The sequence below is a fragment of the Leptotrichia rugosa genome (assembly GCF_041200005.1).
In the GTDB taxonomy this organism is placed as follows: domain Bacteria; phylum Fusobacteriota; class Fusobacteriia; order Fusobacteriales; family Leptotrichiaceae; genus Leptotrichia; species Leptotrichia rugosa.
Genome location: NZ_CP165644.1, coordinates 690,428 through 805,770, shown reverse-complemented (window position 1 = coordinate 805,770; position 115,343 = coordinate 690,428). Strand labels below are relative to the sequence as shown.

General features: G+C 30.0%; 93 protein-coding genes, 2 tRNA genes, 3 pseudogenes and 1 riboswitch (2 of these 99 running past the window's edge). Of the genes and pseudogenes, 21 read left to right on the top strand and 77 right to left on the bottom strand.

Translation table 11 applies throughout. The annotated features are described in order from the left end of the window. The 5 genes from AB8B22_RS04000 to AB8B22_RS03980 form a co-directional block, all read right to left on the bottom strand. Nucleotides 1–3,418 carry the beginning of an autotransporter-associated N-terminal domain-containing protein gene (locus AB8B22_RS04000; protein ID WP_369711741.1) on the bottom strand. It extends 3,434 nt beyond the left edge of the window, so the window shows 3,418 of its 6,852 coding nt (coding positions 1–3,418); it begins with the start codon at nucleotides 3,416–3,418; its stop codon lies beyond the left edge, outside the window. A gap of 447 nt (nucleotides 3,419–3,865) precedes the next feature. After that, nucleotides 3,866–4,321, bottom strand: a complete 456-nt coding sequence (locus tag AB8B22_RS03995) for a hypothetical protein (RefSeq protein WP_369711922.1) — start codon at nucleotides 4,319–4,321, stop codon at nucleotides 3,866–3,868. Nucleotides 4,322–4,333: 12 nt separating this feature from the next. After that, entirely contained in the window at nucleotides 4,334–4,573 is a 240-nt protein-coding gene (locus tag AB8B22_RS03990) for an EndoU domain-containing protein (protein ID WP_369711921.1), read from the bottom strand. Continuing rightward, the gene (locus AB8B22_RS03985) at nucleotides 4,570–4,860 is read right to left on the bottom strand and encodes a hypothetical protein (RefSeq protein WP_369711740.1); all 291 of its coding nucleotides are present in this window, start codon (nucleotides 4,858–4,860) and stop codon (nucleotides 4,570–4,572) included. The genes AB8B22_RS03990 and AB8B22_RS03985 overlap by 4 nt, the downstream gene beginning before the upstream one ends. Nucleotides 4,861–4,960: 100 nt before the next feature. After that, on the bottom strand, nucleotides 4,961–5,704 hold the full coding sequence (locus AB8B22_RS03980) for an ABC transporter ATP-binding protein (protein WP_369711739.1): 744 nt from the start codon (nucleotides 5,702–5,704) through the stop codon (nucleotides 4,961–4,963). A 254-nt stretch (nucleotides 5,705–5,958) separates the two neighbouring features. On the opposite strand from AB8B22_RS03980, the gene AB8B22_RS03975 reads away from it, so the two are divergent. The 3 genes from AB8B22_RS03975 to AB8B22_RS03965 are packed head-to-tail and all read left to right on the top strand — an operon-like array spanning nucleotide 5,959 to nucleotide 10,290. After that, nucleotides 5,959–6,753 (top strand): class I SAM-dependent methyltransferase, encoded by a 795-nt coding sequence (locus tag AB8B22_RS03975; RefSeq protein WP_369711738.1) that lies wholly within the window; start codon nucleotides 5,959–5,961, stop codon nucleotides 6,751–6,753. 48 nt (nucleotides 6,754–6,801) lie between these two features. Next, a complete protein-coding gene (locus AB8B22_RS03970; RefSeq protein ID WP_369711737.1) occupies nucleotides 6,802–8,538 on the top strand; it encodes an ABC transporter ATP-binding protein in 1,737 nt (578 codons plus the stop codon). 12 nt (nucleotides 8,539–8,550) lie between these two features. Then, nucleotides 8,551–10,290, top strand: coding sequence for an ABC transporter ATP-binding protein (locus tag AB8B22_RS03965; protein ID WP_369711736.1), 1,740 nt, complete (start codon nucleotides 8,551–8,553; stop codon nucleotides 10,288–10,290). Between the two features lie 175 nt (nucleotides 10,291–10,465). On the opposite strand, the gene AB8B22_RS03960 is transcribed toward AB8B22_RS03965, so the two are convergent. From AB8B22_RS03960 to gpmI, 8 genes are all read right to left on the bottom strand, one after another. Next, complete coding sequence (locus AB8B22_RS03960) at nucleotides 10,466–11,437, bottom strand: ABC transporter substrate-binding protein (RefSeq protein ID WP_369711735.1); 972 nt, start codon at nucleotides 11,435–11,437, stop codon at nucleotides 10,466–10,468. A gap of 21 nt (nucleotides 11,438–11,458) precedes the next feature. After that, complete coding sequence (locus AB8B22_RS03955; RefSeq protein WP_094080666.1) at nucleotides 11,459–12,235, bottom strand: ABC transporter permease; 777 nt, start codon at nucleotides 12,233–12,235, stop codon at nucleotides 11,459–11,461. Beyond that, a complete protein-coding gene (locus tag AB8B22_RS03950; protein WP_094080667.1) occupies nucleotides 12,204–12,512 on the bottom strand; it encodes a thiamine-binding protein in 309 nt (102 codons plus the stop codon). The genes AB8B22_RS03955 and AB8B22_RS03950 overlap by 32 nt, the downstream gene beginning before the upstream one ends. Before the next feature lie 67 nt (nucleotides 12,513–12,579). Next, a riboswitch (TPP riboswitch) is annotated at nucleotides 12,580–12,682 on the bottom strand. A 108-nt stretch (nucleotides 12,683–12,790) separates the two neighbouring features. Further along, nucleotides 12,791–14,320, bottom strand: coding sequence for a methyltransferase regulatory domain-containing protein (locus AB8B22_RS03945; protein ID WP_094080668.1), 1,530 nt, complete (start codon nucleotides 14,318–14,320; stop codon nucleotides 12,791–12,793). Between the two features lie 138 nt (nucleotides 14,321–14,458). After that, nucleotides 14,459–16,141: a DEAD/DEAH box helicase gene (locus AB8B22_RS03940; RefSeq protein ID WP_369711734.1), complete on the bottom strand. Its 1,683-nt coding sequence runs from the start codon at nucleotides 16,139–16,141 to the stop codon at nucleotides 14,459–14,461. A gap of 178 nt (nucleotides 16,142–16,319) precedes the next feature. Beyond that, the gene (locus AB8B22_RS03935) at nucleotides 16,320–17,063 is read right to left on the bottom strand and encodes a tetratricopeptide repeat protein (RefSeq protein ID WP_094080670.1); all 744 of its coding nucleotides are present in this window, start codon (nucleotides 17,061–17,063) and stop codon (nucleotides 16,320–16,322) included. 134 nt (nucleotides 17,064–17,197) lie between these two features. Next, nucleotides 17,198–17,713 carry a PTS sugar transporter subunit IIA gene (locus AB8B22_RS03930; protein WP_369711733.1) on the bottom strand — a complete coding sequence of 172 codons (516 nt, stop codon included), beginning with the start codon at nucleotides 17,711–17,713 and terminating at the stop codon, nucleotides 17,198–17,200. Between the two features lie 93 nt (nucleotides 17,714–17,806). Next, on the bottom strand, nucleotides 17,807–19,297 hold the full coding sequence (gene gpmI, locus AB8B22_RS03925; protein ID WP_369711920.1) for a 2,3-bisphosphoglycerate-independent phosphoglycerate mutase: 1,491 nt from the start codon (nucleotides 19,295–19,297) through the stop codon (nucleotides 17,807–17,809). A 337-nt stretch (nucleotides 19,298–19,634) separates the two neighbouring features. On the opposite strand from gpmI, the gene AB8B22_RS03920 reads away from it, so the two are divergent. From AB8B22_RS03920 to AB8B22_RS03885, 8 genes are all read left to right on the top strand, one after another. After that, nucleotides 19,635–20,930 carry an alpha/beta hydrolase gene (locus AB8B22_RS03920; protein ID WP_094080837.1) on the top strand — a complete coding sequence of 432 codons (1,296 nt, stop codon included), beginning with the start codon at nucleotides 19,635–19,637 and terminating at the stop codon, nucleotides 20,928–20,930. A gap of 1 nt (nucleotide 20,931) precedes the next feature. Beyond that, on the top strand, nucleotides 20,932–21,942 hold the full coding sequence (locus tag AB8B22_RS03915) for a VacJ family lipoprotein (protein ID WP_369711732.1): 1,011 nt from the start codon (nucleotides 20,932–20,934) through the stop codon (nucleotides 21,940–21,942). Between the two features lie 53 nt (nucleotides 21,943–21,995). After that, nucleotides 21,996–23,240, top strand: a complete 1,245-nt coding sequence (gene glyA, locus AB8B22_RS03910) for a serine hydroxymethyltransferase (RefSeq protein WP_369711731.1) — start codon at nucleotides 21,996–21,998, stop codon at nucleotides 23,238–23,240. A 27-nt stretch (nucleotides 23,241–23,267) separates the two neighbouring features. Further along, nucleotides 23,268–23,981: a ribonuclease PH gene (gene rph, locus AB8B22_RS03905; RefSeq protein WP_094080674.1), complete on the top strand. Its 714-nt coding sequence runs from the start codon at nucleotides 23,268–23,270 to the stop codon at nucleotides 23,979–23,981. 256 nt (nucleotides 23,982–24,237) lie between these two features. Next, complete coding sequence (locus AB8B22_RS03900; RefSeq protein WP_369711730.1) at nucleotides 24,238–24,843, top strand: tetratricopeptide repeat protein; 606 nt, start codon at nucleotides 24,238–24,240, stop codon at nucleotides 24,841–24,843. 168 nt (nucleotides 24,844–25,011) lie between these two features. Beyond that, nucleotides 25,012–25,734, top strand: a complete 723-nt coding sequence (locus AB8B22_RS03895) for a queuosine precursor transporter (protein WP_369711729.1) — start codon at nucleotides 25,012–25,014, stop codon at nucleotides 25,732–25,734. Nucleotides 25,735–25,827: 93 nt separating this feature from the next. Beyond that, nucleotides 25,828–26,532, top strand: a complete 705-nt coding sequence (locus AB8B22_RS03890; protein WP_369711728.1) for a radical SAM protein — start codon at nucleotides 25,828–25,830, stop codon at nucleotides 26,530–26,532. A 258-nt stretch (nucleotides 26,533–26,790) separates the two neighbouring features. Further along, nucleotides 26,791–28,077: an OmpP1/FadL family transporter gene (locus tag AB8B22_RS03885; protein WP_369711727.1), complete on the top strand. Its 1,287-nt coding sequence runs from the start codon at nucleotides 26,791–26,793 to the stop codon at nucleotides 28,075–28,077. A 168-nt stretch (nucleotides 28,078–28,245) separates the two neighbouring features. On the opposite strand, the gene AB8B22_RS03880 is transcribed toward AB8B22_RS03885, so the two are convergent. From AB8B22_RS03880 to AB8B22_RS03870, 3 genes are read right to left on the bottom strand one after another with little or no spacing between them, the layout of a single operon-like run. Further along, complete coding sequence (locus AB8B22_RS03880) at nucleotides 28,246–28,986, bottom strand: metallophosphoesterase (RefSeq protein ID WP_369711726.1); 741 nt, start codon at nucleotides 28,984–28,986, stop codon at nucleotides 28,246–28,248. Further along, nucleotides 28,977–29,531 (bottom strand): hypothetical protein, encoded by a 555-nt coding sequence (locus AB8B22_RS03875; protein ID WP_369711725.1) that lies wholly within the window; start codon nucleotides 29,529–29,531, stop codon nucleotides 28,977–28,979. Before AB8B22_RS03875 ends, AB8B22_RS03880 begins: the two co-directional genes overlap by 10 nt. Nucleotides 29,532–29,570: 39 nt before the next feature. Continuing rightward, nucleotides 29,571–30,839: a YcjF family protein gene (locus AB8B22_RS03870; protein ID WP_369711724.1), complete on the bottom strand. Its 1,269-nt coding sequence runs from the start codon at nucleotides 30,837–30,839 to the stop codon at nucleotides 29,571–29,573. 233 nt (nucleotides 30,840–31,072) lie between these two features. Between AB8B22_RS03870 and AB8B22_RS03865 the strand changes: the two genes are divergently transcribed. Beyond that, nucleotides 31,073–33,055: an elongation factor G gene (locus AB8B22_RS03865; RefSeq protein WP_369711723.1), complete on the top strand. Its 1,983-nt coding sequence runs from the start codon at nucleotides 31,073–31,075 to the stop codon at nucleotides 33,053–33,055. 239 nt (nucleotides 33,056–33,294) lie between these two features. On the opposite strand, the gene AB8B22_RS03860 is transcribed toward AB8B22_RS03865, so the two are convergent. The 25 genes and pseudogenes from AB8B22_RS03860 to AB8B22_RS03740 all read right to left on the bottom strand — a co-directional run bounded on the left by AB8B22_RS03860 (nucleotide 33,295) and on the right by AB8B22_RS03740 (nucleotide 55,835). Then, complete coding sequence (locus AB8B22_RS03860) at nucleotides 33,295–33,690, bottom strand: hypothetical protein (protein WP_237048639.1); 396 nt, start codon at nucleotides 33,688–33,690, stop codon at nucleotides 33,295–33,297. Between the two features lie 77 nt (nucleotides 33,691–33,767). Then, complete coding sequence (locus AB8B22_RS03855; RefSeq protein WP_094080685.1) at nucleotides 33,768–35,120, bottom strand: M18 family aminopeptidase; 1,353 nt, start codon at nucleotides 35,118–35,120, stop codon at nucleotides 33,768–33,770. Between the two features lie 122 nt (nucleotides 35,121–35,242). Beyond that, entirely contained in the window at nucleotides 35,243–36,169 is a 927-nt protein-coding gene (locus tag AB8B22_RS03850) for a DUF1385 domain-containing protein (protein WP_369711722.1), read from the bottom strand. A gap of 25 nt (nucleotides 36,170–36,194) precedes the next feature. Then, entirely contained in the window at nucleotides 36,195–37,265 is a 1,071-nt protein-coding gene (gene disA / locus AB8B22_RS03845) for a DNA integrity scanning diadenylate cyclase DisA (RefSeq protein WP_237048640.1), read from the bottom strand. Between the two features lie 4 nt (nucleotides 37,266–37,269). Further along, a pseudogene (gene radA / locus AB8B22_RS03840) lies at nucleotides 37,270–38,613 on the bottom strand (DNA repair protein RadA). A 75-nt stretch (nucleotides 38,614–38,688) separates the two neighbouring features. Next, a complete protein-coding gene (gene coaD, locus AB8B22_RS03835; protein ID WP_094080689.1) occupies nucleotides 38,689–39,189 on the bottom strand; it encodes a pantetheine-phosphate adenylyltransferase in 501 nt (166 codons plus the stop codon). A gap of 10 nt (nucleotides 39,190–39,199) precedes the next feature. Beyond that, complete coding sequence (gene rnc / locus AB8B22_RS03830) at nucleotides 39,200–39,904, bottom strand: ribonuclease III (protein ID WP_314079259.1); 705 nt, start codon at nucleotides 39,902–39,904, stop codon at nucleotides 39,200–39,202. Nucleotides 39,905–39,967: 63 nt separating this feature from the next. After that, on the bottom strand, nucleotides 39,968–41,203 hold the full coding sequence (gene fabF, locus AB8B22_RS03825; RefSeq protein WP_094080691.1) for a beta-ketoacyl-ACP synthase II: 1,236 nt from the start codon (nucleotides 41,201–41,203) through the stop codon (nucleotides 39,968–39,970). Nucleotides 41,204–41,345: 142 nt separating this feature from the next. Further along, nucleotides 41,346–41,567: an acyl carrier protein gene (gene acpP / locus AB8B22_RS03820; RefSeq protein WP_094080692.1), complete on the bottom strand. Its 222-nt coding sequence runs from the start codon at nucleotides 41,565–41,567 to the stop codon at nucleotides 41,346–41,348. A gap of 107 nt (nucleotides 41,568–41,674) precedes the next feature. After that, on the bottom strand, nucleotides 41,675–42,580 hold the full coding sequence (gene fabD, locus AB8B22_RS03815) for an ACP S-malonyltransferase (RefSeq protein WP_369711721.1): 906 nt from the start codon (nucleotides 42,578–42,580) through the stop codon (nucleotides 41,675–41,677). Nucleotides 42,581–42,593: 13 nt separating this feature from the next. After that, nucleotides 42,594–42,956, bottom strand: a complete 363-nt coding sequence (locus tag AB8B22_RS03810) for a hypothetical protein (protein WP_094080840.1) — start codon at nucleotides 42,954–42,956, stop codon at nucleotides 42,594–42,596. A 28-nt stretch (nucleotides 42,957–42,984) separates the two neighbouring features. Further along, nucleotides 42,985–43,962 (bottom strand): beta-ketoacyl-ACP synthase III, encoded by a 978-nt coding sequence (locus tag AB8B22_RS03805; RefSeq protein WP_094080694.1) that lies wholly within the window; start codon nucleotides 43,960–43,962, stop codon nucleotides 42,985–42,987. Nucleotides 43,963–44,188: 226 nt separating this feature from the next. Next, entirely contained in the window at nucleotides 44,189–45,493 is a 1,305-nt protein-coding gene (locus AB8B22_RS03800) for a thymidine phosphorylase (RefSeq protein WP_369711720.1), read from the bottom strand. Between the two features lie 117 nt (nucleotides 45,494–45,610). Beyond that, on the bottom strand, nucleotides 45,611–46,651 hold the full coding sequence (locus AB8B22_RS03795; RefSeq protein WP_094080696.1) for a BMP family lipoprotein: 1,041 nt from the start codon (nucleotides 46,649–46,651) through the stop codon (nucleotides 45,611–45,613). 189 nt (nucleotides 46,652–46,840) lie between these two features. Further along, on the bottom strand, nucleotides 46,841–47,548 hold the full coding sequence (rplA, locus tag AB8B22_RS03790) for a 50S ribosomal protein L1 (protein ID WP_369711719.1): 708 nt from the start codon (nucleotides 47,546–47,548) through the stop codon (nucleotides 46,841–46,843). Nucleotides 47,549–47,628: 80 nt separating this feature from the next. After that, nucleotides 47,629–48,054 (bottom strand): 50S ribosomal protein L11, encoded by a 426-nt coding sequence (rplK, locus tag AB8B22_RS03785; RefSeq protein ID WP_094080698.1) that lies wholly within the window; start codon nucleotides 48,052–48,054, stop codon nucleotides 47,629–47,631. 127 nt (nucleotides 48,055–48,181) lie between these two features. Further along, nucleotides 48,182–48,805 (bottom strand): transcription termination/antitermination protein NusG, encoded by a 624-nt coding sequence (gene nusG / locus AB8B22_RS03780; RefSeq protein ID WP_094080699.1) that lies wholly within the window; start codon nucleotides 48,803–48,805, stop codon nucleotides 48,182–48,184. 1 nt (nucleotide 48,806) lies between these two features. Continuing rightward, on the bottom strand, nucleotides 48,807–48,959 hold the full coding sequence (locus AB8B22_RS03775) for a preprotein translocase subunit SecE (protein ID WP_369711718.1): 153 nt from the start codon (nucleotides 48,957–48,959) through the stop codon (nucleotides 48,807–48,809). A 140-nt stretch (nucleotides 48,960–49,099) separates the two neighbouring features. After that, a tRNA-Trp gene (locus AB8B22_RS03770) sits at nucleotides 49,100–49,175 on the bottom strand. 16 nt (nucleotides 49,176–49,191) lie between these two features. Then, nucleotides 49,192–49,341, bottom strand: coding sequence for a 50S ribosomal protein L33 (rpmG, locus tag AB8B22_RS03765; protein ID WP_006807173.1), 150 nt, complete (start codon nucleotides 49,339–49,341; stop codon nucleotides 49,192–49,194). A gap of 178 nt (nucleotides 49,342–49,519) precedes the next feature. After that, complete coding sequence (locus AB8B22_RS03760; RefSeq protein WP_369711717.1) at nucleotides 49,520–49,849, bottom strand: hypothetical protein; 330 nt, start codon at nucleotides 49,847–49,849, stop codon at nucleotides 49,520–49,522. A gap of 32 nt (nucleotides 49,850–49,881) precedes the next feature. Further along, entirely contained in the window at nucleotides 49,882–50,742 is an 861-nt protein-coding gene (locus AB8B22_RS03755) for a 3'-5' exonuclease (protein WP_369711716.1), read from the bottom strand. A 91-nt stretch (nucleotides 50,743–50,833) separates the two neighbouring features. Next, nucleotides 50,834–52,858, bottom strand: coding sequence for a UvrD-helicase domain-containing protein (locus AB8B22_RS03750; RefSeq protein WP_369711715.1), 2,025 nt, complete (start codon nucleotides 52,856–52,858; stop codon nucleotides 50,834–50,836). Beyond that, nucleotides 52,839–54,362, bottom strand: coding sequence for a PD-(D/E)XK nuclease family protein (locus tag AB8B22_RS03745; protein ID WP_369711714.1), 1,524 nt, complete (start codon nucleotides 54,360–54,362; stop codon nucleotides 52,839–52,841). Before AB8B22_RS03745 ends, AB8B22_RS03750 begins: the two co-directional genes overlap by 20 nt. 177 nt (nucleotides 54,363–54,539) lie before the next feature. Beyond that, on the bottom strand, nucleotides 54,540–55,835 hold the full coding sequence (locus AB8B22_RS03740; RefSeq protein WP_369711713.1) for a hypothetical protein: 1,296 nt from the start codon (nucleotides 55,833–55,835) through the stop codon (nucleotides 54,540–54,542). Between the two features lie 181 nt (nucleotides 55,836–56,016). Between AB8B22_RS03740 and AB8B22_RS03735 the strand changes: the two genes are divergently transcribed. Continuing rightward, nucleotides 56,017–58,164 (top strand): heavy metal translocating P-type ATPase, encoded by a 2,148-nt coding sequence (locus AB8B22_RS03735; RefSeq protein ID WP_369711712.1) that lies wholly within the window; start codon nucleotides 56,017–56,019, stop codon nucleotides 58,162–58,164. A 116-nt stretch (nucleotides 58,165–58,280) separates the two neighbouring features. Here AB8B22_RS03735 and AB8B22_RS03730 read toward each other — a convergent pair whose 3' ends face one another. The 8 genes from AB8B22_RS03730 to AB8B22_RS03695 all read right to left on the bottom strand — a co-directional run bounded on the left by AB8B22_RS03730 (nucleotide 58,281) and on the right by AB8B22_RS03695 (nucleotide 70,169). Continuing rightward, nucleotides 58,281–60,929: a valine--tRNA ligase gene (locus AB8B22_RS03730; RefSeq protein ID WP_369711711.1), complete on the bottom strand. Its 2,649-nt coding sequence runs from the start codon at nucleotides 60,927–60,929 to the stop codon at nucleotides 58,281–58,283. Nucleotides 60,930–60,977: 48 nt separating this feature from the next. After that, complete coding sequence (locus AB8B22_RS03725) at nucleotides 60,978–64,439, bottom strand: SNF2-related protein (protein ID WP_369711710.1); 3,462 nt, start codon at nucleotides 64,437–64,439, stop codon at nucleotides 60,978–60,980. A 38-nt stretch (nucleotides 64,440–64,477) separates the two neighbouring features. After that, nucleotides 64,478–64,999, bottom strand: a complete 522-nt coding sequence (locus AB8B22_RS03720; RefSeq protein WP_369711709.1) for a GNAT family N-acetyltransferase — start codon at nucleotides 64,997–64,999, stop codon at nucleotides 64,478–64,480. A 1-nt stretch (nucleotide 65,000) separates the two neighbouring features. Further along, nucleotides 65,001–66,578 carry a signal peptidase I gene (gene lepB / locus AB8B22_RS03715; RefSeq protein WP_369711708.1) on the bottom strand — a complete coding sequence of 526 codons (1,578 nt, stop codon included), beginning with the start codon at nucleotides 66,576–66,578 and terminating at the stop codon, nucleotides 65,001–65,003. A gap of 177 nt (nucleotides 66,579–66,755) precedes the next feature. Continuing rightward, nucleotides 66,756–67,106 carry a 50S ribosomal protein L19 gene (rplS, locus tag AB8B22_RS03710; RefSeq protein WP_094080706.1) on the bottom strand — a complete coding sequence of 117 codons (351 nt, stop codon included), beginning with the start codon at nucleotides 67,104–67,106 and terminating at the stop codon, nucleotides 66,756–66,758. Between the two features lie 183 nt (nucleotides 67,107–67,289). After that, entirely contained in the window at nucleotides 67,290–68,114 is an 825-nt protein-coding gene (locus tag AB8B22_RS03705) for a tRNA lysidine(34) synthetase (protein ID WP_369711707.1), read from the bottom strand. A gap of 16 nt (nucleotides 68,115–68,130) precedes the next feature. After that, the gene (locus tag AB8B22_RS03700; protein WP_094080708.1) at nucleotides 68,131–68,712 is read right to left on the bottom strand and encodes a tetratricopeptide repeat protein; all 582 of its coding nucleotides are present in this window, start codon (nucleotides 68,710–68,712) and stop codon (nucleotides 68,131–68,133) included. Nucleotides 68,713–68,969: 257 nt separating this feature from the next. After that, on the bottom strand, nucleotides 68,970–70,169 hold the full coding sequence (locus AB8B22_RS03695; protein ID WP_369711706.1) for a homoserine dehydrogenase: 1,200 nt from the start codon (nucleotides 70,167–70,169) through the stop codon (nucleotides 68,970–68,972). Nucleotides 70,170–70,414: 245 nt separating this feature from the next. Here AB8B22_RS03695 and AB8B22_RS03690 point away from each other — a divergent pair, with 245 nt between their 5' ends. Both AB8B22_RS03690 and AB8B22_RS03685 read left to right on the top strand, forming a co-directional pair. Beyond that, nucleotides 70,415–71,140: a hypothetical protein gene (locus AB8B22_RS03690; RefSeq protein WP_369711705.1), complete on the top strand. Its 726-nt coding sequence runs from the start codon at nucleotides 70,415–70,417 to the stop codon at nucleotides 71,138–71,140. A gap of 34 nt (nucleotides 71,141–71,174) precedes the next feature. Then, nucleotides 71,175–71,363, top strand: a complete 189-nt coding sequence (locus AB8B22_RS03685) for a hypothetical protein (RefSeq protein WP_369711704.1) — start codon at nucleotides 71,175–71,177, stop codon at nucleotides 71,361–71,363. 218 nt (nucleotides 71,364–71,581) lie between these two features. Here the strand turns inward: AB8B22_RS03685 and cbiB are convergent, their stop codons facing one another. Further along, complete coding sequence (cbiB, locus tag AB8B22_RS03680) at nucleotides 71,582–72,604, bottom strand: adenosylcobinamide-phosphate synthase CbiB (RefSeq protein WP_369711703.1); 1,023 nt, start codon at nucleotides 72,602–72,604, stop codon at nucleotides 71,582–71,584. 261 nt (nucleotides 72,605–72,865) lie between these two features. Between cbiB and clpB the strand changes: the two genes are divergently transcribed. The 4 genes from clpB to AB8B22_RS03660 all read left to right on the top strand — a co-directional run bounded on the left by clpB (nucleotide 72,866) and on the right by AB8B22_RS03660 (nucleotide 77,641). Continuing rightward, a complete protein-coding gene (gene clpB, locus AB8B22_RS03675) occupies nucleotides 72,866–75,436 on the top strand; it encodes an ATP-dependent chaperone ClpB (protein ID WP_369711702.1) in 2,571 nt (856 codons plus the stop codon). A gap of 248 nt (nucleotides 75,437–75,684) precedes the next feature. Next, on the top strand, nucleotides 75,685–76,665 hold the full coding sequence (locus AB8B22_RS03670) for a Gfo/Idh/MocA family protein (RefSeq protein WP_369711701.1): 981 nt from the start codon (nucleotides 75,685–75,687) through the stop codon (nucleotides 76,663–76,665). Nucleotides 76,666–76,908: 243 nt separating this feature from the next. Continuing rightward, a complete protein-coding gene (locus AB8B22_RS03665; RefSeq protein WP_369711700.1) occupies nucleotides 76,909–77,430 on the top strand; it encodes a DNA/RNA nuclease SfsA in 522 nt (173 codons plus the stop codon). Continuing rightward, the gene (locus tag AB8B22_RS03660; RefSeq protein WP_369711699.1) at nucleotides 77,420–77,641 is read left to right on the top strand and encodes a DNA/RNA nuclease SfsA; all 222 of its coding nucleotides are present in this window, start codon (nucleotides 77,420–77,422) and stop codon (nucleotides 77,639–77,641) included. The genes AB8B22_RS03665 and AB8B22_RS03660 overlap by 11 nt, the downstream gene beginning before the upstream one ends. Nucleotides 77,642–77,756: 115 nt before the next feature. On the opposite strand, the gene AB8B22_RS03655 is transcribed toward AB8B22_RS03660, so the two are convergent. The 11 genes and pseudogenes from AB8B22_RS03655 to AB8B22_RS03605 form a co-directional block, all read right to left on the bottom strand. After that, the gene (locus tag AB8B22_RS03655; RefSeq protein WP_369711698.1) at nucleotides 77,757–78,887 is read right to left on the bottom strand and encodes a tetratricopeptide repeat protein; all 1,131 of its coding nucleotides are present in this window, start codon (nucleotides 78,885–78,887) and stop codon (nucleotides 77,757–77,759) included. Between the two features lie 203 nt (nucleotides 78,888–79,090). Next, nucleotides 79,091–80,491 carry a DNA cytosine methyltransferase gene (locus AB8B22_RS03650; protein ID WP_369711697.1) on the bottom strand — a complete coding sequence of 467 codons (1,401 nt, stop codon included), beginning with the start codon at nucleotides 80,489–80,491 and terminating at the stop codon, nucleotides 79,091–79,093. Nucleotides 80,492–80,559: 68 nt separating this feature from the next. After that, nucleotides 80,560–81,504, bottom strand: a complete 945-nt coding sequence (locus tag AB8B22_RS03645; protein WP_369711696.1) for a hypothetical protein — start codon at nucleotides 81,502–81,504, stop codon at nucleotides 80,560–80,562. Between the two features lie 251 nt (nucleotides 81,505–81,755). Then, entirely contained in the window at nucleotides 81,756–82,934 is a 1,179-nt protein-coding gene (locus tag AB8B22_RS03640; RefSeq protein WP_369711695.1) for a YARHG domain-containing protein, read from the bottom strand. A gap of 92 nt (nucleotides 82,935–83,026) precedes the next feature. Next, entirely contained in the window at nucleotides 83,027–84,673 is a 1,647-nt protein-coding gene (locus AB8B22_RS03635) for a DKNYY domain-containing protein (RefSeq protein WP_369711694.1), read from the bottom strand. Nucleotides 84,674–84,773: 100 nt separating this feature from the next. After that, nucleotides 84,774–85,055, bottom strand: coding sequence for a hypothetical protein (locus AB8B22_RS03630; RefSeq protein WP_369711693.1), 282 nt, complete (start codon nucleotides 85,053–85,055; stop codon nucleotides 84,774–84,776). 82 nt (nucleotides 85,056–85,137) lie between these two features. Beyond that, nucleotides 85,138–85,611, bottom strand: a complete 474-nt coding sequence (locus AB8B22_RS03625) for a hypothetical protein (RefSeq protein ID WP_369711692.1) — start codon at nucleotides 85,609–85,611, stop codon at nucleotides 85,138–85,140. Nucleotides 85,612–85,806: 195 nt separating this feature from the next. Then, nucleotides 85,807–85,883: transfer RNA gene (locus tag AB8B22_RS03620), tRNA-Lys, on the bottom strand. A 180-nt stretch (nucleotides 85,884–86,063) separates the two neighbouring features. After that, nucleotides 86,064–87,657: pseudogene (locus AB8B22_RS03615) on the bottom strand (subtype B tannase). Nucleotides 87,658–87,839: 182 nt separating this feature from the next. Next, nucleotides 87,840–88,802, bottom strand: coding sequence for an AEC family transporter (locus tag AB8B22_RS03610; protein WP_094078971.1), 963 nt, complete (start codon nucleotides 88,800–88,802; stop codon nucleotides 87,840–87,842). Between the two features lie 115 nt (nucleotides 88,803–88,917). Beyond that, nucleotides 88,918–91,023 carry a glutamine synthetase III gene (locus tag AB8B22_RS03605; protein WP_369711691.1) on the bottom strand — a complete coding sequence of 702 codons (2,106 nt, stop codon included), beginning with the start codon at nucleotides 91,021–91,023 and terminating at the stop codon, nucleotides 88,918–88,920. A gap of 369 nt (nucleotides 91,024–91,392) precedes the next feature. On the opposite strand from AB8B22_RS03605, the gene gltB reads away from it, so the two are divergent. Continuing rightward, the gene (gltB, locus tag AB8B22_RS03600) at nucleotides 91,393–95,904 is read left to right on the top strand and encodes a glutamate synthase large subunit (RefSeq protein ID WP_369711690.1); all 4,512 of its coding nucleotides are present in this window, start codon (nucleotides 91,393–91,395) and stop codon (nucleotides 95,902–95,904) included. A gap of 2 nt (nucleotides 95,905–95,906) precedes the next feature. Further along, the gene (locus AB8B22_RS03595; RefSeq protein ID WP_369711689.1) at nucleotides 95,907–97,355 is read left to right on the top strand and encodes a glutamate synthase subunit beta; all 1,449 of its coding nucleotides are present in this window, start codon (nucleotides 95,907–95,909) and stop codon (nucleotides 97,353–97,355) included. A 108-nt stretch (nucleotides 97,356–97,463) separates the two neighbouring features. Here AB8B22_RS03595 and AB8B22_RS03590 read toward each other — a convergent pair whose 3' ends face one another. The 16 genes and pseudogenes from AB8B22_RS03590 to AB8B22_RS03515 form a co-directional block, all read right to left on the bottom strand. Continuing rightward, the gene (locus AB8B22_RS03590; RefSeq protein ID WP_369711688.1) at nucleotides 97,464–98,408 is read right to left on the bottom strand and encodes an acetyl-CoA carboxylase carboxyltransferase subunit alpha; all 945 of its coding nucleotides are present in this window, start codon (nucleotides 98,406–98,408) and stop codon (nucleotides 97,464–97,466) included. 37 nt (nucleotides 98,409–98,445) lie between these two features. Continuing rightward, nucleotides 98,446–99,297: an acetyl-CoA carboxylase, carboxyltransferase subunit beta gene (gene accD, locus AB8B22_RS03585; RefSeq protein WP_094078976.1), complete on the bottom strand. Its 852-nt coding sequence runs from the start codon at nucleotides 99,295–99,297 to the stop codon at nucleotides 98,446–98,448. A gap of 133 nt (nucleotides 99,298–99,430) precedes the next feature. Continuing rightward, nucleotides 99,431–100,393, bottom strand: coding sequence for a pseudouridine synthase (locus tag AB8B22_RS03580; RefSeq protein ID WP_369711687.1), 963 nt, complete (start codon nucleotides 100,391–100,393; stop codon nucleotides 99,431–99,433). A 9-nt stretch (nucleotides 100,394–100,402) separates the two neighbouring features. Continuing rightward, entirely contained in the window at nucleotides 100,403–101,506 is a 1,104-nt protein-coding gene (gene rodA, locus AB8B22_RS03575) for a rod shape-determining protein RodA (protein ID WP_314079169.1), read from the bottom strand. Nucleotides 101,507–101,521: 15 nt separating this feature from the next. Further along, nucleotides 101,522–102,739, bottom strand: a complete 1,218-nt coding sequence (locus AB8B22_RS03570) for a M16 family metallopeptidase (protein WP_369711686.1) — start codon at nucleotides 102,737–102,739, stop codon at nucleotides 101,522–101,524. 20 nt (nucleotides 102,740–102,759) lie between these two features. Beyond that, nucleotides 102,760–103,845 carry an LptF/LptG family permease gene (locus AB8B22_RS03565; protein ID WP_237048643.1) on the bottom strand — a complete coding sequence of 362 codons (1,086 nt, stop codon included), beginning with the start codon at nucleotides 103,843–103,845 and terminating at the stop codon, nucleotides 102,760–102,762. 22 nt (nucleotides 103,846–103,867) lie between these two features. Next, the gene (locus tag AB8B22_RS03560; RefSeq protein WP_369711685.1) at nucleotides 103,868–104,971 is read right to left on the bottom strand and encodes an LptF/LptG family permease; all 1,104 of its coding nucleotides are present in this window, start codon (nucleotides 104,969–104,971) and stop codon (nucleotides 103,868–103,870) included. Between the two features lie 18 nt (nucleotides 104,972–104,989). Next, nucleotides 104,990–105,562, bottom strand: coding sequence for a CvpA family protein (locus tag AB8B22_RS03555; RefSeq protein WP_094078980.1), 573 nt, complete (start codon nucleotides 105,560–105,562; stop codon nucleotides 104,990–104,992). A 10-nt stretch (nucleotides 105,563–105,572) separates the two neighbouring features. After that, on the bottom strand, nucleotides 105,573–106,655 hold the full coding sequence (gene alr, locus AB8B22_RS03550; RefSeq protein WP_369711684.1) for an alanine racemase: 1,083 nt from the start codon (nucleotides 106,653–106,655) through the stop codon (nucleotides 105,573–105,575). Nucleotides 106,656–106,707: 52 nt separating this feature from the next. Then, nucleotides 106,708–107,679: a protein translocase subunit SecF gene (gene secF / locus AB8B22_RS03545; RefSeq protein ID WP_094078982.1), complete on the bottom strand. Its 972-nt coding sequence runs from the start codon at nucleotides 107,677–107,679 to the stop codon at nucleotides 106,708–106,710. Continuing rightward, a pseudogene (gene secD, locus AB8B22_RS03540) lies at nucleotides 107,672–108,881 on the bottom strand (protein translocase subunit SecD). Before secD ends, secF begins: the two are co-directional and overlap by 8 nt. A gap of 18 nt (nucleotides 108,882–108,899) precedes the next feature. Next, the gene (gene ruvX, locus AB8B22_RS03535) at nucleotides 108,900–109,316 is read right to left on the bottom strand and encodes a Holliday junction resolvase RuvX (protein WP_369711683.1); all 417 of its coding nucleotides are present in this window, start codon (nucleotides 109,314–109,316) and stop codon (nucleotides 108,900–108,902) included. Between the two features lie 98 nt (nucleotides 109,317–109,414). Continuing rightward, the gene (alaS, locus tag AB8B22_RS03530) at nucleotides 109,415–112,030 is read right to left on the bottom strand and encodes an alanine--tRNA ligase (RefSeq protein ID WP_369711682.1); all 2,616 of its coding nucleotides are present in this window, start codon (nucleotides 112,028–112,030) and stop codon (nucleotides 109,415–109,417) included. A gap of 71 nt (nucleotides 112,031–112,101) precedes the next feature. Continuing rightward, nucleotides 112,102–112,836, bottom strand: coding sequence for an LPS export ABC transporter ATP-binding protein (lptB, locus tag AB8B22_RS03525; RefSeq protein WP_094078986.1), 735 nt, complete (start codon nucleotides 112,834–112,836; stop codon nucleotides 112,102–112,104). A 129-nt stretch (nucleotides 112,837–112,965) separates the two neighbouring features. Then, complete coding sequence (locus AB8B22_RS03520; protein ID WP_369711681.1) at nucleotides 112,966–114,675, bottom strand: hypothetical protein; 1,710 nt, start codon at nucleotides 114,673–114,675, stop codon at nucleotides 112,966–112,968. Nucleotides 114,676–115,209: 534 nt separating this feature from the next. Continuing rightward, nucleotides 115,210–115,343: the 3' end of a cellulase family glycosylhydrolase gene (locus tag AB8B22_RS03515; RefSeq protein WP_369711679.1), read on the bottom strand. 2,980 nt of this gene lie beyond the right edge of the window; 134 of the gene's 3,114 nt are visible here — the last part of the coding sequence; the start codon falls outside the window, past its right edge; it ends in the stop codon at nucleotides 115,210–115,212.

Genomic DNA, 115,343 nt, shown 5'->3' with positions numbered 1-115,343 from the left:
GAGAAGCCATTGACAAACCTTTTCCAGTTGCAGAACTTACAGTAACTCCACTTGCTATTGTGAATTTTTCATTTGAAAGCCCTATTTTTGTATTAAATTCATCTGCAGGATTGTCTAAATTTTGATCGTTGTTAAGATTAAATACACCATCTATGTAATATATTTTATATCCATGCCCATTATCATTTAAAGCAGCAAGTTTCATATCAGTTTTTACTCCGTTAATTCCTGCTGTTGAACCTGTCCAGTTTGTAACTCTACCTCTATAAGTACGTAATACTGAATTATCTCCAGTAAGATTTACAGTTACATTACTCATTCCGTTATATTTAGTAGCTGTTCCTCCTGTAGCTGCAGTATAATCTGTATCTTCACCAGTCATTAAAATACCATCAGACATATTTATTGTAGTAGTTCCTGTAAAATCTATTACAGAAGAATTATTATCCGCATAAAATGGTGTAGATTTTAAATGATCCACAGTATCAGTTCCGATTGCTACCACATCACTTGACGAAGCTTTATTTTCATGATAAATAGTTCCACCACTAAAATTAACTTTTCCTCCACCTGTTGCAACCAATCCACCGTTTGTACCAGTTTGGATTTTATTACCTGTACCATTGTCAATATTTACAACAGAACCAGCTCCAGAAGCAAATCCCGCAATACCACTTACTTTAATGCTTCCATTTTTTATATTAACTATTCCACCTTTTGTAGCCAATCCCGCGATATTTTCAAATTTATTTTTACTACTTGCAGCTGTAACATTTGCGTCTACCGCTGTAACGTTTCCAAAAATATTAACTGTTCCTTGATTTTGTGCAAATCCCACTATTGATTTATAGTTTACTGCTGTTGTATTTATAGGCGTTGTCTGTGTTCCAACACGTATAATACCTTTGTTATCACTCATGTAAGCAATTCCTTCTTTTGAAGCAAGTATAACTGGTGCAAATATATTAATTTCAGATGACTTACCTTCTAATGTTGGAACACTTGTTAATGCTCCCTTTGATCCAAGTTGATGATCAGCTTGCTTCCAAGTTCCTTCAGAATATGCGATAACAGTTCCTGTTGAAGCATCATCTCCGTTCGTTGTAATAGTTGCCGCATCTTTTGTAAGATTACCAACTGTTCCAATACCATCTGTAATATACTCAGAACGTTTACCATAAGTACGTGGAATATCTTCAGCTATATTCATAACTGTTCCTCTTTTAGATATAAACATAAATCCATTTTTAGAATATTTACCAAATTGTATATTAACTTTCCCTACATCAAGTGCGTGGATTGCATCCGTATCGAGAGTAGCTAAACCACTATAATTAGTAGCTCCATATGAAGCACTTACAGGAACTCCTAAATGGATAGTAGGTATTATATCTGGTCTTTGTCCTGATTGAGAAAATATACCTACTCCTCCTTCTACCCATTGATCACTATAACCTGTAGTAGAACCATTAGCACGGGTAGTTAAATTTCCGGCAGAGGTTTGCGTTGCTCCACCTCCTAATGCATCTCCAATTTTTGCACTAAAATCAATCTCTCCTTGATATATCCCTATATATGATGCTCTTCTTGAATATCCTGCTCCTGTAGTTCCTTCAGCATCTCTATGAGCTATTTCCCAAGATTTCGGTTCTGCTCCACCCATTTTATCTCCAAAGAACAATCCTACATTTTCATCTCCGTATAAATTTACTTCTCCTTGAGTACCAAGATGAATATACGATTGCATCACATTACTGTTAGCACCATTTTTATCTATAAATTCCGGTCTTGCTGCACGTCCTCCTTGAAATATTGTTTTAGACCAGTTTGGTACATAGCTTATACCTGAGTAAACTATATTAGAAGCTCCATATGAAGTTATTTTACCTGTATTCTGTATATGTCTTGCACCTGAAATTCCTGTTGTCAAATAAGCATTATTCCCTGTTCCGTGTAGATTAATTTCAGTATCTCCTCCAAGCATACCCATATAATGATATCTTGATAAATGTGATATAATTGTTCCAAAAGCTGAAGGCATAATATAATAAACTGAATTTTGATCATTGTAAACATTTACTTTGGTGTTTGTCATTTGTACAACTCCGTTACGCCATGTTTCCGAAGTAAGGAATCCTGCTCTTCCATATAAATATGCATTTGTATCTTTTACATTTACATCTAATAATGTATGAATACCAATTGTACCATTAACAGGTGTACCAGGATCGGCTCCTCCAGCTTTAGCTCTACCAACATCAGTTCCATCATCTGTCCCGCCTGTAGTTTGTTGATCACTTAATGTTCCATCATAATGACCTCTTACATAAACTTTCAATCCTGTTAATGTAAGAGCTTTAGACCCATCTGCAGAATAATCAGCATCTGCATCAGAACTATTATTTCCTGCCCTGTATAAGATATTTGTTGTACGTCCAACTGCTTGTCCAACGTCATTATTTCCAGAATCACGAGGAGTTCCACCATTATCAATATATCCTGTAACATTTGCATATGCTGGATTATTATTATTAACCCAACTACCGGCATTTAATCCTGCATATATTGTTTTATTGTTAGTATCATTTTCATTAAATTTACCTCCTAAATTCGGCACAGATTGATTAGTAGCATCAAAGAAAAATCCTGTAAATGGGCTAGCATTGGGTTCAACAATTGTTACTTGTTTTACGGGTGCATCCGGTTTTAACACTGTTATTGCTGGTGGTTCTGTCCCATTTACTGCAAGTGCTTGTAATTGTGGCGCTCTTATCCCCAAATCTGGAATTTCTATATTTACTGTTTTTGGTCTAATTGACGCTTCCACGTTCATTTCCACAATTGGTTCTTGTGCTGGGTCGTTACTTGCTATTCCGTATGATGAAGGCATTCCACTTCTTAAATTTGATGAAGCTGAACGTCTGTTTGCTCCCAAAGATAAATCTCCGTAATGGCTACTTAAAGGTGAAGTATATCTTTCAAATGAGTTTTTACTTCTCTCAAATCTTCCTTCGTAAGGATATTTTTCTTTCTTATCTCCTCTTCCCTTATATGTTCCATTCCAATTGTTGTTAAAATAATTCATACCGTATTGCCAGCTGCTCCAAGGTGATTTTACAACGTGATCCCCTTGTTCCATTAATTGAATTAACTCTAAGTTTGTGTCTCTAAGTAACTTATCATTTTTATTCCTTGCCTTTTTAAACTGTAATCTCATGTCTTTTATTGAGCTGTTTATCTGTCTAGTTTGAGTAGCTATCGCATCTTCGGCAGAAAATGTCACGTTTGAAACTCCTAGCGTTACAAGTCCTGTCAAAAGAAACGTAATTAAAGCTGAATCTGTGTATTTAAAGTCTTTTACTCTTTTGGCAAAAGCTTTTAAATCTTTTTTTAGTTGTCTTAAATTATTGCTTCCCATGATCTTTTTCCTTTCAAAACTGTTTTTATATGTTTTACATTTCAAAGAATTTTTTTTGAAAATAAAAAAATTTCAAGAATAATTTTTTTAAGTGAGTGATGAGTGAAATTTTTTATTTTCTCAAAAAAACTTTTTATTGTACACTATAATTATACTAAAAAAAGAAAAAAAAACAAGTACTTTTTCTAAGAAATTTTAAAAAATATAAATTTTTTATTTATTTTTTAAAGAAAAACTCCAAAATTTAACTAAAATACTGGATTTTAACAAACAATTTTTTTATTTTTTTATAAAAAAGTTTTTTTGTGTTTTTAGTAATTCTTTTCATTTTTTTTTAAGGAACAATATTATACTACTACACCACAGTTAATTCTATTTTTTATTATTTTTCAAAAAAAAATCACAGTACAACACTATGATTTTTTTATATATTCTTTATTTTCAAAATTAAACCTCAACCGCAACTTCATTTCTCAAACTTGGCTTCATCTCCAAAAATTCTCCCCAAAGTTCCAGAACAGCTTTATACTCGTCAAAATGACAGCTCCATTCTGGATATTCTTCACAAATTCCAAAAATTGTATGCTCAAAACTTACCTTGTCCCTCGTTATTTTATGCTGAAATGACTGACCGTCCCAACAAGTTTCATTCAATTTTCCTTGTGCAACTTTATTCACTTCATCCAAAAAATCTTGCACCATTTTTTCTTCTGGAAAATCTTCCATAATCGCCGTTATCAAAAACTTTGTATATTCATTCTGCTTTTTTTCCAAATCTTTAAATTTTACTATTTTTTTTCCACCAAATTCTTCTGCATCAAAAAATTTTACTTCAGAAGTTGGCATAATTCCAAAATCTCCATCTTTACAATAACTAAATTTTACTCTCAATGTTGTATTCACCTTTCTCAAACTTTATCTATTTTCATAAACAGGGTATGCTGTAATTTTTGGACTTTTATATCCTCTTATCAAAACTTTGCTCTTACTCAAACCCTGCCACATATTTTTATCTCTTCCAGGAACATCTCTTCTATTTTCCCAAGCTGAGTTTATTTCATCAATTATTCTAGCTTCATCCCAATTGCTCGGAAACATCGTATTAACTCCACCATTTGAAGTCTTTTGCTGCCATTTTCCGCTAGAAGTTTTTATTTCAACAGTTGCCTTGTAAACCCCGTTTTTTGCAGGTTGTCCAATTTTTTTACAATTCTAACATCACCCTTTAAAAGAGAGTGTCCGCCAGTAACTTTTCCTAAATGGTTTTCATCACCGCCTATTACATGCTCATAATCTATATTATACTTCCGATTTCCGCTGAAATCATCACTCCTGTGATTCTTATTTTTTTTAGAACTGAAAGACTTTTCATTTTTATTATTATCGCTATTTTTAGCAACCAAGCCTTTTATATAAGTTTTATCTGTGTTATTTTTAGTCATGTTGTCAAAATAAGTTTTTCCAAAAGCAAATAATGCAACTACAAATACTACTAAAATACTTAAAATCTTATTTTTTCATCTTTCCTCCTCACACATTTTTTTACAAAAGTTTTAATATTTCTCTTTTGTATTCTATAAATTTTTTTGTTAAAGTCACATCTTCACCATTCTCGCCTTCTGACAACTCAATTTTCAGTTCCTTTATGATTTTTCCCGGACTTCCAGAAATAATGTAAATTCTTTTGGAAATTAAAATTGCTTCGTCAATGTCGTGAGTTATAAATAACGTTGACAACTTTATTTTTTTCATTATATTTAAATACCAGTTTTGCATTTTTCGCTTCGTTATGGCATCCAGCGCACTAAATGGCTCATCTAGCAAAGCTACTTCGCAAGAAAACATATAAGTTCGTAAAAGTGCTGCACGTTGCCTCATTCCACCTGAAAGTTGACTAGGATATTTTTTTTCTGTTCCTTCTAATCCAAATTCTTTAAAATATTTTTGAGCTTTTTCTCGTGCAATAGACTTTTTCTCACCTTTTATGACCAAAGGCAAAGATACATTGTCAATAATTGTCTTAAACGGCAAAAGTAAATCTTTTTGAAGCATATAACTTATTTTTCCAGATTTCTTTACAATATTTTCCCCATTTAGAAAAACTGTTCCGCAAGTTGGAGCAATTAACCCAGAAATCACATTAAACAGAGTAGTTTTCCCAACTCCGCTCGATCCTAGAATACAGACAAGTTCTCCCTCTCTCAAATCAATCGAAATATTTTCAATAATTTTTTTTTCATCAAATTCAACAGATACATTTCTAACTTGTAATTTAACATCATTCATTTTTTCACCTTAAAAATTTTATTCACGAAATTAGATTAGCATATGGAAAAAAAAATGTCAACAAAAAAATCTTTTTTATAAATGAACACAAATGAAACAAAGAATATTCATAATTTCAATTGTAAAAAATTCATAGTAATTTAAAATTAAGAAATCTATTTTATTTCTACCTTAAAAATTTGCATTTTTAATAAATATTGGTATAATTATATCGAATAGTTTGCTAACCAAAATATTTGAAGGAGGAAAGAAATATGAAAATAAAACTAAACAATATTTCAGAAACTATGCTTATTACTTTGCATGCACGTGCGAAGGATGCTGAAAGTAAAAATCCAATTTTAAATGATAAAAAATCTTCCGAGATTCTTTCACAGCTGGATTATGATTTTTCAAAATTTGAGAAGGCGTGGGCTTCGTACTATGGGATTCTTTCACGTGCGAAAGTGATGGATAATGAAGTAAAAAAATTTATGGAAAAATATCCAGATTGTGCGATTGTGTCAATTGGCTGTGGACTAGATACAAGATTTTTACGAATAGATAACGGAAAAATAAGATGGTTCAATCTTGACTTGCCAGAAGTTATTGAAAAACGAAAATTATTTTTTGAACCTAATGAACGAGTTACAGATATTGCAAAATCCGCATTTGATTCAGCGTGGGTAAAAGATATTAAGCTGGAAGGAAAAAAATTACTTATTATTTCAGAAGGTGTATTAATGTATTTTGAAGAACAGCAAATTAAACAGTTCTTGGAAATATTGACTGATAATTTTGATTCTTTTGAAGCACAGTTTGACTTGCTCTATAAAGGAACAGTTAAAATGAGTAAAAAACATGATACCTTAAAAAATATGGAAGCAAAATTTAGTTGGGGAGTAAAAGATGGAAGCGAAGTCGTAAAATTGAATCCAAAATTAAAACAGACTGGACTTATTAATTTTACCGATGAAATGAAACATCATCTTCCTGGCTGGAAAAAATTGTTTATTCCATTCTTTTACATTTTTAATAACAGACTTGGAATTTATACTTTTGGAAAATAGAATTATTTTTTGATTTATTTCCTTTGATACATGAATGGAGGGATTATTATGAAAGAATTGAAATACTTACTAAGTTTATCTGGTAAACATAAGATGAAGCTGATTTTTTCAGCAATATTCAGTATAATTGGTACAACATTGTCTGCTGTGCCTTATCTTCTTGTGTATCAGATTGTTTTGGAGCTTTTTAAGGCGAATATTGATTATTCAAAAATAAAGTTCTGTGTTTCTATTGCGATACTTTTTATAATTGTAAAAATAATTATGCAGATTTTATCAGGAGTATTTTCACATATTGCGGCTTTTTCAATTTTGTACAAGATTAGGATTGATTTGATTGAGCATTTGTCAAAGCTAAATATGGGATTTTTTAAGAAAAATATGTCTGGAAAGCTAAAAAAGATTATTAATGAGGATATTGAAAAATTGGAACTTTTTATTGCACATCAGATTCCAGATTTATCTTCAGCTCTTGTAACTCCGATAATATTTTTGGGGATTATGATTTACTTTAACTGGAAATTGACACTTGTTTTATTTATTCCAATTATTCTAAGCATAATGGCGCAGGGAAAAATGTTTCAAAGTTATGGGAGTCGTGTAGAACATTATTATACTCTTCTTGCAAACTTAAACGCTACTATTATGGAATACATAAATGCAATGAATGTCATGAAAGCATTCAACCTTACTGCTAAATCATTCAAGGATTATCGGGATATTACCCAGGAATATGCGGATTACTGGATTGAGCTTACAGAACTAAGTGTACCATTTTATTCAATTTTTCTCTGTTTGACTGATTCGGGGCTGCTTTTCATTATTCCTGTTGGCGGACTTATGCTGTTTTATAATCAAATTTCAGTATCTGTGTATATTTTATTTATTTTAATGAGTACAATTTTTTTAAGCTCACTAAAGGCATTATTTGACTTAGCACACCATCTTTCCGCATTAACTAAAGGGCTAGGGAAAATTATGGAAATCAATGGGGAACAGGAGCAAAAATCTGGAAACATAAATTTTCCTTCTAATTTTTCAGGTTTTATAAAATATGAAAACGTAAATTTTGCATATAAAAATAAAAATGTTATAAATGATTTTTCCTTGGAAATAAAGGCTGGAACCTCAACTGCACTTGTAGGGCCTTCTGGCTCAGGAAAAACAACGATAGGACTTCTGCTTGGAAGATTTTGGGATATAAATAGCGGAAAAATAACTATTGATGGAACTGATATTAAGGACTTCGCTTACACAGGATTGGCTGATAATGTTTCATTCGTATTTCAGGATACATTTATGCTTCATGATACTATTTTTGAGAATATAAGAATGGGAAAGGATTATTCGCTGGAAGAAGTGGAAAATGCTGCAAAAAAGGCACAAATTCACGATTTTATAATGTCCTTGCCTCAAAAATATGAAACTGTAATTGGTGAAGGCGGAATTAAGTTAAGCGGTGGAGAAAAGCAGAGAATTTCAATAGCTCGTGCTATTTTAAAAAATGCTCCAATTATCGTGCTGGACGAAGTTACTTCCTACTCTGACATTGAAAACGAAGCCAAGATTCAGGAGGCTCTGCGTACTTTACTAAAAGGAAAAACTGCCATTATCATTGCTCACAGGCTTTACACAATAAAAAATGCCGATAATATCGTTGTAATGAATAAAGGACGTATTACCGAGCAAGGTACTCATAAGGAGCTTCTGCAAAACAAGTCTGAATACTGGCATTTATGGAATTTATATAGCGATAATGATTTGATGGAAAATAAGGAAATTTAGGGGGTGCAGATAATGATTAACGATATTAGAAATATAAAAACTCTTGCTGGAAATAAATATAAAAATCTTAAAAAGCCAATATTTTTTCTAACAATAGATGCCTTATTTTATATGATGAACTACGCAATGTTTTATTTTACAATTATTGATTTGATGAATAATAATTTTACGATGAAAAAGTTGATAATCTATACTTTTATTATGATTTTTGCAATTATTTGCAGATTTGTATTAAATCGTATCGGATATACTGGGATTCAAAGTGAAGGGGCTAAAATTATTCAGGATTTGAGAATCAGGATGGGGGATCATTTGAGAAACTTGAATTTGGGATACTTTAACAGTCATAACATTGGGAATATTATTAATATTATGACAAATGATTTACAAGATTTTGAGCAGGTTATAACTCACAGCACATCAGAAATTATAAAGTTATCCATACTGACAATTTATCTTCTGTTAATTATATTTGCAATTTCTCCCCTACTTGCTATACTACAACTGATAATCTCGTTGACTGGATTAGTATTTGTCATTCTGGGAACAAAAAAAGGTGCAAAAATAGCATTGAAAAAGAAGCATACTATGGATAATGTTGTTTCACGGATGGTGGAATATATCGCTGGAATGGAGCTTTTTAAGGCATACAATCTGACTGGGGAAAAATTTAAAAGACTAAAGGACAGCTTTAATGATTTGAAAAGGGAAAGTATAAATACTGAAATTGCTCTTGCCCCTTATGTCATGATTTTTCAGCTTATCACGGATATTTCCTTTGCCTTGCTTCTGCTTGTGTCTACACAGCTTTTTATGGCTTCTTCCATTAATAAAGTTGAATTTTTTTCATACATAATTATTGGACTTTCACTTTCAAACGTGCTAAAAGCCTTTTCTACACAATATACTTTTATTCAATACCTGAAACTTGCCACAGATAAACTGATAAATGTACATAATGAAAAGGAAATTTCCTATGAACTTGAAAAAGTTACTTTACCAAATTACAATATAAAATTCCAGAATGTAAGTTTTTCTTATGAAAAAGACACTCCTGTTCTAAAAAACATCACTTTTGAAGCAAAACAGGGGACAAAAACTGCCCTAGTCGGCTCGTCAGGCTCTGGAAAAACAACTGTTACCAGCCTTATTGCAAGATTCTGGGACTGCCAGTCTGGCGAAATTACCATTGGCGGAATAAATATCCAAAAAATATATCCTGAAGAACTGCTTACAAATATAAGTATGATTTTTCAAGATGTCTACTTGGTAAATGACACTTTTGAAAATAATATAAGGCTGGGAAAACCTAAGGCTGCAAGGGAAGAAGTGATAAATGCAGCTAAAAATGCCAATTGCCACGATTTTATAATGGAAAGCGAAAATGGATACGACACTGTAATCGGAGAAGGCGGCTCTACTTTGTCTAGTGGAGAAAAACAGAGAATTTCAATTGCAAGAGCCTTATTAAAGGATACCCCAATTATTTTAGTTGATGAAGCCACAGCCTCACTTGATGCTGATAATGAATACGAAATAAGAAAATCTCTCAATATTCTTACAAAAAATAAAACTGTAATTACAATCGCCCACAAACTCAATACAATAAAAGATTATGACAAAATCATAGTTATGTCCGACGGGATAATCGAAGAAATTGGAAATCATGAGCAGCTTATGGAAAATAAAGGACGATATTACAAAATGTATACTGAAATGGAAAAGGCACAGTCAGAATTTGAACTAGTCTAAATTAAAACTTTAATTCATTATACAAATTTAATAAAAAAGGAGCTGTTTTATAAAATTAAACTTATTAGACAACTCCTAAACATTTACTTTACTAATTTAATGAACTTCTTATGCTTGAATAAAAATTTTCTCCAATGCTTATTAAAATTCTCACATTTTTTTCTCTTTCAACTATTTATTCCAAATACTCATTACTAAATCCAAATCCACTTGGAATTTGCTTTTTAATCAATTTATTTTTATATAGCCAACTGTAAAATAAATCCCATCTATTTTTATCTATCTCTCCCCATTTTTTAGCGTTTCCTTTATACTGTGAAACTAGCCACTTTTGACTGGCAAGCGCTAATTTTGGATTTATTTCAGGCGAATTTTTTACCAAAATTTTTGCTGCTTTTTCAGGATTTTGGATTGAATATTCATAGCCTTTTTTTATTGCTTTTAAAACTTTTTTTGCTTCATTTGGATTTTTTTTCAAATAATCGTTGTTTGCAATAATTACAGGACTGTAAAAGTCAAGCTCAGGTCCATAATCCACAAATTTTAAAAAGTTTGTCTTAAGACCCGCAAGCTTCGTTGCAACACCATCCCACGCATAGTAAACCCAGACCGCGTCAATATTTGTTCTTAGTGCTGTCACAACATCAGTAACTGTGTTTGGAATCATTTTTACGTTATTAAAATTTCCGTTGTCATCGGTAACCATCTTTTTTAAAATGGCTTTTTCAATTTCATCATCCCAAGTTGCGTATCTTTTACCCTCCAATTTTTTTGGCGTATTTATGCCTTTTTCTTTTAGCGAAATAATTCCAGATGTGTTGTGATTGATTATTGCTGCGACCGCTGTTACTGGAACAGGTGCATCAGACGAAAATGACTTTGCCAGTGTGTCTTGAAAGCTTATTCCAAATTCAGCTCCACCAGCTCCGATTAGTGCTGTTGTACTTCCTTCAGGCGGCTGCACAATCTCTACATCGATTCCCTCATCTTTAAAATATCCCAAATCTTTTGCGACAAATAGTCCTGTGTGATTAGTATTAGGTGTCCAATCCAAAACTATTCTTATTTTTTTAGATTTTTTTACACAAGATACTGACAATATCAGTATTACCATTAAAATTAAGATTTTAATAAAATTTTTTTTCATAAAGCTCTCCTTTTTTCAAAATCAAATAGCTTCTTCCCAAGGCATACTCAATTTTTGAATTTTTTTTACAACAAACATCAAAAATAAACTAATTATTGAAATTAAAAATATCACTGCAAACATTTTATCAAATGAATATGACTTTCTGACTCTCGTCATATACACTCCAAGTCCATCAAATCCGCCCAGCCATTCAGCAACAACTGCGCCTATAATTGAATAGCTGACAGATATTCTAAGTCCCGCAAAAAAATATCCAATCGAACTTGGAAGCTTTATGTGGACAAAATTCTGAAATGGTGTTGCTCCCATCGTTTTCATAAGTTTTAGCGCATCTTTATCCGCCGACTTAAATCCATCCAAAAGTCCTATTGTTATCGGAAAAAATGAAGTTAAAACAATAAGTACAATTTTGGGTAAAATTCCATACCCCAGCCAAAGTACCAAAAGTGGTGCAATCGCAACAGTTGGAATAGTTTGAGTAATTATTAAAATTGGATAGATGGACTTGTAAAAAAATTCAAACATATCCATAATAATTGCGACTAAAAAACCTAAAATCACTCCCATTCCCAGTCCTAAAGAAGCTTCTACAAGTGTAACCTTCATGTGGTGCACAAGAAGTGGAAAATCATTTACAAAAGCCTTTATTACATCAAAAGGCGAAGGCAGCATAAATTTTGGTACAACTCCTGTAATTGACAATATTTGCCACTTTATTAAGATACATAAAATAATAATTAGTGGTGCGATTTTATTTAATAGTTTACTGTATATATTTTTTGATTTTTTCTTCAATTGTGAGTATCTCTCCTCTCGGCTTATAATTTATCTTGACATACGACATCACACTTTCCGCTCCAGCTTCAACTGCAATAATTTGACACATTTTAACAATGTTCATAAGTTCATCATAATCTCCTTCAATCGTCGTTTCAAAAGGTCCAACTACCATTTCTAAATTTTTACTTTTAATGTACTCAATAACTTTGTCCACTATTCTTACCACTTCTTTGTTTTCGCAAGTATTCGGCAAAACTTGAATTGCAACACTTGCATTGATTTTATTAGACATAAAAATATCTCCTTTCAAATTATATTAAAAACAAAAGGAGATTTATTTATTTATTAATATTAAATTGTAATATTAAAAAAATACTCCCTTCGCCGGCATTATCCGTATCAGGTTAAACGGGTTAAGTCAAAAGACTACTCTCAGCCATTATAGCACCCCTGTATTTATATTTAACTTTGATATCTTTACTTTAAGTATATCCCTATTTTTTCATAAGTCAATATCATTCTAAAAAAAATTTAAAATTATAATATATTTTATTTTTTTATATTATAAATTTATTTTCTTTTGAAAAAATTCAAATTTTCATATTTTTCCAAAAACATTTCTAAATATTCAGCTGGATCTACATCTTCCTCTTTTCCATCAACCATTCTCTTAAGTCCCAATTTTTCTAATTCACTTATTAATTTATCTTTAGTTGTGGGTTCTTTTAACTGCTGTAAAAGTAAGAGTTCAATGGTATCCACAGGGAAAATTTCATTTTTAAAGTTTCCAATTCCGATATATTGTCCGTCTTCACTTAAAATAACTTCCACATATTTGATAAATTTTTCTGGAACATAAGTTTCATTTTCCACAAAACTTACTCTTTCAATTCTTGTCAAATAAAAGTTTAGGTTTCCTGTTATTACATTATTTAAAATAAATCCTCTTATTTCTTGAACTATTTTATCTTTTTGCTCTTGATTTAAATCTTTATCTTCTAAAAACTTCTTCGCATCTTCTATTTGAAATTCACCATGTTTTTTGCTAAGCAAATGTTTTAATGCCTCTTCCAAAACTTTGTCTTCAAGTTCGGCTATCTCTATTTTATTTTTTATCACATAATAAAGAGTGTCAATTATTGTATTAGGTATACTTTCAGAAAAATTTAATTTCTCCGTTTGACTTTTCTTACACATAAGTGATTTTCTGAATTTTGTATCCAAGATAAAGTCAATACATTGTTCTTTGATTACATTATCTCCGCCAGACAACTGCTGTAACTTTTCTACAGTTTCCTTTTTATAAGAAGTTGCCATTGATAATTTTAGATTTGTATCAGTAAAATATTTTAATCCATTTTTATCAGCTAGCTCAGCAAATTGGTGAATGTACAGTGGATCATTAAACATTTCTAAATATTCGTGTCCAAGGTAATAATTTTTATGTTTTAATACACTATCCATCCATTCTAAATAACCCTTGCTTCTTTCTTTCAAATCTGGATAAAGTTCTATCTGTTCTTTAAAAATTTCTACAACTAATCTTCCTCTTTCTGTTTTTTCAAGCAATGAAAGGTTTGGATAAAATTTATTTACGTACATCATCATATCTCTTACTTTTGAGGCTTCTTTCCAACCTGGATAAGTATTGTATGACAAATATGCAATTCCGTTTTCATTCAGATTTTGGTTACAAATTTCTATCATTTTATGTTTTACATCATTCGGAACCCATGAAAAAACACCATGAGAAATTATATAATCAAATTTACCAAAGCTTTCATCAATTGTCAAAATATCCTTTTGATGTAACTCAATATTCTTTAATCCCAATTTTTTTATAATTTCATTTCCTTTTTTTATCTGTTCATGTGACAAATCCACACCAACATAATAGTTATCTTCAAAATTAATCGCTTGAGCAATTAAATTTCCTCCAAAAGATGTCCCTAACTCTAGCACTCGAGCTTTTGTAGCTTTTTGAGGATTAAGTCCATAAAAATATGCATATGCTTCCAATTTCATCATCGCAGTATCTGCAAACGGATTTGCTTTATAGACTAATTCATCGTAACTTTCTTTTTTTTCTTCGTTATTCATTTTATAATTTCCTTTCTTTGTTTTAACTTAACTTCCAAAATTATATCATATTTTTAACCTTTTTTCATTATTTTTTTGTCATTTTAGAAAAAAATTCCCATCAATTTAAAATTAACAGGAATTTCACTTTTCATAAATTTATTTTTTAGACTTTTTCTTAGATTTTTTATCTTTTTTGTCTTTTTTGAAGAACTTTTTTACTTGATGATTTTTTCTTCCAGATTTTTTAGAAGATTTTTTCTCATTCCCTCCGCTTTTTCTTCCGCCTGTAGCTTCTTCAACCAAAGGTTTAGAATCTTTTTTAGAATTTAGTGCTCTCATAATATATTCCGCTTCTTGCAACGGCACTGTTATAAATGAATATTTATCCATAATTTTTACATCTTTTACTTTTCTTCCTGGAGTTTTTGCCTTTTTATGAAGTAAATCTAATAGCCTTCCCACATTATAACCATCTTTTGAGCCAAGTGCGATAAATAATCTTGTTTTATCCGCAATTTTAACTTTCACATCTTGAATTTCACTGTAATTTTCAGGTAGAAACTCATCTTCATAGACATGTCTTAACACAGATGCCAACACTTGTTTTGGGTCTCTTCCTTGGAGTAAATTATTTGCCAATTCATCGTAAGCGCTGTGGTCGTCTTCTTTTATAATTTCTTCAACATAAGCGATTAATGCTTCTTTTTTAGCATTTAAAATTTCTTCCACATTTGGTATGTCTTCTCTTTTGATGTCAGTTTTTGTAATTCTTTTTATCTGAGCTAATTTACTAGCTTCCCTAGGTGTAACAAATGTAATTGCAATCCCTCTTTGTCCAGCTCTTCCAGTTCTTCCAATTCTGTGAACGTAAGATTCAGCTTCTTGTGGAATTGAATAATTAATTACATGTGTTAAATTGCTTACATCTATTCCCCTTGCCGCAACATCTGTCGCCACAAGAATCGTCAACACTTTTTTCTTGAATAAATCTAGCGCTTTTTGTCTTAACGCTTGAGTGATGTCCCCGTGAATGCATTCAGCATCATAATTTCTAGCTTTCAGTTTATTTGTAACATCGTCAACTTCCGATTTTGTTCTACAAAACACAATTCCATAAAAATCCTGTTCATAGTCCAAAACTCTGCATAGCGCTTCAAATTTATCCTCTTGCTTAACTTCATAATAAATTTGTTCCGTCAAATTTGTAGTCAATTCTTTTTTTGCAACTTTTAATAATTTATATTCTGGCATAAATTTTTTAGCTATCGCCAAAATTGGTTTAGGAATCGTTGCTGAGAAAAATAACATTTTTTTCTCGTCGTTTGTCTTTTTAAGTATTTCTTCAATATCTTCAACAAATCCCATATTTAACATTTCATCTGCTTCGTCTAATACGAAATAATCTAAATTATTAACTTTTAAGACTTTTTTATTCATCAAGTCTATAACTCTTCCAGGTGTTCCAACAACAATGTCAACTCCTGACTTTAACCTTCTAATTTGATTTTCGATAGATGCGCCACCATAAACTGCCAATACTTTTAAATCCTTTTCACCTTTTAACGAATAAATTTCATCTGCCACTTGATTTGCAAGTTCTCTTGTAGGTGCCAAAATTAACGCTTTAACAGTTTTATCAGATTTAATAGTTTCTAGGATTGGAATGCCAAATGCCGCTGTTTTTCCTGTCCCTGTCTGTGCTTGTCCTATTAAGTGCGTTCTTTCCTTTAATAATTCGGGAAGTACCAATTTCTGTATTTCACTTGGCTCCTCGAATCCTTTTTTACTTAGTGCATTAAGCATTTCTGTACTTAATCCAAAATCTTCAAATTTTTGCATCTTTTAAAATTACCTTCCTTTTTTCTTTTATAATATTTTTGACCAATTATTTGATTTTAATTTTACAATTGGTCGTTTTATCGTATTAAAAATTTTCTTTTTCATACTTTTATTTTTTTATACTATATATTATTATATCACATTTTTTTAAAATTTGATAATTTTTTTATATTTTATTTTATAATTTTTCTAATTTTAATTTCGCTTCTTTACTTCCAGCCTCCGCTGCTTTTTCATACCACTTTTTAGCTTCTTTAGTATCTTTAGCCACACCTTTTCCCTCTTTGTATAAATCTCCCAGTGCAACTAGCATTGGCGCTGCATCTGCATCTTTTCTTTCTTCAGCCTTCTTGTAAAGTTCAATCGCTCTTTCATAGTTATTTTGACTTTCATAAATTTTTGCTAAATTATACTGAGCAACAATATCTCCTGCACTATCTCCTATCTCATAATAAAAAATTGCATCTTCAACATTTTTTTTTGTACCTAGACCTTTTTGTGCCATAATTCCCAAATATCTAGGAGCTTTCATTTCAGCGTTCATATTTCCTTTGTCCATAGCTTTATTAAACAATTCAGATGCTTTTTTATAATTTGTTTTGACTCCAAATCCTTCAAAATATATTATTCCCACATTTGTAGTCGCTATTTCATTTCCTTTTTTCATCGCTTTTGTTGACCACATAAGTGCTTTTTTGGGATCTTTTGGAACTCCTTTTCCAAAAAGATACATTTCCCCCAGCTCAGTTTGTGCCGCAACATCTCCTTTTTGAGCCGCTTCTGTCAATTTTTTCACCTTTTCATCAATCGCTGACACGATTTTAGGCTTAGGAGCCGATTTAAAACTTCGCTCTTTTTTACCACAACTTGCAAAAATCATAAGTCCCATTACAAGCAAAATACTTTTTTTATATTTTTTCATCTATATTTTTCTCCTAAATTTTATTATAATAACATTGATTAGTCAATTAAGATAATTTTTAAATAAAATAAAAATATTCTGTAAAATAAAATAACTCCCTTAGAATCAACTAAAAGAGTTATTTCCTTCATTAACTATTTTTGAATGTCTAAAACTACTGTTTCCCCAGCTTTAGCCACTCCGCTTTCAACTGGATTTAATGAACTGTAGTCTTCATAGTTTGAAATAATTACTGGTGTGATTATTGATTTTGCATTTGCTTTTAAGAAATCATAATCATATTTAATTAATGGATCTCCAGCTTTTACAACTGCACCTTCTTCGGCAACTCTTTCAAATCCTTTTCCTTCTAATTGAACTGTGTCCATCCCAAAGTGAACAAAAATTTCAACTCCTGCTGGTGTCACAATACTAAATGCATGATTAGTATCAAAGATTTTTTCAACTCTTCCTGCAGCTGGTGCTAACATTACACCTGATCCGTTAGGCTCAATTGCAATTCCGTCTCCTACCATTTTTTGAGCAAATACTTCATCAGGAACTTGAGATAAAGGCATGATTGTACCTGAAATTGGTGCGATTATTTTCCCTTCAAACTCTTGTTTTGCTTCTTCTTTTTTTCCCTTTTTAAATAAATCAAATAGTCCCATTTTTTTTCCTCCAATATATTTTTTTAACTAATTTATAATAATATGATACCATATATTATTCAAAAATACAAAATTTTTTTTTACTAAAAGAATTTATTTTTCTATCAAACTACTTCCATCCATTTCAACAGGTTTTTCCAATCCTAAAAGTTCTAACATTGTAGGTGCAATATCAGCTAATCTTCCACCTTTTCTCAATTTAACATCCTTCATATCATTTGAAACGAAGATAAATGGAACAGGATTCGTAGTATGCGCTGTATGAGCTTCTCCTGTTTCTGGATTTACTAATAAATCAGCATTTCCGTGATCTGCAGTTATAAATAATACTCCGTCCATTTCCAGCACTTTTCTTACAATTTGTCCAAGGCAGTTGTCAACAGCTTGACAAGCTTCAATTACTGCATTTACATTTCCTGTATGTCCAACCATGTCAGGATTTGCAAAGTTTAAGATAACTGTATCAACTTTTCCTGTGTTTAATTCTTCAATTAATCTGTCTTTTACTTTGTAAGCACTCATTTCAGGTTGCAAGTCATAAGTTGCAACTTTGGGCGAATCAGTTAAAAGTCTTATTTCTCCCGGATAAGGTTCTTCTTTTCCACCATTAAAGAAAAATGTAACATGTGCATATTTTTCAGTTTCTGCAGTTCTTACTTGAATTAATCCAGCTTTTGAAACAACTTCTCCAAAGCAGTTTACTATTTTTTCAGGCGGGAAAGCGATTGGTGAATTAAATGTCGCATCATATTGAGCCATTGTAACAAAGTTTACTTTAGGATAAACTTTTCTGTCAAATCCTTTAAATTCTGGATCAACAAATATTCTGGTAAGCTGTCTTGCTCTATCTGGTCTAAAGTTTGCAAAAATTACTCCATCTCCATCTTTGATTAATCCATTGTCTTTTGAACCAATTTTAACAGGAACTACGAATTCATCAGTTACACCTTTTGCATAAGACGCTTTAACAGCTTCGTTTGCAGTTGGATAAACCTCTCCTTCTCCAATAGTTAGTGCATCATAAGCTAATTTTTCTCTATCCCAGTTGTTATCTCTGTCCATTCCATAATATCTTCCTATTATAGTTGCGATTTTTCCAACACCAATTTTATCCAAACCTTCTTGCAACTGAGCTAAGTAATTTACTCCACTTTCAGGCGCTGTATCCCTTCCATCTGTAATAGGGTGAACATAAACTTCTGTAAGCCCCTTTTTAGCTGCCATGTCAACTAATCCAATAATGTGGTCGATGTGGCAGTGAACTCCACCATCAGATGCAAGTCCTAAAATGTGAAGAGCTTTACCATTATTTTTTGTTGTATCCATCACATTTTCCAAAACTTCATTTTCTAAAATTGAGCTATCGTTAATTGCTTTTGAAATTTTTGGAAGCATTTGAAAAACTGTTCTACCAGATCCAATATTTGTATGTCCAACTTCAGAGTTTCCAAATTGTCCGTCAGGAAGTCCAACATGTCCTCCATCAGCACGAAGTTCTGTAAAAGGATATTCCCTTTTATACCTTTCAAAATTTAATGGTTTCGCCATTTTTATTCCATTAACTTGATCGTCGTGGTGATTAATTCCTCAACCATCTAAAATTACTAAAACTACAGGTCTTTTTTTCATTTTATTGTCCTTTCAAATTAATATGTGAAATTTTCACTTACCATATTTATTATACTAGTTTTTTTTCAAATTTTCAAGAAATTATATATTTATTTTTAAAAAAATTTTTAAAAACTCAGTAAACATATAGTAAGTTAACTATATATAACATGTGTTTTTTCTAATTTAACAAAAGTTTTTCTAGAAATTTTGGTTTATTTTTGATAAAATATGTATAAGCAAATTTATATAAAAAATTTTTAGGAAAAGAAAGGAGCGTGTGTGGAAAATATTAAATTTTTCACAAAAAAATATGTTAAAAAAATTACTACTTGCTACTATTTTTTTAGTAATTTCAGTTACTGGATTTTCCGAAACTGATATTTCGCAAATAGCAGCTGATTATCCTTATAAAGAAAGTGCTATAATATCAACTGTCTTAGGAACACCGACAGAACAGTATTATAAATTTAAACATGCGAAAGGACCTAAAGTAAAAAAATTTAAACCTACTAAAAAAATACCTGAAATTTTAAGACAATGGAGCATATATGATTATGGCGTTTGGGAACAAAAGGAAAAAGCACCACTTATGATTGTTATTTCAGGAACTGGATCGACTTACAACAGTGGAATGTCACTTTATTTAGCTAATGTCTTTTATGATAAAGGTTACAATGTAATAGCGTTTAGTTCACCTACAACAATGCCTTACATAGTATCTCAAGGTATGAATAAGTATGGGGGATATATGAAAGACGAAACTGAGCAGATGTACAATTTAATTACACGAGCTATTTCTGAAGAAAAAAAACATGGTATGAAAATCTCAAAAACCTATGTTTCAGGATATAGTTTAGGTGGATTTCAATCGCTTTTGCTACAGGAATTAGACAGTGAGAAAAAAAGAATTGGAATAGAAAAATCCTTGCTTCTAAATTCTCCAATAAGTATTCTTACAGCAACTAAAAAATTGGATGGATTTTTAGTAAAAAATGGGATTTTTGATGCAAAAAGTTTGGAAAAATATTTAGATAATATTTTTTCTAAAATTGTAAATGACGACTCCGTTAAATTAAATGATTTTTCTTCTACAAATATTTCTGCATCACTTGGAAAATTAAATCTTGGAGAAAAAGACTTTGAGATATTAACTGGACTTCTATTTAGATTTTATTCGGCAAATATGACTTTTGCGGGTGAAGTTTTCAGCGGAAACGATGCTTACGGAAGGCTTTCTGACAAAAAACATTACAAAAGGTTTGATTCTATAACAAAGGAATTTCAAGAAGGACTTTCAGTTTCATTTGAAGAATATGCAAAAGAGCTTTTATACCCTTATTTAAAGAAATATAAGCATCCTAACTTGACACCAGATGAATTTTTAAATGATTTTGATTTAAGAAGCCACAAAGATTTTATAGAAAAAAATAACAAAAACATTGTCTTTATTACTTCAGAAAATGATATTTTACTTACACAAAGCGATTTGGACTACATAAAAAATACTTTTTCAAATAGAGTTTTAATGCCGTTTGGAGGACATACAGGACTTCTTTGGCATAGCGACATGGCAAACTTGATGGTAGAAAAATTGGAGGAAGAATAAAATGACAAAATTTAACAAAAATAAAATTATGATATTTAGCACCGTTATTGCGGCTTGTACAATATCCTATGCAGATGCTGACGAATTTTATCCAGAAACAAAAAATGTCAATACAGTTAGCTATCTAGATGAATCAGTAAAAGAAGCAAATGACGATATTTATATAGAATTCGTAAATGAAAAAGAGGATATTCCGACTCAAAATAATGTGGAAAAATTTAAACTTACAAATTTGAAAACTAAAAAGAAAAAAATTGATAAAAATAGATATATTGCTTTTGAACAGGATAATTATGGGGATTTGGCGAATAATATTGAAGGATTGGACGACGAATACATAGTATCAAGTAAAGTTCTTGATTTAACTGGAATGGGTGGCACAATAAACGACCCGCTTGAACCATTTAACCGAAGAATGTACGCATTTAATACTCAGTTTGACAAAAAAATTGCTTATCCAGTGTCAAGAATTTACGGAGCAATTGTTCCAAAACCTATAAGAACAGGAATTTCAAACTTTTTCGGCAACTTTAAAGAAATTCCGACTTTTGTAAACTCAATGTTACAATTAAAACCTGGAAAAGCAGTAAATGCGCTGGGAAGATTTGTAGTAAATTCGACTGTTGGAGTTTTGGGAGTTACTGACGTGGCAACTAAAATGGGAATGAAAAAAGATTACGAAACAATGGGAGAAACACTTGGACATTATGGAGCTAGAAGCGGAGCTTATTTGATCTTGCCTCTTGTAGGTCCAAGTAATGTTAGAGATGCTATTGGAAGTGGAATTGACGGTGCAATGGAAGGTGCAGCCAGAGGTTACGTTGAAGATAAATTATTTTTTGACACAGGTGTCTTTGACAAGACTGTGTATGGATTTACAAGACCTGTCGTTACAGGGCTTAACCTGCGTTCATTAATAAATTTCAAATACGGGGATTTGAATTCGCCATTTGAATATGATTTAGTAAAAATACTTTATCAGAATTATAGAAAAGTTCAAATAAAAAAATAGATAAAAAAATAAATTTAATTTAATATGGTACAAATAGTATAGAAGGAGAAAAAATGAGTTATATAAAAGATTGTGACATTGAAGTTTATAATGCTATAAAAGCGGAAGAAAAAAGACAAGAAGAAGGAATTGAGCTAATCGCTTCTGAAAATTTTGTTTCAAAAGCTGTGATGGAAGCTGCTGGGTCAGTTTTTACGAATAAATATGCGGAAGGTTATCCTGGAAAAAGGTATTATGGAGGTTGTGTAAATGTCGATATTGTTGAAACTTTGGCAATTGAAAGACTGAAAAAAATCTTTGGAGCAAAATTTGCGAATGTTCAGCCACATTCAGGTTCTCAAGCTAATATGGGAGTTTATGTTGGACTTTTAAATGCCGGGGATAAAATTTTGGGAATGGGACTTAGTTCTGGTGGACATTTGACTCATGGATATAAAATTAATTTTTCTGGAAAAAATTATGTTGGTATTGAATATGGTCTGGATCCTGAAACTGAATTAATTGATTATGACAAAGTGCGTGAAATTGCACTAAAAGAAAGACCTAGAATAATTGTTGCAGGTGCGAGTGCTTATTCAAGAATTATTGATTTTAAAAAATTTAGAGAAATTGCTGATGAAGTTGGCGCTTATTTTATGGTCGATATGGCTCATATTGCGGGACTTGTTGCAGCTGGAGTTCATCCAAATCCAATGGAATACGCTGATGTTGTAACTTCTACAACTCACAAAACTTTAAGAGGACCTCGTGGTGGAATTATTTTGACAAATAATGAAGAAATTGCAAAAAAAGTTGATAAGACAATTTTTCCTGGAATTCAAGGTGGACCTCTTGCACATATTATCGCAGCAAAAGCTGTCTCTTTTAAAGAAGCGTTGACTCCTGAATTTAAAGAATATCAAATTCAAGTGGCTAAAAATGCTAAAATCTTGGCGGAAGAGCTTACAGAAGGTGGACTTAGAATTGTAAGCGGCGGAACTGACAATCACTTGATGCTAGTTGATTTAAGACCAATGAAAGTCACTGGAAAATTGGCGGAAGAAAAATTAGAAAAAGCTGGGATAACTTGTAACAAAAACGCTATTCCAAACGACCCTGAAAAACCATTTATCACAAGTGGAGTAAGACTTGGGACCCCAGCGATTACCGCTCGTGGATTTAAAGAAGAAGAAACTAAGCTTGTTGCAAAATTCATTTTAGAAGTTCTAAATAATATTGACGATGACAAAGTTATAGAAGAAGTTAAAAAACAAGTTTTGGAATTGACTAAAAAATTTCCACTTTACAAAAATAAATAAAAAATCTAAAAGGAGAAAAAAATCAAGTTGAGAAATAATAATAGGAAAAATGATGAAATGCGAGAAGTTAAAGTTACAAAAAACTACATTATTCATCCTGAAGGTTCAGTTTTAATTGAATTTGGAAATACAAAAGTCATCTGTAATGCGACGATTGAAGAAAAAATTCCAAGATGGTTAAAAATGGATAATTCTTCCAAAGGGATTCACTCAGGCTGGATTGCCGCTGAATACAGTATGCTTCCCCGTGCAACGAACACCCGTGTCCAAAGGGAATCTATAAAAGGAAAAATTTCAGGTAGGACAATGGAAATCCAAAGGCTTATTGGAAGATCTCTTAGAGCTGTAATTGATCTTGAAAAACTGGGAGATAGAACAATTATGGTCGACTGCGATGTCATTCAGGCGGACGGCGGTACAAGAACTGCTTCAATCACAGGAGCTTATCTAGCTGTGGAACTCGCAATTGAAAAGTTAATTGATGAAAATAAATTAAAAGAAATTCCAATAAAATCAAAAGTTGCCGCAATAAGCGTCGGAAAAGTCCGAAATGAGATAATTTTGGATTTAGACTATGAGGAAGATTCCGCAGCAGATGTCGATATGAATATCATCATGACGGATAAAGGCGAATTTGTAGAAATTCAGGGAACTGGTGAAGAAGCAACCTTTACTCAAAATGAACTCTTAAAATTCATCGAATTATCCAAAAACGCATTTAATAAATTATTTACTTTATAAAATTTATACCCACTTCTTTAAGTGGGTATAGTTGTGAACTACTCCCACTTGTAGAAGAGGGAGCTTCTTGGGAAGTATCTGTTTTTGCTAGCCAAATATATTTACCAAGCTCTTCGGGCAGTCCCTGCCCTGACTATGAGTATTATACCATATAAGAGCTGTTATTTCAAGCTATATTCTGCAATTCATCTCCCACTTATAGAAGAAGGAGACTTCTTGCTAAATATTGTTAAAAAATTTTATGAAAGGGGAAAAAATGGAATTTAATGAAAATACTAAATTATTTCAAAAATATATGGAAAGAATAAGAAATGGCGATACAGAGGCAATGAATGAAATGGGTTTAATCTTCCAAAATAGTAAAGACAATGAAAATGCTAAAAAATGGTATTTACGTGCAATTGAAAAAAATGATTTTTCTTATGCTAATAATCTAGGCTATCTTTACGCTGGAGAAAAAGACTATGAAAATGCCAAAAAATATTATTTGATTGCGATAGAACACAATGATTTCAATGCTTTGACCAATCTTGCCGTTTTACTTCAAGATAATAAAAAATTTGAAGAAGCTGAAAAATTTTATTTGAAAGCTGTGGAAAAAAACTGTGAAAATGCTAAAAATAATCTTTTAATATTCTACAACGAAACTAAACAAACGCAAAAAGAGAAAAAAGTATATTCTCAAATGGCTTGGGGCGGTGATACAAATGCGATGAATCATCTAGGAATGATTTATGCTGGAGAAGGAAAATATCATGAATCTGAAGAATGGTTTTTAAAAGCTGCAGCACTTGGAGATAAACATGCTAAAAAAAACCTTAAAATTTTGAGAGACAACAAACATAAATTTTCAAAAAAATAAATTAATTTTATTTTAAAATATTTTAATTTCTTGATTTTTTTAAAATATTTTGATAAAATATATTTCGATGTTTGGGAAAATCCATCGTTAAAAAAAACCTTTTGTAAACACATATTTTCAAAAGGATATGTGTTTTTTTATTTGTAAAAATTTTTAAGGAGGAAATAAATGTTTAATTTTTTTAGCCAGCTTCGATTCGGAGTAAATGAATTGTTGTGGCTTTCATATTTAATTTTAAATTTTACGGCAGTTGTACTTGCTTACAGATTTTGGGGAAAAGGAGGACTGTTGTCAGTTGTACCGCTATCAATTGTTTTAGCTAACATTCAAGTTGGAAAAATGATGACCTTGTTTGGTTTTGATGGCATCACAATGGGAAATATCGCATTTGGAGGAATTTATTTGGCATCGGATATTTTGACAGAAAACGAAGGGAAACATTATTCTAGAAAAGTGGTTTCATTAGGTTTTGCTGCGATGTTATTTACGACATTTATAATGCAAATTGTACTAAAAATAAATGTTTCACCTGATGATAAGATGCAAGGTGCTTTATCAGCAGTATTTGGGTTTATGCCAAGACTTGCGATTTCAAGTGTGTGCGGATTTGCAGTTTCTCAGTCATTTGATATTTGGTCTTATCAATTTATTAGAAAATTTAGACCATCTTATAGAGATATTTGGATTAGAAACAATGCGAGTACAATGATAAGTCAAATTTTAGACAATATCGTATTTTCGTTTTTAGCATTTACAGGAAAATATCCTCTACAAACAGTAATCGGAATCATATTTTCAACATATTTATTAAAAATCGTAATTTCACTGCTTGACACACCTTTTGTGTATATTGCGACTTTATGGAAAAAACAAGGTAAAATAAGTGATTAATATTGAATTTATATAATTAATAAATTCTTTACAAATTATGTTGGCATAGAAAAGATAAATTATTTAAAAAATAAAAAGGAACATAAATGGGAAATGGAAAGATATAGTGTAATAAAAGAGAAAAATCCTCGTGAAATCGTGTTATTAAAAGGATTTAACTGTATGTATGGAAACTGTGCTTTTTGTAACTACATCTTGGATAATACGAATAATGAAAAGGAAATGACGAAAGTAAATTTTGAAGCTTTAAGCAAAGTTACTGGAAAATATGGGGTTTTGGAAGTAATAAATTCTGGCTCAGTATTTGAGCTGAATAAATTAACGATGGAAAAGATAAAGGAAATTTGTAAGAAAAAAAATATAAAAATACTTTATTTTGAGGCGTATTTTGGTTATTTAAACAGATTGAACGAGATTAGGGAGTATTTTTCTGAACAGGAAGTGAGATTTGCATTTGGATTGGAAACTTTTGACAATGATTATAGGACTAAGATTTTGAAGAAAAATTTTATCTTGAATGAAAGAGTTTTAGAAAAATTGAAAAGAGAATATCAGATGTGTCTATTAATGATTTGTACAAAAGGACAGACGAAAGAGCAAATCTTAAATGATATTGAGCAGGGAATAAAACATTTCAAAGAGCTAGTTGTAAGTGTGTTCGTAAATAATGGTACCCAAATTGAACGGGATGAAGAATTAGTTTCTTGGTTTTTAAAAGAAATCTATCCGAAATATAAAGATAAAAAAAATATTGAAATTTTGATTGATAATAAAGATTTTGGAGTTTATGTGCAATAAAAATATAAAAGTTATGATAAAATAATGAAATTATTTTGTTGTAACTTTTTTATTTGAAAAACTTTTTCAAAAAAATTTGATTACCAAATAATTTGTCTTGACAATTAATATAACATATGTTATATTAATCCGACAAACATATAAGTTACAATTTAAAATCTGTTTTATTTGCTATCTCGAAATACTTAAAGATTTTTTTAATAACAAACTTATATAAATAAAAAATTAGAAAAAATTAAAGGAGATTAAAGGAAAAAAATGAGATTAAAAATAATATTAACAGCGCTTTTAAGTACTTTGGCATTAAAAGCAGTAAGTATGGACTATCTTTCAAATAATTCAGCTTCATACTTTCAAAATCCATCGCAAACTGGTAAAATAACAGTGGAAGGAATTTTTTATAATCCGGCAGGAACAGTATTTTTAGAAGATGGGAAATATATAAATGCAAATATGCAAAATTCTATAATTCAGGAATCAATGACATTGAATAGAAAAAAATTGGCTTCAAACAGATATGCCGGAGCACCGTCATTTAATTATTTACAGAAAAAAGAAGGAACTTCAATTTTTGCAAATGTAAGTGTTATTGCGGGAGGAGCCACTTTGAAATATGATGAAGGAGTTGCTGGAATAGATTTGGCGGCAGAAACATTTGATAATATGACACGAGGACTGTTGGGGGCTAAAGTTACTAAAAATCAATTTAGCGGACAAAATAGATATTATCAATTGATGCTTGGTGGAGCACACAAAATAACAGATAAATTCTCGATTGGCGGAGGAATAAAATATGTCCACGCTTTGAGGAAATTAAATGGACACGCTTCTTTCGGGTATAATCCATTTATTGGTGCAAGAGTTGGATTGACAGGAAATGACTTGTATTTAGACTCCAGAAGAAAAGCAGATGGTGTTGGAGCAGTATTAGGTTTAGATTATAAAGCGACTGATACGTTGAATTTTGCTGTAAAATATGAAACGCCTGTAAAATTGAAATTTAAGACAAAAGCGGTTGAAAGTACAAATATGACATTAGCTGGAAAAAAAATTGGATTGTCAGATTTTTATCCTAAATATGCAAATGGTGTAAATTCAAGAAGAGATTTACCAGGAGTATTGTCGTTAGGAGTTTCTAAAGATATTAATGACTGGACTGTTTCTAGCGGATATATTCATTATTTCAATAAAGCAGCAAATATAGATGGACTAAGTTATAGAGACGGACATGAAGTGAACTTTGGAGTTGACTACAGATTTTCACCAAAATGGACTTGGCACGCAGGATACAACTATGCTCACACAGGAGCTCCAAAACAATCATACAACGATACAGAATATGCCATAAATGCACAAATTTACACGACAGGATTGACATTCAAGCCGGCAGAAAATCACGAATGGAAATTCGGTGTTGGATATGTTAAATATAATTCAGAAAACGGAGAAACAGAAATAACCCATGGAATAAAATTGGATAAATCGAAAGTTAAATATGATAAAAAAGTGAGTGTATTTTCTTTGGGGTACACTTATAAATTTTAAAATTTGAAATTTTGTAAAAATAGGGAAATATCGTTTTAAGGGAGTGGAATTTATGCTCCCTATTTTGAATATTTATAAAAACAGGATAATACAAAATACTATCCTGCACCATATATCATACTTTGAGTTTACATAAAATTTTGGATACTCTTTTTTTCAATTTTTCTGTTAAAATCTTCTATCCCAAAATTCTTCAACTTTAATCTTATTTTTCTCCAAAACATATAATTTCTTTTCCTTCAGCTCAACACATCTTAAAACATTAGTAAAAAAACATCCAGCATCCAGATTTATACAATTATTTTCGACAGTTATATCTTCTTGTGGTGTATGTCCGTAATATACGGTTTTTGCTGTATTATTTTTTTTGTACCAATCATCTCGAGTCCACAATAAATATTTAATTTCTTGATTTTCTAAACTTTTAGAAAAATCAATTCCCGCATGAACAAATAAATAATTTTCACTTTCAGCAATGTGTGGCATTTCCCCAATAAAATTAAATAGCCATTCTTCTTCATAAAATTTATCATTTTTCCAATATTCATTAATTGTTTTTACTTTATTTTGATGTTTAAAAAATGATTTTATTGTTTTATTTCCGCCATTATATACCCAATTTAAACGATAAGTTTCATCATTTTTTGATTTGAAAAGCATATTTTCGTGATTTCCCATTAAATGAATGATATTGTAACCTTTCTGAATCATCTTTTTATACCAATTGTACAACTCAAAAGAAAATTCTCCTCTATCGCAACTATCTCCAAGAATCAATAGCAAATCTTTCTTTTTTAATTTGATTTTTCTTATCATTTTTTTAAATAGATCAAATCTTCCGTGAATATCCGTCAAAACAAAAATTTTTTGATAATCAGATTCCTTAATCCTTTTTATATTCAATTCCATATTTTCATCATCTCCCCCATTTCAAACAACCACGTAATATACTCCCGCTTTTCATCATACTTTTTCTGTATCTCATCAATTTTTTCATTAAATTTTTGATTATTCGCATAATAGTTTTTCACAATATATTTTAAAACTTCAAAACAAAAATTTGAACAAATAGTCATATTTTTACTGAAACTTCCCTTCACATACTTTTCATTTCCAAAACCAAAATCTCCGATTGTGAAAACTTTCATATTTTTATCATAATTATTTTTCTCAAAATATTCTTCCACAAAATTTTGGATTTTTCCAAACTCTCCTTCTGGAAAATTAATTTCAAAAATTTCTGCTCGATTTTCTAAATATGTCCTTGTTTCCAGACGATTTGGCAGATACCATTTCATTTTCCCGTCTTTATTCAATTTTTCCGAATAATCATAGACTGTATTTCCGACTATCATTTCACAATGGATAAAATCTGACTTTGTTACATTTTTTATTAATTTTTCTATAATATTTTTGTCATTGCTCCGACAAAATGAAATAAATATCCGCTTCATCTTTCTCCCTTTTTTCTTTTTATTTTTTCTTTCTATTTTTTATTTAACATTTTTATTTAATATTTTCATATTTTTAAATTCATTAAAATATTTTAAGAAATTTTCTTTCAAGTCATCTAAGTCTAAAATAATTTCTCCAGTTTCATTATTCACATTATTTTTTAAATATTCTGAATAACCTAATCCAATTGCTCCTGTAATGCTTCCAGCAACCGCTCCATTTGCAGCCCAGCCAATAACTGGAATAATTTTTAACAAATTTGCAGCCAATTTTCCAATTTGCGCTATACCTGTTATTGAAATTAGTGCCGCCGCAATGTCGGTAAAAGTATGAGTTCCTGCGTCTACACGATAAATTGTATTTATATCAATTATCATTTTTGTCTGTAACGCCGCAAGAGCTATTGAATCTGGAAATGGTAATGGTGTTGCTCCGATTCCAGCTGCAAGAAAAGCATATTTATTTGTCGCATCAGCAGCTTCTTTTGCCATTGTTTCAAGCCGTTCCTTTAAAATTATAGTTTGAGCTTTTTTTACTGCGTTTTGTCTGCCTTCTGAAATATATTTATATGTTTCGTGCAACAGTTCCTGTGCGCCTTTTGGATTTAAAACTACTATTTCATCATCAATTTCAAACATTTCTTTAACATTTCGAACTCTCACAAATGCTCTTGCTTTTTCCAGAATTTTTTCATCAATAACTTTTTTCACAAATTCAGATTCCTTCAAAGTATCTCTTTTTGTAAATACAACAATCGTTGGGATTCCGCAATTTTCAAGAATATCCAAAAGTCTTACATCAGCCGTTTCAATTCTGCCGCTTTTTTCGCTAATACAAAGCCAAGCAATGTGGATATGCTCATTTTCATCTTTAGACTTTTGCTTTTCATCCAAAAAATCTTGAATATTTGCCAATGTCTGCTCATAGTCTTCCGCTTCAATTCCTTTTGTGTCGTATAAATTTACATTGTCTTTTTCTAGATGATAACATTTTATTTCTTGAGTTACTGGCATTCCAACTCCAATTTTAGCAACTTCTTTTCCAAAAATATAGTTAATTAGCGAACTTTTTCCAACTCCAGTTTTTCCAGAAATAATGATATTTACAGTTTCTTTCCCAGAACAAGATTTAAAAAATTTTTCTTCTTTATTTTTTTCTTTTTCTTTATCAAAAATTATTGCTCCATTACTAATCATTAGACCTTTAAGACTTTTTAAAATTTCTTCTCTCGTTCCAACTTTTTGATTATTTTCATTCGTTTCTTTGCTTTCTATTTCCACTAAATCTTTAAATTCTTTAACATCCATATTTTGCTCCTCTCTTTTTTTAATGAATTCTTTACATCTTTTTAGTTTTAATTTCACTGTAAGTATACTATTTTTAGATTTTGTTTTACTTATAAAAAAATTAAAAAATATAAAATCATAAGATTTTTTTTAATTTATCTCTTGTTTTTTTCGTATTTCAAGTTAAAATTTAGTATAGAGAATTAAATTTTTATTTATATTAGCAGAAAATTGTTAATTGAGAGGAGAAAATTATGAGAATATATGATGGCAATAACATTAGAAACATTGCTTTATTGGGAGAAAGCGGTGCTGGAAAAAGTAATATGACTTCCGCTCTTGAATTTACGGCAAAACTTACAAATAAAATTCCTAATTCTAGCGATAATGTTAAAATAAGCAGTTCTCTTGCCCTACATGCAATTGAATATCAATCTTTCAAATTTAATTTTTTTGATGTGCCTGGATATGTTGATTTTTTTGGGGAACTTGAATCTGGACTTGCAGCATGTGATGGAGCAATTATCACAGTTGACGGAACGGCTGACTTAGCTGTCGGAACTGAAACCGCTCTTGAGCTCACTGATAGCCGAAACATCCCACGATTCATATTCGTGAATAAAATTGACAGTGAAAAAGCTGACTATGAAAAGATTCTTTTGCAACTACGAAAAAAATATGGTAAAAGAATCGCACCATTTCATGTACCTTGGGGAGTTGCCGTTAATTTTAAAGGACATATAAATGTTGTGGATATGTTCGCCCGTGAATATAATGGCTCTGAATGTGTCAATGCAGATATGCCAACTGATATGGACGACAAGATTTTGCCGATTCGTGAGATGCTTTTGGAAGCGGTTGCTGAAACAAGTGAAGAATTGATGGAAAAATATTTTAATGGAGAAGAATTTACTACAAATGAAATTCACGCTGGACTTAGAAAAGGTGTACTAGATTGCAGCGTAATTCCTGTTATTTGCGGTTCAACTACAAAAAACATCGGACTTCACACAACATTTGACATGATAAGAGATTATTTGCCAGAACCAATGGACAATCCAAAAGTTGATGCTAAAAAAGATAAAACTACTTGCCAAATTTTTAAAACAATAATTGATTCATTTTTGGGAAAAGTTTCTTATGCAAAAGTTTTATCTGGAGAGCTAAAACCTGATTCAGAAATTTATAATTTGAATAAGAAAAAAAATGAAAAAATTGGAAAACTTGGAACAAATGTGGCTGGAAAAATGGAAATTTTAAAAAAAGGAGTCTGTGGAGATATTGTTTTATTAACGAAACTCGAATATGCTCAAACTTCGGATACACTTTCAACTGATAAGAATGAAACTGCACAAAAAAATATCACTTTTCCAAAAGCTCAACTTTTGGTTGCAATAGAACCACTAAATAAAAACGATGATGAAAAGATGTCGACTGGACTTAACAAACTTATGGAAGAAGATCCGTCTTTTTCTTGGAAAAGGGATATGGAAACTAAGCAAACTATTTTGGGAGTGCAAGGAGAACTGCATTCCATCACATTGATTGAAAAACTAAAATCTAAATTCGGAGTTGATATAAAAACAGTTGACTTAAAAGTGCCATACCGTGAAACCATTAAAGGAAATTCGGATGTTCAAGGAAAATATAAAAAGCAATCGGGAGGACACGGACAATATGGAGATGTGCTTATCAAATTTTCTCCTTGCGATGAACATTTTGTATTTGAAGAAACTATTACTGGAGGAAGGGTGCCGAAATCATATATTCCAGCTGTTGAAAAAGGATTAAGAGAATCACTTGCCCACGGAGTTTTAGCGGATTATCCTGTCACAAATATAAAAGCAGTTTTGTATGATGGCTCTTATCACGATGTGGATTCTTCAGAAATGGCTTTTAAAATTGCAGCAAATTTAGCTTTTAAAAAAGGAATGCTTGAAGCTAAACCGACTTTGCTCGAACCAATTATGGAACTTACAATTTTTGTGCCAGAAAACTGTATCGGGGATATAATGGGGGACATTAACAAAAAGCGTGGAAAAATCATCGGTATGGACACTCATAAATCAACTAAGCAAAAAATTACAGCTGAAATTCCAATGGCCGAAACATTTAAATATGCAACCGATTTAAAATCGATGACAAAAGGAAAGGGATATTTTGAAATGAAACTTTTAAAATATGAAGAAGTTCCCTTTGATTTAGCACAAAAGATAATTGAAATCAGAAAAAAATAATTCTTGAAATAATAAATTTATATTTTTAATAAAATTTTTGAAAGCGTCTGAAATTTATAGTTATTTTAATATATATTTTAGAGATTTATGAAAAAATTTTTATTTATCTGATAAAAGTCATAAAAATTCGGTGATAACGATATTCATAGGATAAAGGACTGTTTTATGAAACCATCATGAAACAGTTCTTAAAAAAAATTATAGGCATCTCACTTTACTGTGAATTACCTATTTATTTTTTAAATATTATTCTTTTCTTTCGGAATCCCTATTCCATTTAAAAATAAATCTATTTCTTTTTCAAGATCCAATACATCCTCCCTCGCATAATGCTCATAATTATTTCCCAATTTTAGTGTTCTTAACACCACTTCCCCAAGATAACTTATTTCAAACATATACTCTTCTACAACTAATTTTGTTTTATTATTTATTTCATCATCGTAAAAATCTATAACCAATGTTACCGTAAAATCTGAAAGATCTTTTAAATCAACTTTCCTGTCATTAACAAAATAATGTAAAATGCTTTGTTTTATAATAAATTCCAAATCGCTTTCAATAAAATCTCGTGGCTTATCCATATTGTGTGCAATATAAACTAGCACTTTATCTAAAAATATCGTATCAATCAACTCCTAATTTTTATTTGTTATTTTTACCAAAATTTATATAATTTTTATTTTAATTTTTTTATTTTCAAAATTTACTTTTATCCCTTTGAAAAAAATTCTTTTGCTAATTCTTTTAGAAAAAAAACATCATAAACTCCACATACTTCTCTTGCCGAATGCATAGCAAGCATAGGGACTCCAACATCCACTGAATCTATTCCCAAGTGAGTTGCAGAAATTGGACCAATTGTCGAGCCACCAGGTTCATTTGATTCATTTACAAAATTTTGAATTTTTATATCGGTTCCTTCGACTAATTGCTTAATCACAGAAATTGAATAGGCATCCGATGTATATCTCTGTTTTGCGCTTATTTTCACAGATAAACCTTCATTCATTTTTCCACGGTTTGTTGGATCTGTTTTGGAAATATGTGCGGGATGTGCAGCGTGTGCTGCATCAGCTGAAAGCATAAAAGAATTTTCAATCATTTGTAAAAATTCAATTCTATCAAGTCCCAATGTCAAAGCAATTCTCTCTAACGTATTTAACAAATAATTGGAATCAGCTCCCTGTTTTGTTGCACTTCCAATTTCCTCATTATCAAATGCGACAAATACATTAATTCTATCCTCATTTTTACTGGCTTCAAAAAGTCCAAGCAGTCCCGTGTAAACTGAAGCCAAATTATCAATTTTAGGCGAAGAAATCATTTCTTCGTTTGCACCCAAAAGGCAACCTTTTTCCCAGCAATAAACATACAAGTCAAAATCAAGAATATCTTCTTTTCTCACATCAACATTTTCCAAAATCAATTTTGTGAGAAATTCTTCTTTTTCAAATTTTTCATTTATAAGAGAAAGCACTGGCAAGACATCGTTTTGTCTGTCTATTTTTACTCCATTATTAACTTCTCTATTCTGATGAATTGCTAAATTTGGTATTGTCATAACTGGCTTATCTATTTTCACTTTTATAGTTTTTGGTGCAAATATATTTTCTCCTTTTACAATAAGTCTTCCTGCAATAGATAGCGGTCTATCAAACCAAGTATTTAAAATTGGACCTCCATAAACTTCTGTATTTAATCTTAATATATTTTCTGTTATCATTTCAGGATTCGGCTTAATTTTAAAACAAGGCGAATCCGTATGTGCCGCAAATATTTTAAATCCTTTTTTTATATCAACATTTTTTCCGACTGTAAATGCTATTATCGTAGAGCTTGACTTTTTAAAAAAATATTTTCCACCTTTTTTCAATTTCCATTTTTCTTGTGGCATAAGTCTTAAAAATTTATTTTCTTCTAAAATATCAGAACAATTTTTTACAACATGAAATGTACTTACGCTGTCATCAATAAATTCAATAACTTCTCTTCCAAAACTTTTTACTTCCATATCCAAAAATTTCTCTTGAATATTAACCAATTCTTTCGTATTATGTATCACCTGTATGTCCTCCCAATAAATAAATTTCTTAATACTTATATTATACCCCAAAAATCAAAAATTCCTAAAAATTTTTTTATTTAAAAAAAAAACAGGAATTTAGTTATTCCTGAATTTTTATCTTATTTTTTTTCCACAAATACTTCAGTCGCATTGTTAACTTCTTCTCCAAGTGACACTTTTAATGCGACAATTGCCACTTCAAGTTGACTTTCATCTGGCTCTCTGGTTGTAATTTTTTGCAGCCACATTCCAGGAATTGCTATCATTTTTGCAAAGATGTTATCTAAATGAAAACTTGACCATCTTTGGAACTCATATGAAATTCCTGCAACAAATGGCACAAAGAGTACTCTTGTAATCAATTTATAAAGCACCATAAATAGATGATTTCCCTTTGGCATTGGCAAAATAAAATCTACCAGCGAAAAAACTATTATACTTACAAGCATTACAAGAAGCAAAAAGCTTGTTCCACATCTTGGATGAAATCTTGTGCAAACTTTTGCATTTTTTGGTGTCAACTCTTTGTGTAATTCATAGTTCATTATACTTTTGTGCTCCGCCCCATGATATTCAAATACTCTTTTTATATCTTTTAAAAACGAGATCCCAAAAATATATCCCAAAAACAATAATAATTTTATAATAGCTTCTGTTAAATTTTGCATCACAATATTTGAAGGAAATAAAAATCCTCCGACTGCTGATGGCAACCACATAAATACTGCAATACTTACTAGGACTGATGTTAAAATTGTAAAACCAATTTGTTTGTCGCTTAACTCCTCTTCTTCAAGTCCAGCTTGATTTGATGCGAATATAAGCTCACTTGTCCCTATAAACATTGCGTCATAAAGGGAAATAATTCCTCTTATGAATGGAATTTTTACCCATTTATTATTATTTTCTGTCAAAATTCTTTTTTTGTAGACAATACTTCCGTCCTGTTTTCTCACCGCTGTTGCAATTGCTTTAGGACCTCTCATCATGACACCTTCCACAACGGCTTGTCCACCCACTGTAACCCTATTTTCTTTTTGTTTCATTTATTTCTCACTTTCTTAAATTAATTTATTCCCTGTCCAAAGCAGTTTTATTTTTTATTCTTCTCAGAGCTTTACTAATATGAAGCGCTTTAAATTTACTTATGCCTTTTAGTTCTGTTACCTCTTGAACAGAAGCCGCCAAAATAGACTGTACTCCTGAAAATTCTTTTATCAAAGTTTCCTTATCCTTTTTAGTAATTTTTGAAATATTGTTTAATAGCCCGTATCCTCTTGGCTCAATCTTTTCATCTAAATTAATAACGTTAATGTCATATCCCAATAGATTTAAAATTTTTTCATCATCTAACAAATCTTCTTTTGTCAAATTTTTTACTTTATTTACAATTTTCTCAATTTTTACGCAACCTTTTTGATAATCTCTTATGAGTGCTTCAAAACTTTCATTTTTATTGAGCATAATTTCCTCATATTGAATTTTTATAAGCCTGCCTTCAGTCCCTAGCTCAGACATATATTCTTTTAGCTCTTCAGACATTCTAAAAAAAAGTCCATACATTCTAAAACATTCAATAACATCAAATAACATAACTGTATTATCATATTCCAAAATAGATAAATTAGTGCGAATTTTTTCAATGTTTACAGAATATTTTTCAAGTGCCGTTATCGCTTGGGAAGCTTTTGTAAATAAACCGCCTATATCATTTAACAAATATCTGAATTTCCCCAAATATACCGTTATTTTATTTCGTCTTTCAGAAACTGTTATTACCAGATTCCCTTTTTGCTGTGCTATTCTGTGTGCTGCCTGATGCCGTGTACCGCTTTCATCAGTCTCTATATTATAATTTGGCTGCAGCTGGATATTCGCACCATAAATTGTTTCAATATCTTCAGATAAAATTATTGCACCGTCCATTTTGGAAAGCTCGTAGACTCTTTGCGGAGAATACTCGGCATTTAATTCAAATCCACCACCCATAACATCTTTTAACTCTTCAGGATTTCCTAAAACAATCAAAGCTCCAAGTTTTGCTTCTTGGATTCTACCAACGGCTTCTCTTAATTTTGAACCCGGTGATATAATTTCAAATATATATTCTAATATTTTTTTTCTGTTTGTTAATTTTTTCATTATTTTATTTTATCCTTTCAACTAATTCACTTATATTACTGATGTAATTTAGTTTTATTTTTCTTTTGGATTTATTATTTTCTTCGTTTTCCAGCTCTTCTTTATGGCTTTTTGGTAAATAAACTCCTGTGAATCCTAATTTTTCAAGTTCCGTTATTCTATTCTTTATAAACGAAACCTTCCTCACTTCTCCTCTAAGCCCCAGCTCCCCAATTGCCGCTATTTTTTGACTAACAGGCTTTCCACTAATTGAAGACAATAGAGAAAAAACTACAGCCAAATCGGAACTTCTGTCACTTAAATTGATTCCGCCAGGAATATTAATATAAATATCCTTTGAATTTACATCTACCTTCAATGAACGTGATAAAACTGCACTTAAAATTTCAACTCTATTTTTGTCATATCCTTCCACAGTTCTTCGTGGCATTCCAAAATTTGGTGTTCCAAGTAGTGACTGCACTTCAAACAAAAACACTCTACTTCCTTCAAAAACTGGAACTATTATACTTCCGATATTTTTTTCATCTCTGTCACTTATAAAAAATTCTGACGGATTTTTTACTTCACTTATTCCATTTTCCTTTATATCAAAAATAGAAACTTCATTTGTTGACCCATATCTATTTTTTGTTGAACGAATTATTCTGTAATAGTTATTTTCTTCTCCTTCAATCTGCAATACGGCATCAACCATATGCTCCAAAAGTTTCGGTCCCGCCAATTTTCCATCTTTCGTTATATGTCCGACTATGTAAAAGGAAATCTCATTTTTTTTCGCAATTTCAATTATTTTTAACGTAGTTTCCCGAATTTGAGAAACACCTCCAGCAATAGAAGACAAATTTTGTGAATACATCGTCTGAATCGAATCAATTACAACAACTTTAGGTTTTTCCTTCAAAATAATACTTTCGATATTTTCAATTTTTGTGTCGCTCACAATGTACAAATTTTCACTTTTTACATTTACTCTGTCCGCTCTTTGCTTTATCTGACTTGCTGATTCTTCCCCAGAAACATAAAAAACTGCTCCCAATTTTGAATATTCCTGTGACAACTGAAGGAGTAGTGTCGACTTTCCAATTCCAGGACTTCCTGTTACGAGCACCACTTCTCCTTTTATCAGTCCCCCGCCTAAAACTCTGTCAAATTCCTCAAACGAAGTTCTCATTCTAAATTTTTTCTCTATTTCTATCTCTGAAATTTTACTTATGGAAATATCTTGAGATACTATATTTTTAGATACTTTTAATTCTACTTCTTCTTCAAATGTTCAATTGCAATTTGGACATTTCCCTAGCCACTTTAGTGAACTGTAGCCACATTCTGAACATATAAATTTCATCTTTTCCTTTTTTACTGCCAAAACTCACACCCCCTTTTTTACACATTGAATATTGAACTAAATATTCTTACTTTTTTATTCACTCATTAATTCCACTTTTTCTATTATTTTTTCTTCCACTTCTTTTGTCACAAAATGGCTTAAATCTCCATTATTTTGTGCAACTTCTTTAACCAAACTGGAACTTAAATATAAATATTCTCTTGATGCAGTCAAAAATACCGTTTCATATTCACTTTTTGCAAGTGTCTTATTTGTCAGTGTAAACTGCAACTCATACTCATAATCTGACAATGCTCTAAGTCCACGAATTAGAATATCAACTTTTTCTTGACAAATAAAATCTACCAATAACCCATTGAAAATTTTAACTTCTGCTTCTATATTCTCTTTTTTTAAAGTTTCTTTTATCATCGCAACTTTTTCTTCATCAGAAAACCAGGATTTTGATTTTGAAGAATTTTTAAAAATTCCAATTACCACTTTGTCAAATAATTTTGAAGAACGTCTTATAATATCTAAATGACCTTTTGTTATTGGATCAAAGCTACCTGGATACAAAGCTTTTTTTTTCATAATTGTTCTCCTATTTTTTTAATTTACTCAATTTTTCAAGTGCCTGTTTTGCCGCATTTTTTTCCGCTTCTTTTTTACTCTTACCTACTCCAACACCAAAAACTTCGTCATTCCATTTCACACAAGTTTCAAAAATTTTGTCATGATCAGGTCCTTTTGTTCCAATTAACACATATTCTGGCATTTTTTTATATTTTCCTTGAACAACTTCCTGTAAAATTGTTTTATGATCTCCTGTTCCTTCGATTTCTTCAAGATTGTCTATCTTATTAAGTAAAAATTTTAATGCGACTTCTTTAGCAGTATAATAGTCAGAATCCTTAAAAATTGCACCAATTAGCGCTTCAAACGCATCTCCTAAAATTGATTTTCTGTGTCTTCCACCAGACATAATTTCACCGTTACTTAAATATAAATATTCTCCCAATTCCATATCGGATGAAATTGACGAAAATACTGGTTCACTTATAATTTGACTTTTTAATTTGGCAAGTTCTCCTTCTGTTTTTCCTTCATATCTTTCGTAAATATATTCTGTCGTTATTAAATTCAGGACGGCATCTCCTAAAAATTCAAGTTTTTCATTGTTATAGCGCTTCGTCTTTTCGATTTCATTCGAGTATGACCTATGTGTCAAAGCTTTCTCCAAATATTTTTTATTTTTAAACTCATAACCTATCTTCCTCATAAGTTCCTCTGAATCTTTTTGCATCATTCCACCTCCTTAACTTATTAATAGTCAAACTACAAAATAGCAGTTTGACTATAAATTTTAATATTATCCTTTATATTTTCTAAACGCAAGTACCGCATTATGTCCACCAAATCCAAGTGAACTTGACATTCCAACTTCAATATCTCTTTTTACAGCTTTATTTGGCACATAATCCAAATCACAAAGTGGATCAGGATTTTCGTAATTTATCGTAGGCGGCATTATTCCTCTATCAATAGCAAGTGCTAAAAATGCAGCTTCTATTCCACCTGCTCCCCCCAATAGATGTCCTGTCGCACCTTTTGTCGAACTTACTGAAAGTTTGTAAGCGTGTTCTCCAAATGCTGTTTTTATTGCTTGTGTTTCATTTTTATCGTTTGCCGGAGTTGAAGTTCCGTGTGCATTTATATATCCAACTTCTTCAGGTTTTATATTTCCTTGCTCCATTGCCATTTTAAAAGCTCTAGCTGCTCCTTCTCCACCGTCAGATGGCGCTGTCATATGATAAGCATCTCCTGTTTCTCCGTATCCCACAACTTCTGCATAAATCTTAGCTCCTCGTGCTTTTGCATGTTCCAACTCTTCCAAAATTAAAACTCCTGCTCCTTCTCCTAATACAAATCCATCTCTATCCGCAGTAAACGGTCTTGAAGCAGTTTTAGGATCAGGATTGGTTGATAATGCTTTTAAGTTTGCAAATCCTGCAATTCCAGATGGTGTCACAGTAGCTTCAGTTCCTCCTGCAATCATCGCATCCGCTTTTCCTAATAGAATTGTCTGGAAAGCATCTCCAATTGAGTTTGTCCCTGACGCACAAGCTGTCACTACTGTTTTATTTGGTCCTTTTGCCCCTGTGTAAATTGACGTATTTCCAGACGCCATGTTTGCAATAGCTGCTGGAATATAAAATGGAGACACTCTTTTTGGTCCTCTTGTAACCAATTTTTCCACTTCTTGCTCTATCACATCAAGTCCACCAATTCCTGAACCAATAATTGTCCCAATTCTATCTGCGTTTTCTTCTGTAATTTCAAGTTTTGCATCTTCCAAAGCTTCTTTAGATGCCGCTATTGCAAATTGTGAAAATCTAGCAATTTTTTTCATTTCTTTTTTTTCAATAAACTTTTCTGCCTCAAAATCTTTCACTTCGGCTGCAATATGCACAGGATGATTTGAACTGTCAAATTGGGTAATTTTATCAATTCCACACTCCCCAGCTAATAAATTTTTCCAAGCTTTTTCTCTTCCAGTTCCCAATGGTGTTACTAATCCTATTCCCGTTATAACTACTCTTTTCATCAATACACCTCTCATTTTTATTATTATCAATTTTAGATTTATAATTTAATTATTATCTATTCTTTTACATTTTAACATTTTTTTTAAAATTTTTCAATAAAAAAAGGGGGGAACTCCCCCTTAAAAGTATAAATCTAAGCAACTATTTAGATTCAATATATTCCATTACATCTTTAACTGTTTTAATTTTTTGTGCATCTTCATCAGGAATTTCTATATCAAATTCTTCTTCAAATGCCATAATCAATTCAACTGTATCTAGTGAATCAGCTCCCAAATCATCAACAAATGACGCATCTTCAGTAACTTGATCTTCGTCAACTCCTAACTGTTCAGCAACTATTGATTTAATTTTATCTAGCATTAAATGCCACCTCCGTTTTAATATTCTAAATTATTATACCAAAAGAATTTAAATTTTGCAACTATTTTAAGAACTTTTTTTAAAAATACTTAATTTTTTAGTACAAATTATAAACTTTCAATATTTTCTACATTTTCAATATTGACAACTTCTATTTCTTTATTAATTTTCTTAATAAGCCCGGCAAGGACTTTCCCAGGTCCAACTTCATAAATTTTTGTTACGCCGTTTTCACTAAGTTTGTTAATTGTATCAACCCATTTTACAGGACCAAATGTCTGATTATAAAGTTCATTTTTTATTTCATTAGATGAAGTCAGAATATTTACCGTAGTATTAGCCACAATTGGTGTTTTTGCGTCATTCCAGCTATAATTTTCAAATTCTTTTTTCAAAATTTCGGCAACAGGCTTCATAAGCGACGAATGAAAAGGTCCTGACACCGCAAGAGGCAATGCTCTTCTAGCCCCTTTTTCCTTGAAAATTTCCAAACTTTTTTCAATCACATCTTTTTCTCCTGCAACAACTGTTTGTTTAGGCTCATTATAATTTACTGCTTCAATTACTCCATCAATATTATTACAAATATTTTCCACTTCATTTGAAGATAATCCTAAAATTGCAGCCATCGAACCCTCTATTTTAGCCTCGCTCATTATTTTCCCTCTCGCAGAGATCAATTTTAACGTATCAACTTCGTTCAAAAATCCAGCTGCATACAGCGAACTATATTCTCCCAAACTATGTCCTGCAACAAAATCTGGATTTATTCCTTTTTCTTTTAATAATTTTGTTAAAACTACTGAAAATAAAGCTATTGCTGGTTGTGCAAACTTTGTATCTTTTAATTCATCTTTTGTCCCTTCAAATATAACTTTTTTCACTTCTTCATTATTTTCAAAAACTCTGTCTATTATCTTTTTATTTTCATAGCTCACACTGTTATACAAAACTTCACCCATTTTTTCATACTGTGTTCCTTGACCAGGAAATACAAAAGCAATTTTTGACATATTTTCTCCTTAATTATTTGATTTCTTCTGCTTCTTCTATTTCTTCTTCATCATTTTTTTTAGATTTTGATTTTTTAGGAAATTTGTTAAATTTATTTTTGTCAACAGTTTCTTTTACACCAAGTCCTAAAATTACAAGTCCAGATATTAAAAGAAGTATCCAAAATGGTAAGTCTTCCCAAATTAATGATAAATAAGAATAAATTCCCACTCCTACAAAAATCCATCCAAGCACTTTTTTCTTAAACACAAAGTAAATTCCCAAAAGAATCAATATAACTTGATAATTAAAAACATATTTTTGAATTTCTTCAGGAATAAATTGAAGCAAACTCAATATTACTATTACTAATCCCCAAAATATTTTTGAGTTCATAATCATCACCCTTTCTAAAATAACTTTTTTATTTTGACCATTCAAATAAAATTGAACCGTAAGTAAGTCCTCCACCGAATCCTGTTATTACAATTTTATCACCTTTTTTAAGTCTATTTTGCTTACTAGCTTCATCTATTGCAATCGGAATTGAAGCTCCCGAAGTATTTCCATATTTATTTAAATTTACAAAAAACTTATCTAACGGTTGCTTAAATCTCTTAGCAATTGACTCAATTATTCTTATATTTGCCTGATGTGGTATAAATAAATCTATATCGTCTGCTGTAATATTTTGTTGTTTTAAAACATCATCAACACTTTCAGGGAATACTTTTACCGCAAATTTAAAAATTTCTCTTCCATTCATTTGTAAATATGTCTCTTTATTTTCCAATGCCTCAACAGTTACAACTTTTCTAGAGCCTCCTGCAGGTACAATCAATTCACAGGCGCCAGAACCATCCGCAACCAAATGACTTGCACAAAATCCGCCAGTTTGCACTTCTCCTAATACAACAGCTCCTGAACCATCTCCAAACAAGATACAAGTCCCTCTGTCGCTCCAATCCATAACTCTTGACATAGTTTCAGCACCAATTACAAGAACTTTTTTATAAATCCCTGATTTTATAAAACTGTATCCTGTCGTAAATGCATAGACAAATCCTGTACACGCTGCACTTATATCAAAAGCTGCAGCTTTTATTCCCAATTTATCTTGAACTAACGCCGCTGTCGACGGCGTGAAATGATCTGGGGTCATTGTTGCAACGATAATCAAATCAATTTCATTTTTATCTATCCCGGCATCATTTATAGCTTTTTTTGCTGCGCAAAATGCCAAATCTGAAGTTGCTTCATTTTCAGAGGCTATTCTTCGCTCCTTGATACCTGTTCTTGTTGTGATCCATTCATCATTAGTGTCAACTATCTTTGCTAAATCATCGTTTGTCAACACTTTTTCTGGAACATAAGAACCTGTCCCCAAAATTCCTATTCTCATTTTTTTCTCCTTCTATTAAATTTTATAAAACTTGTTATATTTCCTCTTTATTTTTACAAATTTTAATATTTACACAATAAGTTTATCATAAATTTTAAAATTTTACAACACAATAAATTTTTTAAATATAAAAACTTTTATAAAAGTTTAATTACTTTTTTTAATTTTTTTAGGTCCAATATAACATTCAGTGCTTTAAGAATTTTAGGATACGTAACGAATAAAATTAATCAATGATTTCTATCACCACTTTTTGCCCGCTAACTTTTTCATTTTGTAACACATACGCATCTAAAAGCATTTCTTTTGAATTTTTTAAATTTTTTTCGTCATTATAATAAATTTCTGCCAATTTTTCTCCTTTTTCCACTTTATCACCAACTTTTTTAAAAATCTTTATTCCGACAGAATGATCAATTTTATCATATTTTGTAGCTCTTCCTGCACCAATTATCATCGCCGCTTTTCCGATTTCTTCAGCTTTTATTTTTGCGACATAGCCATTATTTTGGGAAAAAATTTCCAATTTTTCTTTTGCAACCGGTAAAATTGAATAATCATTGACTAAATTTTCATCGCCTCCGCTTTCAGCTATAAATTCTTTCAATTTTGAAAGTGCAAGACCGCTGTTTATCACTTCATCAATTTTCCTATATCCATCTTTTAATTCTTTTATTACACCTTTAGCTTTTAACGCAACTGCTGCAATTGTATAAACCACTTCTTTTACATCTTTTGCTCCATTTCCCTTCAATGTTTCTATCGCTTCAATTATTTCAATCGCATTTCCTACTGAATATCCAAGCGGTTCATCCATGTTGCTCAAAACTGCTCTTACTTTTCTTTTAAATCCAATCCCAATTTCAATCATTCTTTTTGCCAATTCTCTTGCACGCTCAATATTTTTCATAAAAGCTCCATCACCAACTTTCACATCAAGAATTATCACATCTGACTGAATCGCCAGCTTTTTACTCATTATACTGCTTGCAATTAATGGAATACTTGGAACTGTCGCTGTAACATCTCTTAACGAATACAATTTTTTGTCAAGTGGAACGATTTTATCGCTGTAGCCCATAAGCCCGATTCCAGTTTTACTTGCGATTTTTTCAACTTCTTCTTTTGAACTTGAAAATTTGAACCCTTTTATCGCTTCAAATTTATCAATCGTACCGCCAGTATGACCCAAACCTTTGCCTGATAATTTAGTCGAAGCCAAACCAAGTGCTGCAAGTATTGGCGCTAATACAACGGTTACTTTATCTCCAACTCCACCTGTACTATGTTTGTCGACTAAAAATTTATTAATCTTTTCAAATTTTATAATTTCTCCTGAATCTCTCATTAAAGTTGTAAATTCCAAAAGTTCAGCTTTTGTCATATCATTAAAATATACCGCCATCAGAAATGCTGACATTTGATAATCTGGAACATTTCCTTTTAAATATTCACTCAATAAAAAATGAATCTCTTCTTTTGCAAGTTCTTCTTTTTCTCTTTTTTTCTCAATCAAATCCACTACTCTCATAATTTTTCCTTTCTATAAATTATCTAATTATTTAATTTTTAAAATAAAAAATAAAGTTTTAAATTTTTTAAAAAAATAAGCGAGACCAAAAAGATCCCGCTTTTTTAACTTTTATAATTATATTTTTGGTTTTACAACAATTTTTCCACTTTTAATATCTTGTTTAATTTGTTCAAGTTTTTTAATATTTTCTTCACCAATTTTATCTTTGGTAAATTCAAAATTTGTTGTTCCAATTCCATCTTCTTTTATTCCATATGTCTGAACTTTTGCGGCAAACTTTCCATTTAAAGTTGTTTTAATTTCATCAAAAACTGCATTATCCACATATTTCATCATGGAAGTTAAAATATTTCCTGGATATAGACCGTCTTGATTTGAATCCACACCTATTCCATAAATATTTTTTTCTTTAACAGCTTGAAATACTCCAAGCCCACTTGCTCCAGCTGCGTGATAAACTACATCTGCACCTTGTTGAATCAAAGTTTCAGTTTTAGCTTTTGCCGAAGCTTGATCGTTAAACGCTGATGTTCCACCAATTGTAACTGGTATAACTTTAATATCAGGTTTTACATATCTTGCACCTTGCGCATACCCTGCAAAAAATTTTGCTATCAAATCTGAATTATCAGCACCCACAAATCCTATAGTTCCTGTTTTATCCATCATTGCAGCCAAAGCTCCTACTAAAAATGAACCTTCTTCTTCTTTAAACGTAATCGAAGCTACGTTAGGTTTGCCATTAACTACACTATCAATAATTGCAAATTTTTGCTCTGGAAATGCATCAGCTACTGCAGTTACTGCATCTTGCATTGTATATCCAACTGCAATTATCAAGTCATATTGTCCTTCTTCCGCAAATCTTGTAAGTGCATCCTTTGCTTCTGAATTTGGATCTTTTGGCTCATACTCACTATAAGTTATACCCAATTCTTTTTTAGCCTTTTCAAGTCCTCTAAAAGTTGAATCATTAAAAGATTTATCGCCTTTTCCACCAGTTGAATAAACAACTGCCACACTTTTGTTGGAATTTGTCGAATCAGTTGAAGTTTTTCCATCTTTTACCTGATCCGCTGTTGCAGGTTTATTTCCACATGCAACAATAAACATCAATGCGAGAATCACACTAAAAATCGTCAAAATTCTTTTCATTTTTTCCTCCTAAATTTACTTCATAATAATACTATTATTATACCTTATTTTTCTCTGTTTTTAAATAACTTTTTTTGTTTTTTTAGTTAAAAAATAATTAAAAAAATAATAATAAAATCAAAATATTCTGAACAAATAATTTTTTTTAATAAAAAAACTATCTCTTTAGATTGAGATAGTTAATTTTTATTATTCAGCAACAAAACTTCCTGCTAATAATGGGTCAATTTTAATTCCAGGTCCCATAGTTAATGAGATTGCAACTGTTTTTAAATATTGTCCTTTAGAAGCTGCTGGCTTTAATTTAACAATTTGATTTAATGCAACTTTAAAGTTTTCTATGATTGCTTCTTTTGAAAAATCAACTTTTCCAATTGGTAAATGAATCGAACCTAATTTATCAACTTTAAATGCAACTTTTCCTTTTTTAAATTCTGTTACAGTTTGTTCAATGTTTGTTGTAACTGTTCCTGATTTAGGGTTAGGCATAAGTCCTTTAGTTCCTAAAATTCTTCCTAATCTTCCTAATTTAGGCATCATATCAGGTGTAGCTATAACTAGATCGAAATCTAGCCATCCACCTTGAATTTTACTGATATATTCATCATCACCAGCAAAATCTGCTCCAGCATCTAATGCTTTTTGAATGTTATCTCCTGAAGTAATTGCTAACACTCTTACAGTTTTTCCTGTTCCGTGCGGCAATGAAACTGTACCTCTTACTTGCTGATCAGCATGTCTTGGGTCAACTCCAAGTCTTACAGCTAATTCAACTGTTTCAACGAATTTTGCACTTTTTGTATCAAATACTAATTCCAAAGCTTCCTCTGGAGTGTAAACTTTCATTTTATCAACTTTTTGAGATATTTCATTATATCTCTTACCTTTTTTTGCCATTTATTATTTCCTCCTCTGTGGTCATTGGCTAGAAAACCTTCCACTTCTTCCAATAATGTTTTTTTATTTTTTATATATAATTATTCAGAAATTTTAATTCCCATGCTTCTTGCAGTTCCTGCAACAATATTCATAGCTGCTTCAACACTTCCAGCATTCAAATCTGGCATTTTAGTTTCTGCAATTTCTTGTAATTGAGCTTTAGTTATAGTTCCAGCAACTTCTTTTAATGAGTTTCCAGCACCTTTTTTAACTTTAGCTGCTTTTTTTAACAAGTCTGATGCTGGTGGAGTTTTTAAAACAAATGTAAAACTTCTGTCAGCATATACTGTAATTTCTACTGGAATTACAAATCCCATTTTATCTTGTGTTTGTGCGTTAAATGATTTACAGAATTCTGCGATATTTACTCCATGTTGTCCTAATGCAGGTCCTACTGGTGGTGCAGGATTCGCTTTCCCTGCTTCTAATTGTAATTTAATCTTTCCGATTACTTCTTTAGCCATTTTTCCTCCTCTGTGGTCAGTGAATTTTTTTAAATCTCCCACTTTTTCATAAATTTTGCTAATAGTTATTCTTAAATAATACTTTTAATACTATTTTAGTAATGTAGTTAATATTTTTTGACTTTTATTAATAGTCTAATTTTGCAATTTCTGTGTATTCAAGTTCTACTGGCGTTTGTCTCCCAAATACTTCTAGCATGACAGTTACTTTTCCATTTACATCGTCAATAGCTGAAATTTCTCCTTCTTGATCCAAGAATGAATCTTTTTTAATAATTACTTTTTCTCCAACTTTGAAATCAATGTTATATCTAGGTTCTTTTTCAACTGTATCACCATTTATATTAATTCCAACTTTAGCAAGTAACTCTTGTGCTTCTTCGTCAGATAGCGGTATTGGATCACTTCCAACCCCGACAAACCCAGTAACTCCGTTAGTATTTCTTATAACATACCAAGCATCACTGTCAACACGATAACCTAATCCTAATTCATTTTCTTCTTTTACAGATAACATTTCAATCAGTACGTAACTTGGAAACAATTTTCTTGAAACCTTTACCATTTTTCCTCGTTTTTCTTCCAAGACTTCTTCTTCAGGTACTAAAATTCTAAAAACTCTATCTGTCAAATCCAATGATTCGATTCTTTTTTCCAAATCTGTTGCTACTTTTTTTTCGTAACCAGAATAAGTATGAATTATATACCATTTTTTTTCGTATACAATTTCATTTTCATTTTTTTCAGTCAACTTACGCGCCTCCTATAAAATTTTTTATAATGTTGCTCACATTGGTCAATACAAAACTGAATGCTGTATCAAAAAGAAGTGTATAAAGTGCTATGAAAATTGTTATTAAAATTACAATTACAGTTACATGATAAACTTCTTTCTTATTATACAATATATTTTTTTATATTCTTCACGCAAATTTTTTAGACTTTCTCCTAAATTAAATTTACCCATAAATATTCTCCTAGAATTATTTAAGACATATCTTAAACTTCTATTTTATTTTTCTAAAAAAATACTCATATTTTAAAATGGCAGGCCAGGCAGGAATCGAACCCGCAACTTTCGGTTTTGGAGACCGACGCTCTACCAATTGAACTACTGACCTATCTTTTTATATGAGATTATTTTACTTCTCTGTAAAGAGAATGTCTTTTTAGCACTGGATTATATTTTCTCATTTCCAATCTTTCTGGATGAGTTTTTTTATTTTTAGTTGTAACATAGTGTCTCAACTTAGTTTCAGTGCATTCTAAAATTACTTGTACTCTCATCTTCTTCTATCCCTCCCAATAAAATATTGGTATTACCAGAATAAACTAGCGAAAAAATTATAACACAGTTTTTTATCTTTGTCAACATCATTTTTTTATTTTTATTAAACTTCCAATATTTGCGTTATAATTTCATAACTTTTTCCAACTTTTTTTGATAAGATTCTTTTATAATTTTCTATTTGCTCTTTATATTTTTCATTTTTTTCAGGTTCATAACCTGTTTTGTAGTCAAAAATGTAGATTTTTTTATTTTTTCGTCGATATTGATTCTGTCAATTATTCTTTTTTCCATCTTTTCATCGTCGTAAATTTCAAATTCATTATAAACTTTATATTTTGGATTATAAATTTCGAGATTTCTTTGAATAAAATTATTCATTCGTTCAATCATCTCAAAAATATTATTTTTCCCAATCATATTCCCATAGCGGCTAAAAATGGCTGAAGTTGCAACTTTTTTTTCATTTTCCACATCTGTTAAAATATGCTCAAAATAATAGTGCATTGCAAGTCCTTTTTTTCTTTTGAATTCTTTTTCTAAATTAATCTTACTTGAGTTTCTGTCATTTTTTGCAATATTATCCGAAAAATATGGGAGAATTTTTTTAGATCTAATATTGTTGTTTCTTTCATATTTTTTATTTTTTTGATTTCTTTAATTTCTTCATAAATCTCTCCATTTGAACAATTCTCGCTTTCATTTAAATATAAACAATCTTTATATTTTTCAATTAATTTTTCTGTTAATTCATCACAATACTTCTCACTTGATTTTTTTATGTCAAACAGTAAAATCAAATTTTTCTTGGCTCTTGTGAGCGCCACATAATCTCTGTTAATTTCTTCGATTTTTTCTTTTTCTTCTTCCAATTCTCTAATTTTTTTATATTTCTCATCTCTTAAAATCAATTTTTCATATTTTTTCAAAGTCACCAAAAATTCCGTAACTTTTTCAAAATTTCTGTCAAATTGTATAAATGTCTTTATTTTTGATGTTTCATTTCGGGAACTTTTGCTCATTCTTTTACATTTATAATAAAAAACCGTATCAAATTCCAGTCCTTTTGATTTATGCACCGTCATAAGATTTATAGCGTTTTTGTCCTCGCTTCCAAATTGCTTTATGTCTTCTTTTTTTTCTTCGATATAATTTATAAAGTCAAATAAATCTGTGTGACTTTTTAAAATATTGAAAAATTCAAAAATGTTTTTTATGTCGCTATTTGTTGAATAAAAATTTGTTATCTCAAGATCTTTTATAACTTCTAGCGAAAAATTTTCTTTTTTTGTTTTTGAATTTAAGTTTTCAGACAATTTTTTTAATTTTTTTATTTTACTCAAAACATCTGAAAATAAAAAGCCATTTCTTTCAATTAAATTTATTTTTTTATATTTCAATAATTCTTCTTTTTTTATTTTTATTTCTTTATCTTTTTCTTTATCTTCTATTTCTTCTTTATCTTCATATTTTTTTCTATTTTTTCATCTTTTATTTCTTCTTTTTTTCTTTTTCTCTTTCTCTTTTTTCTATTCTTTCAATATTTATATTTTTAGTATTTTCATTATTTTCATTATTTTCATTTTTATTTTTCTCAAAATCAAAATTAAAATCAAAATTTTCTAAAAACAAATCAAAATCTTCTTCTTTTGAATTTTTCATAAAAATTTCAATAATATTTTTATTTTCCAAAATATATTTCACATGGCTATTTAGACATCCAATTAAATCTGAACGAAGAAATTCTAACAAATATTGAAAGTTATTGTATAAAAAATATTTTATAAGTCTGTAAATTGGATTGACTGCGCTGTGCTCTAAAATCGACTTGTTGCTCTTCAAAGTATACGGAATATTATAAGCATTTAATTCACTTGCGATTTCAGATAAATATTTATTTTTTCCAGCGATTATACAACTTTTTCCAAGATTTTTAATCTCTTTATTTTCTATCATTTGAATAATATTTTTAAAAATTCTCTTTTCAGTTGGAGATTTTTTGCTTTCTAGTTCATTTATCTTAAACTCAAAATAACCTTTTTGATATTCAGCATCTTCAGCTTTATAATCAACTTTCTCATAATTCCAATTACTTTTCTCATCATAATCGCAATAAATTTTGTTTACATTTTCAATAACCGCTTTATAACTTCTGTACGATTTTTTCAAAGTTTCCACTTTCGAGCCGTCAACTATTTCGTCAAGATTCTCAAAAAGCTCTTTTTCTCCGTCACGCCAACCGTAAATACTTTGCTTTTCATCTCCCACGCAAATTATATTTTTAGCGCAGTCCATTATGAGCTTTAAAATTTTCCACTGCAAAATGCTCGTGTCCTGAAATTCATCGACCATAATTGTATCAATATTTCCACCAATTATTTCAAAAAAATCTTGAGTAAATTTATTATTTTCGATAAATTTTAAATTTTTGTCAAAAATAAATTCGTAAGTATAAATCGAAATATCGTCGTGTGTAAATTTTTTAGAAGAAATTTTTTCTCTTCGGACCAAATCATACAAAAATTCACAAAATTCTTTTAATTTATTGTGAAATGGATAAACTTTATTTTTTAAAATATATTTTGAAAATTTATCTAAAAAGTTTTTTTGAAGTTCTTGCAAAATTTCTGTTAATTCTTTTTTCCGAATAAACTTTCCGTTATAATAATTTTTTATTTTAGAATCTAAAATTTTTTCCAAATTTTTAACCACAATTTCTATTTTTTTTTCAGAAGAATTTTCACTTTGTTTTTTTATTTGATCAAAAATTTCAAAAAGTTTGTCATTAAAACATTCAGAAATATTTTTCCCTTTTTCTTCAGAAAATATTTTTACTTCAGAATAAATTTCTTGAAGTGGTGTCAAAAAATCAAATACTTCTAAAACTTTTTTTTGGTTATCTTTTTTTTCTTCTTTTAACTCAAAATTTTTTGCAATAACATATTTTTTTTGAAATTCTACAAGCTCTTCAATGATTTTTACGTAATTTTTAATTTCTTTTTTTTCTCCAACTTCTTCAATCAAAAACTCAAATTTTTTATAATAATTTTCATTGTCCATAATTTTCTTAAATATTTTTTCATAAAAATCACTGCTCTCACTGTCAAGAGTTTCAAAACTCGAAATTTCAAAATAAGGAGCAATCGCCTGTTTAAAAATTCTGTTTGTAAAACTGTCAATTGTGTAAATTCTAATATCTTCTTTATTTTTCAACATTTCAAAATAAATATTCTGCAATTTTTCCTTATCAAAATCATCTTCACTCAAATTATAAATTTCTTTCAGATTTTTTTTTAACTCAATTCCTTTACTTTTTTCAAAAGCGACTTGATACAAAAAATCAAAAATCCGCTCTTTTATTTCCGCAGTTGCCTTTTTTGTAAAAGTTACGACAACAATATTTTTAAAGTCGATATTTTTTAATAAATTATAAATATATTCTAGCGACAGTCTATAAGTCTTTCCTGTTCCTGCACTCGCTTTTAATATTATTTTATTACTTTCCTGATTTTTCATTTTCGTCCTCCCATCGCAAAATCAATTCGTATTTTTTCTGATTTGAACTTTCTAAAGTGCTATTTTTTTCTCCCAATCTGTAAAAACTTACTTTTTTATCACTTTCCACTTCAAAATATTTTTTCAAAACTTCCATCACTTCATCTTTCGTAAGTTTTTTATTATCTTTTCGACCGTCGGAAATAATTTTCCCATCCCAGACATCCACAACATATTTTTTATATTCATTTTCTCCCAAAACAATCGAATAAAAGTCAAGTTGCGTAAATGCGTCGTCAATTCTTTTTTGCGTCAAATTTCCAGTTTTGTAATCAACCAAAATTTCTTCTTTTTTATCTTTTTTTTCATCTTTTATATGCAAGTCAATTGAAATACTGAAAGCTGCATTTCCAAATTTTTCGCTGTCAATCTCTTTTTCAAACTTTTCTTTGATTCTTTCTTCTGAGCTAACTTTTATTACACTTTTATCACTAATTTTATTTGATAAATCAACAAAATATTTTTTTATTCCAATTTTTAAATCTTCAAACGAAATATTTTTATAAAATTCCAAATATTCCTGCGGAATTTTATATTTGTAAGACTGTATTCCAGCCTCAAATTCACTTGCAATTTCTTCCTCACTTATGTCAAAATTTCCTTTTTCCAACATTTTTTTATTTTTTTTCACAATATTTTCATAAATCGAATGAATTATCGTTCCAAAAAATCTCGCATCAATAACTTCTTCAATTTTTTCTCTTTCCACTTTTCCCAATTTTTTATCAATATAATAGGCATATTCTGATTCTTTTAAATTTTTATAATCGTAATAACCCAAAGTTATTTTTTCATTTTTTAACTCTTCCACATCTTTTAAAAGTCTTGATTGAATAAATTTCCCGATTTTTTTCTCTTTGTAATCTTTTATAAAATAATTTTTTATAAATTCCATCTCTTCTTCTTCAGAAATTTTTTTATTTTTGTTATTTATCTCTAAATCATATTTTAATTTAATTTCTTCCAAAATCCCAGAGCAATCAACATTTTCGTCCAAATTTTTTATATATGAAAGACAAACTTTTTTTGCACCAAAAATTGCGTTCAAAAATCTAAAAATTTCTATTGCTTTCGTATCTTCTGGAACTGGCAGTCCCATTTTCTTTCTCTGAATTTGCGAAAATAAATAATTGTTGACCTTGCCTTTTGGAAAAGTATCCTGAAAATTTAAAAACACAATGTTTTTTTTATTCGTTTCAGGCAAAGTTTTAAATTCGTTAATTTTATATTGATTGTCATTCTCTTGTCCCGCAATTTCTTCCAAGTCCAAGCTAATTGATTTCTTGTCCAAATACTTTAAAAACATCTTTAAAAGTCCCGCCGAAATATTTTCTTTATCAAAAAATTTGTCCCAAAGATTGTCAAACTCAAATTCTTCCAAAACTGCAATTTCTGAGAGAGCTTCAAAATATTTGTCCCTAATTTTTTTCCCGCTATTTTTTTGTCTGTCAAATACTTCTTCCAAAAATTTTGAATAGTCCTGCAAATTTTTTATTTCAAAAATTTTTTCTAATTCTTCTAAAAATTTTATAAATTTATTTATATTTTTTTTCAGTTCAAAAAATTTATTTTTCTCTTTTTTTAATTTTTCAATCTTTTCAACTTTTTCAATTTTCTTATTTTTTTATTTTCTTTAATTTCTTTATTTTTTTATCTTCTTCTTTTTTATCTTTTTTATTTTCACAATTTTTAAAATCAAAATCAAAATTTTCTTCAAATTTTTTATATTTTTTTCAAGATTAAAATAAATTTTCTCTTTAATTTTAAAATTTTTACTTTCGTTTTCCAAATATTTTTTCAACATTTCAATCGATAAATATTTATAATCTTCTCTGACAAATTTTTGAAAAAGCCAGTAAATATTTTCGATTTTAAATGTTTCTAAAAATTCTTTTAACTTAAACCCGTTATATAATTCTTTCACTTTAAAAATATATTCAATCCCATTTTCTCTTTTTTTAATTCTCACTTCATTCAAAATGTTGCAAAGCACATCCAAAACTTTATAAATCTTAGTTTCCTGCAAAGTTTCTTCCAAATTGTAAATTATTTTCTTTTGGTTTAACAGCTGATAATCTCTTTTAGTTTCACTATTTATATCCTGAACATCGTAAATTTGACATTGCTCTTTTTCATCCGACAATTTTTTTACCAAGCCTAACAGCTGATTAAATTTTGAGCTGTATTCAAAAATTTTAATATCTATATTTTTTTCCAAAAATTTTTCTTTTGGCAAAATTGAAAAGCTATTTTTTATTTTTAATTCCTTCTCGTCAAAATCTTTTTTTGAAAGCTGCAAAATATTTTTTATTTCTACTCCATTTTCTTCCAAATAAATAATTATTTCTTTTTCAAATGGAGTAAAATTAACTTTATTCACAAAATAAATTTTTTTATTTTTTTTTAAAAAACCTTTTGAAATATTTTCAATTGTTCTAATCATATAAGGCAAAATTAAATTTTTTTTCTCAACTTGCAATTTAATGCTTCTATCAATTTCCTTCAAATTTTCAAAAATTTCCCGCTGCCAATTTTCCACTTCAATTTTTTGTGCATCAATTTTATATTCCTGCAATTCCGCAAACAAATTATAATAATTATAAGCCACATCAATTATGTCATAATAATTTTTAACTTTCAGTTTTTTTCCAATTTTATTTTTTATCGCATTATAAAAAAATATAACTTGCTTTTCTTCTTTTATCAAAATTTTATCTGTAAAAAAAAGATTTTCATTAAAATCATAACTATTCATAAGTTTAAAATTATGAAAAATCCCAATTTTTTCATTAAATTCCACATCTTGTAAAAGTTCTTTTTTTATTTCATAAAAAGTCGAAGCATTTTCAAAAACATACAAAACCCTTTCATTTTTTTCAAATTCACAAAACAAATTTTGTTTTAAATCCGCTCCCAGTCCTAAATAATTTATTTCCATCTTTCTTTTCCTTTTCCCCTTTCAACCAAAACTTTTTACTAAAATTATACCACAATTTTTTCCATATCAAAAAAAAACTTTGTTTCACAAAATATTTGATAAAACTATTGACAAAATAAAAAAAATATTGTATCATAACAAATGAATAGTTGTTCATATATTAAATAATAGAGGTGAAAAAATGGAAAAAAATAACGAATGCACATTGGGAATAAAAGGCCTTGAATGTCCCCACTGTGCCGCAAAAATCGAGCATAATCTAAATGCTTTGGATGAAATAAAAGCAGCTACTGTTGATGTTTTAGGAAAAAAAATTGTGATTAATCCTAACAAAAAATTTTCTAGTGAAGACATCACAAAACTTGTTCAAAAAGAAGTTGACAGAGTTGAAGAAGGTGTGACTGTTTTAATGCCAAATTCTGCAATTGAAGAAGATGAGGAAATAGAAGAAACGGAAGAAAATTTTAAAAGTATAAGAAATAGATTTATTTTAGGTGCAATTATACTAGCAGCTGCAATATTTGTTCCAAAAAATTTATTTGTTCCAAGATTAATTTTATTTTTAATAAGCTATTTTACAGTCGGATACGATGTTTTATTTAAAGCTGTAAAAAATATAAAAAAAGGACAGATTTTTGACGAAAACTTTTTGATGACGATTGCGACAGTTGGAGCTTTTGCGATAAAAGAGTTTCCTGAAGCTGTGTCAGTTATGTTATTTTACCAAATTGGAGAAATGTTCCAAGATTTGGCAGTTGGAAAATCGAGAAAATCCATCACCTCACTTATGAATATTAGACCTGATTATGCAAACTTAAAAATTGAGGGAGAAATTAAAAAAGTTTTGCCAAAAGAAGTAAAATTAGGCGATATAATAGTTATAAAACCTGGAGAAAAAGTCGCATTGGATGGAAAAATTACAAATGGAAGTTCAACTTTTGACACATCCGCTTTGACTGGAGAAGCCATTCCAAGAACATTTGAGATTGGAGATGAAATTCTAAGTGGATTTATAAACACCACAAATCTTGTAGAAATCGAAGTTACGAAGTCATTTGAAAATTCCACAATTTCAAAAATATTAGATTTGGTACAAAATGCAAGTTCTAAAAAATCTAAAACAGAAAACTTTATCACAAAATTTGCAAGATTTTACACACCGGCAGTTGTAATAATCGCTTTACTTATTGCAATTTTGCCAATGATATTTGCAAAAGATGCCCAGTTTTCAACTTGGCTTTACAGAGCGCTTATCTTTTTAGTAGTTTCGTGTCCGTGCGCCTTAGTTGTTTCAATCCCTCTAGGATTTTTCGGGGGAATCGGTGGAGCTTCAAAAAATGGAATTTTAATAAAAGGAGCAAATTATTTAGAAGCATTAAACAATTTGGAAACTGTTGTTTTTGACAAAACTGGAACGCTTACAAAAGGTAAATTTAAAGTTTATGAAATAAATGTTCAAAATTCCAAATACACAAAAGACGATTTATTAAAATACGCAGCTATTGCAGAAAGTTTTTCAAATCACCCAATTGCACAATCAATTGTTTTAGAATATGAAAAAAACAATAAAAAACTTGAAAAAACTGACAGTTCAGAATTTGAATTTGAAGAAATCGCAGGTCATGGAGTAAAAGTAAAATATGAAAATAACGAAATTTTATCAGGAAATCTTAAATTATTAAAAAAAGAAAATATAGAAGCTGCTGAAAAAGACGCTGTCGGAACAGTTGTCTATGTCGCAAAAGATAGAGAATATTTGGGAAATTTAATAATTGCGGACGAAATAAAAGAAGACGCTAAAAAAACAGTTGAAGAACTTAATAATTTAGGGATAAAAAATGTTGTAATGCTAACAGGTGATAACAGAAAAATTGGGGAAAATGTGGCTAGTAAATTAAATATTTCAAAAGTATTTACTGATTTATTACCGCTTGGAAAAGTTGAGAAAATGGAAGAATTTTTGAAAAATAAAAGCGCTAACGGAAAAGTTTTGTTTGTAGGTGACGGAATAAACGATGCCCCTGTTCTCGCTAGAGCCGATATTGGAGTGGCGATGGGCGGTGTGGGAAGTGACGCTGCAATCGAAGCCGCAGATATGATTATAATGAACGATGAACCGTCAAAAATAGTAACCGCTCTAAAAATTGCCAAAAAGACAAAAAAAATTGTCTGGCAAAACATAATTTTTGCACTAGGTGTGAAAATCATCATTCTAGGAATGGGAGCATTAGGATTTGCCACAATGTGGGAAGCTGTGTTTGGCGATGTCGGAGTCGCATTAATTGCAATATTAAATGCAACAAGAGCATTGACTTACAAAGAAAATTAAATTTACTAATACTAAAATGGAACTGTCTCTAAATGAGAATCAGTTCCTTTTTTCTGAACCTCCCACGACTAAAGTCGCAGGTTTCTAAAAAATCTTTTTTTATTTAAATTTTTTTATTAATTTTTATACAAATTAATTGATTCTTTAAATTTAGCGATTTTGTTTTCTAGTTCTTCTTTAATCCCTTTTTCTTTGTCAATAACTTCTTTTGGCGCTTTAGACAAGAATTTTTCATTTGATAATTTTCCTAAAACTTTATTTAATTCTTTTTCTGTTTTTTCTATATTTTTTGTAAGTTTATCAATTTCTTTTTCCTTGTCAATTAAATCATTAAGTGGCACATAAATTTCAGTAGTTTCAACTAATTTAAAGCCTACTAATTTAGGAATTTCTGTATTGAACTCATATTTTTCGACATTTGCCAATTTATCCAATATTTTAGCATTATGCTGCAAAATATTTTTTTCTGCATCATTTACAGTTTTGAAAATCACTTCGATTTTCTTAGCTGGACTTACATTAGCTTCTCCCCTAATATTTCTAATTGCATTGACAATTTCTTTTAAGAAGTCAAATTCTTTTTCAGCTTCCAAATTAACAAATTCTTTTTCTTCTTTAGGAAAGTCCGATAACATTATTGTTTCTTCTCCTAAATCCAGTTTTTGCCAAATTTCTTCCGTGATAAACGGCATAAATGGATGAAGCATTTTTAAACCTTTGTCAAGAACAGTTTTTAGAACATATTGTGCTACTGTCTTATCTCTTCCTTCCTGTCCATAAACACGAGTTTTCGCAATTTCAACATACCAATCGCAGAAATTTCCTCTGAAAAATTCGTAAGCAAGTTTTGCAGCCGTGTCAAGCTCATATTTTTCAAAACTTTCATTAACTTGTCTAGCTGTATTTTGTAATTTTGATAAAATCCATCTATCTTCTAACTTAAATTCTGAACTATCAATTTTTGCATTTGAATCAAAATCTTCCAAATTTGACAACACAAATCTTGAAGCGTTCCAAACTTTATTTGCAAAAGTCGATCCCATTTCAATTAATTTTTCTGAGAAATGAATGTCCTGTCCTTGCGAAGTATTATATAAAAAGCTGAATCTTATTGCATCCGCTCCATATTTTGCAATCAAATCCAATGGATCTGGTGAATTTCCAAGAGATTTTGACATTTTTCTGCCAAGCTCATCTCTTATAATTCCGTGCAAATATACATAGCTAAATGGAATTTCATCTTTTATGTAAAGACTCATCATAACCATTCTTGCAACCCAGAAAAATAAAATGTCCGCTCCTGTCACAAGTGCGTCTGTCGGAAAGAATTTTTTCAAATCTTCAGTTTCCTTTGGCCAGCCAAGTGTTGAAAAAGGCCACAATGCCGATGAAAACCAAGTGTCAAGCACATCTTTTTCTTCTGTTAATTCAGTTTCAACTCCAAATTTTTCTTTTGCTTGTTTTTTAGCGTCTTCCAAGTTTTTTGCTACAAAAACCGTTCCATCTTGAGCATAATAAGCAGGAATTCTATGTCCCCACCAAATTTGACGGGAAATTGTCCAGTCTCTTATATTTTCAAGCCAATTATAGTAAACTTTTTCCCATCTTTGCGGAGTTATTTTAATCTGTCCATTTTTTACTACTTCCAAAGCTCTTTTAGCAAGTGGCTTCATTTTTACAAACCACTGTGTCGACACTCTCGGCTCAATTACTGAATTACATCTATAGCAATGCCCAACTGCGTGATTATGCTCTTTTACTCCAACTAAAAGCCCTTCTTTTTCCAAATCAGCTAAAATAGCATCTCTTGCCTCATATCTGTCAAGTCCTTCATATTTTCCTCCATTTGAATTGACATGCGCATCTTCGGTAAAGATATTTATAAATTCAAGTCCTGTTCTTTTTGCCACTTCAAAGTCGTTAGGATCGTGAGAAGGTGTCATTTTTACAACTCCCGTTCCAAATTCCATATCGACATACTCATCGGCAACCACAGGAATCTCTCTATTCATAAGTGGCAAAATTACCTTTTTCCCAACCAAATCTTTATATCTTTCGTCATTTGGATTGACAGCAACTCCCGTATCTCCAAGCATTGTTTCAGGTCTGGTTGTCGCAATAATCACATAGTCGTCGCTATCTTTTATTTTATACTTAATTTCCCAAATTTTCCCATTTTCATCAGTATGATCAACTTCATCATCCGCAAGTGCAGTTTTATCAAACGGACACCAGTTTACAATATATTCTCCCCGATAGATAAGCCCATCGTTGTAAAGTTTTATAAATACTTCTTTTACGGCATCTGAAAGCCCTTCATCCATCGTAAATCTCTCTCTTGACCAATCCAGAGAAACTCCCAATTTACGAAGCTGCTTAGTTATAAGTCCTCCGTGTTTTTCTTTCCATTCCCAAGTTCTTCTTAAAAACTCATCGTATCCGATTTCTTCTTTAGAAGTTCCTTCTTCTTTTAACATTCTCTCAACTTTATTTTGAGTCGCAATTCCAGCATGATCCATCCCCGGAATCCAAAGCGCATCAAATCCGCTCATTCTTTTAAATCTAATAATCGCATCTTGAATGGAATTGTTTAACATATGTCCCATATGCAAAATTCCAGTCACATTTGGCGGTGGGATAGCGATTGAATATCCTGGTTTTTCAGCATTGTGCTGAGCATTAAAATATCCATTTTCTTCCCATATTTTATACCATTTATCTTCAATTTCATTTGGTGAATATGTTTTATTTAGTTCTTCTGACATTTTGTCCTCCTATTTTTTTCTATTTTTCATTTTTTTATTATACTATATTTATCCCAATAATTCCATAAGTTCTTTGTCGCTCATTTCAAACAGCACTTTTTCTCCATCTTTATTTTCCAAAAGATTTTCACTTAACTGCCGTTTTTTCTCCTGAATTTTTATAATTTTTTCTTCAATTGTCCCTTCTGTCACAAGTTTTATAACTTGCACACTTTTTTTCTGCCCAATTCTATAGGCCCTGTCACTCGCCTGATTTTCCACCGCAATATTCCACCAAGGGTCATAGTGAATAACAACATCAGCTCCCACAAGATTAAGCCCTGTTCCCCCAGCTTTTAACGAAATCAGCACAACTTGTCTTTCTCCATCATTAAATCTGTTACAAATTTCCACTCTCTCTTTGGATTTCACATTTCCGTCGATGTAAAAATATTCAATTCCCATATTTGAAAGCTCTTTTTCAATTTCTTTCAATGTGCCAACAAACTGAGAAAAAATCAAAAGTCTATGTCCATTTTCAGTAATATCTGGCATTAAATCTTTTAAAACTTCAATTTTAGCGACTTCTCCGCTATAATCTTGTTTAAATAAAGCTGGAGAATTACAAATTTGACGAAGTTTTGTTAAAATTGCAAGAATTTTTATTCTGTTATTTTCATTTTTATCAAATTTTTTCATTTCTTTTTTCGCCTGTTTTACATACGACAAATAAAGCTGTTTTTGCTCACTGCTAAGCGTCACAAACACATTTGATTCCATTTTTTCTGGAAGTTCAGTCAAAACTTCTTTCTTTGTTCTTCTAAGCAAAAAAGGCGCAATGATTTCACGCAAATTATTTATTTTTGAAGAATTTGGATTTACAATCGCTTCTTTATAAGTTTTTTTAAATTTGCTCAAAGAATCCAAATATCCAGGAATGACAAAGTCAAAGATTGACCACAGCTCTAAAATATTATTTTCCACAGGAGTTCCTGTAAGTGCGAAATTTACTCTGCTGTTAATTTTCATAACTGCTTTTTTAATCTGTGAAGTAGTAGTTTTGATATTTTGCGCTTCATCTAGCACAACAATGTCAAAAATTCTATTTTTATACTCTTCTATATCGTTTCTAAGCGCTTGATATGTCGTTATCAAAAATCCACTTTTTTGACTTTCGATAATTTTTTTCCTGCTGCTTGCTGCACCTTCCACAAGAATTGGAGTAATTCCAGTAAATTTGATAATTTCTTCCTTCCAGTTATAAAGAAGCGAACTTGGTACAATTATAAGCCCCAGAAAATCTTTATATTCCTGATAGACCTCATTTAATAAGGAAATTGTCTGAAGCGTCTTTCCAAGTCCCATATCGTCCGCTAAGATTCCTCCAAATCCAATATCATACATATTTTTTAACCAGTTAAATCCCAATTTCTGATACGGAAACAAGCTTACTTTTATATTTTTCGGCTCAACTTCCTTTCGATTCTTTATTTTATGAAAAAGCTCCTTAAATTCATCCAATTTTCCCAAATCTTCTCTAATATTCTTAGAAATTTGTGCCAATTGGAGCGCTTTTACTTTGGAAATTTTATTTTTTCCCACTTTTATATTTCCAATTGAATCAACAATTCCAAGCAGCTCTTCCATACTTTTATTTGCAATTTTAACAAGTTCTCCGCTTGAGAGCGTTATAAATTTTTTCTCTTTTTTAATCGCTTCCGTCACAATTTCAACATCTTGCGGCTTAATTCCCTCAATTTCAAAATTTACATCCAAAAAGTTGTTGCTCGCTTTTTTTATTTCAATTCCAACATTGATATTTCTAGCATTTTTTATTTTATTTTCTAAATGAATTTTCACTTTGTCAGAATATTTTTTATCAATTATTTCAGAAAGTTTGCTCAATCCTTCATAATTTAAAATATAAGTATTTTTTGCCAAAGTCGGATTTGAAATTGTAAAATTTCCAATAATTTCTTCCAATTTTTCAAAAAGTTCTGTATTTCTTTGTGGAATAAAATACTTATTATCTTTTTTTTTCGCACAAACCGTGTTTGAAATATTAATTTTTACGATTTCATCTTCTTCGGTTTCCAGCACAAAAACATCAATTTCCCCGTCTTCTTCAATATATTCAGCAATATTTATGCCTTCAAAAGCAAATATCTTTTTTAATTTCTCACTTTCCTTTTTTGGGAGCTGATTAATCAATTCAGCGTCGATAAAATCAAATTTTGCTAAAAATTTAGCTTCATTTTCCGCCATTTTAAATATTTTGGAAGAATCATTTTCAAAGTTATAGAATAGACTTGTCTCATTAATTTTTTCAATTTCTCGCATTTTAATTTTATTATTTTCAAAAACAAAAATCGGCTCATAACTAGACATAACTTGTTTATTTTCTCCCAAAAGTAAAAAGTTTTTTCCTTTTTCCATTGCAAAAAGAAGTTTATTTAAAAGCATATCGTAAACTTTTAATCCTTTTTTATCTTTTATTCCATTTTCAATAACACTTTGAATCTGTTTGCTGTATTCATAAATCGCCAAAATAATATTTTTATTTATTTCGCTAAAATAGCATTTTTCAGGCTCATATTTAATTTTAGAAGTTATCTCAAATTCTTCTTCCAAAACAATTGCTTGTACAAATTTTATAATATCTTTGACATAATAAGTTTTTTGAAAACCAGTTTTTATTCTCAAAATATAATCTGGAATATTGTTCTCTTCATTATAGTCGTAGCCGTATTTATAGTCACTATAGCTTCCTTCATCAATTTCCACTTCTAATCGTAACTCTTTTTTATTCTCATTTAAAATTTTTTCTTTTTGAAGATGGAAATTATAGATTTCATCTATTTTTTGACTTATTTTTTCAACATTTTCCAAATTTTCTAAATCATCAAAATCTTTTTCTTTTTCAGTTTCAACTTTTTTTGCATCAAAATTTTTACTTTGATTTTCTTCTTTCTTAACTTTTTTATTTTCTTCACTTTCTGACAAAATTCCCACTTTTTTATTATTTTTTTTGTCTTTCAAATCAATAACTTCTTTTTGCTCCGAAGGTTTTATTTTACTTCTTTTTAAATTATTTTTTTCTTCATCTTTTTCAAAATCTTCATTTTTTTCTTTTTTAACTTTTACAATTTCTTCTTTTTTATTTTCTTCTTCAAAGTCATCTTCAAAAAGTACCTCAAAATCATCTGTTCCGACAATATTATTAATTTTCTTAGATTCATCTGCAAGGATACTCAGCGCCACAATATGCTTACAAGCTCCATGCTGCTTATTATTTTGAAAAAACATGCAATCGCAACTCGCCTCTTCCAACACAGCAGTTTTCTGATTTAGCGTAAGAGATGTATGATAAAGTTTATTTTCCTGAAATTCTCCATCCAATGTAACCAGATTTCCATCTGCATAAAGCGCCGTAATTCCTCCAATTCTTTTCATGTAATACTCTTTCCCAATTGAATAAATTGTCGGTGTAAATTTTTCTTTTAGTTTCATTAAGATATTATTTTTTCTCATTTTTCTCCCTTACTTTTTTCATTTCAAATTAAAATTATTTATTTTAATTTTTTCAGCATCATTATTATTGCATTTTTATTTTGCCCATAATAATTTTTCCGCACAGATATTTTTTCAAAACCTATTTTCTCATATAATTTTATCGCAAAAAGATTTTTTTTGTAAACTTCCAAAAAAATATCTTCTCCAAAAAAATTTATTTCATCAGAAGAATCATTTTTTATTTTTGAGAAAAACAACTCTTTTATTGAATTTTCCAAAAGTATTTTCCCAAATCCTTTATTTTGACAGCTTTTCAAAATGGCAATTTCAAATATATCCGTGTTCTCTATTGTACCATAGAATATAATGTAACCCAAAATTTTTTTTATTTTTTTTTCAAAAACTAAATTTTCAACTTTAAAAATTTCAAAAATTTTCACTTCACTTTCATCTATAAAATCAAATAAGCAGTATATAGCATACTGCTTACTTAATATCATCTCAGAAAAATATTCGGCTTTTACTGTTTTTTCAAAATTTTCGTTATGAATCTTTACCAAATTTTCCAATATTTTCATTTTACATAAGTCCTATTCTATTTAATGGCCACCATCTAAGAAGCAGCTCACCCTTTATACGGTTCTTTGCAACCAACCCAAAATATCTTGTATCCAAACTGTTTGCCGTATTATCTCCCATAGCCATGTAATAATCTTTGTCAAGTGTTATAGTTTCGCCATTTAACAGTCTTGTAAATAGTGCGTCATCATATTTAAAGTCCATAATAGGCATAACCATTTCAGGTCTTCCTTCAACCTTTAACAGGAAAGTATAATAATTTTCAGTGCTGTTTGAATCATCATTTCCGATTATATCTTTAAAGTTTTCAGTTGTTTTTATCTCTTTCAAAAATTCTTTTCCGCTCATAGTTTTATAATTTTCCCCAAAGCTGAATTTTTCCCAGTCAATATCAAAGCTTCTCTCGTTATAAATTGTCATATATTCAGATTTTGAAATTGCTATAATTTTATCCAATTTAACTTTGTCACCTTTTTTTGGAATATAAATTTTATTATTTCCCATAAGTCCTTCAGGAAGATAATTTTTCTCAGGTTTAACTTCGGCTAAAACTTTTGATTTTTCACCATTTATAAGCATCTCACCTCCGACATTTGCCACTTTTAAACTATTAAATGCTTTTGTGTCTGCATAATATTTTTTTACAGCTTCTTCAAATGACTTTTTGTCTGTAAATTGCGAAGCGTCAGGATAAATCGGCTGGTTGTCGACATTTGCCATCATAAATGTCTTTAAGTCAACTTTTCCTTTTGAGATTTGAAGCGTATTTCCAGGCGCTCCAACTATTCTTTTTGTATACATCATCTTGTTAGTTACAGGCTCTTTAAACGCAATAATCTGCCCAACTTTAGGTGCTTCAAATCTATATTTTATCATATTTGCAAAAACTCTATCTTTTACAGCGATTGTTGGCTCCATCGAACCTGTTGGAATAACATAGTTTCCAAGATAAAACATCTGAATCAAAAGCACAAGAATGATTGCAAGAATTGAATTTGTAATTCTTGTAAAAGCTCTTCCAAGTGAACTTCTTTTTCTTTTTTCCTTTGATACAACCTCTTCTGGCGTAATATTTTCATCTTTAAATATTTTTTTTACAATTTCCTGTGTCGATTCATTTTTAATTTTCGCTTCAGTCAGCATTTTTTCTATTTCTTTATTATTTTGTGCGATTTCTTTCAAAACTGACTGCTCAGTTATTTCTTCTTTTGACGGTTTTCTCAAAAAATAAACAAGCAATAGCGACAACACTACATTTATCGCAACATAAATATAATATTTCACATCCAATATATTAAACATCGCTTTTCCCAAAAATAGCATAACCAAATTCCCTAAAAAAATCCATTCATGTTGTTCTCTCAAAACATAAAAAATTAAATTTAAAATAAAAACTCCATAAATTCCAAAAACTTTTATTTTAATGATATTGTCAGGTGTTTTGTCAATAATTGAAAAAAACACGGCAGTCACAACTAAACTTATAACTGTCAAAATATTCCCCAAAAAAAGATTGTTATTTTCTTCCAAATCAATATTTTTAAGTACGTCGTCTTCTTTTTTTCTTAAAAAGCTCATCACTTTTTTCTCTCTAAAAAAGAAATACAACAAGCACAATGTAGTAATAATATAAAATACTACCCACAATACTATATTCACTAATTTCCCCTTTCTTTCTAACTTTATTTTATTTTTTGTTTTTTTTAATAAGCTCTAAAAACAGAAAAAGCTAGCAAAAATTTGCTAGCCCGCTTGCTATTTTCTAATTTCTTTAATTCTAGCAGCTTTTCCTGATAAGTTTCTTAAATAGTATAATTTAGATCTTCTTACTTTACCAATTCTCTTAACTTCGATTTTTTCGATTAATGGTGAATTTAAAGGAATGATTCTTTCTACACCGATTCCAGAAGATATTTTTCTAACTGTGAAGTTTTTAGCAACGCTTCCTCCACTTACTCTGATTACCACACCTTCAAAAACCTGTATTCTTTCTTTATTTCCTTCTTTTACTTTGTAGTGTACTGCCACTGTATCTCCAGATTTAAACTGAGGTACATCAGCTTTCAAATAATCTTTTTCTACTAATTCAATTAATTTCTCTTTCAAGAAATTCACTCCCTTCTTTTTTAAATATTCTTTCTATCTATACCAATTTTACAAAAATTTTAAATCAAAACTGGTAGCAACAATAAAAGCGGAATATTTATTTTTTATAACTAAAATAGTATAACATATTTAATTTTATTTTTCAATCAAATAACAAAAAAAAATATAAACTTTTTGAATAAATTATTTTCCATTTTTTAAAGTATATCCAAAGACATAATCCAAATTTATATTTTTCATTGAATTAAAAACACTTTGCTTTATTCCTGGATTTTTTTCTTCAAGTTCTGCCAACATATTTTTTATTTCTTTTCTCTTGCTCGAAGTTTTTCCAGCTTCAATCGTACAGCCGCAATTCATTGCCCTAATTCCATTTGTTTTTGTATAGTCAATTATATCACTTTCCTTGACATAAATTAATGGTCTTATAAGTTCTAATTTTCCCGAAGTTGACGAAACTTTTGGAGTCATCGTCTTTAATGTTCCCGCATAAAACATATTTATTAGAGTTGTTTCGATAACATCATCAAAATGGTGCCCCAATGTAAGTTTATTAAACCCCATTTCTTCAACTTTTGTGTAAAGTATTCCACGTCGCATTTTTGCACATAAAAAGCACGGATAATCCTTTGCCTTTTCATTGGCTACTTCCCAGATATTTGTCGTTATAATTTCACAGTCAATATTTAATTTTTCTAAATTATTCTTAAAATTATTTAAATCTTCTTCTCTAAATCCTGGATTCAAACTGACAGCTTTAAATTCAAAATTTCTTCTTCTATCTTTTTTCAATTCATGAAATAACTTTGCCAAAAGCAAACTGTCTTTTCCGCCTGAAACTCCAATTGCAATTTTGTCGCTATCTTTGACCAACTCAAAATCATCTACAGCTTTTAAGAATTTTGACCAAATAGTTTTTTTATATGTTGTGGTTATACTTTTTTCAATTTCGCTAACTTCTTTCATAGGTCCGTCGGGAATAATTGCATCACAATGTAAATTTATCATTTTTTAATTTCCTTTTTCAACTAATTTTTTCATCACTCAAATATTCTTTATATTTATTTTCCAAATATTCAATTTTCTCAGCCAACCCCTCATCTCTCGAGTCAATATCATAAGCTGCCTTATATTCATCAAGCGCCTTTTTATGCCTTCCCATATGTTCATATTTTCTTGCAAAATCAATATGTGCTATATACATGTCAAAATCAAAGAAAATTGCCATTTCATAGCAATCCACAGCTTTTGTTATTTCCCCTTTTCTCGAATAAATATTTCCCAGTAAAAATAAAACAAAAGGCTCTATTGGACACAAATCCAGTGCCTTTTCCAAATTTTCACAGGCTTTGCTAAAATCTTCATTTTCGTAGTAGAGATAGCCCAAAAAAGCCCAAATTTCGTGATTTTTTGGTTGTAATTTTACTAATTTTTTATATATTTCAATAGCTTTATCATTTTCTTTTAAAGCATGGTATGTCGAAGCCAATGTTTGCAGTGTTCGGACATCATTTGGATTCGATTTTAATTTTTCTAAACTTTCTTTAAGTAACTCTTCGTTATTGTCATTATATCTTATTTCTCTAAAAATCAAAGTCTCTAACATTTTTTCCCTGCTACTTAAAAAAATTTCTATTAATTTATATTCCCATTTATTTATATAATTAGTTCTATATTAAAATAGCTATTTTGAAAGTAGCTCTTCTCCTTTCTTCTATAAATTCCGTTATGTTATTTAATTTATTTTATCATAAATAGTAACTTAAGTAAACAATATTTTTCCCAAAAAATCATAGATTTTTTAATAAAAAAACGCACTTTCTTTATTTAGTGCGCTTATTTTATTTTAATTTTTTTAATTTATCATTTTAATATTTTTAATACTAATTTTTCTTTAGCATCTTTTATAATTTCATCTATTTCATTTTTTGAAATGTTTTCAGCTAAAATGATATAATAATTTTCTATTTTATCTTCCACTTCAAAAGGTGATTTTTCAATATCAAAATCATCAGAAACTCTTATGTAATAAGAGCTTTTTATCGTATTTGAATCAACAATTTCAAAGACTTTTGTTGAATTAAAGAAATAATCTGATTCAATGTGATTTCTTGTCACGATTTTTACAATATCTGCAACTACCGCTGAAGCTGTTGGATTCATTCCAGCACCTTTTCCGTAAAACAATGTCTTGTCAGTATATGAACCTATTGTTTCAATGGCGTTGTAAACATCGTCAACTTTTGATAAAATTCTATTATTTGAAACGACTGTCGGTTCCACTGAAATTTGAGCAGAAGTTTCCGAAAATAATTTTGAAGACGCAATTAATTTAATTGTCGAATCCAATTGATTTGCAGCAAAAATATCGATTGTGCTAATATCCCTTATTCCTTTAAGTTGCATATCTTTAAATTTGATTGAGCCACCATATGCAAGGGAAGCTAAAATATTTATTTTGTGCCCAGCATCAATTCCATCTACGTCGTAAGTTGGATCAGCTTCAGCATATCCTTTTTCAGATGCAATTTTTAGTGCTTCGTCAAATGATAAATTTTCATTTTTCATTTTTGTCAAGATATAATTTGAAGTTCCATTCATTATTCCACGAATTTCTGTAATTGTATTTGCAACAAGACTTTCCATAAGCGGTGTTACAATTGGTATTCCTCCACCTACAGCTGCCTCAAATAAAAATGACACTCCGTTTTCTTTGGCAATCTGGAACAATTCAACTCCATGTTTTGCAATTAGCGCTTTATTTGCAGTAACTACACTTTTTTTAGCTCTAAATGCTTCTGTTATAATTGTTTTGGCAAGTGTTTCTCCTCCAATTAGTTCCACAACTATTTTAATCTCAGGATCTGCAATCACCTTTTTGTAATCATCTATCAAAATACTTTTGTCAAAGTCAAAAGAAAAATCACGGTTAATGTTTAAATCACATGCATATTTTACTTCCACTTTGGCTCTTGATTTTTCAAAAATACTCTCTTTTTCTTTTACAAGAACTTTTAACACTCCTTCTCCAACTGTTCCAAGTCCAATAATTCCTATTTTCATATTTTTTACAAAGTTTCTACTTTATTCTTTAGAAACTTTCTCCTTTCCTTGATTAGTCTATTTATAATACATTTATTATATAAATTTTAAGAAAAAAAGTCAATTAATTTTAATTTTAAAAAATCGCCAAATTTATTTCTTTTTTTTTAAAAAATGTGTTAAAATAATAGTGAAATACTTTGATACAACATTTGCGGGAAAGGTGGAAATAATGTTTAAAATACATTAGACATTAGAAAATAAAGATGAAAAAGTTAAATATTTTAGGAATGGCAACGCTGATTGCGGCAAATGCGACAAGTCAAGAATTAATAAAAACGAAGCCAAAGCTTGATAAAAAAGATGAAATGGCTTCTGTTACAAAAAAAGAAAATAAATCCTCAAAAAATACAAAAAAGACTGAAACTAAAAAAAATACAACTGAAAAGAATTCTTACAAAAAGAAAAAAGTAAGAGCAAAAAGAAAGAGAAAACATAGAACACGACAAGAAATTTTATCAGGGATTGATTTTATTGATGTTACACAATTTTTTCAAAATGATGAAGAAAATAAAAAATTTGAAAAAAGAGCAAAATCTAATAGAAAAGTCACAAGTTTACCAAAAGAAGATAGCCTTGCTTCAAATCCAGATTTAATTGCTATAGATAAAAATTTTAAAAATGAAAAAGTTAAAAATATGAGTGAAAACACAGATAAACAAGATAAATTACAGAAACAATTGAATAAAAAAATTTTAAAAGACAAATTAAAAGAAATGAAGAAGAAAAAAGCTGCGCTAAAAAGAAGAATAAAAATAATGGATAGGGATTTAAAAAAAGACAACACTTTTATCACAGAAGAAATTTATGTTCAAAATAAAAAGAATGAAAATAAAAAAGTGCTATCTGTAAAAACTGAAAAAAATTCTCAAAATGATGAAAAAAATTTGGATGCTGATACATTAAATATAATTAATTTTTCTAGTAATTAATTTTAATAAAAAAATTAACAGGAGATGAAACGATATGACAAAAAAATTAATTTTTTTATTTTTAACAACTATGGCAGTAGTAATTGGCTGCTCTACATATTCAAGAAGATACAAAAATATGGATGAACACAAATACAGATGCGGAAATGGATATTGCAATAATTACAATGACCGTTATGATGAGATGCCTTGTGGACATCATATGAGAAACCAAAGAAATTAATATAATTTAAGGAGCTATTTCAATTTTTTTGAAATAACTCCTTTTTAGTTTAATTATTTATTTATTTATTTGAGAATATAAACTTTTTGCGTAAATAAACTAGAGAATCCTTATATTACTAGATTTGTATATACATTTACACAAAATTATAGACACTCTCGTTTATTTTTATTTAATTTTCTATAAATTTAATTTTTTATAAAATAAATAAAAACTTTTTAAATAAACATTTCAACAAACGACTTCAATATCAAATATCCAATTTTTGCGAACAATCCATTAAAAATTCCTTTTATAGTTAAATAGATAAAAGAAAAAATTATTAAAGTTACAAAACTTGTTGCATACATCAGACGAATATTTCTTTTTATATCTTCTGCTCTAAATTCCTTTAACTTTTTTCCAATAGTCGGCTTTTGCACAACTTTTCCAAAATATGAAGCCACACCCCCAAATTGAACGCCTAATGCTCCAGCAACAGCACTTTCAGAATGAGCAGAATTTGGACTGGCGTGTTTTTTCCTGTCCCTTTTAAAAGTATTCCACGCTCTTCTATAGTTATATCTCAGGAAAAAACTTGCGATAGTTATACAAACTCCACTAATTCTTGCTGGAATAAAATTTGCAAAATCATCAAGAATAGCAGCAAATTTTCCAAAATATTCGTACTTTTTATTTTTATAGCCAATCATCGAATCCAGCGTATTAACTGCCTTATAGCTCATTGCAAGTGGCAGCCCTCCCAAAAACATAAAAAACATGGGAGCAATTATTCCATCTGTCATATTTTCCGAAATAGTTTCCATTGTACTTCTAATTACCGTAATTTTATCCATATTTTGAGTATCTCTTGAAACAAAATTTGACAGCTCTTTTTTTGCCTTTTCCAAATTTCCCAGCTTCAAAATTTTATAAATTTTTTTTCCGCAATTTCCCAAAGACTTTACTGAAAAAACTGTATACATCAAATAAATTTCAATTATTGTAAAAATCGTCTTATAATTTTTAGAAAGTAAAGAAATAATAAACATTGCAAAAAATGTGCTAATTACGACAATTATACTCAGAATCGCTCCAAAAAGCATCGCACGATCTCTATTATTTTTCCCCAATTTATAAAATTTATTTTCCAAAAAAGTTATTAGTTTTCCAATTATTTGCACAGGATGTAAAATGTTTTTTGGATCACCAAAAATTAAATCCAAAATAAATGCAATTAAAATTTTAATTACTAAATTCATTTTATTTATCTCCTTTCATCTTTTAATTTATTATTTTACTTTATTTTTCAATATTTTAACACATTTAAAAATTTTTAGCAAAATTTGATAAAAAATTAAAAATCTTAATTTAATTGAAAAATTTATTAAAATAAATTGAAAATTTTTTTAATTTTAGTGTTGACAAAATAAAAAAATTGTGGTATAGTATATTTGTTAGCAACCTAAGTTAAAGAGTGCTAACAAAAACACAATAAATTTGTTGATAAAAAGGTGATAGATATGGAACAAAACTTTACGCAGAAAAGTATGAGTGCCATCTCGGAAGCTCATAACTTTGCGATTAGATATAAACATTCCGAGATAAAAACGGAGCATTTACTTCTTGCTTTGATTAATCAGATGGATGGACTTATTCCTAACATTCTACAAAAGATGGGAATTAATCCTGCTGAATTGACTAAAAAGCTTGAGGCAAAATTGAATAGTATGCCGAAAATTGAAGGTGGAGTTGGTGAAGTAAGACCGAACGCTGAAGTTAATAGAATAATTGTCGGTGCTGAAGATTATGCCAAAAAGATGGGTGACAGCTACATTAGTACAGAGCACTTATTTCTTGCGGCATTTGATAATAACTCTTTCTTGAAGGAAAATGGCGTTAATAAAAAACAATTTGAAAATGTTTTAAATGAGGTTAGAGGAGGAAGAAAAATTATGACAGACAACCCTGAAAATACTTATGAAGCATTAGATAAGTTTGGTAAGGATTTGGTTGAACTGGCGAGAAAAGGTAAATTGGACCCAATAATTGGTCGTGATCAGGAAATTCGTCGTGCAATCCAAATTTTATCAAGAAGAAATAAAAATAATCCGATTTTAATTGGGGAACCTGGTGTTGGTAAAACTGCTATCGCCGAAGGAATTGCTCAGAGAATCTTGAAAGGAGATGTGCCTGAAAACTTGAAGGATAAAACAATCTTTTCATTGGATTTAGGAGCGTTGGTAGCTGGTGCTAAATATCGTGGGGAATTTGAAGAAAGATTAAAAGCGGTTCTTGAAGAAATTGAAAATAGTGAAGGTAGAATAATTTTATTCATTGATGAAGTTCATAACATCGTTGGAGCTGGAAAAACCGAAGGTTCAATGGATGCTGGAAACCTTTTAAAGCCAATGCTTGCTCGTGGGGAAGTAAAAGTAATCGGTGCGACAACAATTGATGAATATAGAAAATATATTGAAAAAGATGCGGCTCTTGAAAGAAGATTCCAGCCAGTAATGGTTAACGAGCCAACAATTGAAGATACAATTTCAATTCTTCGTGGATTGAAGGAAAAATTTGAAATCTTCCATGGAATTAGAATAACTGACAATGCGATAGTTACTGCTGCAACAATGAGTGACAGATATATTAATGACAGATTTTTGCCAGATAAAGCGATTGACTTGATTGATGAAGCTGCTGCAAAGGTAAAAACTGAAATTAATTCGATGCCAGTTGAATTGGACGAAATTACAAGAAGATTGATGCAATTGGAAATTGAAAAAGTTGCATTGAGTAAAGAAACTGACAAGGCTTCTAAAGAAAGATTGACTACTCTTGAAAAAGAAATTGCTGATTTGAAGGATGAAGAAAAAGAATTGAAATCACAATGGGAAAGAGAAAAAGAAGAAGCTGGAAAAGTTGCTAAAATTAATGAAGAAATTGAAAAAATTAAATTGCAAATTGAAGAAGCTCAAAGAAAAAATGACTATAATAAATTGGCTGAACTTCAATATGGTAAATTGCCAGCATTAGAAAAACAAAAAGAAGCTGAAGAAGAAAAAGCTAAAGATAATTCTTCTGTTGCAAATAAATTATTAAAACAAGAAATTGACAGTGAAGAAATTGCTGAAGTTGTTGGAAAATGGACAGGAATTCCAGTTGCGAAATTGTTGCAAGGGGAAAGAGAAAAAATCTTACACTTGGCTGAACATATGAAAAAACGGGTAATTGGACAAGATGAAGCAATCGAAACTATTAGCGATACAATCATCCGTTCTCGTGCCGGATTAAAAGATCCAAACAGACCAATTGGTTCGTTCATATTCTTAGGACCTACTGGTGTTGGTAAAACTTATTTGACTAAGACATTAGCATTTAACTTGTTTGATGATGAAGACAATATTGTAAGAATCGATATGTCGGAATATATGGATAAATTCAGCGTCACTAGATTAATAGGAGCGCCTCCAGGATATGTTGGATACGAAGAAGGTGGACAATTGACAGAAGCTGTTAGAAGAAAACCTTATTCTGTAATCCTATTTGACGAAATTGAAAAAGCACATCCTGATGTATTCAATGTATTGTTGCAATTGCTAGATGATGGTAGACTTACTGACGGTAAAGGTAAAATGGTCGACTTCAAAAACACAATTGTAATTATGACATCAAACATCGGTAGTGAAATCATCTTGAATGACCCAATGGTAAGTGAACCTACAAAAGAAGCTGTTTTAGATGAAATGAAACATAGATTTAAACCAGAATTCTTAAACAGAATTGACGATATTATCGTGTTCAAAGCATTAGGAAAAGAAAGTATTAAAAACATTGTTAATCTTATCCTTGACGGTATCAATGAAAGATTGAAAGAACAATACATCAAAGTTGAATTTACCGACAAAGCATTGGATTACATCGTAGACGAAGCATATGATCCAGCTTACGGTGCAAGACCATTGAAACGATTTGTACAAAAGGATATTGAAACTAATTTATCTAAAATGATTTTAGGTGGAGAAGTTCCTGAAAATAGTGTTGTTAAAGTTGATAGCGATGGTAAGGATTTGATTTATAAAGTAGAAAAGTAGAAAAATAAAATAAGAAAATAATTTTAGATTAGTCTTTTGAAATTAATTCTTAAAAATTAATTTTCTAAAAAACAGAAAAGGAAGTATCAGAAATGGTACTTCTTTTTTGTATTTAATATGAGTTAATTATAACATTTTACTAAATTTTATCAAAAAATTTAAAATATTGCAGTTGAATTTTGTAAAATAATAAGATAAAATACAAATAAAGATTATTTGAAGTATATTTTCAAGAAGGAGAATTAACTATGAAAAAAGATTTAAAATGGGCAGTTTTAGGAACAGGAATAATTGCCAATGAAATGGCACAAGCTCTTGAAAAAATGGGTAAAAAGCTTTATGCAGTTGCTAACAGAACTCATGAAAAGGCTGTAGATTTTGCGAAAAAATATGGTGTCGAAAAAGTTTATGATAAAATAGAAGATATGTTTTCTGACGATGAAACTGATATTATCTACATTACTACACCTCATAATACGCACATAAAATTTATGATTGAAGCATTGAAAAACGGAAAACATGTACTATGTGAAAAATCAATTACATTAAATAGCGAAGAATTGGAAGAAGCTGTAAAATTGGCAAAAGAAAAAAATCTTATCTTAGGCGAAGCAATGACAATTTTTAATATGCCACTTTATGCTGAACTTTTAGAAATTGTAAATTCTGGAAAACTTGGCGATGTGAAAATGATACAAGTTAATTTTGGAAGTTACAAGGAATATGATATGACAAACAGATTTTTCAATAGAAATCTTGCAGGAGGAGCATTGCTTGATATAGGTGTTTATGCAATTTCAATTACAAGATTATTTATGACTTCAAAACCTAATAATGTGCTTTCCCAAGTGAAATATGCACCAACAGGAGTGGACGAACAAGTAGGTATAATTATGATGAATAAAGAACAGCAAATGTCAACAATCGCTCTTACACTTCATTCAAAACAACCAAAAAGAGTTGTAATCGCCTGTGAAAAAGCATATATTGAAATCACAGAATATCCAAGAGCTGACAAAGCTAAAATTGTTTATACCGAAACAGGTGAAGTTCAAGAAGTATTATCAGGAGTAACAGCGAATGCACTTCAATATGAACTTCAAAATATGGAAGAATCTGTGAGAACTGGAATTAATAAAATGAAACTTGATTATACTGTGGATGTCATGGATATTATGACAAAATTGCGTAAAGAATGGGGGATGACTTATCCTGAGGAAGAGGTATAGATAAAATTTTATTGAGTGTCTTGATGGCACTCAACTTTTTTTCTCTTTTTTAAGAAAGATTTTGTAACCTTTAGTTTTACTTGTATTTAAACCTATATTTAATTTATTTTCAAATAAAATTAAACGAAAAAAACTAATTTTTCCTATTTTTAAATCAATATTTACAATTTTATAAAATTTTCTTGCTCCTTAACCTCAAATATGTTATCCTAAAATCAAAAACACTAAAAAAAGGAAAAATATATGAAAAAAAACAAAATTCTTTATACGATAAACTACGACAAAATTGTGAATTTTAGAGAAAGAGTGACTCGTTTTACTGTTAGATTTGAATTTAAGGATTCTGAAAATGAAGAATATTCAGGAGAAGACTTTGCTCATTTGCATGATACTGGAAGATTGACGGAATTATTGATTGATGGTGCAGAATTGTTGATAAAAAAGGCAAATAATGAAAATCGTAAAACTAAATGGGATATTATCGCAGTAAAAGTTCATGGGGAAATTATTCTTATAAATACGGCTTTTCATCGATATATTACAGAAGCCATTTTTCACGATAATGAAATTTCTCCATTTGAAGAACCTTCGTATATAAAACCTGAAATTAAGCATAATAATAGCAAACTCGATTTTTATTTAGAAACTGAAAAAGAAAAAATTTTCATTGAAGTAAAAGGCTGTACTTTGGTAAATGGAAAAATTGCTCAATTTCTCTCCTTCAATTCGTGCCTTAAAACATTTGAGAGAACTTATGGAGCTTAAAAAAGAAGGCTTTCGGACAGCAGTTTTTATTTTGATATTCAGAAAATCTGAAATTTTCGCACCCGAACATATTATCGACAGAGAATTTTCTGAAACTTTTTATGAAGCGATAGAAAATGGTGTTGAAATTTATCCGATGCTTTTGGAATATAGGGAAGATGGGAATGTTTATTTTGTTAAGAAAATTGGGATAATGGAGAAGAGATTTTAGTAATTTTCTAGAATCTCTTTTCCCTCTAAATTTCTTAATCTGAAATATTTAATTTTTTGTTTAATTATAAAGAAATTTAATATTGCCTCAACTTAATTTACAAAAATTATAAACTTTATTTATCTAGTTTTTGATGCCGTGGACAATCTATCAAAAAACAGTCATATAAAAATTTAGGATAAATTTTTACTTCTGGTTTATAATCTGTTTTCAATATTTTTTCATATTCTGCCTTCAAATTCTTTATTTGCCTTTTTATCCCCCTAATTTCTTCTTTTTTATACGATTCCGTACATTCTGTTAAAAATTCTCCATTTTTAATGCTCTCTATTTCTTCATCTTTAATCTTCAAAACTATTTTAAAATTTTCTTGTAATTTTTCTATTTCATTTAACTGCTTTAGAGAATAAAAATAGAATCTCAGCCACCAAGCTGGAAATTGATAATCTTGTATTTTAAACTTTGAATAAATTTTTCGGCTTTTCTCATAACTTCCCACCAAATAATATAGCTCTGCAAATTCTTCCTCAAAAAAATCATCATTATTAACAGTTTCCAACATTAATTCATTAATTTCAGACTCAATATTTTCAAATTCCTTCAATCGAATCCTATTCACAATATAACTATATTTTATCTTAGCAAAATCCTCTTTTCCAAACTCAAAATCTTTTTTTATTAATTCTTCCAAAATTATTTTCGCCTCTTCGTTTTTTCCATTAACCATCAGCAAATTCGCATATTCAAACTTATAAATTGGATTATTTTCCAGCTCACAAGCTCTTTTATACATTTCTTCTGACTTATCGTATTTCCCAGCACCATAATAATTCGCCCCAAGTCCATAATAAGCCTTAGAATTATTTGGATTAAACGCCACAGCCTTTCTCAAAGTTCTAATCGCTCTTTTACTGCCATCTCTCTGATCATCATAATAATACCCTAAATTAGTATAAATCCGTGATTTTTCCTCATCAGTCAATTCATTTTCATATTTTTTAATAAATTCATTCAATAATTTATAAATATCCTCCCATTGATAGGTTAATTCATTATAAACTGCCGCTAATTGACAAATAACTTCCACATTTTTGGGATTTTTCAAAAAATATTTTTCCAAATAATCACAATATTCCATAAAAGCATGTCTATACTCATCATAATTTTTACTTTTATCAATTTCATCTTGAATATATTTTATCCAATCTTTTACTGTTTTCTTTTCTAAATTTTCTTGATTTTCCAATTTTCCTCCTAGTCTATTTTTGATTAACTATTTGTAAAAGTTTATAAGACCCCATTAATTTAGTATATTTTAATTTTTCATATTTTTTGTTTTTCTCAACTTTTTACCACTCTTTGACAAGAAATCTTGATCCTGTGCTACATAAATAATACTGTTATTTAATTTTAATAATTTTACTTTTATAATTATTAAAAAAAGACTGTTTATTTTTCTATAACATCAAATATAGACAATGCCACAGCTTTAGCTAATAATGGTGGAACAGCATTTCCCACCTGTGTATATTGAGGAACTTCTATTTTTCTTCTTTGACCTCCAGTAGTTCTTTTTCCTAAGAAAACAAAACTATCATCAAAAGATTGTAATCTAGCCATTTCTCTAACTGAAAAAGTTCTATTTTCAAAAGGTGAAATATAATCATCAGCCAAAGTAACTATAGTTCTTGATAGAGTTTTTTTATTCAACCTAACTCTAATATTTTTTTTGCTTAATATAGCATTTAAAATATTTTCTTTTTCTTCTTTACTTAAAATTTTAAAATTTTTAATACTTTCTATAAAATTTTCATAACAAGTATAGCCTAATCTCCCATATTTAAAAATATAGTCTAACAAATTTTTTAGTTCCAATATTTGCTCTATCCCCTCTGTTAATAAACGATTCTTAACATCTTTTGTTGTTTCACCAACTTTATATAGAGAAAATCTTTCAACTATGTAAGGAGAATGTCCAGATAATTCAATATTATTTATTTCATTACTTTTTATAGGTAAATTAGTAGAAATAGATTTAGTTCTCCCACTTTTAGTTTCATTAATGAAATCTAATCTATTTTCTTTTTGTAATTTTTCTAACTCTTTGTTTCTTATATTAGTATCAATAATCAAATCAGAAATAGCTTCATCAATACTAACTTTGTATTTTTTCTTATAATTACTTATATCTTTAGGTTCTGTCATATCTTTTTTATATGCTATTATAATAATTCTTTCTCTTTTTTGTGGAACACCAAAATCTGAGGCATTTAAAATTAATTTTTTAAAATCAATTTTATCTTCAGAATTATACTTTTTTATATTATATCCAATCTTTTTAAATTCTTTTTCAAGAATATCTGTTACTAAAGTATTGTCTGTATATTTTTCAAAATCATAACTTACAAAATTATTTAATTTTGTATCAAGTAAGCCCAATACATTTTCCATAACAACATAGTTAGGTTTAATTTCTGAAACTATTCTTAAGTATTCTCTAAATAAAAAATTTCTTGAGTCGTTTTTTTCTCTTTTTCCAGCACGACTAAATCCTTGACAAGGAGGACCTCCAAAAATTACATCTATTTTTCTATCAAAATTATTTTTAAAATATTCTAAACTACTTATAGAGTTTAATATAAAATCTCCAGTTAATTTAGAAATATCTTCTGTCAAAAAAAATGTATTGTACCCATTAATCAAACCTAATTGTTCATGTCTATTTTTATAAGTTAAAGATGCTTCAGGACTTTTATCATTAGAAAAAACAATATGAAATCCAGCTTGTAAAATTCCTTCGCTCATTCCACCAGCACCACAAAATAAATCTATTGCTAAGGGTTTTTTCAATATTATCACCTCTTTATTATTTTTTATATACATATTATATCTTATTTATAAAAGAAAGTCCAGGCTTTTTATAAACCAATTTCTTTTAAATCTAAATTTTTAATTCTCTCATTAAATTTAATTTCATTGTAACTTTCATGGAAATTATCATTAAAAATTTCATTAATATTCTTAGCAACATTTAATTTTGTTTTTTCTCCCCAAAATATTCCACCAGATAATTTATTAACTCTTAAAACTTGTGTACTTGTTTCTTTTATTTTATCTAAGTTTTTTTGAGTTGGAACAGTAATAAAAGAATATCTAAAATCTTTTATTTTATGAATAGAAAATCCATCTCTACCAATTTTAATATTATCTTTAGTAAAACCAGTTGAAGAGTATATGATATCCCAACCCATAGGAATTTGAGCATTATCATTCCAATTAGTTTTACATTGAATAACATTAACCTCTATTTTTGAAATATTATTCTCTATAATCTTATTTAAAAATAAATTTATTTTGTCTACAGAATAAGCATCTAATTCTTCTAATAAATCGATAGAAAAAACTTTATTTTCATATTCTTCTAATTTTTCTACAGAATAAGCAATATCTTTTTTTGGGGGAAATGTTACTGCAATTAAATCACTTTCACTATTTGATATGAAATTTCCATAATTTACAGTAATTGTTTTTTGAATAGTGTCAAAGTTAAATTTTTTTTTAGGTTTTATAACAATGGTTCTCGTTCCAATTAATCCTAAATTTAGATACCATGCCAATAAACTTTCCCAACCTGTTCCAGCACTCGAAACTTCACCTTGACCTCTATCTCCTGAACTTGTTAGTAAAAATATTCTTCTTAAATTTTCTCCTAACTTAAAAAAATTAACTTCATTTAATTCTTCATTATTTAAAAGAGTTAATATTTCTTTTTTCCAAGAATTTTCCCAACTTTGAGAAAAACTTTTTATCTCAAATAAATATTTAATAATTTCTTTTCTGTATATTTCTATTAATTTAATCATTTATGTTCTCCTAAAATTAAGATTTATTTTAATTATAACACAATAAAAAATTTTAGTCACTAAATTAATTTTAATATTGCAATTTATCTTTTATAAAATTTTAACTATTATTCTTTGAATTTTAGATTATTTAACATAATTTAAAACAATTTTTAGTATAAGTTAGAACAACAGTCTTATTATTATTTATTTTCCATTTTTCATAAAAACAAAAAAGACTACAATTTTACTTATAACCTTTTTTTAACAACCTATTTCTTCCGACTTTTTATAATCTTATCCACAGCCTTAACAACATCATAATCAAATTTATCCAATTCCACATCTTTTGTCGTCGGAATATACCACAGGAATTTTGAAAAATAATCTTTCAATTTTTTATCAGAAAAATCATAACCTGCCACTGCATAAGGATAATTTCTCATTATTTTTAAATCATCATCTGTAAGTTCTTTCAATTCATCTGCTGTTAAATATTCCGCACTGTAAGCAGCTTTTGTCAAATCATCTCTATACTTAAAGTTTTTTTCAGTTTTTTCAGGAAAATAGTAATTACCATTTAGATGTGTTATTTCTGTTAAGCTAAATTCATCTTCAGGGCTAAAATTCATTGTTTTAAAATGTAAATATCCTTTTTTCAATTTTGCATAAAGAACTTTGTACTGTCCATCTCTATCGTAATAATTTTTGTATCCATAATCAATATTTCCTTCTCCAGCCAATTGCCATTTTATCTCTTTTCCATCTTTTGTCTTTACCACAGGCATTGCAATAAGAGCATCTCCTGGCTCAACAATCACTTCAAAATTATCCACCTTCTGATTTTTCCATTTTGAAATAGTCGACCAGACATAGTTAAAATCAACAATTCCAACACCGCTACTTCCATCATAACGATAGCTGTGCTCAACTATATTTTCTCCTTTTTTAAAATTAGCCTTAAAGTAGTAAACATAACTCTTTTTGTAATATTCATATTCTTTTCGTGCCTTATCTTCATCATATTCCTTATAATATTTTTTAACTTCTTCCAGCTGCTTTACATCTTTTGGGGCAAAATCAGTCAATCTATACGCTTTTGTATTCACATTTTGTCCATTGACAGAAGTCTTAAAATCCTTGAAATGATCTCTTTCATCCCATTCTTCATTCCCACCTTCAGGCGTAATAAATCCAATATATCTCTCCCCAGCTTCAGGACTATCGAACACAAATCTGACAGTTACCACCATTTCATTGTCTATCGTCCCATACTCCGACTTAAATTTTTCCAATTTAAAACGAAGCCTCTCACTCTTTATCGAAACATTCGACACATTCATCGGCACAATATGCCCACCTTCCGACCCAAATTCCCAGTCATTCGCCAACAAATTCGCACTGAAAATCATAATTAGAGCAAATAATAGCAGTATTCTGATTTTTTTCATGACTACCAACTCACTTTCTTTTATTTTTATATTTCATTAAAATTATACCTTATTTTTAATTTTTATCCAATATATTTTAATTCTATTTTTTATTATTTCAAAACCTTACAATACTCATATTTATGATTTTTATCCTCTGCCCGTGAACTATGCTCGTCCACTACTTTAAATGTATTTGGATCCGCATCATTCAATACATCTTCATTACAATATACATAATCATTACCCTTGATATAGAAATCATTCAAAAATTTACCCTTATCAGTGATTTTATTGAAATAATTACCGATATCATTTATTTTTAGAAAATAAATTCCATTTTTATCTTCTAAATAATAACCATTCCTATTTTGACTATTTAAATTCAAAATTTTAAAACTTTTAGAATCTAAATTTTCTTCTCTATCGGTTCCAAAATATACATTATCCTTATCTTTTGAAAAATCATTATTTAATACTTCAAATGTTTTTATATCAGCTCCTTTTATCAGAGGTTCTTTTTCAACAATCCAACTTATATAAAATATATTTTTATCATCTTTACTGTAATAATCATTTATCACTTCAAATGTATTAGGATTTGCACCTTTCAAAACTTTAACAACATTTTTTAAAGTATTATCTGTATCTAAAATATGTGATGGATCTAATTGAATATAATACACATTTTTACTATCTTTTGCATAATACGAATTATCTTTTTTTAAATTATTTTTTCTTATAATTTTAAAACTATTTGGATCAATTTCTTTTATTTTTTCACCCAAATAATACACACCATCTTTATTTTTTATAAGTTTTTCTTCAATTATTTTAAAATTCCCATCAGTATTTTTTATTCTTTTTATATCCGAATCTGAATTTAAATTATAATATATATTATTTTTATCAACAGCATAATATTCATTTAATTTTCTAAAAGTTTGGATATCTACTCCCTCTAACTTTTTCCCATTAGAATAAATGCTATTTTTATCTTTCACAATATCCTCTTTTACCTCAAATGTGCTAATATCTGCCCCTGACACTTTTTTATCCTCATAATAAACATTATTTCTATCTTTCGCATAGCCCCATCCCATTATTTCAAAACTATTTTTATCAGCTCCTTTAATTATCTTATCGAGATAATAAATTCCATTTTTATCTGATATATAGCTATCTGACAATTTTTTAAAACTTGCTTTATCAATAAACTTTAAAGGCTTTTCAAAATAATAAATATAATTCTTATCTCTTGTAAAAAAATCTCCTAAATCTTCAAAAGTTTCCTTATCATAATGCCGATTTGCTTCTGCATCAGGACTTCCAATCCAATATATACCGTTTTTATCCTTCACATAATTAATAAAATCATCTTTAGATTTTACAATTTTTACTGTATTTACATCCACATTAGGAAAATCAATTCCATTAATATAAACTGTATTTTTATCTCTTGCCACATTTCCTTCCAAAATTTCAAATGTTTTTATATCTACTTCATTATCTCCATTTTGTTTTTGCACCGTTTCTCCATTATAATAAATCGTTCCTTTATCTCTTGCATACCCATTTTTTAATATTTTAAAACTTTCCACATCAGGTAAAAATTTATTGTACTGATTGAATACCCCATTTACATATTTCACGACAAGTTCATCATCCCAATAAACTTTTCCATCTTTAACCGTATATTCTGCAAATCCAATATTTCCAATTAAAATAATTAATCCTAACATTCTAAAAAATTTTTTCATAAACCCATTCTCCTTCATCAAAAATTATTCAATAAATACAAAAAGACTGAAATAATCAGCCTTCTATCAAAAATTAATTTAAAAATGTTGTATTTTTAACTCACCACTGTTCCAATTTAATATGAACCCAAAAACCGTATATTCCAAATGTCACTACTATTAACAATAACCATTTTATCCAATTTCCAAACAATCCTACTGCAGTTCCATTAAATTTCAGTCTTCTTCCTTCTATAACAGTATGGTTTATTTTCCAGCCATAAATCATGCACAAAGCCCAAGGATAACAAATTCCAAATGTACATGAAGTTATTAGGCTTCCCAGAATAATCCATCCAACATAACTTAATAGCCCTCCATCGAAATGACTTCTATTTTCCAAATTTCCTCCTCACAATATATTTTTTTGTCAGTAACATAAAAAATGTCAATTTCCCAAAGAGTTTATATTACTAATTTTTTTATTATCTATTTTTTTTCAAATAATTAATAAGTTCTTGTTTATTATATTCATTTTTTTCTTTCAATATTCTTAACGAAATTGACAAAAACTTAAATGCATCAGCAATCCATCTTGTTTCTTCAGAAATATAAATTATTGCTTTTTCAAACATGTTTTGTGATTTTTCTACAAGTTTTAACTGCTCACTATTTAATTTGTTTAAAATATTCCCATAATTATCTAAAAATTCATATTTTTTCTTAAAATTATATTTGACTGTTTCTTTTCCATTCATCATCGCAATAATGTGCCCTTCAATCACAACTTCGACTTTTCCTTGAAATAAGCTTAAAAAATCACACTCTTGAACATTTAATAATTTTTCTAATCTTGGTAAGTTTTCCATTGTCGAATTTTCATCAAAAAAGATTTCGTCAACAAGTCCTTCTTTCCAAATGTTTAATTCTACTTCTGTTTTATCATTTTTTAAAATCATCTCAATCCTTCCTTTCTTTTTCTTTTCTTCTCTTCTTTTTTTTATATAAATTATAATTTAAGAATATTCTAATTTTAAAAATAATATCAGCTATTCTATTAATGTAATTGTTATATCACATTATTAATACATTGTCAATTAATGATAAAAAAAAGAGCTCTAAGAACTCTCATCAACATATTTATAAAATTTTGATGGTGGGACCGGTGGGGATCGAACCCACAACCTACCGATTAAGAGTCGGTTGCTCTGACCAGTTGAGCTACGGTCCCATAAAAAACTTTCAAACAACATAATTATATTATCATAATTTATCATTTTTGTCAAGGATTCTATAAATTTTTTCTAAAAAGAAATTTTCAAATCTCTCACAAGTAAATGATTTTCATTATAAAAGTGAGAGATTTTTTTCTAATACTTATTTATTAAACTTTTATTTATTTCTTTAATTTCTATTTCCCTTCAGCTACAACTTTATCCATCCATCTGAATAATTCATCTAGATCATAATCCCCCGAATGCGGTGTCGCCCAAGGTGCTGCAAAATCAACTTTTTTCCCAAGATTTTCCAATTTTATGGCAAGTATCGCAGGTATTGCAAGTGAAGTATCTTTGTCAATTGCACCGTGTCTTATTCTCCAATATTTCACTTTTGAACTGCTAATATAATTCATCGGATTCATCATTTTTATAATTTTCTTATCAGCCATTGTTCCATTTACTGTCGAATGTTCTAACATATATTCTGTAAAATGCTTATTATTTGTAGTTTCATCTCCAAATTCATTATTTTCTCCAGTCGACAAATCCACATTATCAAAGGCTCCAGGCGTTTTTTGTCTACCCATGTAAGCGATATATTTATTATAATCTAAATCTACAACTTTTCCATTTTTTATTGTTAAAAAGTCAAATTCTGATAAATCAGTTCCTTTTTTTAAAGCCGCATTTGCTGAATCAATATAATACTGTTTAATCTGATTTTTAAAACTTCCATTTCCATCTTTATCCAATGTCAAAAGTTTTCCATTTTTATCCTTCAATTTTAAACTATTCACATAATCAGGAAACATTTTTTTCAAATCATTTGAACGTGAAATTTCAGCATCAGTCAACGTACCCTCAGTGTATTTTCTTTCCACGTTGTAATCTAGCATTGAAATCTCTATCTTTTTATACGTTTTTACATCGTTAAACATCCACTCGTAAGCCGTATTTGCATTTTCTAAATTAGTTATTGGACAATAGGCTGAAACTGCGTAAATATCATCTCTGGCCTTCAATGCTCCAATTTCCTTCAAATAAGGCTCGTAATCCTTGTTATTCCCAGTTGCACCTAACAGAGCTGAAACCGCTCCTCCAGCACTTGTCCCATTAGAAATAATTCTGTCAGCTCTACCAGGCATTTTATTATCATTATAACGCAAATATCTGACAGCTGCCTTCAAATCTACAATTACAGCAGGTGCCTTTCCTGTATATTTCCCATCCTTTTCCAAAGTTCTACCTCTAGCTCCAAGACTTGCCACAACATATCCATTTGACAGTGCAACTAATGAAGCATCAGGTTTTCCATCTCTTCCATTTCACTCCAGCTGCTCCAGGCATATATCCTCCTACTGTATTTGGGAAAAATATTGGTGCAGATTTTGCATTGTATTTTCCAACTGATTTATTTTTAAAATATTCTTCTGGAATATAGATATTTATAGTCTGATAAGCAATATCAACTGGTTTTGCAACATAAACTATATTTTCATAGGCACGATAAGTAATGGTTTTTCCATTCACAGTTGCTGTTTTCGTCGTATAATTTTTATTTGCATCAAAATTTAAATTGTAACCATTTTCTGTTTTATTTGTTATCATATCTTCGGTTATTACTTTTTTATTCATAGGTGCTCCCCTTTGCGGCTTTTTATCTTCATTCTTATTTATTTCAGCATTTTTCTGATATTTACTAGAATCTACTAGTTCTTTTTTATTATCAGTAGCCATTGAAAAAGCTGAAATCAATAAACTTAATATAATTAATTTTTTTCCCATATTCATAAATTCTCCTTCTACTTTATTTATAAACAAAATTTGACTTTATTATACTCTGTTTTAATTTTTTGTCAATAAATTTACTTTTTTATTTTTCTAAAATTTATAAAAAAAAATTCAAATTTTATATTTCAAAAACTTGAATTTTTTTATTTATTAAATTTTTTAAATTTATTTTAATTTTATAAAAATTTTAAAATTGTCATAAGTAAAGGTACTACTATTATAAATAAAATTGTACTTGTCGTTACGACATTTGTGGCATATCCAATATCTCCTTTTGTTTCATTTGTTAATATTGGAAGTGCCGCAAATACTGGTGTTGCTGACTGAATTACGTATGTGTTTAAATCATTTCTAGTTATGTTTATATAATGTCCTGCCAACTTCACTAAAACTATCATTACAACTGAAGAAATTATAAATCTTCCAATTAGCGCCAAAACTGTATCTTTGTCAAATCTTATGCTGTGAAGCCCTGCGTCAGCTAATACAATTCCAATGTATAAAAGTGCAAGTGGAGTGACTATTTCTCCAACATAGTCAAGCGTGTTAAATATTGGCTTAGGTATTTCCACTTTTAATGCCAAAAATATGAATGATATTACAAATGCTACAAGTGCGGGCGACAACAATTTTTTCCAGTTGATTCCGCTTCTTTTTCTATTTTTTGAATCCACTTCCATAGGATCATTTTCCAAAAAAATGTATCCCAAAGTCCAAATTGATATAGTATTTGTAATATAATACATTAAATAATATGGTAAGCTTTGCTCTCCAAAAAGTGCAATATTTAATGGCATTCCAATAAAAATGGTATTACCATTTACGACAGCGTTGTAAAACGCACCACGACGACCATCTCTCATCTTTACCGCCTTTATCATTAAATAAGCGACTAAATAACCTATAATTACTGACAAAAATGTGAAAATAAGCCTATTTGACAAGTTTTCCAATACTTCTAATTTCAGATATTTGAATACTGAAACAAATATTGAAGCGGGTAATGATACATTCATAATTAATTTTGACACATTTTCACTGAATGTATGATGAAACCAGTGTCTTTTTTTTAGTACGTAACCTAATGCGATTATGAATATAACGGGAAAAATACTTCCCAGCGATGTAAAAAATACCATTTTTTCTCCTCTCAAAATATTAAATTTTTTTTACAAAAACAGTATAACACTATAAAAAAATAAAATCAAGATAAAAAAATAAGGAGAGAGAAATTTTCTCCCCTTATATTTTTCATTATAATTTAAATAATAAATCAGTATATGTTGGAAATTTCCATAAGTCTTTCTCAATAACTTTTTCCAAATTATCACAAGGAACTCTCAATGCTTCAAGTCCTGATACTAATTTTTCTTTTGCTAAATCAGTTTGTTTAGGAAGATCTTTCTCGTTTGAAACTCTTGCAATTTCTTTTTCAAGTGATTTTATTTCTTTTCTTAATGCTGTTACATTTGATAAAACATCTTTTAACAATTCTTCTTGCTCTTTTATAAAGGCTTTTCCATATTTTGAATTTTTTTCAATGTGGTCTGCCAATAAATTTGAAAATTTTAGCGCTGATGGCAAAATGTTTTTGTTTACAATGTCAATTAATGTTCTTGATTCAATGCTAAGCTGTTTTACATATCTTTCAGCATAAGCGTTATATCTTGCTAATGACTCTTGTTCTGACAACATTCCAATTTCATCTACTAATTCCAAAATTTCTGGCTCAATCATTTTTCTAAGTGCTGTGTTTGCAGAAACTTCGTTTGTAAGCCCTCTTCTTTTTGCTTCTTTAACCCATTCTTCGCTGTAGCCATTACCGTTGAAAATAATTCTGTGGTGTTTTTTGTAGGCATTTGCGATGATTTCGTTTATTACTTTTGGCAAAGTTTTTTCTGTCGCTTTTTCAAGTTTATCAGCATACTCTGACAATACTTTTCCAACTGCTGCATTTATTACTGCCGCTGTTGTTGCTGGAGTTGAGCTTGAACCTGGCATTCTAAATTCAAATTTATTTCCTGTGAAGGCAAAAGGTGAAGTTCTGTTTCTGTCTCCTGCGTCCATGCTGAATGTTGGCAGCACATCAACTGATAAGTTTACTTCTGAAGCTTCTGACACAGGTGCGTCTTTTTTGTTGGCAATATTATCTAAAATTGTTGTCAATTCGTCGCCTAAAAAGATTGAGATAATTGCTGGAGGTGCTTCGTGTCCTCCTAATCTGTGGTCATTTGTAGCAGTTGCAGTTGAGTATCTCAACATTGGATAATATCTATCCACAGCTTCAATTACAGCAGATACAAAAATTAAAAATTTTTTATTTGTTTTAGGATCTTTTCCAGGACTAAACAGGTTTTTCCCGTCATCAGTACCAAGCGACCAGTTGTTATGTTTTCCTGAACCGTTTACGCCGTCAAAAGGTTTTTCGTGAAGTAATGCCACCAAATCGTGTTTTAATGCAGTTTTTTCAATTGTTTCCATTATAATCTGGTTTTGGTCTGAAGCCAAGTTTGCAACTGAAAATAACGGTGCAACTTCAAATTGGTTTGGTGCAACCTCATTATGTCTAGTTTTTGATGGAATTCCTAATTTCCAAAGTTCTACATCGACATCACTCATAAAGTTTATAACTTTATCTTTAATTTTTCCAAAGTAGTGGTCGTTTAATTCCTGACCTTTTGGTGCAGGAGCTCCAAATAATGTTCTTCCAGTAAGAAGTAAATCATCTCTTGCTTCAAACATTTCTTTTTTAACCAAGAAATATTCCTGTTCAACTCCAAGTGTGTTAAATACATGTTTTGAAGTTGTATTTCCCAATGCTCTTAATACTCTTAACGATTGTTCACTTATATATTTCATTGTTCTTAGCAAAGGAACTTTCTTATCCAGAGCTTCACCTGTAAACGAAATAAATGCAGTTGGAATGTATAATGTAACTCCATTTTTATTTTCTCTTATGAATGGATATGAACTTGTATCCCAAATTGTATACCCTCTTGCTTCAAATGTGCTACGAAGACCTCCATTTGGAAATGATGAAGCATCAGGTTCACCTTTTATCAAATTGCTTCCTGAAAATTTGTAAATTAATTCTTCACTTTCTGTTGGTTCCAAAAATGAGTCGTGTTTTTCAGCTGTCAAGTCTGTTAGTGGCTGAAACCAGTGACAGTAGTGAGTTGCCCCTCTTTTAGTTGCCCAGTCTTTTATAGCATTTGCAATTACTTCTGCTGTTTCTTTTGATAATTCCGTTTTACCAAGCTGTGATGCTTTAAATTCTTTGAAAACTTCTTTAGAAACTCTTTTTTTAAGGTTGCTGTCCCTAAAGACATTCTCTCCAAAACTTTTCATAGCATTTTCCATAAATTTACCTCTTTCCTAATTTTTTAAGATTTTCATTTTTTGTAAGATTGAAAATGTGTAAAAACAATTAAAATGTGTAAGATACACTTTTTTAAAACTCTTTCAAAACTATTCATAAGCTTATTATACAATGTGTAAAATTATAAGTCAAATGAAAATTTTGATAATATTTTATTTTTTAAATATCTTTTTAAACCCACTATTTATCGTATTTTTTACTATTCATAAAAAATTATTACTTTGGAACTCAAATTTTTTTTTATATTTGCAAAATGATTTTGTGAAATGTATAATTGGTTCATCTATACAAGGCTAAAATATTTTTTTAAAATATTTTAGATAGAATCTAAAACATTGGAGGTACAGACTTTGGATAACAACATTCAAAATGTAAAACTAAAAAAATACGAGCTTTCAAGAAATTCACTTTATGAGCCGTATTTTGAAAAAGACAACTGCGGTATGGGATTTATCGCAAACATTGACAACAAGAAAACTAATCAAATCGTAAAAGACGGAATAAGAATTTTAGCTGGATTAGAACATCGTGGAGCAGAAGGATATGACTCAGATACTGGAGATGGAGCTGGGCTTTTGTTTGAAGTGCCGCACAAATTTTTTGCAGGAATTATTCCTAATCTTCCAGAATTTGGAGATTATGGGGTTGGAAACATATTTTTCCCAACTATAAAAGAAGAATTTGAAAAAATAAAATCTATTATTGAAGAAACTGTAAAAAACTCAAAAGATGAAATCCTAACTTGGAGAGAAGTTCCTATAAAAAAAGATGCCGTTGGAGTTCAAGCGCAATCTACAATGCCATCTGTCTGGCAACTTTTCATAAAAAGAGTAAATTCATCAAAAGAAGATTTTGAAAAAAATCTTTATATTTTAAGAAGAAAGATTGAAAATGCTGTAAAAAAAGCAAACTGCGACACTGAAGATAAATTTTACATAACAAAATTATCTTCAAAATCAATAGTTTATAAAGGTCTAGTAAAACCTGACCAAATTGAGAACTTCTATATTGACTTGCAATCAGACAAGCTTGTAAGTTCTTATTGCCTAGTTCACCAAAGATTTAGTACAAACACTTTCCCGGCGTGGAAACTTGCTCATCCATTCAGATTTTTGGCACACAATGGGGAAATTAATACTGTAAAAGGGAATGTGAACTGGATGAAAGCCAGAGAAATTGCACTATCTTCGCCTAACTATGAAGATATTAAAGAACTTTTTCCTGTAAATGATGAAGAATGGTCAGATTCAGCTAATCTTGATACCGTTATTGAACTTCTTGTATTTTCTGGAAAAACTTTGATGGAAGCAATTTCAATTTTAGTTCCTGCGGCTTGGGAAAAGGATCATACTAAATCTGAAGATTTGAAGGCATTTTATGACTATTATTCAGGATTAATGGAAGCTTGGGACGGACCTGCGGCCATGATTATGACTGATTCCAGATATTTAGTTGCAAAACTTGATAGAAATGGACTTAGACCGCTTAGATATATTTTGACTGATGATAATCAGATGCTTGTCGGTTCTGAAGTTGGAACTTTGCCAATTAAACCTGAAAATATTGTTCAAAGTGGAAGAGTTAAACCTGGAAAAGTTTTTGTAATTGATCTGGAAGAAAAAAAATTGTATAACGATGACGAAGTTAATGAAAAAGTTTTAAATGGAACAGATTTCAAAAAATTGATTAAAGATAAGAAAAATGTAAATGACTTGATGAAGGAAACTAATTTTGATTATAACAGAAATAGCGATTTAGATGACATTTACAACAAATTAAGATTATTTAGCTATTCAAGGGAAGATTTGCACATCTTGATTTCAAGAATGGCTATAACTGGGCAAGAACCACTTGGTTCAATGGGAAATGACGCAGCACTTGCTATTTTTTCTGAAAAGCCAAAATTGCTTTACAGCTACTTTAAACAATTGTTTGCACAAGTAACAAATCCTCCAATTGACCCAATTAGAGAAAATTTTGTTATGTCGCTTAGAACACAGCTTTACAGAAAAGCAAATATTTTAGAAAAAGATTCTGAAGCTGGAAAAACTTTAGTTTTGGATTCACCAATTATGGACAACAAGACTATGGAATTTTTGAAAAATTATGAAAGAGATGGTAAAAAACCTGCTATTTTAGATATAACTTTCAAGCCAACTGAAAACTTGGAAGAAAGACTGGATAAAATATTTAAGCTTGCTGAAGATGCAATTGATAGTGGAGTAAAATCTATTATTTTATCTGATAGAAATGCTGATACTGAAAATGTGGCAATTCCAGCTTTACTTGCTGTTGCTGGGCTTCATCACTATTTAATTAGAAACAAAAAACGAAATGAAATTGATATTTTGGTAGAAACTGGAGAAGCTAGGGAAATTATGCATTTTGCATTGCTGATCGGATACGGTGCAACTGCGATTAATCCTTACTTGGCACTTGATTCAATTGAATATATGGTAAAAAATAAACTTTACTTGAATGCCGATGAATCTGAAATAAAAGATTTACAATACAACTATTTGAAAGCTCAGAAAAAATCAATCTTGAAAACTATGTCAAAAATGGGAATTTCAACTGTTGACAGTTATAGAGGAGCACAAATTTTTGAAGCTGTTGGATTGTCAACTGAATTAGTTAAAAAATATTTCACAGGAACTGTTTCAAGAATCGAAGGGCTTACAATTAAAACATTGGAAGATGAAGTGCTAAATAACTTTGATGATGCAATTGACTCGATAAATCTTGGTGCTGAAACACTTTATGTGGACGGAGAATATTCTTGGATGAAGGAAGGAACAAATAGAATTCTTACTCCTGATGCGATTGCAAAAGTTCAAGATGCCGCAAATAGAGATGACTATAATACTTACAAGGAATTTGCAAAAATTGTAAACGACCAAAGTCAGCATTTGCTTACAATAAGAGGAATGCTAAAATTCCATTCTGACAGAAAACCTGTTTCAATTGACAAAGTTGAGCCAGTTGAAGCAATTATGAAACGATTTGTTACTGGAGCAATGTCATTCGGGTCAATTTCAAAGGAAGCTCATGAAGCGATTGCAAGAGCTTTAAATACAATTGGCGGGCGTTCTAACTGCGGAGAAGGTGGAGAAAATCCTGAAAGATTTTTAGATAACAGAAGAAGTGCTACAAAGCAAATTGCATCTGGAAGATTTGGAGTTACAACTGATTACTTGGTAAATGCCGATGAATTACAAATTAAGATGGCTCAAGGGGCAAAACCTGGAGAAGGTGGACAATTACCTGGATTTAAAGTAAATAAAGAAATTGGTGCTACTCGTCATACAACACCTGGAATTAGCTTAATTTCTCCACCACCACACCACGATATTTACTCAATCGAAGATTTGGCACAACTAATTTTTGACTTGAAAAATGTAAATGAAAAAGCTAGAATTAGTGTTAAATTGGTGTCTGAAGCTGGAGTTGGAGTCGTTGCCTCTGGAGTTGCTAAGGCAAAATCTGAAATGATATTAATTTCTGGACATGACGGAGGAACTGGAGCGTCTCCTCTATCTTCAATTAAACATGCTGGGTTACCTTGGGAATTAGGACTTTCTGAAGCTCACCAAATTTTAAAGGAACACAAATTGAGAAGCAGAGTTACTCTTCAAGTTGATGGAAAATTAAAAACTGGTAGAGATTTAGTAATTGGAGCGATTTTAGGAGCTGAAGAGTTTGGATTTGCAACAATGCCGCTTGTAATTTTAGGATGTATTATGATGAGAAAATGTCATACAAATATGTGTCCAGTTGGAGTTGCAACTCAATCTGAAGAACTTCGTAAGAAATTTACTGGACAATATGAAAATATCATCAGATACTTTAGATTTATCTCACAGGAAGCAAGAGAAATTATGGCAGAACTTGGAGTTACAAAACTTGATGAATTAATTGGAAAAGCTGATGAATTCTTGGAGGTTTCTAAAACTTCAAAATTAGAAAAAGTTAAAAATGTAGACTTAGGAAAAATTCTTTACACTAACAAGAATAGCGACAGTCCAAATGTAAAAACTCAAAATCAAGACTTTAAAATGGAAAATATAATTGATAGAAAATTAATCAAACTTGCAAGTGCAACTTTTGAAAGCGATAAAAATAATGTTGCAAAAACTGTAATTAATGAAAAAATTGAAAACTTTGACAGAAGTTTTGGAGCGATGTTAAGTGGAGAAGTTGCTAGAACATTTGGTGGATATAAACTTGAAGATGATACAATTACACTAAACTTGGAAGGAATCGGTGGACAAAGTTTTGGTGTGTTTGGAGCAAAAGGTATTACTTATAATTTGACTGGACAATCAAATGATTACATCGGAAAAGGACTGTTTGGAGCAAAAATTATTATTAAAAAACCTGAAGTTTCTAAATACGAAGCAGATGAAAATATAATTGGAGGAAATGCCATTTTATACGGTGCTATCAGAGGAGAAGCTTATTTAAACGGAGTTGCTGGAGAAAGATTCTGTGTTAGAAACTCTGGAGCGGTTGCTGTTGTAGAAGGTGTTGGAGATCACGGCTGTGAATACATGACTGGAGGTCGTGCTATTGTTTTAGGAGAAACTGGGAAAAACTTTGCCGCTGGTATGAGTGGTGGAATTGCTTATGTTTATGATAAAAACAACACTTTTGAGAAAAATTTGAATAAAGAAATGGTCGATTTTGACGAACTTAACGAAGTTTATGAAAATGAAATAAAAACTTATGTGGAAAAACACTTTAATTATACAGGAAGTGTCGCTGCAAAGGAAATTTTAAACAATTGGGAAACTGAAAAACAAAACTTTAAAGTTGTTATTGCACCTGAATTTAAAGAAATATTTGAGAGAGGTGAGGCTTAGAAATGGGAAAACTAGGTGGATTTTTAGAAATACATAGAGAAGAGAAAAAAATTAGGGAGATTTCTGACAGAATTAAAGATTTTAATGAAATTGACATCCCTTTAAATGATGAATACATAGAAACACAGGCGGCTAGATGTATGGACTGCGGAGTTCCTTTTTGCCATTGGGCCTGTCCAGTTGACAACCACTGTCCTGAATGGCAGGATTTAGTCTATAACGGCGAATGGAAAAAGGCTTTGGACTTACTTTTGTCAACAAATCCATTTCCTGAATTTACTGGGCGAATTTGTCCAGCACTTTGTGAAGGAAGCTGTACTTTAGGAAAAAATGACAAGCCTGTAACTACTAAAAATATTGAACTTGCCATTATTGAAAAAGGTTGGAAAAACGGATGGGTAAAACCAAAAACTCCTAAAAAAAGATTTGACAAAAAAATCGCAGTAATTGGAAGTGGACCATCTGGACTTGCTGCCGCTCAAACTTTAAATAGATTTGGTTACAATGTTACAGTTTACGAAAAAAATGAGAGAGCTGGTGGATTACTTGCACTTGGAATTCCTGATTTTAAGCTTGACAAGAAAATAATTGACAGAAGAGTAAAACTTATGGAAGAAGAAGGTGTTAAATTTATTTACAACACTGAAGCTGGAAAAGACATTTCCAACGAAGAACTGGAAAAAGAGTTTGACATAATTCTTATGTCTTGCGGATCAAAACAAGCTAGAGATTTGAATATCAAAGGAAGAGAAGCAAAAGGAGTTTATCTTGCAATGGACTTTTTGACTCAGCAAAACAGAAAAGTAAATAATATTCCTTTGTACAACGAGGAAATTGATGTGAAAGGTAAAAATGTGCTTGTAATCGGTGGTGGAGATACTGGTTCTGACTGTGTTGGAACTTCTGTAAGACAAGGTGCTGCCAGTGTAAAACAAATTGAAATTTTAAATAAGCCATCTGAAACTCGTGCATCAAAAAATCCTTGGCCACAATTTCCAATGTATCTAAAAACTTCGACTTCTCACAAGGAAGCGACAGAAGTTTACGGAAATGACCCAAGGGAATGGAATGTTACAACAAAAGAATTTGTAAAAGATGAAAACGGAAATCTTTGTGGAGTAAAAATCGCAAAAGTTGAAAGTTTTGTAAATGAAGATGGAAGACTTGGATTTAGGGAAGTTGAGGGCTCTGAAGAAATAATGAAAGTTGACTTTGTCTTTTTAGCAATCGGATTTTTACATCCATACTTTGAAGGACTTTTAGAAAACTCAAAAGTTGAATTGGATGGGCGTGGAAATGTTAGTGCAAACGTCATCGACTTTAAAACTTCTGCTCCAAAATATTTTGCCGCAGGAGATGTGAGACGAGGGCAATCACTTGTTGTCTGGGCAATTAGTGAAGGTAGAAATGCTGCGAAGGCTATTCATGAATATTTGAGAAAAAATAAATAATATATAACAAACCTCTTAGAAAAAATAAAATTCTAAGAGGTTTTTTTATTTTAATTTATAAATAAATTTAAAATTTAAATAAATTAATTTTTTTATTTTTAGAAAATTTTATTCAGAAAATTCTCCCATTTTTCTAAATTTTTTGTATCTTCTCTCAAGTAATTCCTCAATAGAGAATTTATCTATTTTTTTAAATTCCTCTAAAACAGCCATTCTTAAATTTTGCGCTGTTTTTTCAAAATCTCTATGTGCTCCGCCTAATGGTTCTTTAACTATTCCGTCAATTACTCCCAGATTTTTTAGACTTATTGCATCCATTTTCAAATTTTTAGCAGCTTCTGGAGCTTTTGAAGCGTCGTTAAAAAGTATTGAAGCACATCCTTCAGGCGAAATAACAGAATATACGCTATTTTCAAGCATAAGCACAGAATCAGCGACACCAATTCCAAGTGCACCTCCGCTTCCTCCTTCACCGATGACAACAGATATAATAGGTACTTTTAATCCAAACATTTCCGCCAGATTTTTAGCGATTGCTTCTCCCTGACCTTTTTCTTCAGCTTCAATCCCTGGATAAGCTCCTGCTGTGTCTATCAAAGTTAAAATAGGAAGTTTAAATCTCTCAGCCATTCTCATAAGTCTCAGCGCTTTTCTGTATCCTTCTGGACTTGCCATTCCAAAATTTCTGTAAATATTTGAATCGATGTCTCTACCTTTTTGATGTCCAATTATCATAAGCTTATATCCTTCAACATTTGCCAGTCCTCCAACAATTGCATGATCATCTTTAGATAATCTATCTCCGTGAAGTTCAACAAAATCCTCAGTTAATTCATTTATATAATCTAGTGTATACGGTCTTTGCGGATTTCTTGAGATTTGGATTCTAGCCCAAGCATCCATCTCATTTTCTTCAAAATTTCTATACTTTTCTTCCAGCTGCTTTTCCAATTCAGAAATTTGAGATGAAAAGTCAATGCTTTTTTCTTTGGAAAAATTTTTTAACTCTGCTATGTTATTTTCTAATTCTTTTATTTCATCTTTTAAACTCATATCTTTTCCTCTCTAAATCTTAATAAAATTTATTAAATTATATTAATTTTTCAATTATTCTATAGATTGTTTCTTTCAGATCTTTTCTTTCAGAAATAACATCCACCATCCCATGTTCCAACAAAAATTCCGCTCTTTGAAATCCTTTTGGCAATTTTTGATTAACAGTTTGCTCAATTACTCTTGGCCCTGCAAATGCAATTAGCGCATTTGGCTCAGTCACAATTACATCTCCAAGCATTGCAAACGATGCCGTAACTCCACCTGTAGTCGGATCGACTGGAACGGAGATAAAAGGAATCCCAGCTTCATTTAATCTTTTTACAGCTCCAGAGGTCTTTGCCATTTGCATAAGTGAAACAATTCCCTCCTGCATTCTAGCTCCACCAGAGCTTGAGACAATTACAACCGGTATTTTTTTCTCAAGTCCACGTTCTAACGCACGAGTTATTTTTTCTCCAACAACGGAACCCATACTACCACCCATAAAATTAAATTCCATAGCCGCAATACTAACTTCTATCCCATTTATTTTCCCAATTCCACTGATTACACCGTCAAGCATTCTACTTTTTTCTCTTGCCACTTCCAATTTTTCTTCGTAACCTGAAAAATCTAAGATATTTTTTGAATGAACCGTCATATCTTCTTCAAAAAATGTCTCATGATCAATAAGCAGCTCAATTCGTTCAAATGCCGTAAGCCTAAAATAATTTCCACATTTTGGACAAATATTTAAATTGTTTTTTAAATCTTCGTTGTAAATGATTTCATTACAACGCTTACATTTTTGCCACTTATTGTCATCAACAACATCAAGCGTCAATTTTGATTTAGCTGTAAGTGTTGCATACTTGTTTTTTGATTTTCTGCTCGAAAATAATCCCATTTTTTTACCTCTCACATTTATTAATTTTTATTGATTTTTACTTTACTTAAAATAGTAAAATATAACACATGTTACATAAAGATGATACCCTATCATAATTAGAAAAAACTTTATTTAATATTATTAAATCATATTAAATAAAAACTTCACTTTCAATTGAAAATTTAAAATTATCAAAAGAAACGAAATAGCAGCACAAATAAAATTTTTCCCCTTTTTTTCCATATTTAGAATCTCCAATTATTGGTAAACCTGCATTTGCAAGTTGTGCTCTTATCTGATGCTTTCTTCCAGTTACCAAATCAATATCCAAAACTATATTTTTTTTATCTTTTAATAATTCAAAATTTTTTAAGTGTGCAAGTTTTTTCTCTTTAAAATATGTGATACTTTTTTTTGAATCTTTTGAAATTGGACTGTCGCTTACAATTACTCCATTTTTTTCTGTTGTCAAATAATTTTCAATCTTAAAATTTAATTTATTTTCTTTTTTTAACTCTTTTAATTCTTTAATTTTAATATTTACATTATCTATATTATTTGTATTTTTCTTATTGTTATTTTGAACAATCGCAAAATATTTTTTTTTGACTTCATTATTTCTAATTTTTTCCGAAATGTACCGTAAAAACTTTAAATTCTTACAGCCAATCACAAGTCCTGATGTATCGTAATCCAAGCGATTTGAAAAATTTATATTCTTATTTTGATAAATTTTTTTAAAAACTTCTGAGAGTCCATAACTATGCCCAGTTCCTTTGTGCATCGCAACTTTTTCTTTCTTATTCACAATGAAAAAATCTTTATTCTCAAAAATTATCATTTTTTTATAATTTTCAATATTCTCTTTTTTTATCTTAATTTTTTCAAAATTATTTTCTTTTTTTTCAGAAGATTTCAACATTTTTATTGTCAGAATATCGCCCAAAGAAAGTCTATAACTTTCTTTGGACTTTTTAGCATTAACTTTCACATCTCCATTTCTAATAGCGGAAAAAATCTTGCTAAGCGACTCATTTTTAAACTGTTTTCGCAAATACCTGTCAAGACGCATATTTTCCATTTCAGAGTTCACAACTACTTTTTTTTCTTCCAAATTTTTCTCCTAATCTGCGTGAATTTTTACACTCTCAACTAATCCTATCATAAGAAATGCCGCAAGAAATGAACTTCCTCCATAACTCATAAAAAGAAGCGGCTTTCCAGTAACTGGCACAAGTCCTATTGTCATTCCAACATTTACGATTACATGCATAAAAAACACGCCTGAAATTCCGTAGAGGAGCAATTTCCCAAATTCATCATGTATTACACGAGTTATTCTCATCGTCCTGAATATAAGCCCGAAATATAATAGCAAAGTTAAAACCGAACCAGCAAACCCCAATTCTTCAGATAAAACTGAGAAAATAAAGTCTGTCTGAGCTTCTGGTAAAAATTCCAGTCGACTTTGACTTCCTTGCAAAACTCCCTTTCCAAGAACTCCTCCTGCTCCAACTGAAATTTTAGACTGAGTGACGTGCCACCCAGTTCCTTTCTCATCCTTTTCTGGCCGCAAAAATGTTTCCACTCTCGTTTTTTGATATTTACTAAGCACAAATCTATACACAGGATAAATTGAGAGCAAGATAACCGTTCCAATTATCCAAATCGGCTTCATATTCGCACCGTATAAAAATATCATAAATACATAAGCTGCGACTGTAATCAAAGTTGTTCCCAAATCTGGCTGAATTAAAATTAAAAGAATAAGTGGTGAAACAGGCAAAATTGCTGTTACAATATCTTTTAAATTATTAATTCCATCTTTATATTCTTGTGCAATTCTATATGCAATCATTATGATAATTGCAATTTTTACAAATTCCGAAGGCTGCAATTGAAAAGGTCCAATCGAAATCCAACGTTGCGCTCCCAATGTTTTTTTTCCTAAAAATCTTACAACAAGTAAAAGAACAATACATATCCCATATATATGTCTAGTGTATTTTTTTACTTCTCTGTAATCAATAAACGATATAATAATTAATAAAATTGTCCCTATCACAATCCACATGATATTTTTCCCAACAAATCCACTTTTTCTTGTCGCACTGTAAACAAATATTGTACTAAGTGTTACAAGTGCATATGTTATCAACAAAATTATTTTGTCCATCTGAGAAAAACTATTTTTTATCTGTTCTAATAATCTCTGGTTCTGTAACATTTTCATCTCCTAATTTTATTTTATATTTCCTAAAACTGTAATATTTTTTTTGATATACTGATTTTTTAAAAATTTATTTATATCTTTTAATTTCACATTATTTATTTCATCTTTCAATTTTTGCGGCTCCAAAATCTCATTTTTTCTAGAATAATAGTTTCCAAGAATGTTCATTCTCGCACGAGGATTTTCAAACGAAAACGCAATTTTACTCAAATATTTATTCTTAGCCTTTTGAAGTTCCTCCTGCGAAACGCCATTTTCTCTCAATTTTTCAAATTCATTTAATGTAATTTCTATCGCTTTTTTATAATTTTGAACATTTGTACCGATGTAAGTTGACGAAATTCCCCCTGAGAGATAATACTGGTTGTAAGTATAAACCGAATAAGCAAGTCCATTTTTTTCACGAATTTGTTGAAAAAGTCTGGAACTCATAGAACCACCTATGATGTTTGAGGAAAGATCTAAATAAACTTTTTCTTTGCTATCATATTTTTCCCCTTCAAAAGATATGCAGATATTTACTTGATTGATGTCCTTTTTTTCGATTCTTTTACCTTCGTTAAACGAAAAATCAATTTTATCCCTTCTATCAATCTTTTTATCTTCCAATTTATCAAAATACTCATTAACTTTTGAAATAATTTCATCTTTGTCAAAATTTCCTGAAACTACGACAAAAATATTATCTTTTGTATATCTTTCGCTATAATATTTTTTTATTTCTTCAGAGCTAAATCCTTTTACGCTCTCTTTAGTCCCAATAATCGGCTTTCTATACTGTCCATTTATACAATCTCCATAATTTAATTCAAAAACTAAGTCATCAGGCGTATCTTTATACATTTTTATCTCTTCAATAACCACATCTTTTTCTTTTTCCAGCTCATCCTTATCAATGATCGAATTTGTAACTATATCAAACAAAATGTCCACCGATTTTCCCAAAAATTCAGTCAGTGTATTTATATAAAAGACTGTTTCTTCCTTTGTCGTATGTGCGTTTATATTTGCTCCAAGATAATCAATTTCACTTGAAATTTCAAAATAATTTCTCTTTTTTGTCCCTTTAAAAATCATATGTTCCAAAAGATGTGAAATTCCTTCTTCATTATCACTTTCATCTTTTGATCCAGTTTTTACAAAAACTCCAACTGAGCAAGTTGAAATATTTTCTAATCTATCAAAAATAACTTCTATTCCTGATTTTGTTTTAATTTTTTCCGTCATTTTTTTATCCTTTCCAAATTTTAATATTCGGCATCTTTAAATAATTTTACTCCAATGGCAAAAAATACTACCAAAGGTAAAAAACATGCCATATAAATTGGTATAGTTCCAGATACAGCAAGTGAACGCAAAATTGTAGCAGCACCGTAATAAGCATACCCTATTATAACCGATAATCCAATATTTACTGCAGCTCCACCTCTGACATATCTACTTCCAAGCGATAGCCCAATAAAGCACATAACAAAAGACGACAGTGAAAAAGCTATTCTATAATAAAACTCTATCCGCAAATCCAGCGAATCTGCTCCAACTCTTGTAAAATAGACAACTTTTTTTCGTAGCTCAGGCATTGTCAAATTTTTTACTTTTACAGGACTTGCAAGTACATAATCCATAGGAGCTGTAAAATTTAATTTTGAATTATCTATCGGAGTTGTCAAATTTGTCGTAAGATTATAATCTTTTAAATCAACAAATCGCCATCTGTTTGTATTTGGATTGATTCTTGCACTTTTTGCCGTGTACATTTTATTAATTTTTTTAAATCCTCTGTCCATTTTTATAATTATAATATTTTTCATTTCTCCCGTCATTCGACTTGCATATTCGGTAAAAAGAACTGTATTTTTATCAACTTTTACAAAAATAAAATTTCTTTCAGATTTTGACTTTTGAACATCTATCTCATTAACTTTAAGTTCTTTCAAATTTTCTTTTTTAGCATTTGCTTTTCCCAAGTAACTGTAATTTAGCCAAAATATTCCAGAACTTATCAAAAATGAAATTATTACTGGAAATAAAACTACTCTTGAAAAACTTATTCCACTTGTTTTCATAGCGGTAACTTCCAGCTGCTTTGCCATTTTACTTATACACAAAAGACTTCCTAATAGCACTCCAAGTGGCGCTGTGTTTGTTACAATTTCAGGAATTCCGTATCTTAAATATTTTATTGCATCATGAAATTTAAATTTTCCATCCATAATCCAACCTGTAATATTAATACTCTCCGCCAACAAAAATATTAAGAAGAACATCATCATACCCAAAATAAAACTTTTTATATAATTTACGATTATATACCTATCTAATTTACTTATCATTTAATATTACTCCTTTTTTGGCTTAATTCCCTTTCATCTTTTTCACAGAAAAATAGATACAAAGCAAGAAAAGTACAAAATTTGGCGTCCACATCGCAATATTTGCAGGAACATGATTTTTTAACACCAAAATTTTAGCATAACTAGCCAGACCAATATATCCAAAAATTACAATAAGGCTGACACCAAAACTGATTCCCCTTCCGCTTCTTCTGTGACCCACCGAAAGCAAAACTCCCAGCCAGCATAAAAATGTACTTCCAATAGGTCCAATCATTCTTTGATACATTTCAACTAATGCCTTTAGTGCATTTTCTCTTTTTTCTGGATCTTTATTTTTAATATTCTTTTTATAATACTTTTTTAGCTCTTTCAAATTCATTTCTTTTCTACTTTTTTCCTTCACTTTTTTTTCTGATTTAAAAAATGTAGAAATTGGAACTTCTTGTTCTTGATATTTTGCTTGAACATGACTGCTTCCGTCATTTTTAAACAAAAATCCTTCGATATTTTTAAATCTTATTATCCCTGGATCAAATTTTGCATTTTCTGCTAAAAATACAATGGGATATGGATTATCCCCTCTTTTATTTATAAACAAAAAATGTTTCGCTGTCGCATTTTTATTATTCACTTCATCAATATAAAAGCCAAATCCCTTTTCTTCATTTGTCAAAAATATTTTTTCTTCCGTCAGTGAATTTGGTTTAGAGGCAAGTAGCAGCTTTGTTTGTGCATTAATATTTGCAAGTGCTCTAGGGTTTACATAAATTTCCAGGCTCAGACCAATTATTGTTAGAATAAGTCCAAAAATAAACGCTGGTCTAATTATTCTAAAAAGCCCGATTCCAGAACCTTCCATTGCGACAATTTCATTAGTTTCAGAAAGCCCGCCATAAACTAGCATTACTCCTAAAAATGCTCCCATCGGTATAGTCTGGACAAGTACACCAGGCATAGCATAACACACATAATCCACTATTGACATGGCTGGTAAATCACTCGCAAACAATCTCTCCATAACTTCCATTACAACATTTAACATCATAATAAATGTAAATATGCTAATTCCAAATAGCGACGGTAAAATTAATGAACTATAAATATATCTATCTATCGTTTTCATATTTTTTCCTTTATTTTTTTAAAATTTAAAACTGCCATCTTTATTATTTCTTCTATAATAATCCAGCACTTCTTTTATTTTTTCCCTCTCTTTTTTTTCTTCCGTATAATTTTTAATAGAATATTTCATAAACTTTGGAAATAAATCTACATATTGAGGAGCGAAATTCGCTACGGTCTGTATCACTTGACTCTCTTTGCACAAAACTCTAACTCTTTTACTCTTCATTCCGCCTATTACGACTATAACATAGATAATTAATACAACCAAAAACATTTTTATACCAGCAAATAACATTCCAGCCGCTCCATTAAATCTTTCATCCACTTTTATTTTTTTTAAAAATTGGGAATTTTTGAACAAAAATATTGTAATAATTAAATAAAGCAGGAATATTAATATTATGTAAAAATTCAATTGATTGAATAATGATGCTTTAGGTCTTTTAATAACCGTGTTAAATAATAATTTTGAAAAAAACATAATAAATATCCATTTAAACATGTCATAAAATCCCAAAGTAAATCCATATCCGTATCCCATTACGAGAAATGCCACCAACATCATCACAAATACTGTGTCCAATATCATAAAAATTCTCCTATTTTACATAAATTCTCGGAACTCTCTGACTAATTCCACACAAAATTTCATATGAAATTGTATTACATAAATTTGCAACTTCTGAAACACTTATATTTTCCCCAAAAAATTCAACTACATCGCCTTTTTTCACTTCATCTGCCAATTCTGCTGGAATGTGCACCATAAGCTGATCCATACAAACTCTTCCCACGATTTCGCATCTATGTCCTTTATAATAGACATAACCTTTATTTGACAAATCTCGTCTCACTCCGTCAGCATAACCTATAGAAACAGTCGCATAAGTCTGCCCTGCTTTTCCCAAATAAGTGTTTCCATAACTTATAAAGCTATCTTCTTTTAATTTTTTGATATAGCTGATTTTAGCAAAAAGTGACATCACAGGTTTAAATTTATAAGGCTTTGTCTCTTCATCGGTAACACCACCGTAAATTATTATTCCAACTCTCACAAAATCATATTTGTCATTTTTCAATTTTAAACTTCCAAAACTGTTTAACAAATGTTTGTATTTTACAGATGGTAATTTTGAAATTATTTTTTTGCTAATTTCTTCAAAGTTATTTTCTTGAAACTCAGTATATTTCGCATCCGTATCAGAAGAAGAAAAATGGGAAAAAATTCCAATTGGTTTAACAAATTTACAATTTTTTAGTTTTTCTATTAATTCATCAATTTCATATTTTTGAAATCCAACTCTTCCCATTCCTGTGTCAACTTTTAAAAAGACATCAGTTGGAATTTGAGATTTTTCCAAATATTTAATTTCTTCAAAGTCTGTTACCATAAAATAAATATTTTTTTCTGAAATTTTATCCATATATTCATATTCTATCGGTCCTAATATAAGAACGCTCACATCATTGTCAAATTCCTTTACTTTTAGCGCTTCTTCCGCAGTTGCAACAGCAAAGTGCCTAATTCTTTTTTGAATCAGCGATTCGCATATTTTCAACATTCCATGACCATAAGCATCCGCTTTTATAACGGCTATCATCTTTTCTTTTGGTGCCACTTTTTCAATTTCATCTATATTGTGATATAAGTTTTTAATGTTTATTTCCGCCCAACAACGCATTTTAATTCACCTCTATAATTATTATAGGAGCAAAAAGCTCCTATTTTATTGATTAAACTAATACTTTATCTTTTTCATCGTATCCGTTTACTGTTTTAGTTGTTCTATTTGATTTTTCTTGTTTTTTATCGTTATTGTTATTTTTTTTCAATTTTTTCATCAAATAAACTAGCGGACTTGCCACAAATATTGATGAATAAGTACCAAACAACATTCCTAAAAACAATGTCATACTAAAAGTTTTTAGCGAATCTCCACCAAAAATAAGTAAAACTATAACTGAAAATAATGTTGTAAGAGAAGTATAAATCGAACGAGCAAATACTTGATTTATCCCAGTTTCAATAATTTCTGAAAAAGGTTTATTTTCTCTATTTTTCTTATTTTTCTTTTCATTTTCACGAATTCTGTCAAACACCACAATCGTATCGTTTATTGAATATCCTAAAATTGTTAAAATTGCTGCAACAAACGGAGTATCAATTTCGTATCTGAAAAGCGCAATAAGTCCAAATGAAATAATTACATCGTGAAGAAGTGCCAAAATTCCAGCAATGGCATAAACTAGCTCAAATCTTACAGTTATGTAAATTACAATAAATATACTTCCAATCAAAAGCGCCTTTATCGCATTCATAGTCAATTCTTTCCCAATTACTGCTCCAACTGTGTCATCTTTTGTAATTTCATATTTTCCAGTATTTTTTTCAAGCTGTGTCAACATTTCATTTTTTTGCGCATTTGTCAACTGACTTGTTCTAATTATAACACTGTTGTCTGTTTCTGAAAACTGCACTCTTTTTGTTTTTAGTTGCGGAATCGCACTTATCAAACTGTCCAATGTTCCATTTACTTTTATCTGTTCCACCTTTTGTGGATATTTTAGCTGAATAAGATTTCCACCTTTAAAATCTATTCCCAAATTTAATTTTATAGTAAAAAGAAATATTAGGGACAATATTACCATTATTGCTGAAAATGATAAATAATATTTTTGATGTTTTATCACTCGAAATTTAGTCATTTTTTGGAACTCCTTTCCAGAACAGCTGTTCTTTTTTCAAATTAAATGTTTTTACAACAAAACGAAGTAACACTTTTGATACAAATACTGCTGTTATTATTGTAACAACTACCCCAAGCGATAAAGTTACGGCAAAACCTTTAATCGGTCCTGTTCCCAAGAAAAATAGGACTGCTGCTATTAATAATGTCGTTATATTTCCGTCAATTATTGCTGGAAGAGCGTTACTGTATCCTTTTTCTATTGCATCGTGTAAAGATTCTCCCAATTTCTTCTTTAATTCTCTCGTATGTAATTACATTTGAGTCAACTGCCATTCCAAGCGTCAAAATAAATCCAGCAATTCCCGGAAGTGTCAATGCCGCACCAACCATGCTAAGTGAAGCCAATACCAAAAATCCATTTATAAGTAGAGCAATATCCGCCACAATTCCAGGTATTTTATAAATTGCTATCATAAAAATTGAAATTGCTAATATCGCAATTACTCCAGCTATTTCAGTTTTTTGAATTGAATCAACTCCAAGTGTCGCTCCAACTGTTCTATTTTCAACAATTTTTATTTCCACAGGAAGTGCACCAGATTTTAATAAATTTGCCAAATCATTTGCTGATTCCATCGTAAAGTTTCCACTTATACTTCCGCTTCCACCAGCAATTTCTTCGTTAATTCTAGGAGCTGACTGTTCTTTACCGTCAAGCATGATTGCAAGTTGTTTTCCTTTGTTTTCTCTCGTAATTTTGGCAAATTTTTCGGCTCCAGAAGGAGTTAGCTCAAAAGTTACAACTGGACGGCTCAAGTTATCTTGTCCAATTCCCGCATTTTTAAGCGCTCCACCTTCTAAAAGTGTCGGTCCATAATTTCCATTTGCATCTTTTATTTTAAATTCCAGCTTTGCTGTTGTCCCTATCAAGTCAACTGCTTTTTTAGGATCTTTAATTCCCGCAAGTTCTACGATTAACTTGTCATTTCCACTTATTTGAATTACAGGTTCTGCTACTCCAAGGCTGTTTACCCTTCTCTCAATAATGTCTCTTACTTTATTCATCGTATCCTTGTCAATCTTCCCCTGCGCTTGAAGCACAACCGAAGTTCCTCCACGCAAATCCAGTCCAAGCTTTATTTTATTCAATGACAAAATAATAGCTGGAACGACTAATATAATAAGTAGCCAAATATAGTGCTTTTTACTATTTTCCATTTTAAAATCCTTTCTTTTTTATTTTAATGTATCTAAATATTTTTGTAAAATTATCGAGGCTGCCACCATATCCACAACTTTTCTTCGCTCTCTTCCATTTTTTTTAGAATAATTTTTTAAATAATGCTCAGCTTCCGTCGTTGTGTACCTCTCATCCATAAAAATAATCTGAACTCCTGTTATTTCTTTTTTTAACTCTTCCACGAATTCTTCTACTTTTTCAACTTGCCTTTTTTTGCTTCCATCTAAACTTTTTGGAAGTCCGACAACAACTTTTTTTGTGTTTTCATCGTCTAATATCTCTTTTATCCGAGAAACAGGCTCAGTTTTATTTCTGTCAATTACTTCAAGAGCAGTCGCAAGAATCCCCAAAGGATCGCATTTTGCCACTCCAATTCTCACATCTCCAACATCAAGTCCAATAAATTTTTTCATTTTTTTCTCATTTCTAAATTTTATTATTCAAATTATGAATTAATTTTTTGACAAGGGGATAACCTCCTTGCTAATTGGCATTTATTCAATTATATAAATTACAATTTTTCATTTACAAACTCAAATGCTTTATCAACAGCTTCTTTTACAGCATTTCCATCTTTCCCGCCAGCTTGTGCAAAATCAGGTCTTCCTCCACCGTTTCCACCAGCAACTGCAGCTGCTGTCTTCACGATTTCTCCAGCTTTTATTTTTTTAGTCAAATCTTTTGTAACTCCTACGACAAATATCGCTTTTCCATCATTATTCGCTCCCAAAATAATAATTCCAGATTGAAGTTTTTCTTTTCCTCTATCTACGATTTCTTTTAATTCATTTACATCTTTATTTGCAAATGCAGCTTTTAATACTTTTACTCCATTTATTTCATCTACATTTTCAAGTAATTCATTGATTTCATATTTTACTAATTTAGTTTGTAATTGCTCATATTCTTTTACGATATTTTTAGCTTCTGCGATATATTTCTCTACAACGTCAACCACATTTTTTCCATCAGTTTTCAACATTCCAGCAACTTTACTTAATTTTTCTTCAAGTTTATTAACATATTTCAAACTTGCATGTCCTGTTGTTGCTGTAATTCTACGAGTTCCTGAAGCTATTCCACTTTCAGATTCAATATTGAATAATCCGATTTCTCCAGTAGACTTAACATGTGCACCTCCACAAAGCTCGATTGAATATCCGTCAATTTCAACGACACGAACTACATCTCCATATTTATCAGAGAAAAGTGCCATAGCTCCTCTTTTTTTCGCATCTTCAATATTTTCAAAATCAATTTTAACTTTCAAGTTAGATAAAATAATGTCATTTACAGCTTTTTCGATTTTTTCAATCATTTCTGGCTCAATTGCTTCATAATGTGAAAAGTCAAATCTCAATTTTTCATCATCTACAAGCGAACCAGACTGCTCAACATGAGTTCCTAAATTTTCTCTTAAAACTTTATGTAAAATATGTGTTGCAGTATGGTTTCTTTGGATATCTTTTCTACGATCCGCATCAATTTCCATTTTTACTTCTGCACCAACTGCTGGAGCAATTCCTTTTTTAACCTCAACTTGATGAATAAACACATCATGTTTTTTCACAACATTTACAACTTTTCCTTCAAATTCTCCAGAAGTAATAATTCCAGTATCCGCAACTTGTCCTCCTGATTCCGCATAAAATGGCGTTTTATCAAAAATAACTTCGTATCCAGAAATTCCTTCACTTTTAGCAATATGCAAAATTTTCCCTTTATCTTCAAATTTTTCATATCCTGTGAACTCAGTTTTCCCATGTTTTTCAAAAAACTCGTCAATAAATTCATCTTTTATCATATCCGAAACCGTAACTCTGCTATTTTTCGATCTTCGTACTTGCTCTTCCAATTTTTTATTAAATTCGTCTTCCGAAACTTCATACCCTTGATTTTCCAAAATTAATTCTGTCAATTCAAATGGAAGCCCAAATGTGTCGTATAATTTAAACGAAGCATCTGCAGAAAGTTTTTTAGTTCCCTCTTTATCCATTTTTTCAATTTCTTCAGTTAGCATTTCGATTCCATTTTTCAATGTCAACGCAAATCTTTCTTGCTCAAGTCTTAAAACTTTTTCAATATATTCTTGTTTTTCAACTAATTCTGGATATGCCTCTTTCATATTTTCCACAACATAAGGCACTAATTTATACAAAAACAGATCATCTTTTGTTATTTCTAAATTCTGCTTTGCAACAATTCCAGCACCAAATGCTCTTCTTATAATTTTTCTTAAAATATATCCACGACCTTCATTTGATGGCAAAACTCCATCCGCTATTAAAAACACCGATGCTCTTATGTGATCTGCAATAACTTTTACCGTAATATCAAAATCTTCTTTTTTTATGTCCAAAACTTTTTCAATTCCTCTTATTATTGGCATAAATATATCAGTTTCAAAGTTATTGTCTTTATTTTGCACAACTGAAGCAATTCTTTCAAGTCCTGCTCCTGTATCAATATTTTTTTGCGGAAGTGGCACCAAACTTCCATCTTCAAGTCTATTCCACTCAGTAAACACAAGATTCCAGATTTCTAAAAATCTGTCTCCTTCATCTCCCGGATTGCAGTTAATCTCTTCGTTATTTTCCCCCATTCTTAGAGTATCGTAGTAAATTTCACTACACGGACCACAAGAACCAATAGGCCCTGCTGCCCACCAATTATCTTCTTCACCAAGCCGAACTATTCTCTCAGCTGGAACTCCAATATGTTTATTCCAAATTTCATACGCTTCGTCATCCGTCGTAAATACTGATACATAAAGTCTTTCAGGATCTAATTTCAAAACTTTTGTTATGTATTCCCAAGACCATTCAATCGCTTCTTTCTTGAAATAATCCCCAAACGAGAAATTTCCAAGCATTTCAAAAAAAGTGTGATGTCTAGGCGTTCTCCCAACATTCTCCAAATCATTTGTTCTTATACATTTTTGATAAGTTGTAATCCTTGGAAATGGCGCTTGTTTTTCTCCCAAGAAAAATGGTTTAAAAGGAACCATTCCTGCGACTGTCAAAAGCAAACTTTTGTCATCAGGTATCAGCGATGCACTTTCAAAGTGTTTATGCTCTTTAGTTTTAAAATAATCAATAAAACTTTTTCTTAATTCATTTCCTGTCATTTTTTCTATTTTCTCCTTCATTTTTAGAATTTTTTTCTCATAAAAGCAACAACTTTTACATATTTTTCTATTTAATCCAACTTGAATTTATCTCCCAAATAAATTCTTCTAGCAGTTTCATTAGCCGCAATTTGTTCACCTGTTCCAGAAATCAGGATTGTTCCTTCTGCCATTATATACGCTCTTTCCGTGATTCTAAGTGTTTCACGCACATTATGGTCAGTAATCAAAACTCCAAGTCCCCGCTCCTTTAACTGAATTATTATGTTTTGAATGTCTTCCACAGCAATCGGGTCAACTCCCGCAAAAGGTTCATCAAGCAGTATAAAATCTGGATTTGTAGAAATTGTTCTGGCAATTTCCACCCTTCTTCTCTCCCCACCTGACAGTGCGTAACCCAAACTTTTCGCCACATGCGACAATTTAAATTCTTCAATAAGACTCTGCATTCTGTCAATTCTTTCTTTCTTTCTCACTTTCCGCATTTCCAAAACCGAAATTATATTTTCTTCAACCGTCAAATTTCTAAAGACTGAAGCTTCTTGCGGCAAATACCCAAGCCCAAGCCTTGCTCTCTTATACATTGGAAAATTTGTAATTTCTTGTCCATTGTACATGACACGACCATAATTTGGTCTAACAATTCCCGTAATCATATAAAACGTCGTCGTCTTTCCAGCACCATTTGGACCAAGTAGTCCCACAACTTCACCTTTTTCCATTGCAAGGCTGACATTTTTAACAACTTCTCTCTTTTTATATATCTTTTTTAAACTATCAGCTTCTATACTGATTTTTCTGGCCATTTTTTTCTCCTCTCTAAAAACTGGCATTTATAAAAGTCGAAAAAGCCAGAAGTTTTCAGCACTTTTTCAACATATATTTAATGTTTTTTTACATATCTGGGATACTTTTAGAAATCAAATAAACATAATTTATAGCCTATTAGGTGTTAAATTACTAATCATATCTATAGCATCCTTTTCAGATATAGTTTTATTACTTTCTCCTTTTATTTTATCCTCAGAATATTTTACGTTTTTTACATTATTGTTTCCTTTCAGATTACTAATTATATCTATTCTATCTTCCTCAGGTATATCATAACTATAGGTTGTTGCTTTGTCTTCTTTTATTATTTCATCTTCAAAATGTTTTTTATTTTTTGCAGCACTACTTCTAGAAGTTAAAATACTGTCATTTTTTCCTTTTAAATTATCAGCTATGTTTATTCTGTCTTCTTCAGGCACACTGTTATAGGTATACGCTGCTGTTTTTACTTCTTTTATTTTTGGCTTATTCTTGATGCTTCCCAGTCTGTATCCTAATCTTATGCCGAATGTATCAATTTTACTTTTAACTTTTATGGGATTAATTGTGTCTTTTGGCTGATATTTAAAATTTGCTCTTTCATAAAGAGCTTCTAGGGAAATTGGACCTAACTCCGTACCTAATCCTCCTGCATAATAAAGTCCACCATGAAGATCCTTTTTATTAAAATTTTCTTCCTTTATCTCACCATATACATATCCTACTCGTCCAACAGCGTAAAGCAGATTGTTTCCCTTATTATTTACCAAATTAATTTTTGTTGTAGCATAAGCAGGATAAGTTCTTAAAACGTGCTTTTCCTCTTTATTGTTAAAAAAAGGAGAAATATCAAGGAATCTTTGCTCTACACCCAATCCTAGTTCAATAGCTCCCTGATTATCAAATAAATATTCCAACCCGACAACAGGCATTCCTTTAACATCAAAATCTGATTTTGCAGACTGCCATTTATTATTTTTCATACCCGTTCCCAAAAATTGCTTTGGATGAACATTGTATCTGTCCTTGAAATTATATCCTACATTTAATCTAAGTTCCCCGCCATTCCACTTTCTTTTCATAATTTTGTCTGTAGTGTACTGCATATCTCCAGTTTTAGCAAAAATATCTGTTCTGAAAGGATCAAAAGGCACAACATCATTTTTTTTCTTTGGTAAATTTTTTATATTTCCAATACTGTATCCTATTCTTACACCGACTGTATTTATATTATCTTTGGTCTTTTTAAAATTATTTAGGGTACTTATGTTATTTCTGTTTATATTACCCAAATTTACTTTATCGTATCGTAAATTTGATCTTTCATATAAAGCTTCTATGGAAACTGGTCCAACTTGAGTACCTAAACCACCTGCATAATAAAGTCCACCACGAAAATTTTTATCTTTTAAATCTTCTTTATTATCTTTTCCAGCTTTAGCATAAGCATATCCCCCTCTTCCAATAAGATAGAGTAAGTCATTTCCAGCTTTAGAAGTTATTAAATTATATTTACCTGTCAAATACATCGGTGTTATTTCGTACATTCTCATTTCATTTTTATCTTTTAAAGCTGAAGATTTTACAGAAAATTTATGTTCTGCACCGATTCCCAATTCGAGTCTTCCCTGATTATCGAATAGCCACTCAATTCCCGCAACGGGTCCATTTTTAAATTTATAATCATAATTGGTGTTAGAAAGTCCTTTTTGATATTTGGTTAAATCATTTTTATACGCTCTATCAAAATCCCAACCCCCATTTATTTTAACTTCCTGAGCCATTTCCGTAACTGTTGATAGCATCATTGCGCTTAAAATATGTAATTTTTTCATATTTTTCGTTCTCCTTTATTTTGCACATGCCTTTTTTATGATTTCACACCAAAAATCTATAAAAAAATTATAAAAAATATTATATAATGTTATATTTTGACTGAAATTATCTTTTCTAACAAATACATTTTACTAAATTTCTTAGAAATTTTCAAGAAAAAAATATTAATTTCAATTACCTTTAATACATTAAGTTCTCTCTAAAGAACTCCTCGTATTTGGAAATAATTCAAAAAATTTTTAAAAATTCAAATATTCTTTTTTTATTTTCTAAATATATTAATATTTAATCAGTTTACATTTTCTGAATTCTTAAAAATAAATTTTTTTCTAATAAATAAAAAGGAAACTGTTTCACAAAATAATTCTTGTGAGACAGCCCCTTTTTTTATCCAAAACTAAATTTTCTAGTTTGAAAAAAATTTCAACTTATATTGACTGTAGTTTTTCACTATCTTTGCATGTATTCAAAATAGTTTTAGTACCACTCTCTTATCACCGTACCAAGACTTTATTATTCTATTCTTTGAATCACTATTTCTGGTACAAACGCACATAATCAATCTCTGTGGTTTGAACTGGGAACGGAGAATGCTCAGAAGGTGGATTCAATCCTGATTCCCATTCCACGTAGTCATTAATAATGAAATGCCATTTATCATTCTCAA

Coding starts and splice junctions, on each gene's coding strand:
- AB8B22_RS03685 (WP_369711704.1), top strand. CDS start 71,175: ATGACAAAAAAATTAATTTTTTTATTTTTAACAACTATGGCAGTAGTA.
- AB8B22_RS03730 (WP_369711711.1), bottom strand. CDS start 60,929: ATGTCAGAAGAACTAAATAAAACATATTCACCAAATGAAATTGAAGAT.
- AB8B22_RS03610 (WP_094078971.1), bottom strand. CDS start 88,802: ATGGTATTTTTTACATCGCTGGGAAGTATTTTTCCCGTTATATTCATA.
- AB8B22_RS03565 (WP_237048643.1), bottom strand. CDS start 103,845: ATGATAAGTAAATTAGATAGGTATATAATCGTAAATTATATAAAAAGT.
- fabD (WP_369711721.1), bottom strand. CDS start 42,580: ATGTCAAAAATTGCTTTTGTATTTCCTGGTCAAGGAACACAGTATGAA.
- AB8B22_RS03555 (WP_094078980.1), bottom strand. CDS start 105,562: ATGATATTGGACACAGTATTTGTGATGATGTTGGTGGCATTTCTCGTA.
- AB8B22_RS03750 (WP_369711715.1), bottom strand. CDS start 52,858: ATGAAAAATCAGGAAAGTAATAAAATAATATTAAAAGCGAGTGCAGGA.
- AB8B22_RS03960 (WP_369711735.1), bottom strand. CDS start 11,437: ATGAAAAAAAATTTTATTAAAATCTTAATTTTAATGGTAATACTGATA.
- coaD (WP_094080689.1), bottom strand. CDS start 39,189: ATGAAAAAAAAAGCTTTGTATCCAGGTAGCTTTGATCCAATAACAAAA.
- rplA (WP_369711719.1), bottom strand. CDS start 47,548: ATGGCAAAAAAAGGTAAGAGATATAATGAAATATCTCAAAAAGTTGAT.
- AB8B22_RS03690 (WP_369711705.1), top strand. CDS start 70,415: ATGAAAAAGTTAAATATTTTAGGAATGGCAACGCTGATTGCGGCAAAT.
- AB8B22_RS03970 (WP_369711737.1), top strand. CDS start 6,802: ATGAAAGAATTGAAATACTTACTAAGTTTATCTGGTAAACATAAGATG.
- glyA (WP_369711731.1), top strand. CDS start 21,996: ATGAGTTATATAAAAGATTGTGACATTGAAGTTTATAATGCTATAAAA.
- AB8B22_RS03985 (WP_369711740.1), bottom strand. CDS start 4,860: ATGACTAAAAATAACACAGATAAAACTTATATAAAAGGCTTGGTTGCT.
- AB8B22_RS03700 (WP_094080708.1), bottom strand. CDS start 68,712: ATGTTAGAGACTTTGATTTTTAGAGAAATAAGATATAATGACAATAAC.
- AB8B22_RS03625 (WP_369711692.1), bottom strand. CDS start 85,611: ATGATTTTAAAAAATGATAAAACAGAAGTAGAATTAAACATTTGGAAA.
- disA (WP_237048640.1), bottom strand. CDS start 37,265: ATGAAAAAATTAACAAACAGAAAAAAAATATTAGAATATATATTTGAA.
- ruvX (WP_369711683.1), bottom strand. CDS start 109,316: ATGAAAAAATTTATTGGACTTGATGTTGGAGATGTGAGAATTGGAGTG.
- AB8B22_RS03965 (WP_369711736.1), top strand. CDS start 8,551: ATGATTAACGATATTAGAAATATAAAAACTCTTGCTGGAAATAAATAT.
- AB8B22_RS03975 (WP_369711738.1), top strand. CDS start 5,959: ATGAAAATAAAACTAAACAATATTTCAGAAACTATGCTTATTACTTTG.
- AB8B22_RS03870 (WP_369711724.1), bottom strand. CDS start 30,839: ATGGATGTTAAAGAATTTAAAGATTTAGTGGAAATAGAAAGCAAAGAA.
- lptB (WP_094078986.1), bottom strand. CDS start 112,836: ATGGCCAGAAAAATCAGTATAGAAGCTGATAGTTTAAAAAAGATATAT.
- acpP (WP_094080692.1), bottom strand. CDS start 41,567: ATGCTAGATAAAATTAAATCAATAGTTGCTGAACAGTTAGGAGTTGAC.
- AB8B22_RS03645 (WP_369711696.1), bottom strand. CDS start 81,504: ATGATTAAATTAATAGAAATATACAGAAAAGAAATTATTAAATATTTA.
- rnc (WP_314079259.1), bottom strand. CDS start 39,904: ATGATGCAAAAAGATTCAGAGGAACTTATGAGGAAGATAGGTTATGAG.
- AB8B22_RS03935 (WP_094080670.1), bottom strand. CDS start 17,063: ATGAAAAAATATAAAAAAAGTATTTTGCTTGTAATGGGACTTATGATT.
- AB8B22_RS03800 (WP_369711720.1), bottom strand. CDS start 45,493: ATGAGAGTAGTGGATTTGATTGAGAAAAAAAGAGAAAAAGAAGAACTT.
- fabF (WP_094080691.1), bottom strand. CDS start 41,203: ATGAAAAGAGTAGTTATAACGGGAATAGGATTAGTAACACCATTGGGA.
- AB8B22_RS03740 (WP_369711713.1), bottom strand. CDS start 55,835: ATGGAAATAAATTATTTAGGACTGGGAGCGGATTTAAAACAAAATTTG.
- rplK (WP_094080698.1), bottom strand. CDS start 48,054: ATGGCTAAAGAAGTAATCGGAAAGATTAAATTACAATTAGAAGCAGGG.
- AB8B22_RS03945 (WP_094080668.1), bottom strand. CDS start 14,320: ATGAATAACGAAGAAAAAAAAGAAAGTTACGATGAATTAGTCTATAAA.
- AB8B22_RS03520 (WP_369711681.1), bottom strand. CDS start 114,675: ATGAAAAAATTACATATTTTAAGCGCAATGATGCTATCAACAGTTACG.
- alr (WP_369711684.1), bottom strand. CDS start 106,655: ATGCGTTGTTGGGCGGAAATAAACATTAAAAACTTATATCACAATATA.
- AB8B22_RS03900 (WP_369711730.1), top strand. CDS start 24,238: ATGGAATTTAATGAAAATACTAAATTATTTCAAAAATATATGGAAAGA.
- AB8B22_RS03635 (WP_369711694.1), bottom strand. CDS start 84,673: ATGAAAAAATTTTTTAGAATGTTAGGATTAATTATTTTAATTGGAAAT.
- AB8B22_RS03810 (WP_094080840.1), bottom strand. CDS start 42,956: ATGAACTCAAAAATATTTTGGGGATTAGTAATAGTAATATTGAGTTTG.
- AB8B22_RS03895 (WP_369711729.1), top strand. CDS start 25,012: ATGTTTAATTTTTTTAGCCAGCTTCGATTCGGAGTAAATGAATTGTTG.
- AB8B22_RS03930 (WP_369711733.1), bottom strand. CDS start 17,713: ATGGGACTATTTGATTTATTTAAAAAGGGAAAAAAAGAAGAAGCAAAA.
- AB8B22_RS03695 (WP_369711706.1), bottom strand. CDS start 70,169: ATGAAAATAGGAATTATTGGACTTGGAACAGTTGGAGAAGGAGTGTTA.
- AB8B22_RS03875 (WP_369711725.1), bottom strand. CDS start 29,531: ATGAAGCGGATATTTATTTCATTTTGTCGGAGCAATGACAAAAATATT.
- rodA (WP_314079169.1), bottom strand. CDS start 101,506: ATGTTACAGAACCAGAGATTATTAGAACAGATAAAAAATAGTTTTTCT.
- AB8B22_RS03605 (WP_369711691.1), bottom strand. CDS start 91,023: ATGGAAAATGCTATGAAAAGTTTTGGAGAGAATGTCTTTAGGGACAGC.
- AB8B22_RS03670 (WP_369711701.1), top strand. CDS start 75,685: ATGAAAAAAGATTTAAAATGGGCAGTTTTAGGAACAGGAATAATTGCC.
- AB8B22_RS03590 (WP_369711688.1), bottom strand. CDS start 98,408: ATGAGTTTAAAAGATGAAATAAAAGAATTAGAAAATAACATAGCAGAG.
- clpB (WP_369711702.1), top strand. CDS start 72,866: ATGGAACAAAACTTTACGCAGAAAAGTATGAGTGCCATCTCGGAAGCT.
- AB8B22_RS03705 (WP_369711707.1), bottom strand. CDS start 68,114: ATGATAAATTTACATTGTGATGCAATTATTCCCGACGGACCTATGAAA.
- AB8B22_RS03980 (WP_369711739.1), bottom strand. CDS start 5,704: ATGAATGATGTTAAATTACAAGTTAGAAATGTATCTGTTGAATTTGAT.
- AB8B22_RS03890 (WP_369711728.1), top strand. CDS start 25,828: ATGGAAAGATATAGTGTAATAAAAGAGAAAAATCCTCGTGAAATCGTG.
- AB8B22_RS03560 (WP_369711685.1), bottom strand. CDS start 104,971: ATGAAAACGATAGATAGATATATTTATAGTTCATTAATTTTACCGTCG.
- AB8B22_RS03660 (WP_369711699.1), top strand. CDS start 77,420: ATGGAGCTTAAAAAAGAAGGCTTTCGGACAGCAGTTTTTATTTTGATA.
- lepB (WP_369711708.1), bottom strand. CDS start 66,578: ATGAGCTTTTTAAGAAAAAAAGAAGACGACGTACTTAAAAATATTGAT.
- AB8B22_RS03720 (WP_369711709.1), bottom strand. CDS start 64,999: ATGAAAATATTGGAAAATTTGGTAAAGATTCATAACGAAAATTTTGAA.
- AB8B22_RS03885 (WP_369711727.1), top strand. CDS start 26,791: ATGAGATTAAAAATAATATTAACAGCGCTTTTAAGTACTTTGGCATTA.
- rpmG (WP_006807173.1), bottom strand. CDS start 49,341: ATGAGAGTACAAGTAATTTTAGAATGCACTGAAACTAAGTTGAGACAC.
- AB8B22_RS03880 (WP_369711726.1), bottom strand. CDS start 28,986: ATGGAATTGAATATAAAAAGGATTAAGGAATCTGATTATCAAAAAATT.
- AB8B22_RS03850 (WP_369711722.1), bottom strand. CDS start 36,169: ATGAAACAAAAAGAAAATAGGGTTACAGTGGGTGGACAAGCCGTTGTG.
- AB8B22_RS03760 (WP_369711717.1), bottom strand. CDS start 49,849: ATGCACTATTATTTTGAGCATATTTTAACAGATGTGGAAAATGAAAAA.
- AB8B22_RS03795 (WP_094080696.1), bottom strand. CDS start 46,651: ATGAAAAGAATTTTGACGATTTTTAGTGTGATTCTCGCATTGATGTTT.
- alaS (WP_369711682.1), bottom strand. CDS start 112,030: ATGACAGGAAATGAATTAAGAAAAAGTTTTATTGATTATTTTAAAACT.
- AB8B22_RS03735 (WP_369711712.1), top strand. CDS start 56,017: ATGGAAAAAAATAACGAATGCACATTGGGAATAAAAGGCCTTGAATGT.
- secF (WP_094078982.1), bottom strand. CDS start 107,679: ATGACTAAATTTCGAGTGATAAAACATCAAAAATATTATTTATCATTT.
- AB8B22_RS03915 (WP_369711732.1), top strand. CDS start 20,932: ATGACAAAATTTAACAAAAATAAAATTATGATATTTAGCACCGTTATT.
- accD (WP_094078976.1), bottom strand. CDS start 99,297: ATGGGATTATTTTCGAGCAGAAAATCAAAAAACAAGTATGCAACACTT.
- AB8B22_RS03950 (WP_094080667.1), bottom strand. CDS start 12,512: ATGTCTAATAAAATCAATGCAAGTGTTGCAATTCAAGTTTTGCCGAAT.
- AB8B22_RS03865 (WP_369711723.1), top strand. CDS start 31,073: ATGAGAATATATGATGGCAATAACATTAGAAACATTGCTTTATTGGGA.
- AB8B22_RS03920 (WP_094080837.1), top strand. CDS start 19,635: ATGTTAAAAAAATTACTACTTGCTACTATTTTTTTAGTAATTTCAGTT.
- AB8B22_RS03640 (WP_369711695.1), bottom strand. CDS start 82,934: ATGAAAAAAATCAGAATACTGCTATTATTTGCTCTAATTATGATTTTC.
- AB8B22_RS03665 (WP_369711700.1), top strand. CDS start 76,909: ATGAAAAAAAACAAAATTCTTTATACGATAAACTACGACAAAATTGTG.
- AB8B22_RS03940 (WP_369711734.1), bottom strand. CDS start 16,141: ATGCAAAAATTTGAAGATTTTGGATTAAGTACAGAAATGCTTAATGCA.
- AB8B22_RS03595 (WP_369711689.1), top strand. CDS start 95,907: ATGGGAAAACTAGGTGGATTTTTAGAAATACATAGAGAAGAGAAAAAA.
- AB8B22_RS03805 (WP_094080694.1), bottom strand. CDS start 43,962: ATGAGAATAGGAATTTTGGGGACAGGTTCTTATGTTCCAGAAAAAGTG.
- AB8B22_RS03570 (WP_369711686.1), bottom strand. CDS start 102,739: ATGACGGAAAAAATTAAAACAAAATCAGGAATAGAAGTTATTTTTGAT.
- cbiB (WP_369711703.1), bottom strand. CDS start 72,604: ATGAATTTAGTAATTAAAATTTTAATTGCATTTATTTTGGATTTAATT.
- AB8B22_RS03725 (WP_369711710.1), bottom strand. CDS start 64,439: ATGAGAAAAAATAATATCTTAATGAAACTAAAAGAAAAATTTACACCG.